The sequence below is a fragment of the Rhodovulum bhavnagarense genome (assembly GCF_004343505.1).
Lineage (GTDB): Bacteria > Pseudomonadota > Alphaproteobacteria > Rhodobacterales > Rhodobacteraceae > Rhodovulum > Rhodovulum bhavnagarense.
The window spans coordinates 329,892-440,959 of the sequence record NZ_SLXU01000001.1; the positions used below are offsets into that span (position 1 = coordinate 329,892).

A 111,068-nucleotide genomic window follows, 5' to 3' on the forward strand; every position below is an offset into this window, starting at 1 on the left:
TGCCCTCTGGCCCTTCGTTCACCGGTGCGGCGGGGCGCGCGGTGAAGCGGGCCAGGTAGTGCGGCCCGCCCGCCTTGGGGCCGGTGCCCGACAGACCCTCGCCGCCGAAGGGCTGGCTGCCCACGATGGCGCCGATCTGGTTGCGGTTGACATAGAGATTGCCGACCTGCAGCCGCTCGGCCAAGTGCTGTACCCGGTCGTCGATCCGGCTGTGCAGCCCGAAGGTCAGGCCGTAGCCGCTGGCATTGATCGCGTCGGTCACCGCGTCGATCTCTTCGGCGCGGAAGGTGGCGACATGCAGCACCGGGCCGAAAATCTCGCGCTCCAGGTCCGCGATGCTGTCCACGCGGATCAGGGTGGGGGACAGGAAATGGCCCGGCGCCGGCGCATCGGCCTGCCACAGAACGCGCCCCTCGGCGCGGGCCCGGGCGATATAGGCGGTGAAATCCTTTTGCGCCGCGGCCTCGATCAGTGGACCGACATCGGTGGACAACTCCCATGGATCGCCCATCCGCAGCTCGGCCATCGCGCCTTGCAGCATCGTCAGGAACGGCCCGGCGATGTCCTCCTGCACGTAGAGGCAGCGCAGCGCCGAACAGCGTTGCCCGGCGGACTGGAAGCTGGAGGTCAGAATGTCGGCCACCGCCTGTTCGGGCAGGGCGGTGGAATCCACGATCATGGCGTTCAGCCCGCCGGTCTCTGCGATCAGCGGGGTGCCGGGCGCCATATGCTCGGCCATTGCCGCGCGGATCAGCCGCGCGGTCTCGGTCGAGCCGGTGAAGGCTACGCCGCCCACCCGCGCGTCCGAGGTCAGCTGCGCCCCCACCGTCGCGCCGTCACCGGGCAGCAATTGCAGGCAGTCGCGCGGCACACCCGCCCGGTGCAGCAGGCTCACCGCCAGATGCGCGATCAGCGGGGTCTGCTCGGCCGGTTTGGCCAGCACACCGTTGCCAGCGGCCAGCGCGGCCGCGATCTGGCCGGTGAAGATCGCCAGCGGGAAGTTCCAGGGGGAAATGCAGGTGAACAGGCCGCGCGGGGGGGCCTCCGCACCTTCGCCCTCATTGGCGTAGAAGCGCAGGAAATCCACCGCCTCGCGCAATTCGCCCACCGCGTCGGGCAGGCCCTTGCCAGCCTCGCGTGCCAGCAGCGCGAAGATCTCGCCGAAGTTTTCCTCGTAGAGGTCGGCGGCGCGGCGCAGCACCGCGGCACGCTCTTTGGCCGGGGCGTCCCATGCCGCCGCGGCGGCCAGGGCCGTGTCGACATCGGCCGCCGAGGCCGGGCGGAGCGTGCCCACGATGTCCGCCGGATCGGCGGGATTGATCACGTCGCAGGCGGGGCCGGGCGCGGGCGTGCCCGCGATCAGCGGCCCGGCCGCCCAGCGGGCCTGGCGATGGGGGGCGCGGGCGGCCTCGATCTCGGCCAGATCGGGGGCGTGGGCCAGATCCCAGCCGCGGGAATTGCGCCGGTCCGGGCCAAACAGGGCGGGCGCGCGGGCGATGGCCGGGTGTTCGGGGGTGTCGAGATGCGCCTCCACCTGCGACAGGGGATCGGCGGCGACGGTCTCGGGCGCGACGCTTTCATCCACGATCTGGTTGACGAAGGACGAGTTGGCGCCGTTTTCCAGTAGCCGCCGCACCAGATAGGCCAGCAGGTCGCGATGCGCCCCCACCGGCGCATAGATCCGGCAGCGGCTGCCCGCGTGGCGGTCCATCACCAGATCGTACAGCGACTCGCCCATCCCGTGCAGGCGCTGGAATTCAAAGGCATCGCGGTCGGCGCCCATCGCCAGGATTGCCGCGACCGTATGCGCATTGTGGGTGGCAAATTGCGGATAGATCCGGTCGGTCATCCCCAGCATCTTGCGCGCATTGGCGATATAGCTGACGTCGGTCGCCGCCTTGCGGGTAAAGACCGGGAAGCCGTCGATACCGGCGACCTGGGCGCGCTTGATCTCGGTGTCCCAATAGGCGCCCTTGACCAGCCGCACCATCAGCCGCCGGTCGTGTTGTTCCGCCAGCGCGTGCAGCCAGTCCAGCACCAGCCCGGCGCGCTGCCCATAGGCCTGCACCACCACGCCGAAGCCGTCCCAGCCCGCCAGTCGGGGATCGGCCAGCACCGTCTCGATCACGTCCAGCGACAGGGCCAGGCGGTCGGCCTCTTCGGCGTCGATGTTCAGCCCCATATGCGCCTCGCGCGCCTGCAGCGCCAGTTGCAGCAGGCGCGGGGCCAGTTCCGCCATCACCCGGTCGCGCTGGGCGACCTCGTAGCGGGGGTGCAGCGCCGACAGCTTGACCGAGATGCCCGGATTGGCGCGCACATCGCCCGAGGTGGCGGTCCCGGCGATCCGCCCGATCGCGCGGCTGTAGGCGTCCAGATAGCGGCGCGCATCCGCATCGGTGCGCGCGGCCTCGCCCAGCATGTCGTAGGAATACGTGTAGCCTTTGGCCTCCATCCCCGCGGCGCGGTCCATCGCGGCGCCGATGTCTTCGCCCAGCACGAATTGCCGGCCCATCTCGCGCATCGCGCGGCCCACGGCGGTGCGGATCACCGGCTCGCCCAGCCGTTTCACCGCGCCGCGCAGGGTGGCCGCCAGACCCGGCTCGGGCCTGTCCAGGACCCGGCCGGTCAGCATCAGCGCCCAGGTGGAGGCATTGACCAGCGGCGAGGCCGACTTGCCCAGATGCCGGCCCCAGTCGCTGGGGGCGATCTTGTCCTCGATCAGGGCATCCATGGTTTCGGCATCGGGCACCCGCAGCAGCGCCTCGGCCAGGCACATCAGGGCGATGCCCTCCTCGGTCGACAGCCCGTATTCGGCCAGGAACACCTCCATCAGCCCGGGCCGGTCCTTGTCGCGGATCGCGCGGACCAGGGCCGCGGCCTCGGCACTGATCGCGGCGCGGTCCTCTTGGGACAACGCGCAATCGGCCAACAGCCCGGCCAGCAACGGGCCTTCGGACGAATAGGTGGACTGGTCGATGCGGGCGCGCAGCGCGGCAAGCGTGTCGGTCATGGTATGTCCTCTGGATTTGATCCAGTATACCGCCATATACCTAGCCTTTTCGTCCATGATTGTCGAAATCGCAGGGCAAATGGATCTATTTTACGGAGACATGCATGCCAGACGACCGCCTATCCCTTGACCGGCACGACCGTGCGATTCTGCAGGTTCTGGGCAGCGAGGGCCGCCTATCCGTTGCCGAACTGGCCCGCCGGATCGGGTTGTCCAAGACCCCCACACAGGCCCGTCTGCGGCGGCTGGAGGCGGAGGGGATCATCACCGGCTACCGGGCGATGGTGAACCCGATCCGGCTGGGCCTGGCCCATGTCGCCTTTGTCGAGCTACGCCTGAACGACACCCGCGAGGCGGCGTTGAAGGCGTTCAACGACGCGGTGCGGGCGATCCCCGAGATCGAGGAATGCCACATGATCGCCGGGGGATTCGATTACCTGCTGAAGGTGCGCACCGCTGACATGGCCGCCTATCGCGAGGTGATGGCCGAACGGATCTCGGCGCTGCCCCATGTTGCCAATTCGTCGACCTATGTCGTGATGGAGGCGGTCAGGGACAGCGCCTTTGCGCCGACGATATAGGCGCGCGTGGCGTGGTCGTGCTATGCTCGGGCAATTCAGGAAGGGAGTTTCCCGATGCGCCTCGCCGTCGCCTTTTTCCTTTTCCTACTGCCGACGTTATCGGTTGCGGCCGCAGAAATGCGCGTGATCTCGGGCAGCCTGATCTACCGCGAACGCATCGCGCTGGCGCCCGAAACCGAGTTGATGGTCGAGTTGCGCGATGAGGCCGGAACGGTGCTGGCAACCCTGCGCAGGCCCGGCGGCGGGGCGCAGGTGCCGCTGCCCTTTGTCATAGAGGGACCGGATGATGTCGCGCTGGTGTTGCGGGCCGCGTTGCGGTCGGAGGGCGCGATCCGCTGGTTGAGCCCGCCCGTGGCGATCGATGCGGGGCCTGACCCGGTCGATCTGGGCGAGGTCGTGATGCGCCCGCACCGCCCGATGGGGTTTGCCACGATGTTGAGTTGCGGCGAACTGACGGCCGAACTCGGCTTCGTCGGCGCGGGGGCGCGACTCAGGGTCGGGGGCAGTTATTGGGATCTAGTGCCCGATCGCACCGCTTCGGGGTCGAAATTCACCGCCCTCACCGATCCTGGCACATGGATCTGGACCCATGGCGATGCGGCCACGCTCAGCCTGAATGGCGCCGCGCTGCCCGAATGCCGCGAAATGTTGCCAGAGTCGCGCTATGTCGCGCGCGGTAACGAACCGGGGTGGTCCGTTCAAATCGGCAACGGGCAGATGCACTATGTCGGCGATTACGGTGCGACCGTGATCACCACCCCCTTGCCCGAGCCGAGGATCGAGGCCGGCGCGCGTGTTTACGACCCAACGGATGTGGACATCGTGCTGAGGCTTGAGGCGGCACTGTGCCATGACGACATGACGGGAATGCCCTATCCCGACCGCGCCGAGATCACGACTGGCGGCAGGCTGTTGCGCGGCTGTGGCGGCGATCCGCTGGAGTTGTTGATCGCCCACCCGTGGCGCGTCGAGGATATTGCCGGGGGCGGGGTGATCGATTCAAGCATGCTCAGCCTGCGGTTTTCCCGTGCAGGGCGACTGGCGGGAACGGGCGGGTGCAACCGCTATTCTGGTTCGTTCAGCCTGGGGGGCGAGGGGCTGTCGATCGGCCCAGTGGCGGCCACGATGATGGCATGCCCGGAGGCATTGATGCGGCAGGAACGCCGATTTTTCGATGCGCTGGACGAGGTCATGGGCTTTGATATCGCCCCCAACGGCGCGCTGCTGCTGATGGCGGGGGAGATTCCGGTCATTACGGCGCGGCGCTGACGCTTTTCATTGGCGCGCGGCGGCGCTATGGTCCGCGCCGCGCCCGCGTGGTGGAATGGTAGACACAGGGGACTTAAAATCCCTAGGCTTCGGCCGTGCCGGTTCAAGTCCGGCCGCGGGTACCAGCGCGTCAGGTGCCGTAGGCGCGGGGTTCGTCTTTTACGGCTTGGGCCGCCTCGATCAGAACACCGGCTATGAAATCAAGGTCGGGTCGGGTCAGGCGGGCGGGCAGGCGGGTGTCGCAGGCCCGCATCAGCATCTGGCGGGTCTTGGGCAGGTCGGGCATTGGGCCGGGGATGAACTGCCAGTTCCAGAATGCGCGGGCATTATCCTGGGATAGGCCAAAGACCTGAACTGCCACGCCGCGTGCCGCGGCCTCTTGCTGAAAGGCGATTGCCTCGTCGTCGGTGTCAAAATCCACGAGGTTGAACTGGATCGAATCCGGCGCGCGGGTTTCAGGCCCAAGCGCGTGCGGAACGTCCAGCCAAGGCGAACAGTTGAGTTGTCCTGCAACGTAATCATGATTTGCGCGACCGTCGGTCACGCGCCGCTCTATTTCGGCCAGTTGCGGGCGGATCACCGCGGCCGAGAGGTTTTGTAGGCGCAGATTGTAAAGCGGCAGCTTGTTCTGCCAGCGAGCAAAGCTGTTTTGCAGGCCGTGATGCTTTTTCCAGTTATGTTCATAGGCGCCCGACATGATGATCGCGCGGGCGGCAAGGTCTGCATCGTCGGTGATCAGGATGCCGCCTTCGCCCGCGTTCAACAGTTTGTAGGACTGGAACGAGAAACAGCCGATCTTGCCGATCGTGCCGATCTTTTGCCCGTGCCACAGCGTGCCCAGGGAATGGGCCGCGTCCTCGATCACGGGGATATCGCGTGCTGCACACAGCGCCATGATCGCATCCATGTCCGACGTGTGACCGCGCATGTGGCTGACGATGACCGCGGCGATGTCGTCATTCAGTTTGGCGGCGAAATCGCCCATATCCAGCCGATAGTTTTTGCCCACTTCGGCTAGCACCGGCTGGCAATCGGCATGGATGATTGCAGAGGGCACGGCGGCAAAGGTAAAAGCCGGGATCAGAACCCGCGCGCCCGGCGGCAGGTCCAGAGCCTTGAGCGAGAGAAACAGCGCGGCCGAACATGAAGACACGGCCACCGCGTATTTCGATCCCATGAAATCGGCGAATTCCCTTTCCAACAGGCTGACGGGCGCATCCTTGGGGGCAGTGTAGCGGAACAGGTCGCCCGATTGCAGCAATCGCTCTATCTCGGTGCGGGCCGCTTCTGGGATGGGTTCGGCGTCATAGACATTGGGGGCAAGCGCCATGGCCTTTGCCTTTCCTGAAACTGACTTTCAGCAAACCTGTAGCCGATTTGGCAGACCCGGCCAAACCTTTTCCGGGCGTGCCCGTCACAGGCCCAGCCGGTCGCGTAGTGCGAACCAGCTCATCGCCAGCACCAGAAGCGGTTGGCGCAGCGCGCTGCCGCCGGGAAAGCGGGGGCAGGGCAGGTTCGTCATGGTCTCGAAATCGGCTGCCGAGCCACGGCTTGCCTCGGCCAGCAGTCGCCCGGCCAGGGTCGCCAGCGCAACGCCGTGCCCGGAATAGCCGGAGGCCGACAAAAGCCCCGGTGCGGGGGCGGCCAGATGCGGCAGGCGGGTGCGGGTGATGGCCAGTGTTCCACCCCAGGCATGTGTCAGCTCGACATCTGCCAGTTGCGGAAAGACCTGTGCCAGGGGCTTGCGCACCACCGCCCGGATATCTCGCGGAAAACGGTAGCCGTAACTCTCGCCCCCGCCAAACAACAGCCGGCCGTCGGGCGTGGGACGGAAATAGTTGATCACGAACTTGCTGTCGGCGACCGCGACCTCGCGGGCCAGCACGGTGCCTTTGCCGGTGCCGGCATCCAGCGGCGCGGTTGCCACGACGAAATTGTTGATCGGCATGACATGGGCCGCGACCTGCGGCACGAGGTTGCCGAGATATCCATTGGCCGCCACGATCACCTTGTCGGCGGTGATCCTGGCCTTATCGGTCAGAACAACCGGGCGCGCGCCCGGTTCGATCGCTGTCACGACCGAGTTTTCGTGCAGATGGGCGCCCGCCGCCGCCGCCGCCCGCGCCAGCCCCAGCGCAAAGGCCAGCGGGTTGAGGTGCCCCGCCCCCCAGTCCACCACGCCACCCTTGTAGACGGGCGAGCCGATCAAAGCCGCGATCTCGTTGCATCCCAGCGGTTCGATCAGGTCGTATTCATAATCGCGCAATAGCTTTTCGGCATAGGCATGGGCATGCGAGACACCCGATGCTGTCCACTCGGCCTCGACGATACCGGGCCGGTAGTCGCAGGCGATGGCGTGATCGGCGATCAGGCGCGCCACCAGCGCCTTGGCGTCTTCGGCCAGGTGCCAGAGCCGTGCGGCATGTGCATCGCCCAGCCTTTGCTCGAGTTCGTCCTGGTGCAACCTTTGGCCGGTGCCAACTTGCCCGCCGTTGCGTCCCGAGGCGCCAAAACCCATCCGATGCGCCTCGACTAGGACGACGTCGGCACCGGCTTGGGCCAGGTGCAGAGCGGCTGAGAGCCCGGTATAGCCGCCCCCCACGACGCAGATATCGGCGCGGATCTCGCCGCGCGCGGGTGCGAATGGTGGCAGGGGCGGCGTGACCGCGGCATACCAGCTTGCGGGATAGGCGCCGGGCCGATCGTTGGAAAACAGAAGGTTCATACGTTCAACAACAGGTGCTCACGTTCCCAAGGACTGATGACTTGAAGAAATTCTTTGTACTCCAGTGCCTTGACGGCGGCATAGACGGTGCAGAACTCCCCGCCCAGGATGTCGCGCATTGCAGGGGACGCGGTGAAGATGTCCAGTGCCTCGGCCACGTTACGGGGAATGTCCTCGTCGCTGGCATAGGCGTCGCCCTTGAACTCGTCGCGGGGATACCGCCCTTCGTTGAGTCCCAGCAGGCCACAGGCCAGCGAGGCCGCGATACCAAGGTAGGGATTGCAATCCATGCCCGCCAGCCGGTTCTCGATACGCCGGGCCTCTGGCCCAGAGACCGGCACGCGCAGGCCGGTCGTGCGGTTGTCCCGGCCCCATTCAAGATTGATCGGCGCGGCGAAATCGGGAACGTAGCGGCGATAGCTGTTCACATATGGCGCCAGCAGGGCGATGACCGAGGGCATATGTGTCTGAAGCCCGGCAATGAAATGCAGGAAGGCATGGCTTTCGGTGCCATCGGGTTCTGAAAAGATATTGCGGCCCGTCTCGGTATCGACAACGGAATGGTGGATGTGCATGGCCGAACCGGGCTCTTCCTCGATCGGCTTGGCCATGAAGGTGGCATAGCAGTCGTGGCGCAGCGCGGCCTCGCGGATCAGTCGCTTGAAGAAAAAGATTTCGTCGGCCAGCTTGACCGGGTCGCCATGGCGCAGGTTCAACTCGATCTGGCCCGCGCCGCCCTCTTGCAGGATGCCGTCGATTTCCAGCCCCTGCGCCTCGGCGAAATCGTAGATGTCGTCGATGACGGGGCCGTATTCGTCGACCGCGCTCATCGAATAGGCCTGTCGAGCGGCGGCCTTGCGGCCTGACCGGCCCATGGGCGGCTCTACCGGCTCGGCGGGGTTGGTATTGCGCGCGACGAGAAAGAACTCCATCTCGGGGGCGACGATGGGGGTCCAGCCGCGTGCATTATAGAGATCCACCACCCGTTTCAGAACGTTGCGGGGGGCGATCGGCACCGGGTTGCCCGACTGGTCGGTGATATCGTGGATCACCTGAAGCGTGAGGTCAGCGGTCCAGGGTGCGGCCGTGGCGGTGGTGAAATCCGGGGTCAGGATCATGTCAGGCTCGGTAAAGGCCTGACCCTCGATATCGGTCCAGTCGCCGGTGATGGTTTGCAGGAAAATCGAGTTGGGCAGGTAGAAATGCGTCTGCTTGGCGAATTTCGCCGCGGGCATGGCCTTGCCGCGGGCCACGCCTGCGAGGTCGGCAACGATGCATTCCACCTCGTCCAGGCGGCGCCCTGCAAGATAGTCGCGCGCGGCCTCGGGCAATTGATCGGTCAAGTCGGCCATCTCTAACGCCTTTCCTTGAAGAAGCGGGCGATGCGTGCGGCCATGTCGGGCCCATCGGTCGGCCTGTCGAGGCGTGCGGTGGCATCGACGAGGATCGGATCGGGAACGATACCGCTGCCGCGGTGCGCGATCATGTCCGCGATAATACCGCGATCGAATTCGGGATGGGGTTGCAGTGTGAGAATCCGGTCGTTGTAGATCAGCGCGGCATGGGCGCAAAACGGGCTGCAGCCGACTGTTTGCGCCGTCTCGGGCGGGATAAGCACCTGGTCCTGGTGCCAGGCGTTCAGCGTGATGGGCCTTCCCTCGATCGTGTAGGCGGTCGAGCCCACCGACCAGCCGCCCGCGAATTTCTCGACGCGGCCCCCCAGGGCCTGGGCCACAATCTGGTGGCCGAAACAGATGCCGACCAGCGGAATACCCGCATCATAGGCGGCACGGATAAATTCCTCGAGCGGGGGAATGAAAGGATGATCTTCGTAGACCCCGTGGCGCGAGCCGCTGATCAGCCAGCCCTCGGCGTCATGGACGCTTTCGGGGAATTGCATCCCCTCCACGTCCCAGGCGCGAAAGCTCAGCCCGTGTGGTTCTAAAATTCGCGTGAACATATCGCGATAATCGCCATGTTCCGCACGTATGATCTCGGCCGCATGGCCGGCTTCGAGGAGTCCGATTTGCATGGGGTCCTGCCTTGTCCTGTTCACCGTAATCAGGGCCGCGCGAACGGGCAAGCCCTCGCAGCGGCTCAGCGGATGATCTGCGGTCGAATGCGCAGGCGCGGACGTGACGCCGGGGCGAGATGGCGGTTCAGGCGGCGGTTGACCAGGCCGAAAACCGCGATGATGCACAAGGTCAGCGCGATGAAATACCCCGCCACGATGGGATAGGGGATGAAGGGATTGAAGGTCTTGTCGGCAAAGTAGCTGGCATAATAAAGCGCGTCGCCCCGCTGTTGCCAGGCCGGGAAGCCCGAGAAATAGACCAGCGTCGTGGCGTGGAACAGAAAGATCGCCTCGTTGGTATAGGCGGGCCAGGCCAGCCGCAGCATGGTTGGCCAGACCACGCGGCGGAACTTTGCCCAGCCGGTCATGCCATAGGCTTCTGCCGCCTCTAGGTCGCCCTTGGGAACCGAGCGCAGCGCGCCGTGGAATATCTCGGCCGAATAGGCTGCGGTATTGAGAAACAGCACGATCAAGGCGCCCGCCCAGGCCCGCGTCAGCCAACGTGTCTGGGCGGTGATTTCGGTGACGAGCAGGTTCAACTCGATGCCCATCTTGGGCAACAGGACGAAGGTTTCGTAGGCAAGGAAGAACTGAATGAAGAGCGGCGAGCCGCGAAAGACGAAGATGAACCACTCGGCCGGTTTGCGGAGCGCCCATGCGCCGCTATTCTTGGCCAACGCCAAGCCCGTGGCCAGGAAGAACCCGGAGACAAGCGCCAGCGCGCCGAAATAGATGTTCCAGATCATGCCAGAGCCGATCAGCGTGATCTGTTCGCACAACGTGATGTTGGCCCTCGGCAACAGACGCTCGCCAATACCCAGCGCACGAAGGCCATAATCCTGGATGGTCTGGGCGCAACTCATGCGCCGTCCTTTCGCAGGGCTTCGCCCGCCATGGTCGCCTGTCCGCGCGACAGGCGCATCGCCACCCGGTCAAGAACGATCTCTGAAACCTTGGTCAGGCCGAGGTAAAAGACCAGAAGCCCCAGGAAATAATAGATCCGCCAATCGGGATGCGGATAGGCATAGATCGAGGTCTTCGACCCACCCAATTCGCGCGCCCAGTAGACGATATCCTCGACGCCGAGCAGGAACAAAAGCGGCGTGGCCTTGATCAGGATCATCCACAGATTGCCAAGCCCTGGTAGCGCGTAGATCCACATTTGTGGCACGAGGATTCGCCGGAAGGTCTGCCTTTCGCTCATCCCGTAGGCCTCGGCGGTTTCCATCTGCGCGCGCGGCACCGCCCTCATGGCCCCGAACAGAACGTTTGCGGCAAAGGCGCCAAAGACGATGGCAAAGGCCAGAACCGCGAGAAGGAATCCATAGGTTTCATGAACCCATTGCGGGCTGCTGGATAGCGGCAGCTTGGCCTCGGCGCAGACCACGAAATCGGTGCCCTGCCGGACCGGTTCGTTCCAGTCGGGACATTTCGCCTTGTGGCGCAGCCATTCGAATGCCTGGTCCAGCGCGATCGGCACGAACAGGAAAAAGATGATGTCGGGAATCCCGCGCACCATCGCGCTATAGGTCCGTCCAACCAGCCGCACCGGCCACATGCGTGCCCGCGCCGCCATTGCCCCGCCAAAGCCGAACAGCAATGCGGCGGGCGCGGTGATCGCCAGCAAGGCCAACACCGTGCCGAAAGAGGCATAAAACGCCATGTGCTTGCCGGTCGTGAGGTAACAGGCCAGCCAGGCGGCGCCTTCCAGCGCGGAGGGATCAGAGCAAGAGGGAAACATCTGCGTGCAAGGCGGCGCGCGACCAGACCGGTCGCGCGCCGCCGTCCGAGACTCAGAACTTGGGCTGCATGCCGTCGAACCACTTGGCGATCAGCCCGTTCAGGGTGCCGTCTTCCTTGACGGTCTGGATCGCTGCATCGAAACGGGCCTTCAACGCGCCATCGGATTCACGCACGCCGATACCGATGCCATCGCCCAGCATGACGTCATCGCCGATGATGACCAGTTCGCCACCGGATTCGGTCACGATGGGCTCCAGGAAACCCTTGTCGGCCAAGGCCGCGTCAGCCTCGCCGTTGCGTATCGCGGCGATGGTTTCGTCAGGGGTCGGAAATTCAACAAGCGTCGCACCCGTCGAGGCCACGTGGCTGGCCTGGATCGTGCCGGTCTGGGCGGCCACCACGACACTGTTGACGTCGATATCGGCGGACATGCCGACATAGATCGACGGGTCCGGCGGGAAATAAGCCTGGGTAAAGTCGATGACCTCGTCACGTTCGGCGGTGATGCTCATGCCGGCGATGATCGTGTCGTAATTGCCCGAAACGAGGTTGGGGATGATCGAGTCCCACTCGTTGGTGACCCACTGGCAGTCGAGCTGGGCAATTTCGCACAGCTTGTCGCCGAGCTCGCGCTCGAAGCCGTCGACCTGGCCGTTGTCATTGATGAAATTGAACGGAGGATAGGCCCCTTCGGTGCCCATTCGGACCACGTCCTGGGCCAGGCCCATTCCGGCCGAAAGTGCAAGCGCGGCGGTGCCAAGGATCAGTTTCTTCATCGTCTACTCCCATGTTGCCATGCCGGGCATCCCCGGCGGGTATGATTGCGCATGCTCTCACGCCACGAGGGTGGCGCTGAGGAATTGTCTCAGTCGTTCCGAACGAGGCGTGCCGAAGATGGCTTCGGGCGGACCCTGTTCCTCTATCAGCCCCTGATGCAGAAAGACCACGTGATCGGATACATCCGCGGCCAGCCGCATGTCGTGTGTGACCAGGATCATTGTCCGGTGTTCGGCAGCCAGGTCCTTGATCACGCGCACGACCTCTTGTTGCAGTTCGGGGTCCAGCGCCGAGGTGGGTTCGTCGAACAGCAATGCGCGCGGCTGCATCGCTAGCGCGCGCGCGATGGCCGCGCGTTGCTGCTGGCCTCCCGAAAGCTGTGCTGGAAAGGCATCGCACTTGTCGCCGATACCCACCTTTTCAAGCAGGTCGCGGGCGCGGGTCTCGACCTCGGCGCGATCTTCGCCCAGCACGGTCACCGGGGCCTCCATCACGTTTTGCAGGATGGACATGTGGGCCCACAGGTTGAACTGTTGAAACACCATCGACAGGTTGGTGCGGATGCGTAGCACCTGATTGCGGTCGGCGGGTCGGCGGGCGGCGCCCGTGCCTTTCCATTTCACCGGCTCGCCTTCGAACAGGATATCGCCTTGCTGGCTGTCCTCCAACAGGTTGGCACAGCGCAAGAGTGTGGACTTGCCTGAACCGGACGAACCGATCAACGAGACCACGTTGCCTTTGTGCGCGGTGATGCTGACACCGCGCAGCACCTCAAGCGCGCCATAGCTCTTGTGGAGATCGCGTATTTCCAGGACGGGGGCGGGTCGTGTCGTCACGCGGGGCCGTTTTCTTTGTCTTGCGGTCCCGCAGTAGGACGCAAAGCGGGAGGGAATGCAACGGTGAACTGGCTCTGGCGCGGGCGAATGCCCGGGATTTGGGCGCTGTGCCTGCCGGTGGCGAGGCTTTGGTCGGGCTCTGAACCAGTGGTCTGTCGGCGGATCAACGGTCGTGTCCCGAGGCTGGACCGATCGTGGCGAGGAAATGGTCGACATCCTCTTCGGTGGTGCACCAGGAACAGACCAGCCGCGCCGATACGGTTTCGTGCCCGAGGCCGTCCAGGGTCTGGTCCATGGGCCAGAGGTAATATTGCGCACCCGCAGCCTGCGCCTGCCTGTGACCTGCGCGCGGCCATGCGGCAAAAACGGCGTTGGCCTGCGTGGGATGCAAAAGCGTGCTGCCGGGCAGGGCAGTGATCCCGCGCGACAGCCGGGATGCGGCTGCATTCGCCCGCTCTGCCAGTTTCAGCCAGAGCCCATCCCTGAGATAGGCGCCCATCTGGGCCGACAGGTAGCGGTGTTTGGAAAAAAGATGCCCGCCACGTTTGCGGCGCAATTCGAACTCCCAGGCCCGGGCGGGGTCGAACAGCACGACCGCCTCGACCCCCATCAGCCCGTTCTTGGTGCCACCAAGGCAAAGCACGTCGACGCCGGCCTTCCATGTCATCTCGGCCGGGCTGCACCCGGCTGCAACCAGCGCGTTGGCAAAACGTGCTCCGTCCATGTGAACGGGCAGGTCATGGGCGCGCGCGATCCCGGCCAGGGCGGCGACCTCGTCGGGGGTATAAACGGTGCCTGCCTCGGTGGCGTTGGTGATCGAGATCGCACCGGCCTGCACGTTGTGAACTCCCGCCCGCGCAGTAAAGCCGATGGCACGCTCCAGCGCGGCGGGGTCCATCTTTGCATGGGGCCCCTCGACCAGGGTCAATTTGGCGCCGCCAGTATAGAATTCGGGTGCGCCGCATTCATCCTCCTCTACATGGGCATTGGGGTGGCAGTAGACGGTCGCCCAGGGGGGACAGAGACAGGCCAGTGCCAGTGCGTTGGCCGCCGTGCCCGTAGCCACGAGATAGACCTGCGCCTCGGGGGCCTCGAACATATTGCGGATATCGTCGCGCAGATCCGTCATCGCGGCTTCGGCGCCATAGGGCATGGCATAGCCGTGATTGGCCTCGATCAGAGCTTCCAGGACTTGGGGCGGCACGGGCGAGGTGTTGTCCGAGGCGAACTGCATTGGCCTAAAGCTCCTCTTGGATTATGTAATCTTCCCAATCCTCTATGGGCACTTCGAATTCGGGCAAGGTCCAGCCCCTGACCGACATGCCGGCCGCGTGAACGCTTTCGGCGTCGCCCGTGATCAGCGGGTGCCAGTCTGGCAGCGGCTTGCCCTCCCAAAGCAGGCGATAGGCACAGGTGGCCGGCATCCAGTAGGCGACATCGGCGATCGTGCCGGGGGTCAGAACCACGCATTCGGGCACGATGGCCTTGCGGCAATGGTAATTGCCGCAGCGGCAGGTTTCACCGTCCAGAAGGCGGCAGGCAATGCGCGTGAACACGACCTCGGCGGTATCCTCGTCTTCCAGCTTGTTGAGGCAACATTTGCCGCAGCCGTCACACAACGCTTCCCATTCGCGGTCGCTGAGACGGTCGAGCGGAAAGCGCATCCAGAACCGGGGGCGCAGATCGGTGCGGTCGACAGGGTGGGACATGGCCATCAATCCAGGTCGGTCAGGGCCGAAAGGGAAGGGCGGGTACGCCGGCAAGGATATCACGGGCGCGGCCGCAGTCGCGCGCCATCTGGTCGACCAGCGCGTTCAGGCTGTCGAATCGCATTTCGTCGCGCAGGAATTCCACCAGCGCGACCGAAAGGTGCGTGCCGTAAAGATCGCCTGCGAAATCGAGCAGGAAGGTTTCGCAATTGGGCACGTTCTCGCCGAACATCGGCCGCACACCGATCGAGGCCGCGCCGTCATAGGTGCCCTCATGCCGCCCCGAAAGCACGTCGACCCGGACCGCATAGACGCCAAAGCGGGGCCGGTGCAGCCCGTGAATCGACATGTTCGCCGTCGGATAGCCCAAGGCACGGCCACGCGCATCGCCATGCAGCACCGCGCCCTCGATCCGGTGCCAGTGGCCCAGCATCCTGGCCGCGTCGTGCGGGCGGCCATCGGTCAGCGCCTCGCGGATCGCGGTCGACGAGACCTCACCGATCTCGTTTGACATGATCTCGACCACGCTGACGCCGAATCCCATTGCATCGCCCAGGCGTTTCAAGGCATCTACATTGCCCTCGCGCGCCTTGCCAAAGCAGAAATCGGCCCCCACGACCACATGGGACAGACCCAGGCCCCGGGCGATGATCTGGTGCGCGAAAGCCTCGGGCGTCAGTGCGGCCAGCGTGGCGTCAAAGGGCAGCTGGTAGAGATGGTCCACCCCAAGCTTGGCCAGCCGGTTGGCGCGGGCCTCGGCGTTCATCAGGCGAAAGGGGGCGGCCTCGGGGGTAAAGAATTCGCGCGGGTGCGGCTCGAAGGTCAGCACCCCGAGATGCGCGCTGCGCCGACGCGCCTCTGCGCGGGCGACATCGATCACGGCGCGGTGGCCCAGGTGGACGCCGTCGAAATTACCGATCGCCGCGACCGCGCCGCGCGCGCCCTCGGCCGGGCCTGTCCATGTGGTGAACGTCTGCATCGGTCCCCGATTGCACCGGGGACCCGGTGCCGTCAATCGAATTTCTTGGTGGGCGCAAGCACTACGGCCTCACCCTTGAGAACCGGCTTATCCTTTACGAGGCAACGGCAATCAAGGGTTACCCGTCGTTTGGAATAGTCGATATTCGTGACCTCGACCTCGGCGGTGACGATGTCGCCGGGACGCACGGGGGCCAGGAACTTCAGCGTCTGGCCCATGTAGATCGTGCCATGACCCGGAAGCTGTTCGCCGATCACGGCGGAAATCAGGCCCGCGGTTAGCATGCCATGGGCGATGCGGCCCTCGAAAATCGTGTCCATCGCATAGTCGTCGTCGAGATGAACGGGGTTGCGGTCCGTGGATACCTCGGCGAACAACTCGATATCACGATCCGTCACCTCCTTGCGCAGGTGCCGGCACATGCCGATCTCGATATCTTCGATGCAAATGGTCCCGCGTGGCATGTTGTCGAGCATTCCCAAGACCCCGATCCCCAAAAGCGATGTTGCAGCGCAGCATAGCGAAACCGGCGGCTGGACGCAATCGCAGAACGCAACATATCTTCGCCGGGCGGTCGAGCGTCGCAACTTTGTTGCGCGGCGGTCTCGCGCGGCGATCCCGCGAATCTAACGCAGGTAACCGATGGTAAAGGCCGGGCTTGTCATCTCGGACCTCAGGAACGCCGCCAGGGCCTGAGGATCGGGTTGGCGGTCGGTTCTCGTCTCGGCCGCGGCCAGGCCGCCAGTTATGAACAGCGCATCCAGGTCTTCGCCCATTGCCCCAGCGATATCGGTCTTTATGCCGTCGCCGACGCACAGAATCGACTGGTCAGGGACTTCGGCGATCTGCGCCAGCCGGCGGCGGGCAAGATCGTAGATCGGCGGGTGGGGTTTGCCGAAATAGAGGCTTTCGCCGCCCATCTCGGTATAAAGCTGCGCCACCGCGCCTGCGCACCATTCGCGCGTCTCGCCGCGATCCACCACGATATCGGGATTGGCGCACAAGAGTTTCAGCCCCTTTTGCTTGGCATACAGCAATTGCGGTCGCAGCTTGGCCGGGTCGGCATGGGCGTCGAAAGGGCCGGTACAGACGATGCCCTCAGCCTGTTCCAGCGGAACCCGCCGGATATCGACGGGGGTCTCGACGATGCGGATCGGATCAAAAAATGACACATCTTCATCCGTTCCCATGAAATAGACCTGTTCGCCGACCGCGCCGGAAAACATCGCTGCGCGGGCACTGTCGCCAGAGGTCGCAATCGTATCCCAGGCGTCACGGGCCACACCTATGTGGGCAAGTTGTCCCTCGACCGCCTTGCGGTGACGCGGCGCATTGGTCACCAGAACAACGATGCCGCCCGAGGCGCGATAGCGTTGTAGCGCGGCCACCGCCTCGGCAAAGGGGGCGTGACCGTCATGCACGCAACCCCACAGATCCACGAATAGCGCCTTGTAGCGCGCGGAAATCTCGTCGAGGCTTTCGATGATCTGGGTCATGGGGCAAATCCGTGGGTGCGACATCAACGGGGGCACCGCGCGGGCGCCCCCTAGCGTCATCCATGCTGGATCAGAGCGTGAGGTTCGGGATGATCTGTTTTTTCCGGCTCATGATACCGGGCAGAACCACCGTGTCGCCCGTGACCGTCGCGCCAAAGCTTTTCTCGGCGACGGTCCTGACCAGGTCGTTCGGAACCAGCAGGGTGGCCTCTTCGTTCAGGATGTCGACCACGAACAGCAAAACCTGGTCGACCCCGTCTTCGGCTGCGACGGTGGTCATGCTGTCCATCAGGCTGGCCTTGCGGTCCAGCACGACGGCCGGCGCGGTGGTCTCCAGTACGCTGACGCGGAATTTCTTGCCCCCGACCTCGTATTCCTTCGAATCCATGCGCAGCAGTTCCGCGTCCGAAAAGGCCGAGACATCGGATTTGGCCGCGAACATCTCGGCCGCGTAATCGGGGATCGCGACACCCAGATCGGCGGCCAGCTTCTCGGCCAGGGCCTTGTCGGTCTCGGTCGTGGTGGGCGAGCGGAATTCCAGTGTGTCGGACAGGATGCAGGACAGCATCGCGCCTTTGATGTTTTCGGGCATCTTGGCCGCATCGTCGCCCATCAGGTCGTGCATGATGGTGGCGGTGCAGGCCACGGGGCGCACGGTGATCTCGATCGGTGACTTGGTTTTCAGGCCGCCTTGCAGCAGGTGGTGGTCGATCACGGCAACCACGTTGGCGTCGTTGATATGCTCGGGCAGTTCGGCAACGTTGTTCGTATCGACGACGACCACGTCGTCCCCCTCGGCCACGTCGGCGATGATCTCGGGCTGGTCGAAGCCCCAGCGTTCCAGCACGAATTTCGCCTCGGTATTGGGCTCGCCCAGCAGTTTGGCCTCTGCGGCGATGCCTTTCACCTGGGAAAGGTACCATGCCCAGATCAGGGGCGAACCGGTTGAATCGGTGTCGGGGGATTTGTGGCCGAAAACCTTGATGGTCATGTGAGCGTCCGTTTGCCAGGTGGATTTGTCGGTCGCCTTATAGGTCCGGGGCGGGCGGTTGTCACGGGGCGGGTTTGCAACGTCTGGACGATGCCTGGAAGTCGTCTGCGCCGCGCATTTTTTTCGCCGGGCAGCGCTTGACAGGTTTTCGGGGCTTGCCTATCTCGGCCTCGTTAGCACTCACCGAGTGCGAGTGACAACACACTCAACACCTTGAACGAAGGAGCGTTCGAAGATGGCATTCAAACCTCTCCATGACCGGGTTCTGGTCCGCCGCGTCGAAAGCGATGAAAAGACCAAGGGCGGTCTGATCATCCCCGACAGCGCGAAAGAAAAACCGGCCGAGGGCGAAGTGATCGCTTGCGGCGAGGGCGCGCGCAAGGACTCGGGCGAACTGATCGAGATGGGCGTCAAGGAAGGCGACCGCATCCTCTTTGGCAAATGGTCGGGCACCGAGGTCACGATCGACGGCGAAGAGCTGTTGATCATGAAGGAAAGCGACATCCTCGGGATCATTTCCTGACCCCTGCCTCCCGAAATTAAACATATCTAGGAGCAAGCGAAAATGGCTGCTAAGGACGTCAAGTTCGACACCGATGCCCGCAACCGTATGCTGAAGGGTGTCAACATCCTCGCCGATGCCGTGAAGGTGACGCTGGGCCCCAAGGGCCGCAACGTTGTCATCGACAAATCCTTCGGTGCCCCCCGCATCACCAAGGACGGCGTAACCGTTGCCAAGGAAATCGAACTGGAAGACAAGTTCGAGAACATGGGCGCGCAGATGGTGAAAGAAGTCGCCTCGCGCACCAATGACGAGGCCGGCGACGGCACCACCACCGCCACTGTTCTGGCTCAGGCCATCGTCAAGGAAGGCATGAAGGCTGTTGCCGCCGGCATGAACCCGATGGATCTCAAGCGCGGTATCGTCCTGGCAACCGACAAGGTGGTTGGCGAGATCAAGTCCATGGCCCGCGAAGTCAAGGACTCTGACGAGGTCGCCCAGGTCGGCACCATCTCGGCGAACGGCGAGGCCAATATCGGCCGGTTCATCGCCGACGCGATGCAGAAAGTCGGCAATGACGGCGTGATCACCGTCGAAGAGAACAAGGGCATGGAGACCGAGGTCGAGGTCGTCGAAGGCATGCAGTTCGACCGCGGTTACCTGTCGCCCTATTTCGTGACCAATCCCGAGAAGATGGTCGCCGATCTGGAAGACTGCATGATCCTGCTGCACGAGAAGAAACTCTCGTCGCTGCAACCGATGGTTCCGCTGCTGGAATCGGTCATCCAGTCGCAGAAACCGCTCCTCATCATCGCCGAGGATGTCGAGGGCGAGGCGCTGGCGACCCTGGTGGTCAACAAGCTGCGCGGTGGCCTGAAGATCGCCGCGGTCAAGGCGCCGGGCTTTGGCGATCGTCGCAAGGCCATGCTGCAAGACATCGCGATCCTGACGGGTGGCCAGGTGATTTCCGAGGATCTCGGGATGAAGCTGGAGAACGTCACGATGGACATGCTGGGTTCGGCCAAGAAAGTGTCGATCTCCAAGGATGAGACCACCATCGTCGATGGCGCGGGCGACAAGGTCGAGATCGAGGCGCGCGTTGCCCAGATCCGTCAGCAGATCGAGGAAACCTCCTCCGATTACGACCGTGAAAAGCTTCAGGAACGTGTCGCGAAACTGGCCGGTGGCGTTGCCGTCATCCGCGTCGGTGGCATGACCGAGGTCGAAGTGAAAGAGCGCAAGGACCGTGTCGATGACGCGCTGAACGCGACCCGCGCGGCCGTTCAGGAAGGCATCGTCGTGGGCGGCGGTGTCGCCCTGGTGCAGGCCGCCAAGACCCTCGAAGGTCTGACGGGCGACAACGAGGACCAGAACGCCGGTATTGCCATGCTGCGCCGCGCCCTGGAGGCCCCGCTGCGCCAGATCGCCGAGAATGCCGGCGTCGACGGCGCGGTTGTGGCCGGCAAGGTCCGCGAAAGCGACGACAAGCATTTCGGTTTCAACGCGCAGACCGAAGAATATGGCGACATGTTCAAGTTCGGCGTGATCGACCCTGCCAAGGTGACGCGCACCGCGCTGGAAGACGCAGCCTCTGTCGCTGGCCTGCTGATCACCACCGAGGCGATGATTGCCGACAAGCCGCAGCCGAAAGAAAGTGCCGGCGGCGGTATGCCCGACATGGGCGGCATGGGCGGCATGATGTAATCTGCCTTGCGCAACATGATGACGAAAGGGGCCCTGTCGGGCCCCTTTCTTTATGTTGGGGCCCTGTCAGGGGGATCGGGCCTTCGACCACCTTCGACCACCTTCGATCACGGCGCGATGTCCGACCGTCGCGCTGCCGTCTTTGGCGGCCCCGACGAGGCGCGGCTGATCTCTCTGGGGGCAGGAACATACAATCCCCTTGGACCTGGATCTTTCGAGCGGTCCGTCGGCCTTGCGACAGCTCTGTGCGGATGCCTTTTGGCAAGGGGCAGGGTGATCCTAGCGGATCAGCGGCTCAAGGGGATCGTAGATCCCCGCGCCCCCATCCCAGGCGGCACGCGGCAGGCTGTCGGGTTTGAACCTGATCGTGTCCATGTCCTGCCGGGTGAAAAACCGGCGCTGTGTCACGACGCCGGCCGGGTCGGTCCAGCCCTTGTCAAGTCGTCCGCCTGTCAGGCGACAGTGGAAATAAATATCGACCTGGTGGAACGGGCGGCCAGGTTCGTGGAACTCGTTCACCATACAGGGGGCGCCGATCTCGATTCTCAGGCCGGTTTCCTCGTGAACCTCGCGTGCCAGGTTGTCGGGCAGGGATTGGCCCGGCTCTACCCCGCCGCCTGGCGCGCACCACAGGTCGCTGATCGTGGTCGGCATCGCATTGACCAGCAACAGCCGGTTCTCGTGCAAGATCAGCGCACGCACCGCCAGACGCGGGCAGCCCACGCTCACAAGATCAGCCCGCGGCCCGCAGCCAGCGATTGGCATGGCCCATCTTTCGGCCCGGTTTGACCTGTGACTTGCCGTAAAGATGCAGCGCTACGGCCGGATCGCGGGCCAGTTCCGGCACCCTGTCCATGTCCTCGCCGATCAGGTTTTCCATCACGATATCCGAATGACGCACCCCATCGCCAAGCGGCCAGCCCGCGATGGCGCGAACATGCTGTTCGAACTGGTCGATGATGCAGCCATCCTGTGTCCAGTGGCCGGAATTATGCACACGCGGCGCGATCTCGTTCACGACCAGCCCGCCGTCTGTCACGAAGAGTTCCACCCCCATCACGCCGACGTAATCCAGGGCGTTCAGAATGCGTCCGGCCAGGATCACGGCATCGGTGCGTTGGGCGGTTGTCAGCTGTGCAGGCACGGTGGTGGTACGCAAAATGCCATCGCGGTGGACATTCGTGCCGGGGTCGTAACAGGTAACCTCGCCCGAGAGGCCGCGCGCGGCGATGACCGAGATCTCGGCGGTGAATTCGACGAAACCCTCCAGGATCGCGGGCGCGCCGGCCATTGCGGCCAAGGCCGCCGGCGCGTCCTCTGGAGAGAGGATCCGCGCCTGCCCCTTGCCGTCATAGCCGAGACGGCGGGTTTTCAAGATGGCGGGCGTGCCGATTTCCCCAAGTGCTTCGGCCAGATCGACCGCGTCGTCCACGGCGGCAAAGGGCGCGGTTATCAGTCCCAGTTCGGACAGGAACGCCTTTTCGATCAGCCGGTCCTGGCTGACGGCAAGCGCCCGGCGGCCGGGACGGATCGGGCGGCTCGCCTCGATCGCGTCCAGCGCCGCGGTGGGGATGTTCTCGAATTCGTAGGTGACCACATCGACCGATGCCGCGAAGGCGGCCAGCGCGGCGGCATCGTCGTAGCGGGCAGTCGTGACGCTATGCGCGACATCTGCCGCAGGCGGTTCGCCGCCGGGATCGAAAACATGGCACCTGAACCCCAGCCGGGCAGCTGCAACCGACAACATCCGGCCCAGTTGTCCGCCGCCCAGGATGCCTATGGCCGCGCCGGGAACGAGCATCTCAGTCATCCTGCGGCTCCTGCGGGATCGAATCCGAAAGCGCCGCGCGCCAATGATCAAGTCGATCGGCAAGTGCTGTGTCGTTCAACGCGAGGATGCCCGCGGCCATCAACCCGGCATTTGCCGCCCCCGCCGCCCCGATCGCCATGGTCGCCACCGGGTAGCCGCGCGGCATCTGCACGATCGAATAAAGACTGTCGACGCCCGACAGGGCACGCGTTTGCACAGGTACGCCGATCACCGGAACCCGTGTCTTCGAGGCCATCATGCCCGGCAAATGCGCCGCGCCCCCCGCGCCTGCGATGATCACCTGCAAGCCGCGTGAGACCGCGGTCTTGCCGTAATCCCACAGCCGGTCGGGTGTGCGGTGGGCAGACACGATGCGGGTTTCGTAAGGCAGATCGAGCGCGTCGAGGATCACCGCGGCCTCTTTCATGGTCGGCCAGTCCGATTGGCTGCCCATGATGATGCCCACTTTCACGTCTGCCATGCCGCGCCCCCTTCGTGTTGCGAGCGCGCACTATAGCCGCGTGCTGGCTCTACGCAATGATATCGGGGGTAAGTTCATCCTCGATCTGGGCGATCTTGTCCTTGAGGGCGAGTTTCTGGCGCTTGAGCCGCATCAGCGTGAACTGGTCGCCCGTGCCCTTTTCCTGAAGGGCGCGGATCGCGTCGTCGAGATCGCGATGCTCGTGGCGGAGAACCTCGAGACGGGCGCGCAGTATCTCTTCGGCGTTCATTTCGCTGGCGATATTCATCGGTTCCCAACACTCGGTTCGGAGATCAGGTCGTTAACATACCGTTTTTCATTCGCGGCGGGAAGCCGGTCTTGCGGGGCCGCGCGCCTGTGCCCATATTCGTACCGGGATCGCCGCACATGCGGGGTCCGGATAAATTCAGGTCGCTTGTTCAAGGACTTGCAGAAATGACGAAACTGACACTTGGCTCGCATCCGTTTCTTCTGGGATTCGAGCAACTCGAACGCCTCGTGGAACGGACCGCCAAGTCCGGTAACGAGGGGTATCCTCCCTTCAATATCGAGCAGACCTCTCAGCGTGGCTATCGCATCACCTTGGCCGTGGCGGGCTTTCGCGAGGCCGACCTGGCGATCACCGTCGAGGACAGGCAGCTGGTGATCCGTGGTCGACAGGCCGAGGATGAGGGCGAGCGCGTATTCCTGCATCGTGGTATCGCCGCACGCCAGTTCCAGCGCAGTTTCGTGCTGGCCGATGGGGTCGAGGTTTCTGGCGCGACAATGGAAAACGGCCTGTTGCATGTCGACCTGATGCGCTCTGAGCCCGAGAATGTCGTGCAGACAATTCGCATCCAGACCGCTTGAGAGGAGGGCAGGGGGAATGAAGACGAAATACGACATCCTGCCCGAATCGGCGCAACGGATCGTCTATGTGCGTCCGGTCAAGGTGGCGGATCTGCCCGAGGATCTGCGCGGCGAAGTGGCCGGGCTTGACGAGCTTTACGCGCTGCACGATGCCAGCGGGGAACGCCTGGCGCTGGTGCGTGACCGCAGGGTTGCGTTCATTATCGCCCGCCAGAACGATCTGGCGCCGGTCAACGTGCACTGAGCCGGGCGGGCGGGGCGCGCCCGCAGCTGGCCGGCGCGGTCATGTGCCCCGCCCCGCTTGCCGGAAGCCTGGCGTGACGCGCGGCCGTGGGCCGCGCGTGCCTCCGGCGGGGGTATTTGAGCCAAGAAGAAGGTCCGAGCGCGGATAACCCGGAACCCGGAACCCGGCCGGATCTTGAAAAGGGATCAATTGCCCGCGATCAGCCCCATCTGTTCGAGCTTCAGGATCACTTGGTGGGCGCAGTTATCGACATCGATGCCGGTCGTGTCCACCCGCAGTTCGGGGGTTTCGGGAGCTTCGTAAGGGTCTGAAATTCCCGTAAACTCCTTGATCTTGCCCTCGCGTGCGAGCTTGTAAAGCCCCTTGCGATCGCGACGCTCGCATTCCTCGATGGGCGTGGCGACGTGCACTTCGCAAAAGGCGCCATAGGCCTCGATCATCTCGCGCACCGCGCGCCGCGTCGCGGTGTAGGGCGCGATCGGGGCGCAGATTGCGATGCCACCGTTCTTGGTGATCTCGCTGGCAACGTAACCGATGCGGCGGATGTTGATGTCGCGGTGTTCCTTGGAAAAGCCCAGTTCCGAGGAGAGGTGTTTGCGCACCACGTCGCCGTCCAGAAGGGTCACGGGACGGCCGCCCATCTCCATCAGCTTGACCATGAGCGCGTTGGCGATGGTGGACTTGCCCGACCCCGACAGCCCGGTGAAGAACACCGTAAAACCCTGCCGGGCGCGCGGCGGGCGAGTGCGGCGCAGTTCCTTGACAACCTCGGGGAAAGAGAACCACTCGGGGATTTCCAGACCTTCGGAGAGGCGGCGGCGCAGTTCCGTGCCCGAAATGTTGAGCACTGTCACGCCCTCTTCGATCTCGTCGGCGGGTTCGTACTGGGCGCGTTCCTGTACGTAGACCATGTGCTTGAAGTCGACCATTTCGAGGCCGATTTCCGCCTCGTACTGGCGGAACAGGTCCTGCGCGTCATAGGGGCCATAGAAATCCTCGCCCGCCGAGTTCTTGCCGGGCCCGGCATGGTCGCGGCCAACGATGAAATGGGTGCAGCCATGGTTGCGCCGGATCAGCCCGTGCCAGACCGCCTCGCGCGGGCCGGCCATGCGCATGGCCAAGTTCAAGAGACTCATCGTGGTGGTCGATTGCGGGTACTTGTCAAGCACCGCCTCGTAGCAGCGCACGCGGGTGAAGTGATCTACATCGCCCGGTTTGGTCATGCCGACGACCGGGTGGATCAGCAGGTTCGCCTGCGCCTCGCGCGCGGCGCGGAATGTCAGTTCCTGATGCGCGCGGTGCAGCGGGTTGCGGGTCTGGAAGGCCACGATCCGGCGCCAGCCCAGCTTTCGGAAATAGGCGCGCAACTCGTTGGGCGTATCGCGGCGGGCGCGGAAATCGTAATGCACCGGCTGTTGAATGCCGGTGATCGGACCGCCGAGATACACCTTTCCGGCGGTGTGGTGCAGGTAGTTCACGGCCGGGTGCGCCAGGTCGTCGGCGCCGAACACCTTTTCGGCCTCCCGCGACTTGTCGGGCGCCCAGCGGTCGGTGACGCTGAGGATGGCGAGGATCACGCCTTCCTGGTCGCGCAGCGCGATGTCCTGGCCCAGTTCCAGCGACTCGGCGAATTCCTCGGACACGTCCAGGGTGATCGGCATCGGCCAGAGCGTCCCGTCGGCCAGCCGCATGTTGTCGACCACACCGTCGTAATCCTCTTGTCCGAGGAAGCCCTTGAGCGGATAGAATCCGCCATTCATCAACAGTTCAAGGTCGCAGATCTGGCGCGGGGTCAGATCCCAGCTCGGAAGCTCGCCAGCCTCGACTTTCAGTTTCTGTGCGCTCTCGGCCGATACGTAGAGTTCGGGGATCGGAGCGAGGTTGGACATGGGCGTGGACATGGGCGTTACTCTTTCCTGCGGGGATGCTGTATAATGGACCTGCGTGCTCGCGCGCGGCCTAGCGCCGAACAACCGCCGGTTTCAAGACGGCGCCGAGGTCTTTTTTTAGCTGCGACGAAAAAGACGCATGGCCTCTTGGCATCAGGCCCCTTGTTCGGCGAGGAACCGCTCGGCCTCGAGCGCGGCCATGCAGCCCATGCCCGCCGAGGTGACAGCCTGGCGGTACTTGTGGTCGGTCAGGTCGCCCGCGGCAAAGACACCCGCAATCGTTGTGGCGGTGGAATCGGGCTGTGTCACGACGTAGCCGCCCATATGCGTTTCAAGCTGGTCGCGAACCAGTTCAGAGGCCGGCGCGTGACCGATGGCGACGAAAAAGCCCTTGCAGGGGATCTCCCGCGTTTTTCCGCTTTCGACATGCGCGATGCGCACGGCTTCTACTCCCGGCGGGTTTTCGGTGCCGAGGATTTCGTCGATGGCGTGGTTCCAGACGATTTCTACCTTGGGGTTCTTGAACAGCCGCTGCTGCAGTACCTTTTCGGCACGCAATTGGTCGCGACGGTGGATCAGCGTCACCTTGGAGGCGAAATTGGTCAGGAACAGCGCCTCTTCGACCGCAGCATTGCCGCCGCCGACCACCACGACCTCTTGGCCGCGATAGAAGAACCCGTCGCAGGTGGCGCAGGCCGAAACGCCGAAGCCCTTGAATTTTTCTTCGGAGGGCAGGCCGAGCCATTTGGCCTGGGCGCCGGTCGCCAGGATCAGCGCATCGCAAGTATAGGTCGTGCCGCTATCGGCCTCGGCGGTAAAGGGACGTTTGGACAGGTCCAGCCGTGCGATGTAGTCCGACACGATCTCGGCGCCCATTGCGCGGGCATGGGCCTCCATCTTCTGCATCAGCTCGGGGCCCTGGATTTCAGCCTCGCCTGGCCAATTCTCGACCTCGGTGGTGATGGTCAGTTGCCCGCCGGGCTGCAAGCCCTGGATCAGCACCGGTTCCAGCATCGCACGGCTGGCGTAGACGGCGGCGGTATAGCCCGCCGGACCCGAGCCGATGATCAGAACCTTGCAATGCCGAGTCTCGCTCATCTGTGCCTCCTTGGGAAATTCTTGCGCCCGATATAGAGGGCGGTAGGCGCGTGCGTAACCCCTCGCGTGCCGTTTCGTCGCGGCCCGCTTGTGCGTGGCCGTTTAAATATCTTGCGTGGCCGTGAAACAATATTGCGCAGTGGGGATGGCGGGCATATGATCCCGAAAAATCGACAAGGAGCAGGGATGTCGGGCAGCAGACTTGATGCCATCGACCGCAAGATTCTGGCCGAGTTGCAGACGGATGGCCGGATGACAAATGTCGAACTGGCCCGCCGCGTCGGTATCTCGGCGCCGCCCTGCCTGCGTCGTGTGCGCACGCTGGAAGATGCGGGATATATCCGCGGTTACCATGCCGATGTCGATGTCCGCGAACTGGGTTTCGAGGTTCAGGTCTTTGCCATGGTCGGTTTGCAAAGCCAGGCCGAGGCGGATCTCAAGGCTTTCGAGGCGCGTTGTCGTGCCTGGCCGTTGGTGCGCGAGTGTCACATGCTGAATGGCGAGGTCGACTTCATCCTCAAATGCGTGGCCCCAGACCTGTCCACCTTTCAGAGTTTCCTGACCGAGGAACTGACCGCGGTTGAGAACGTGGCCAGCGTCAAGACCTCGCTGGTCATCCGTTGCGCCAAGGATGAACCGGGCGTCCCCTTCGATGTTCTCGAGGAACGGTTGGGCCGCCTGGCCTGAGTTTCAGGCAGAGCTAAGCGTTTCGAACTCGAACGTGGTCAAGCGTGGCAAGGCCGCTTCTCCGAAGGCGGCCCTTCCCCGCAGGTGCGGGAAGAGGGCTAGGAATGCTTGGCGAGTGCCCGGTTCCAGCAGTTCCAGCGCGTTCTCGCCGGGGTGATAGCTTTCGACTTCTACCCCGTTGGCCAGCAAGATGTACTGGCGAGCAAGTCCTAGATGATAGAGCCGCACCGGCCAGGTCGGGCGGAGCGCGATCAGGGTCGTCCCGTCGGTCAGGGCGCTGGCCGGAACGAGGGCGGCATCGCTGCCGCAAAGCGCGCGGCAGCCGGGATGACGGACCACGAGCCGCGCGCGTGGCCCCAGTACCAGGTCGGATATCGGCCGTCCCGGGCCGAGACAATCTGCGGTTATACGGGTGACCGGCGGCGCGGCCTCCGATTCGGGGGCGGCTGCCAGCACCGTGGACCCTACCCAGAGCAACCGCTGCGCCCCTGCATCCGATGTGCGCAGCATCTGTCCGGGTCTCAGGTCCTCGATGGCTATTGGCCCCGAGGGTGTTTCGATCAGCGTGCCATGGGCAAAGGCGGAAACGACCTCGTCAAGATGCGGCATGGCCGGTGCGATATGGGTGAGGGTGACGACGGTCCCGGTGGCCGTCAGGCCGGCGACCTCGTATTTGCGCATCAGAGGCAGGTTGCGCCGAGGTCGCCGTTCCGGTCGAGCGGTCCACGTCATACTGGCCGCGGGGGCCATGTTCTGCACCGCCAGGCCGGTGGCGTGTCGGTCGAGGGTTTCCATGCGATCAGTCCTTGCGGTCTGTCACATCTGCGGTGGCCCCCACCGATTGCAGAGAGACGACTCCACAGTGCCGTACTTGCCGCGGTGTGTCAAAATTCGCCGCGCTTTTGCCGCTGGCCGCCCGGCAATCGCCCGGTTCGGTTCGGGATTGTTTCGGTGGCCTGGTTCAATCGCGCCTTATTTCCCGTTCATGATGATACGAATCATGGCTGTGACCCTGCCGGTTACGGTCGCGCCCGTATGCAAAAGCCCCGCCGGGGCGGGGCTGTGTTCGCGTGAGTATGGGCGTGGGGTCGGATGCCCGGTCCCGCGGGGTGGGCCGCGACCTAGCCGGCGGCGCGGATGCGGTAACCGCGGCCGCGGGCACGGCGTTCCCACGGCATGGCGGGCATCGGCTTGGCGCTTTCGGCGATGATCCAGGTCATCCAGCGGCTGTTCTTTTTCATTGTCACGCTCCTTGTTCTGCTCTGGCCTAGGGGGGCTTTTTCCTGCTCGACCCGCCCCTTCACCTCAGAGAATGGCCGAGCTTTGGGGCGGGTCTAGGGCAGGGGGGCGTGCAGAATGGGGCAATTTCTTGCCCTTCCGCCTAAAGCCGGATGGCAGAGATCATGCGCCCGTAATCGGCCTCGCCGCCGTGGACGCTGCGGCGGTATGAAAAGAACCGCTCTGGGTCGGAATAGGTGCAATGCCGTGTCCACACCGCCTGGCCCACGCCATTGTCACGCAGCCGCGCGAGCGAATAGCCGGGCAGATCGAACTGCATTCGATCGCCACTTCCCGTGGCGAAAAAGCGAGCATTCGCCGGATCGTCCGTGATGAAGTCGGCCAGGAACTCGGGTCCGACCTCATAGGCCCTCTGGCTGATCGTCGGTCCGATGACCGCCACCGTACCCGCACGGGTTGCGCCCAGCGATTCCATTGCATCCAGCGTTGCCTCCAGGATGCCGTTCATTGCCCCGCGCCACCCGGCATGGGCCGCGCCGACAACGCCGGCGGCCGCATCGGCAAACAGCACCGGCTGGCAATCGGCGGTCAGCACCGCCAATGCCAGGCCGGGGCAATCGGTGACCAGCGCATCGGCTTCGTGCCGGTCGCGCGGTGGTCCGTGCAGCACGACGGCCTCGGCGGAATGAACCTGGTTCAGCGTGACCAGGTGATCGGGCTCCACACCCATCGCGCCTGCCACCCTTCCACGGTTGATCGAGACCACTTCGGACAGGTCGGTTGACCCACCGCCGCAATTGAGCCCCGCGAATATCCCCGAGGACGCCCCACCGCGCCGCGTAAAGAACCCGTGACGCAGGGGCGCCAGGGCATCGGAGGTGAGGATTTCCAGTGTCATGGGTCCAGTCCTGGGGGCGCGGCGGCGGTCTGAGGGGTGAGCGCGATGATCTTGAAGAGCGTTCCCATTTCCTGCGGGTGGGTCAAGCGGCGATGTGCGGCGATGTGGTTTTCCAGCGCCGCGCCGGTCAGCCCGCGCGCCAATGCCTGTGCCCGCGCCGTGATGCCCAGCCGTTCGAGAAATACCCCCTGTGGCGTCATCGCGCTGACCCGCACGCCCCGCGCGGCCCTGGTCAGCGCCTCGAAATCGACATGGGCGGTCAGGTCGGCCTGGCCGGGATGGGCCAGCGGCGGATCGAAGGCATGACGATACAAGGCCTGAAGCGTATCCCCGCGTGAACGCCAGCCGCCGTAATCGCAGATCAGCGCCGCGCCGCCATGGTTCTGGATGCGCGCGGCCAGTGCCGCAACGACAGGGGCGGCGCCCTGACAGGTCTCGACGATTTCGCCGGGGGTGGTATCGGCCAGGCGATGGGCCAGCGCGCCCAGCGGTGCGGGCGCGGACAGCCCAAAAGACAGCGCGCCCTCGACCAGCCCGATCTGGCGCTCGCGCCACCCGGAAATGTCGCGCTGGAACTGGCGAACCGGCAGGGCGTCGAAGAACTCATTCGCGATCACGAAAAGCGGTGCCTCCGGCAGGGTGTCGGGCTGGTCGTGCCAGGTAACGGCAAGGCCCTCGAGTGCGTCGCGCTGCGCGGCGCGCAGACGGGGCGACATCTCGACCAGGTGAATATCCGCGCCCTCGTGAAATCCCGGCACGCCGCCCGTCGCCCTCAGCATATCGGCCATCAGCGTGCCTCGGCCAGGCCCGAGCTCGGCCAGGGTGAAGGGTAACGGCGTACCTTGGTCCAGCCAGACCTGCGCCAGCCACAGCCCCAGGAGCTCGCCGAACATCTGGCTGATCTCGGGCGCGGTGGTGAAATCGCCAGCCGTCCCGAACGGCTCTTCGCAGGTGTAATACCCATACTCGGGATCGAGCAGGCACTCTGCCATGAACTCTGCCACGCTGATCGGCCCCGCCGCGGCAATCCGGCGGGCAAGCTGTGCAGCCAGCGGCGTCATGCCCGCTTGCCAGCCTTGATCGCGGAACCCGCCAGCAAGACCAGCCCTAGCGCCACCATCGGCAACGACAGCAACTGCCCCATCGTCAGCCCGATACCTTGCCAGTGCACCGCCAGGCCAAGTGGATTTTGCGGCGTGATGAACTGGTAATCGGGTTGCCGGAAAAACTCGACCAGAATGCGGGAAAGCCCGTAGCCGGTGAAAAACACACCGGTCAGCCGCCCCGGCCGCCTCAGCCCGCCCCGCCGCCATGCCAGCCACAGCACTAGCGCACCAAGTACCAACCCCTCGAGAAGCGCCTCGTAAAGCTGCGAGGGATGGCGGGCACATGGCACATGCGCCCAGCCGGGGCAGAATTGCGCCACTTCACCCGGAAACACGACCGCCCATGGCAAATCGGATGGGCGCCCCCAAAGCTCTGCATTGATGAAATTCGCCACCCGGCCGAAAAAAAGCCCCATCGGTGCGGCCACCGCCAGCGCATCGGCCGCCGACAAAAGTGCTATTCCATGCCGCCGGGCAAACAGCACCAGCGCCATCATCACCCCCAAAAGTCCGCCATGGAATGCCATGCCACCCTTCCATAACATCGGGATTTCCCAGGGATGATCAAGATAATGGCCCGGTTTGTAAAACAGGACGAACCCCAGCCGCCCGCCCAGGATCACGCCCAGCACGATCCAGGTCAGCAATTCTTCTACCTGCGCCGGCGTCATCGGTGGGCGGGCGCCGTGCCACAGCCGCTCGGTCTTGACCAGCAAGACCACCAGGCGCCATCCCAGCAGCAGGCCGGCGATGTAGGCCAGCGCATACCAGCGCAGCGCAAGCTCGGTGCCAAGCACCGAGATCGAGAAAACCTCGGGGCTGAGGTCGGGAAAGGTCAGAACAGCCTGCATGATACACCCCTTCTCTGCGCTGTGACGTGGCGAAGTCAACCTTGAGGTTGCGCCTGATGCGGGCCATATAGGGGGGGAATGTAACGCCAGAGGCTCTTGATGCAGACCCGGAACAAATTTCTCGACGACATGTCCAAGCTGATGACCAACGCGATGGGCGTGGCCCAAGGCGCCAAGGAGGAGGCCGAGACGGCGATGCGCAGCATGCTGGACCGCTGGCTGGCCGATCGTGACTTCGTGACCCGCGAGGAATTCGAGGCCGTGCGTGCAATGGCCCAGAAGGCGCGCGAGGAAAACGAGGCGCTGAAGGCCCGGATCGGGGCGCTCGACGGCAAATAGGCCGCGACCTGCTTGGTCTTTTCACGGGGGCGTGTCGCGTGACGCGCCCCCATGGCGTTCGTTCCCCCGGATCTGTCCGGCGCATGCCCTTGCGTGTCATTCAGATCCGCGGGGGTCCGGGCGCCGCATCGCGGACATGAGGCCCAAGTCCCGCGCGGGGCAGGATTGTCACGCGGTTCCCTTCTTCTTGGCCCCAATACCCCGGGGGTCCGGGGGCAGGGCCCCCGGCGCTCCAGTGCGATGGAAAGCACGACGCAAGGTATGACATCCGATCTTGCATCTTCGCGGTTGCGTGCCCGGCGCTTCAGCAATTGGGCACGTTGACCGCCAGCCCGCCGAGTGCGGTCTCCTTGTATTTCTCGCTCATGTCCGCGCCGGTCTGGCGCATCGCCTCGATGCAGTTGTCGAGCGGCATGAAGTGTTTGCCGTCCCCGCGCAGCGACAGCGACGCGGCCGAGACCGCCTTGATCGCGCCCAACCCGTTGCGCTCGATGCAGGGAACCTGCACCAGCCCCTTCACCGGGTCGCAGGTCATGCCAAGATGGTGTTCCAGCGCGATCTCGGCGGCGTTTTCCACCTGTTCCGGCGTGCCGCCCAGCACCGCGGCCAGTCCCGCCGCTGCCATGGCCGCGGCCGATCCGACCTCGGCCTGACAGCCGCATTCGGCGCCCGAGATCGAGGCATTGGCCTTGATCAGCCCGCCGATGGCTGCCGCGGTCAACAGGAATTCGCCCACCCGTGACGGCGCCGCGCCCGGCACGTGGTCCAGCCAGTACCGGATCGTGGCGGGCACCACCCCGGCCGCCCCGTTGGTGGGCGCGGTGACCACGCGCCCGCCGGCGGCGTTTTCCTCGTTCACCGCCATGGCATAGACACTCATCCAATCGTTGATCGTGTGCGGGGCGGTCAGGTTCAGCCCGCGCTCGGCCTTCAATGCCTCGTGGATCGCGTGCGCCCGGCGACGGATGTTCAACCCGCCGGGCAGGATGCCGTCGGTGGACAGGCCCCGTTCGATGCAATCGGACATCGTGGCCCAGATCCGCGCCAGCCCCGCGTCCAGCTCGGCCGGCCCCATCAGGGTCAACTCGTTCGCGCGCTTCAACTGGGCGATGCTCTTGCCGTTCCTGGCGGCCATGTCCAGCATTTCGGCGGCGCTGTGGAACGGGTAGGGGACCGGTGCGCCGGCCTCGGTGCGGGTGTCACCTGCGGCCAGTTCCGCCTCGGTGCGCACGAAACCGCCCCCGATGGAATAATAGCTCTCGCTCAGGATGACGTCGCCCTGCGCGTCGGTGGCGCTGAGCGTCATGCCATTGGGATGGCCGGGCAGGGGGGTGTCATAATCGAAGACCAGATCGCGCGTGGGGTCGAAGACAAGCGGTCCCAGCCCCTCGGGCCGCACCTGACACTCGGCCCTGATACGGGCCAGCGCGGCCTCGGCCGCCTCGGCCTCGTAGCTCTCGGGCCGGGTGCCGTCGAGGCCCAGGATCACCGCCCGGTCGGTGGCATGTCCGACCCCGGTGAAGGCGAGCGAGCCGTGCAGCGAGGCGCGCGCCCCGTGTGCATGGAAGGGCGAGCCGCGCAACAGGTCGAGAAACCGTGCCGCGGCGATCATCGGCCCCATCGTGTGCGACGAAGACGGCCCGATGCCGATCTTGAAGATGTCAAAGACAGACAGGAACATGTTGTGACTCCTCGGGGCTGAACTTGTCACGCCTGCGACCGCTGTCCAGCCCGATTGCGACGCTTTGCGGCGCTTGGGCGATGGGAAGGGCAGGGCGAGGGCGATGCTGGCCAATTGCCCCTCGCAGCCCCGTGTCTCTTTCCCTATAAAAGCGGGGACGCAGAGAGGAGACAGGGCGATGACCGGAGAGCTTTCCCCAATTGACAAGGCCAAGTTCGCCGCAGCCAAGCGGGCCGTGGATTTCGTCGAGGACGGTATGCGCGTCGGTCTTGGGACCGGTTCCACCGCAGCCTGGATGGTGCGCTGCCTGGGCGAGATGGTCCGCGAGGACGGTATCAGGATAAAGGGCGTGCCGACCTCGGTGCGCACCGCCGAACTGGCCCGACAGGTGGGGATCGAGGTGATCTCGCTGGACGAGGCCAAGTGGCTGGACCTGACCATTGATGGCGCGGACGAGTTCGATGCCGATCTCAACCTGATCAAGGGTGGCGGCGGCGCATTGTTGCAGGAAAAGATCGTGGCGACCGCATCCGACCAGATGATCGTGATCGCCGACACCGCGAAAGAGGTTGGAACGCTTGGGGCGTTTCCGCTGCCCGTAGAGGTGATTCCGTTCGGCTGGCAGACCTCGCGCGCGCTGATCGAAGAGGCGCTGATCAATCTCGACGTGATGGGCCGCGACGTTACGCTGCGGATGAACGGCGATGCGGCCTTCGTCACCGATGAGGGCAACCATATCCTCGATCTGCATCTGAAACGGATCGGAAACCCGCGCCAGTTGTCGCTGGTCATCAACCAGATCCCCGGCGTGGTTGAAAACGGGCTGTTCATCGATATCTGCGATGTGGTCGTCGTCGGTCATGGCGATGGCCGGGTCGAGGTGCGCGACATCAACGCGGGCACCGTCGAGGAGGAAAAGATCGACTTTCTCGAAAGCGACAACCTGTTCACCGATCTTTGAGCGCAAGGGAATGTAATGTCCTTCGACTATGATCTGTTCGTGATCGGCGGCGGCTCGGGCGGCGTGCGCGCCGCGCGGCTTGCCGCCGAGACCGGGGCCCGCGTGGGCCTTGCAGAAGAATACCGGATGGGCGGCACCTGCGTGATCCGCGGTTGCGTCCCGAAAAAGCTGATGGTCTTCGCCTCGGGCTTTTCCGGCGCCATGGACGATGCGCGCGCCTATGGCTGGGACGTGACGGCCGGCGGTTTCGACTGGCCCCGGTTCCGCGCCAAGCTGGAGGCCGAGCTGTCCCGGCTGGAGGGCATCTATCGCAGCAACCTGCAAAAGGCGGGGGTAGAGCTGTTCGATGCCCGCGCCACGCTGGCCGACCCGCATACGGTGCGCCTGGCGGACGGAACCGAGAAGACGGCGAAACATATCCTGGTGGCGACCGGCGGGCGGCCCTTCGTGCCCGAATTTCCCGGCGCCGAACATGTCATCACCTCCAACGAGATCTTCAAGCTGGACGCGCTGCCCGGCAAGATCCTGATCGTGGGCGGCGGCTATATCGCGTGCGAGTTTGCCTGCATTCTCAACGGTCTGGGCGTGGAGGTGACGCAATATTACCGCGGCGCGCAGATTCTGCGCGGCTTTGATGAAGAGGCGCGGGGCCATATAGCGGGGGCAATGTGCGATAACGGTATCGACCTGCGGCTGGGCACCAACGTGCAGCGCATCGAAAAGACCGAGGCAGGGCTTTGGGTTACCTCCACCGATGGACATGACGCGGTTTATGATGCGGTCCTCTACGCGACCGGCCGGGTGCCCAACACGGAGGGGCTGGGCCTTGCCGAACTTGGCGTGCCGCTGAACGGCAACGGTGCGGTCTTGGTGGATGACTATTCCCAGACCACGATTCCCTCGATCTATGCCGTGGGCGATGTGACCGACCGCATCAACCTGACCCCTGTGGCGATCCGCGAGGGCGCGGCCTTTGTCGAGACGGTATTCAAGGGCAACCCCACCAAGCCTGATCATGAACTTGTGCCGGGCGCGGTCTTTACCCAACCGGAATTCGGCACCGTGGGCCTGAGCGAGGAAGCAGCGCGCGAACAGGGCCCGATCGAAGTTTACGCCGCATCCTTCCGTCCGATGCAGACAGGCTTTGCCGGGCGCGAGGACCGTGTGCTGATGAAACTCGTGGTTTGCGCCGAAACCCGCCGGGTGCTGGGCTGTCACATCGTGGCAGATGGCGCAGGCGAGATGATCCAACTGGCCGGGATCGCGATCAAGATGGGTGCCACCAAGGAAGATTTCGACCGCACGGTTGCTGTGCACCCGACCATGGCCGAGGAACTGGTGACGATGAAAGCGCCGGTGCGCACGGGTTGAATTTCCGCGCCGTGCAACCAGTTAGTTGTACGACATCGAAACTGAAACGAAAAACAGACGCAACGAGAGGTAAGACCTGGATGGCTGGAAACAGTGGCGGCCCTTGGGGGGGCGGAGGCCAGGGCGGCGGTGGTAACCGGGGGGGCGGCAATGGCGGCCGCGGCCCCGGCGAGGAACCGCCCCAGATCCCCGAGATCGATGAACTTGTGCGCCGCGGGCAGGAACAGCTTCGCGTGCTGATGGGAGGCAAGGGCGGTCGCGGTGGCGGCAACGGCCCCAAGCTGACAAAGGGAGGGATTGCCCTGGGTCTGCTTGCGGTTTCGGGGCTTTGGCTGTTCTCGTCCTTCTACACGGTCAAGCCAGAGGAACAGTCGGTCGAACTGTTCCTGGGCAAGTATCACGCCACGGGCCAGCCGGGTCTGAACTTTGCCCCCTGGCCCGTGATCACCGCCGAGGTCATCAACGTCACCAGTGAACGGACCGAGAATATCGGCGTGCGCCGCGGCAGCATCGAGGGAGGCCTGATGCTGACCACGGACGCCAATATCGTCGATATCGATTTCCAGGTGGTCTGGAACATCAACGATCCGGCCAAGGTGCTGTTCAACATCCGTGACCCGCAATTGACAGTGCAGGCCGTGTCGGAATCGGTGATGCGCGAGATCATCGCCGCCTCGACGCTGGCGCCGATCCTCAACCGCGACCGCGGCCTCATCGCAGATACCGCGCGCGAAAGCATCCAGGCGACGCTGGACGAATACGAAAGCGGTATTACCGTCGTTCGCGTCAACCTCGACAAGGCCGACCCGCCTGCCGAGGTGATCGACAGCTTCCGTGAGGTGCAGGCCGCCGAACAGGAGCGCGACCGCTTGCAACGTCAGGCCGATGCCTATGCCAACCGCGTCGTGGCCCAGGCCCGAGGCGAGGCCGCGCAGATCATCGAACAGGCAGAGGGATATCGAGCCCAGGTCGTGAACGAGGCCCTTGGTGAGGCCAGCCGGTTCGGTGCGGTCTTGGCCGAATACCAGAAGGCCCCGGAGGTCACGCGCAAGCGTCTCTATCTGGAAACCATGGAAAAGGTGATGGGCGAGGTGGACAAGACCATTCTCGACAACACGATCATCGGTGGCGAGGGCGGGCAGGGCGTCGTGCCTTACCTGCCGCTGAACGAGCTGCGGCGAACGACCGGGGCAGGGGAGAACTGATGATGCGCAAGGCTATGTTTTTGCTGCCGATCCTCTTCGTGGCGCTGATCGTCGTTCTGTCTTCGGTCTTTGTCGTGGACGAGCGCGAAAAGGCGCTGGTGCTGCAATTCGGCCAGATCAAGGCCGTCAAGGAAGAGCCGGGGCTCGCCTTCAAGGTCCCGCTGATTCAGGAGGTCGTGAAATATGACGACCGCATCCTGTCGCTGGATACCGACGTGATCGAGGTCACCCCGTCGGATGATCGCCGTCTCGTGGTCGATGCCTTTGCGCGTTTCCGCATCGCCGACGTTGTTCAGTTCCGTCAGGCCGTTGGCGTCGGGGGGCTGCGTGCGGCCGAGGATCGTCTTTCCTCGATCCTGAACGCCCAGATCCGCGAGGTGCTGGGCGCCGACCAGGTGACATCCGATACCATTTTGTCCGAGGATAGGCGCATCCTGATGACGCGCATCCGCGACCAGTCGCGCGAACTGGCGCGCAGCCTGGGTCTGGATGTCGTTGACGTTCGACTGAAACAGACCAACCTGCCCGCGCAGAACCTCGAGGCGACCTTTGCCCGGATGCGGGCAGAGCGTGAACGCGAGGCCGCTGACGAGATCGCCCGCGGTAACGAGGCCGCGCAGCGGGTGCGCGCGCTGGCCGACCGGACCGTGGTCGAACTGGTCTCTGACGCGCAACGCGAGTCACAGATCACGCAGGGTGAAGCCGATGCAGAACGTAACCGCGTCTTTGCAGAAGCCTTTGGTGCCGATCCCGAATTCTTTGCTTTCTATCGCTCGCTTCGGGCCTATGAGGCGGCGCTGATGACTGGAAATTCCTCGATGGTGATGACGCCTGACAGCGAATTTTTCGACTATCTCAAGCAGGCCGACGGCCCGGCGGCGGCACAATAGGTTGCTTGTGTCCTATGTGATCCTGGCCTTTGGGCTGGTTCTGGTGGTCGAGGGGCTGGTGTTCGCACTGGCCCCTTCCCGTCTGGATGACATTGTCGAGATGATCCGCCAGATCCCGCCCGATACCCGTCGCCTGCTCGGGCTGACGGCCGTGGCCCTCGGGACCATGCTGGTCTGGCTCGCCCGCAGTCTTGGCGCCTGAAAAGCCGCTTCGGGGCTTCACGCGGTCTTGACGCGCCGCGACGCACGTTGAGTTGCAAACCGGTATGTGCCACCCCCATATCGTGGCAAATCCGGGCCCGCCGGGCCCGAAGTAAAATCCAAGCAGGAGGATCTGACCCGTGACACTCCAGGCTGTTTCGATCGCCGCCCACGACGGGCGTTCACGATTGCGCCCGGTCTTGGCGCTCATGCTGGGGATCGTGCTGATGATGGCGCAGGCGAGCCTTGCATTGGCGCGCTCAGCCCCCGAAAGCTTTGCCGAGCTTGCCGAAAAAGTCAGCCCGGCGGTGGTTAACATCACCACCTCGACCACCATCGAAGGCCATACAGGCATCAACCCGATGGTTCCTGAGGGATCGCCCTTCGAAGATTTCTTTCGCGACTTCATGGCACCAGAGGGCGAGCGCCCGCCACGCCGCAGCCAGGCGCTGGGCTCGGGTTTCGTGATTTCGTCCGATGGCTACATCGTCACGAACAACCATGTCATCGAAAAGGCAGACGAGATCGAGGTCGAACTCTTCTCTGGAGAAACGCTAGAGGCCGAGGTGGTCGGCACCGATCCCACCACCGATATTGCGCTTTTGAAGGTGACCAGCGACGCGCCACTGGCCTTTGTCCCGTTCGGCGATTCCGACCTGATGCGGGTGGGCGACTGGGTGATGGCGATGGGCAATCCCTTGGGGCAGGGATTCTCGGTTTCGGCCGGGATCGTTTCGGCCCGTGGCCGCGCGCTTTCGGGTAGTTACGACGACTACATCCAGACCGATGCCGCGATCAATCGTGGTAATTCAGGTGGGCCTCTGTTCAACATGGAGGGGCAAGTCGTCGGCGTGAATACCGCCATCCTGTCGCCAAATGGCGGCTCTATCGGGATCGGATTCGCAATGTCGTCCACCGTGGTGACCAGCGTGGTGGATCAGCTCAAGCAATTCGGCGAGACCCGGCGCGGCTGGTTGGGGGTGCGTATACAGGATGTCAGTGACGAGATGGCCGAGGCCCTGGGCCTGGAGGTTGCGCGCGGCGCTATGGTCAGTGACGTGCCCAACGGCCCTGCCCGCGAGGCAGGGATGGAAACCGGCGACGTGATCATGACATTCGACGGGCGCGATGTCGAGGATACCCGCGGCCTGGTGCGCCAGGTTGGCAATACCGCGGTCGGCAAATCGGTGCCCGTGGTCGTGTTCCGCGACGGTAAGACCCGGACGCTGAATGTGACCTTGGGCCGCCGTGAAACCGCCGAGGCCGCGGTGCCTGCCGCTGCGCGCCCCGATACGGCCCCGCAAACGCGCGAGATGATGGGTATGACGCTGGCTCCGCTGAGCGATGAACTACGTTCCCAGCTCGATCTTGATGCCGGTGCCGAGGGGCTGGTGGTTACGGAGATCGACGAAACCGCAGAGGCCTATGACAAGGGGCTGCGCGCGGGCGATCTGATTACCGAGGCGGGCCAACGCAAGGTGACCACCATTGCCGAGCTTGATGAGCGGATCGAAGAGGCCCGCGAGGCCGGTCGGCGCTCTTTGCTGCTTCTTGTGCGCCGCCAAGGCGAACCGCGCTTCGTCGCGCTGTCGGTGGACGGTTAGGGGGATGGTACCGGGTGAAGGGCGCCCCTGGAGGGCGCCCTTGTCATTCCTGGCGCCCACGCCTTTTGGACCGCGTCGCGCCTTTGCGTGCTGGGAAGAGGGGTAATCAAAGGGTCCAGGGCGTTCTAGTCGCCCTCTCGCGCGTAGGCTACGAGGCCCAGTTTGCGCGCGGCAGCCATTGACAGCGTGGCGCTGTCCAGCCCCTGGGGGGCCTGGTAGCGGCGGATCGCGCTTCGGGTGGCGCGGTCCATCCGGCCGGTCACCGGCCCGCGATGCAGGCCCCGAACCTTCAGCGCGCGTTGCAATGCCGCCAAGAACTCTTGGTCCATATCCGCCGGGCAGGGGGTTTCGAACCACAGTTCGCGCCGCTCGCGGATGATACGCTGCTGGGTTTCGGTCTTGTAGATTGCGGGGCTGCGCACGCTGCCGTCGCTGCCGATCTGTGGTGGTTGCAGCATGATCTGTTCGGTCACGGTTTCCAGAACCGCCGGGGTTATGTCACGCGCCCAGCAACTGCCCGGCGGGGCGCCAGGGGGGGCGGGGGTCACGTCCTTGTCCGGCATCGTCTCGAAACGCATCGGGCCGGTGCCGGCTTGGCAGGCGGCCAGCCAGAGAATGACAAGCCCGAGAAGGGGGCGTGTGGGCATCATTTCGTTTGTCCCGGTATGGGCGAGCTATCCGGCGGCCGTTTCAGCGTGAGGATAGCCCCTTTCGCGCCCGCGTGGAAGGATCGGGGCACCGGCCCTGTGCCGGATTTCATGCGGGCCTGTCGCGTTGGTCCGTCGGACCTGTCGCATTCCGGGGTTGCCCTGAACGCCACAGCCTTTAACTCTGCTACGGGATCAGGAATTCGGGGAAAGAGAATGCGCAAAGTCACGCTGGGCCAGAGCGGCCTCGAAGTTTCGATGCTGTGCCTTGGCACGATGACCTGGGGCAGTCAGAACACAGCCGAGGAAGGCCATGCGCAGATCGACATGGCGCTCGATCATGGCGTCAATTTCATGGATACGGCCGAAATGTATCCGGTCGCCCCGGTCACGGCTGAAACCGTGGGCCGCACGGAGGAAATCATCGGCCAATGGTTTGCCAGGACCGGCAAGCGGGCCGATTGGATACTGGCGACCAAGATCACCGGCGAGAATGGCGGTTTCGTGCGCGGTGGGGATGGTATTCACCCGGCGTCGATCCGCGCCGCGGTCGAGGCGTCGCTGCGGAGACTGAACACCGACTATATCGATCTTTACCAGTTCCATTGGCCCAATCGTGGTTCCTACCATTTCCGCAAACAGTGGAGCTATGATCCCTCGGGGCAGAACCGTGCCCAGACCCTGGCCCATATGGCCGAATGTCTCGAAACCCTTCAGGCGCTCGTGCAAGAGGGCAAGATCTGCCATTTCGGCCTTTCGAATGAAACCGCATGGGGTATGGCGCAATGGCTGCGCCTGGCCGAGGAACAGGGCCTGCCGCGTGCCCAGTCGATCCAGAACGAATATTCGCTTTTGTGCCGACTTTACGACTTGGACCTTGCCGAACTTGGGGTAAACGAGGGCGTGACCCTTCTGGCCTGGTCGCCACTGGCCGCGGGCCTGTTATCGGGAAAATACGCGGGCGATGTCACGCCCGAGGGCACGCGGCGCACGCGTCAGCCCGACCTCAACGGAAGGATCTCACCCCATGTCTGGGAAGCGGTTTCGGGCTATATGGGGGTGGCAAACCGGCATGGGCTTGACCCGGTTCAGATGGCGATTGCCTTCGTCGCGCAGCGGCCATTCCCGGTGATCCCGATTATCGGGGCAACCTCGACGGCGCAACTTGCCACGGTTCTGGGTGCAGGGGGGCTTTTATTGTCCGACGAGGTTATGGCCGATATTGCGGCCGTTCACCGCGCCCATCCCATGCCCTTCTGAGGCGCGCAGCCCCGTTCCCCCTTGGCCCGCATGTCATCGGCGGGCCCGCCGGCCTGTAACCGGGCCTGGCCTCGGGGGGGGCTCAGGGTCGCCAGGTTAGGAAATTGGCGATCAGGCGCAGCCCGGTAGCCTGGCTCTTTTCGGGGTGAAACTGGGTGCCGAGCATGTTGTCGCGCCCCACGATCGCGGTGACCGGCCCGCCATAGTCGCAATGGGCCAACAGATGCGCGGAATCGGCCACGCGGAAGTGATAGGAATGTACGAAATAGGCGTGATCGCCCGTGGAGATGCCCTCCAGCACCGGGTGTGGACCGTCGATTACCAGATCGTTCCAGCCCATGTGGGGCACCTTCAGCGAGGTGTCGGCGGGGGCAATGCGCACAACTTCGCCCCCGATCCAGTCGAATCCCGGCGTCTGTTCGTATTCCAGCCCGCGCGAGGCCATCATCTGCATCCCTATGCAGATCCCCATGAAGGGTCGGCCCTGCCCGATCACCGTTTCCTCGATCGCCTCGAACAGGCCGGAGTGATCGAACAGCGCCCGGCGGCAGGCCGGAAAGGCCCCGTCGCCCGGCAGAACGACACGGTCGCAGCGGCGCACGGTATCGGGGTCGGCGGTGACGATCACCTCGCCCGCGCCCTGTTCGCGTGCGACGCGTTCAAACGCCTTTTGGGCCGAGTGCAGGTTGCCGGATTCGTAATCGACGATCGCGGTCAGCATGATACTACAACGCCCCCTTGGTCGATGGGATTGCATCGGCCTTTCGCGGGTCGGTTTCCACTGCCTCGCGCAGTGACCTTGCGACGGCCTTGAACGCAGCCTCGGCGATATGGTGGCTGTTGACGCCGTGCAGGCAATCGACATGCAAGGTGATGCCGCCATGGGTCGCCAGCGCCTGGAAGAACTCGCGCACCAGCTCGGTGTCAAAGCTGCCGATCTTTGCCGTCGGGAAATCCACGTTCCACACCAGGTAGGGCCGCCCCGACAGGTCCAGCGCACAGCGTAAAAGTGCGTCGTCCATTGGCAACAGGCATGCCCCGTAACGGCGGATGCCGCGCTTGTCGCCCAGCGCCTGCGCCAGTGCCTGGCCCAGCGCGATGCCGACATCCTCGACGCTGTGGTGGTCGTCGATATGGGTATCGCCCGCGCAGCGGATATTCATGTCGATCAGCGAATGGCGCGCCAACTGGTCCAGCATGTGGTCGAAAAAGCCAACGCCGGTGGCCATCTCGTAGGCGCCGGTGCCATCGAGGTTCAACTCGACCGAGATGTCGGTCTCTGCCGTCTTGCGCGCGATCTTCGTCGTCCGCATGGGGGCCTCCTGTCAGTGATGCCTTGCGTCCTTACACCCATGGGCGGCGCGCTCCAAGCGGGGTTTTGCGGCTTGCCGGGGGCGGGCCGGGCGCCTAGGTTTGGCGCGACCCACAAGAGGAGCTGTCCAATGACCACCTGCGTCTTCGTGCAACTGCGCTGCCGCCCGGGCAAGACCTACGAGGTGGCCGAGGATATCGTCCTGCGCGAGATCCATTCAGAGCTTTACTCGACCAGTGGCGAATTCGACCTCTTGCTCAAGCTGTATATCCCCGAGGATCAGGATATCGGAAAGTACATCAACGATTGTCTCCTGGACATACCCGGGATCGAACGGTCGCTGACGACACTGACATTCAGGGCGTTCTGCTGAGAACTGAATACTGACGAGGGCGCGCTGCGCAGGCCGGATGACCCGAACGCCTGGCATGCGCATCCGTCGTCTTTATCCTAGGCCTCGTCTTGGCGGGGAACCGGGCGCGGTTTGCCGTTTTCATCGATGGCCACGAAGGTGAACACGCCGCGCGTGACCTGCTCGGTCCATTCCTGGCAACGTGGGCGGTGCCAGGCGCGCACCTCGATACGCATTGAACTGCGGCCTATTTTCAGAACCCTGGCATAAAGCGAAACTTCGTCGCCGACCTGGACGGGCTTGTGAAATTCCATTTCGTCCACGGCGATGGTTGCCGCCCGGCCACGCGAGACGCGCGCCGCCACGTTGCCCGCGGCAAGGTCCATCTGCGACATCAGCCAGCCACCAAATATATCGCCCGCAGGATTGGTATCGGCGGGCATGGCGATGGTGCGGATGACGGGTTCACCTTTCTCGGGGGTCAGTTCGGGCACTTGGGCCTCCTTTTGGGTTCGTTGGGCCGGTGCCCTATAGCCTTTCGATGCGGGGCCGCCAACAGGGCCCCGAGCGATCAGGCGGGTGCGTCCGCATATTCGGCCCGGTACCAGTCCACGAACCGCGCCACGCCATCTTTCAGATCGGTTTCTGGACGATAGCCGGTCAGGCGCTGCAACAGCGTGCAATCGGCCCAGGTCGCGGGCACGTCGCCTTGCTGCATGTCCATGTAGTTGCGGATCGCGGCCCGCCCGGTGGCGGCCTCGATCGCGTCGATGAAATCCTCCAGCCGGATCTTGGTGGAATTGCCGATATTGACGATGCGAAAGGGTGCAACGGGTGACAGGCTGTCGCCCTCAACGCCCGTCTCCGGCCCGCCCGGCACAGCGTCGATCAGCAGGCGGATGCCGCGCACCAGGTCGGTGACATAGGTGAAATCACGCCACATCTGTCCGTGATTGTAGACGTCTATGGGTCGACCCTCCAGGATTGCGGCCGTGAACTTGAACAGCGCCATGTCCGGCCGTCCCCAGGGGCCGTAGACGGTAAAGAACCGGAACATGGTGGTGGGCAGGCCGTGGATATGCGCCCAGGCATGGCCCATCGCCTCGTTCGCCTTCTTGGTGGCGGCATAGAACGACATCTGCGTGTCGGCCTTGTGCGTCTCGGCATAGGGCATCTCGGTATTGGCGCCGTAAACCGAACTGGTCGACGCCAGCAGCAGATGCGCCGGGCGGGCGGCCAGCGCCGCCTCCATCAGGTTGAAGGTGCCAACGATATTGGCATCGACATAGGCGCGCGGGTTCTCGATCGAATAGCGCACGCCGGCCTGCGCGGCGAGGTGGACAATGACGTCGGGCCGGGCGCGATCAACAGCGCTGGCCAGTGTTTCTGCCGTCTCAAGCCGCGCCTCGGTCGCGACAAAGCGCGACGACCTGGCCAAATGCGCATGGCGGCGTTGTTTTAGGCGGATGTCGTAATAATCCGTCATCCCGTCATAGCCATGCACCTCCCAGCCCTCGCGCAGCAAAAGCTCGGCAAGGTGAAAGCCGATGAACCCGGCAGTCCCCGTGATGAAGGCGCGTTTCATGCCGTCTCCTGTCGGTGGTGGCGCGTGCGCGGCACAGTAGCGGCGCGCCCGCTCAGCGCAAGCCCCGCGCGGGTGGGCGCGTAGCCGCCGATCCGGCGGGGGGATGCGCGACTTTCCGCCAGTGCGGGCGTTCACGGGATGGCAAGGAGTTTGCCGCAGCTTGCCGGATCAGGACGATGCAGCTAAGGGACACGGCCATGATCAATGAAAATAAACGTTTCTGGCCGCGTGCGGCCCATCCGGTGCGCCGGCTATCCTTGGTGCGTGGTATCGCGGCATCGTGCCTGCGCCGGGCATCGCATCCGTCGGGATTGGCGGCGCTCGCGATCGCGGCGCTTGGCGTGGCGGGGGTGTCGGTGCTGTCACCCGTGAACACGGGCGCTGAACTTGCCCCCGTCGCCATTGTCGACCTCTCGCCCGCGGGCGGCTTTGCCAATGCGCCACAGCCGTTGCCGGGGACCTACCGGATCGGCGCAGAGGACCCGGTCGCGCGATCGCAATTGCCCCGTGCCGAGGCGCCGGGCGCCGCGCCGCAGTTGACGGCTCTCTATCGCTACGACGTGGACCGCTCGTTCATGCCCCATGGCCTGCGGCTGATCACTGGTCGACCGGCCGCCGTCCCGCCGCCTCGCCCCGAGAATAACGCGGTGGCGCGCCTGCGTCCACAGGCACGGCCTGGCGCCGTGGCGCCAAGCCGTATCGAAACCCCGGCCGACGTATTGCGTCCCGCTGCGCGGCCTCTGGATTACGTCGCGCTCGCGTTGCCGGTTACCAAGCCGCCGCGCCCCACTGCGCGTCCCGAGGGTATGACCGCGACCGTGATGTCAGTGCCTAGTCACGCCGCCTCGGCAATGTCGCGGCCTGCCGCCGCGATCCGGCCCAATGCCCGGCCCGAGATCGCGGTTCAGCGTGTCGCGATGGCCGCCATGCCTCGCGGTCCTGTCGCGGGGCACCCCACCGATGCGGCACCGCGCGGCAAGACCGCGGCGGCATGTTCGGTCCGGCTGGCCCGCGGTATTCCGCAACGCCCGCGCGGGGCTGCCGGCGGCAGTGCCCTTGCCGAGCGGATGCGGTCCCTGCAAGGCGTCGACCGTGACCGGCTGATCGCGCAAGAGTTGTTGTCGGGCAACATGCCTGGTTTCCTGCGCAATTTGACACCCGTGACCGTGTCGGGCCGCATGCCCGATGGCCGCGGGGCCAATGTCACGATCTGCGTCACCCCCGATTACCTGGCACTTGGCCGGGATACGGATTTCCTGCGCGTGCCGATGGGTCTGCCCGCCGCCGCGCAGATTGCCGACCGGTTCGGTTTCCTGCTGCCCACCACGCGTATGGTCGACGCCATCTACGCGCAGGCCGGTCTGCGGCTTGACCCTCGCCCGATGACCCCGGGCGCGCAGATGACCTCGACCAGTTATTTCTGGCAGCATCACCAAACCGTCGAGGGGCAGACCGGCGGGCGCGCGGGCCAACTTGTCGCCGGCCAGAAAAAGGACCTGGTGCTGACCAATCGGTTGCGCCGCACTCCCGGGCGGGTGGCGATCTATGGCTGGCATCGTCCGAACGGGCGACCGATTCAACCGCTTTCGACCGTGCATGGTGCGCTTTACGCCGATTACAGCCACGGCGTGCGGCTGGTAAGCGATACGGCCTTCGTTGATGGCCGCGCCGTGTCGCTGGGGGCGTTGCTGGCCGATCCGGCCTATGGTGCGATTTTGTCGGACGAGGGACCGATCCCCGCACCAGAGCGGTTGATCGCGTCGCTTTATCGCTAGCACAGCGGACCGGGTCGGGGAAAACGTCCGGCGATCTGTCACAAGGCAGCGTCGAGTGGGCGCAACCCCACAAGGATCAAGCGTCATATCAAGATCCGGCGCGGAAGTTCATTGACTTTCGCGCCTGTTTTGCGGCTCAGTCCAGTGTCTTGCAGCAGCGAAAGCCCAGGTGATAGTTTTCGTGGCTGGCCGGGCTAAGCACCCGGCTGCCATGCCAGTAAGGCGCACGCCAGCGGCACCAGTCGGGATGGGCCTGGTACTTGTCCCAGATGAACCAAGACCCTTTCATCTCGGTGACGCCCAGGGTGCTGGAACCGCGGCTGGACATCTGGTCTGGCGCGAGTGGCAAATTCATGTGTTCGGCCGCGTTGCCGTTGATATCGTAGACAAAAAGAGGGCTGGTACAGCCCGAAAACGCGCCGCTCGGATAGGTGTTGGACCCACAATTGCGCCATCCCCCGCCGGGGCATGTGGGACTTTTCTCGCTGTCTTGCGCGCAGATCCCGCGGCGGAAAACCTGGCCATAGCTCCAGGTCTTGGTGGTCGCGTATTTCGTGTTATGCGCCGCGCGCATCCGGTTCACCGCCGCCGAGGCCGAGAGCCCGCGCGCCAGGTCGAAACGGTAATCTGGGGCGGTCAGCGCGCCTGCGCAGGCACCTTCCCATTCATGCGCATCACATAGCCGCTTGCCCTCGGCTGCACATATTTCGGCGGCCTCTTTTGCCTTGACCCAGACGACGGGGTACGAGCAGGGGATGTTGGGATATTCGAACTGGTCGATGCAGGCCGTGGCGTCCTCTGGTCGCTGGGTTGCCGGATCGTACAGCGGTGCCATGAATTTCGCGCCGCAGATTCGGTCGAACCGACGGTTCGAATAGGCCGCGACCGCGTCGCCACCCGCGCGCGCATGACAATCGGCGCGGCTCATCGCATGACGGGTGATCGCGGGATTGCCCTGGCCGATTACGCCCGATCCGGCAAAGATCGCCTTGATCCGCTCAAGCTGTGCCCCGTTGACCCCGCGAATGGCCTCAAGTTCCATGAAAAGGCGGGCGTTTGCCTCTGCAAGCCCTTGGGCCGCGGCTGGGCCTTGCAGCCAAAGCGGCAAGACAAGCACCGCGATCAGCCCCCTGAGGGTCTGTCTCATTCGGCCTGCCTCCCTTCCTTGCGCAAGAGATAAAAGAAATCCCGATTGTCCGGATAGCCTACGAAACGCGGGACACGGCTGCCATCGCGGCGCCGCGCATCGACATTGGCCATTCCCGACACCAGGTGGCGCGTGTTGATCCCGCCCTCGTCCGACGGGGTGTAAAGCGCCATGTAGGTGTGTTCGAGGGCGTTCATGTCCAGCAGCATCGCGTAGTCGCACCCATAGGCCTGGAACGTGCGCGCCATGGCAGAGGGTGTTGCCGTCGAGAACCACGCATAGATCAGCAAGGGGTTGTCGTCACCCGGTTTCAGGCAGGCACCGGCGCGCAGCGTGCGCAGCTCGGCCTTTGCCGAGCCCGACCAATTGCCGCCCCCCCAGCTCGTCACCAGCGGGCCGGGTATGCCGTTCTCGATCAGGGCAACGCCATTCTGGCGGGCAAAACGAATATCGCCCAGCATGGCGTTGTCGGTTTCATCCCATGTCTTCATGCCGATGCGGCCATCGTCCAGAACGTAAAACGTCGCCAAGTCGGGTTGCAGTGTGCTCAGCACCGCGCCGTGTACGATGAATCCATAGTGATGTCCGTGATTGTAATTCGCCTTGGGGCCAAAGCGAAAGGCACCGTGATCTCGCTTGAACCCGCCGGTGAAGGTCGCCGCGACGCGCTGGGCCTGGGTGGGGTTGATCATTCCGCTCATGGCCAGCGGTGCGGGGCTGGCCACGCCATCGGGGCCCGGGATGGAAGGGTTGCGTCCCGCGCCCGAGGGCCGCGAGGACCAGTCGAGACGCGGATGCTCGGTGCCCAGTTCGAAACCGATGTCGAACCGGCCCATGTCAAAGCCGACGAGATAGACATCGGCCCGCCCCTCGATCGCATCCAGCCAGTTTGCTTCGCCCTTGCGGTTCAGGAGGTCGGGATGGATCATCCGTGGTTGCAGGGCGCTTGCATATATTCCCGGCGCGCCCTCTATCGCATACCAACTGCCCATTTCCATTCGCTCGGTGCTGCCGCCGCGCAGGTTAAAGGTCATTGTGGTATACATCACCGGGTGTTCGCGCAGGGCGGCCTGTCCCAGGCTTGATGCCGTGCGTCCTCGATCGACGCCCTCGATCAACTCGCCGCTTTCGAGATACTTGTCCTTGTAGAGCGTACTTTTCACGAATCCGACGACGCTTTCGCCGAAGGCCAGGTTGTCGCGCAGGAACTCTGCGCTGCGTTCCAGATTGGTGCGTGCGCCCCTGACCGGGTTGCGCAGGTAGAATGCGCCGTCACAAATCGGCACGAACGGGAGGCCATCGGCCTGTGCTGCCGAAAGCGCATCCTGCCCGGCCCAGGGACGGCACAGGTTTTCCTGTCCGCCTTCGGTCAGAACCAGCGCGGGACCCGGCCCTTTGCCAAGGTCAACTTGGCGCCGATGCGGTGCGGTGTTTTCCAGGTGGTATGTCTGGGTGTCGCGGCCCGGCCGCGTCACCTCGAGCAGGAACCATGCATTGCTTGAAGGCTTGATCGATGTCAGCCGCAACGCCGTGCCGTCGGCCATTCGTGCCGTCTGGGCGTTACGAAAAACCTGAAGCTCCAGCATGGATTTGCGGCGAACCTCGCGGGCGGCCGCGTTTTGCTGGGCCAACTGGACCGCACCGGGCCTTTCGATCGCCTTGGCCGCGCCCGCGGTCATGGTCGCGCTGGCAAACGACAGGGCCACGACCAGGGCCGAGGCTGCCCATCGTGCCGTGCTATGGGATGCCTTGCGGAACAGGCAGGTCATTGAAACAGGACACCGAACCAATAATTTCAGGGCGGGCGCCGCGACAGGCCGAACGCCCTTGCCGGTCAGCCTAGCCGCGCCCGGCCCGCTGCGGCAACAGTTTTCCCCTGGTGCAAGGTGGTGCGCCGGTCCTGCGGGAAACCGCCCGTTGTTACATGTCCGTCGTTGGCCCATGCTAGAGCCAAGGCGCGCCAGCGATCCGACGGGCCACCGCCGGGGCGAATGAAAGGACGATGACAGGAATGAAGATCGAGGAAAACCGAACCTTCGAGGAAATTTCGGTGGGTGACGCGGCCCAGGTTGTCCGGGTCTGCACAGAAGACGATTTCTATATCTTTGCCACTGCCTCGGGCAATCACAACCCGATGCACCTGGCCCGTCACGATGGCGACGGGGACGGTGCCGAAGAGGCGATCGCGCCCGCGCTCTGGGTGGGCTCGCTGGTTTCGGCGGCGATCGGCAACGTGTTGCCGGGGGCGGGGGCGCTCTACCGGGCGCAAAGTTTCGTATTCCATGAGCGTGCCCATGCGGGCGATGAACTGGTCGCGCGGGTCACGGTAACCGAAAAGCACCCGCCCGATGGGTTGGTGATGGCCACCGATGTCACGCGCAAATCCGACGGGGCGGTGATCCTGAGCGGCGAGGCCAGGGTGCAGACACCTGCCCGCAAGATGGTATTCGAGGATCTTGAAATCCCCGGCCTTCTGATCGAGAGGCATCGCCATTTCGATGCGCTGATTGCGCGGGCCGAACCCTTGCCGCCGCTGCCTACCGCGGTGATCGCACCCGAAGAACCGAAATCTCTGGGCGGTGCGTTGCTGGGCGCGCGGCATACGATCATCACACCGATCCTGGTCGGGAATGCCGCGCTGATTACCGCTGTCGCCGCCGAGATCGGTGAGTCGCTGGACGGAGTCGAGGTGATCGACGCCCCCGATCACGCCCGCGCAGCGAATATCGCGGTCGATCTTGTCTGCGAGGGTCGCGCACAGGCCGTTATGAAGGGGCATCTGCATACCGACGTGATGCTCAAGGCGGTGCTACGCAAGGAAAACGGTCTGCGCACGGGGCGTCGCCTGACCCATGTCTTCGTCATGGATGTGCCGGGTGTGCCGCATCCGCTGCTTGTGACCGATGCCGCGATAAACATCGCTCCGGACCTGCGCACCAAGATGGATATCTGCCAGAACGCCATAGATCTGGCCATTTCTCTTGGGATAGAGTTGCCCAAGGTGGGCGTTCTTTCGGCGGTCGAAACCGTGAACCCGGATATTCCCAGTTCGCTGGACGCGGCGCTGTTGTCAAAGATGGCCGAACGCGGCCAGATCTTCGGAGGGCTGGTCGACGGGCCGCTGGCGATGGACAATGCGGTGGATCTTTCCGCCGCGCGCACCAAGGGCCTCACCGGCCAGGTGGCGGGCCGGGCCGAGGTGCTGGTCGTTCCCAACCTCGATGCGGGCAACATGCTGGCAAAGCAGCTTGCCTATATCAGCCATGCCGAGGGGGCTGGCGTGGTGATGGGGGCGAAAGTGCCGATCATCCTGAATTCGCGCTCGGATGACGACAAGGCGCGGCTTGCCTCTTGCGCCGTCGCCGCCCTGCACGAGGCCCGGATCTCGGGGCGGATTGCGGCGCCCAGGGCGGCGGAATAGATCCATGCCCCACGCGCTGACGCTGAATGCCGGATCGTCCTCTCTGAAATTCGCGCTGTTCGAACTGGGCGATTTGTCCGGTGCGCCCGCAGTCCGCATCACCGGCCTGATCGAACGGATCGGCGGATCGTCTCACATGCGGGCCCAGCGCGCCGATGGCACGACGATTTCCGACGCGCCCCTGCCGCCCGAAGAGGCCGCCGATCACGAGACGGCGCTGGGCCGCGCGCTGGACCTGATCGGACAGGAGCGGCCCGATGCACGGGTCGTCGGAGTGGGGCACCGCGTGGTGCATGGTGGCCCCGACCATGCCGTGCCGATCGTGCTGAATGCCGAGGCCCTTGAAAAGTTGCGCGCACTAGAACCTCTGGCACCGCTGCATCAGCCGCATAACCTGTCGGGTGTGCGTGCGGCCCTCGCGGCCTTTCCCGAGGCGGTCCAGGTGGCCTGTTTCGATACCGCCTTTCACCGGCACCACCCCTGGGTGAACGACACGTTCGCCTTGCCGCGCGGCTATTACGACAAGGGCGTGCGGCGCTACGGTTTCCACGGGCTGAGCTATGACTACATCTCTGGTCGGCTGGCCGAGATCGCGCCGCACCTGCATGCCGGGCGGGTGGTTGTGGCACATCTCGGCAACGGGGCCTCGATGTGCGGGATGATCGGCGGTCGCTCGATCGCCTCGTCGATGGGCTTTTCGGCGCTGGACGGGTTGCCGATGGGCACGCGCTCGGGGCAACTGGACCCCGGCGTCGTTCTCTACCTCATGAGCCAGGAGGGCATGGGCGCCGACGAGATCGCCGACCTGCTGTACAAGCGGTCGGGGCTTTTGGGGTTGTCGGGGCTGTCCAACGACATGCGCAAGCTGGAAGAGGCCGGCACCGACGCCGCGCGCGAGGCGATTGCCTATTTCGTGTTCCGTGTCCGCCGCGAACTGGGGGGGCTTGCCGCGGCGCTTGGCGGGATTGATGCGCTGGTCTTCTGCGGCGGTATCGGCGAACATTCCGTGCATGTCCGCCAGAAGGTCTGCGAAGGCATGGGCTGGATCGGGCTGGAACTGGACGAGGCGCGTAACATGCGCGGCGAGACCGTCGTCAGCACGGACCTGTCCCGCATTCGCGTGCTGGTAATTCCCACCGACGAGGAAATCGTCATCGCGCGCGCGGTGCGCGACATGCTGGCCCGGCGCGGCTAGGGCCTGCGGACCTTGGAATTGCGTGTTTGAACATGGCGCGCGGCGACGGCCTTGGCCAGTTCCGGTACGACCACCAGGGGAAGCGCGAGAGCTGCGATCAGCCGCCACTCGGCCCAGCCCAGGGCCTGTGTCTGTAACAGTACCTGTAGCGGCGTCCAATAGATCGCGGCCATCTGCGCAGCCAGTGTTATGGTCAGCGCCACCAAGAGCAACGGGTTTGAAAACCAGCCGATCCGGGTACAGGGCAGGTGCAGCGAACGAAATGCAAAGACCGAGAGTTTCTCGAACACCACCATCGCGGTAAAGGCGGCGCTGCGGGCCAGATCCTCGCCCATGGGCAGCAGGGAATAGAAAATCCACAGGCTTGCCGTGCCCGTATAGGCGCCAAAGCCCAGGATGGCCAGAACTCCGCCTTTGCCCAGGATGGGCTGTGTCTTGGGGCGCGGGGGGCGATCCATTTGGCCGGGGGAAGACTTTTCCAGCCCCAGCGCCACCGCCGTCATCCCATCGGTCACGAGGTTCATCCACAGGATCTGCGTCGCCAGAAAGATCAGCGGCCCGCCCAAGATCAGGTTCACGACCAGCGCCACCACCTCGCCCGCGTTCGAGGACAACAGGTAGCGGACGAACTTGCGCACGTTTTCATATTGTCGCCGCCCCTCGCGGATCGCATGCAGGATCGTGGCGAAATTGTCATCCAGCAGCACCAGGTCGGCGGCATCGCGGGCGACATCGGTCCCGCGTGCGCCCATGGCAACACCGATATCTGCCTTTTTAAGGGCGGGGGCGTCATTCACCCCGTCGCCGGTCATGGCGACGACCTGCCCGGTTTGTTGCAGTGCGGTGACGATGCGCAGTTTCTGCGCGGGCGCGGTGCGCGCGAAAAGCACATCCTCGCGCAGGGCGGCGCGCAGGGCCGCATCGTCCATCGCCGCCAAGGCGTCGCCGTCGATTACCCGGCTTGGCCTCAGGCCCACCTGCCTGGCAATGGCTCGTGCGGTCAGGGCGGCGTCTCCGGTAATCAGGATCACGCGAATGCCGGCGGATTTCGCTGCGCGGATCGCCGGACCCACCTCTGCGCGCGGCGGGTCGATCAGTCCGACGAACCCCAGAAAGGTAAGGCCTGCCTCGTCCTCTGGCAGGCGCATGTCCTGTTGTCGCCTGCGGGCCAGCGCGATGACCCTCAGACCGTTCGAGGCCATCCGTTCATACTCGGCTTGAAGTCCAGCCCGCACGGCCCCTTCCAGAGGCTCTGGCCCCGACACGCCCATGACATGGGTGCAGCGCGCCAGCACCGGCTCGGGCGCACCCTTGGTATGCAGCACGTACCCCTCCGGGCCAAGAGCAAGAACGCTCATCCGCTTGCGCTCGGATGAAAACGGCAATTCGGCAAGCGCCGCGTTGCGACCGGGCAGCGGCGCCCAGCCCTTGTAGGCCAGTGTCACCAAGGCCCCCTCGGTTGGCTCGCCCAGCATCTGCCAATCATCGCCCGCCCGGCGCAGCCGTGCATGGTTGCAAACCAGCGCTGTTTCCAAAAGCGCGCCAAGCGCCGTGTCGCAATCAGCCCGCACCCGGCGACCTGCCCGCGCGATATGGCCGGTCGGGTCGTAGCCGGTGCCGGTCACGTCATAACGGCCCGCCGCCATGACCACCTGCACGGCTGTCATCCTGTCCTCGGTCAGCGTGCCCGTCTTGTCGGTGCAGATAACAGATGCCGCGCCCAGCGTTTCCACCGCCTGCAACCTGCGGGCCAGCGCCTTTTGGCGCACCATCGCTTGTGCCCCCAGCGCAAGCGTGATGGTGACCACCACCGGCAGGCCCTCGGGCACGATGGCAACCGCCAGGGACAGCGCGGTCATGAACATCTCTGTCAAGGGCTTGCCGACGCTCACCCCCAACATGCCGATCAGCGCCGCAACGCAAAGCGCGGCCAGGCCCATCTGCCGGGCCAGCCGGCCAAGTTGTCGTTGCAGGGGGGTGCGCTTGGGGCCGACCGATCCGGTCAGTATCGCGATCTTGCCGAACCGGCTACGCGTGCCGGTGGCGGTAACCATGCCTTCGGCCCGGCCCGCCACCACTATGGTGCCCATGAACAGGGGATCGCCCGCTTCCTTGGTAACGGGTACGGATTCCCCGGTCAGGGCGCTTTCATCGGCTTTTATCTGCACCGCGAGCAACAGGTCCATATCGGCCGGAACCCGGTCGCCAGTCTCGACGATCACCACGTCGCCGGGCACGATCTCTTGGGCGGGCAATTGCCGTTCCTCACCGTCGCGACGCACCCGTGCGACCGAGGCGACCATGCGGCCAAGCGCGGCAAGGGCGGTTTCGGCCCGCCATTCCTGCACAAAGCCCAACACGCCGTTCAAGATCACCACGACCATGATCGCCAGTGCGTCGGTCCGTTCGCCCAATGCCAGCGCAATCGCGGCGGCGACGATCAGGATCACCACGAGAAGCCCGGCGAACTGGCGCAAGAATATCACGGCGGGCGAAACGCGCGGCCCCTCGGCGAGGCGGTTCGCCCCGACCCGCGCCAGCCGGATGCAGGCCTCGGCCTGTGTCAGTCCTAGGGATCGGTCGGGCGTCATGTGCCGCTCGGGTTGGAATGGTGCAACTCTACATGGGCCAGATTTGTTTGCCTTGATGCGGATCAACGCAAGGTTTCGTTCTGCATGCCTAGTCTCTGGCAAGGCCGTTCCAATCTGCGGGAGGATGTCAGATGGGTGCCCATATCCGGTGGTTCGAGTCCCTACGGCGTGGTGACGTCGCAACGGTCGGGGGCAAGAATGCCTCGCTGGGCGAAATGGTGGCCGCACTGGCCGGGCAAGGCATCAAGGTGCCCGCCGGCTTTGCCACCACGGCTGATGCTTATCGCGCGTTTCTTGCGCATAACGACCTGGAGGCCCGGATCACGGCGTCGCTGGCGGCACTCGACGCTCACCGGACCGAGTTGCACGAGGCGGGCACGACGATCCGCCGGATGATCCGCGAGGGCCACTGGCCCGACAACATCCGCGCCGAGATCCGTGACGCCTATGCCGAACTGTCGCGCCGGTCGGGCGTTGACGCGGTGCCGGTCGCCGTGCGCAGTTCCGCAACCGCCGAGGACCTACCCGATGCCAGTTTCGCCGGCCAGCAGGAAACCTATCTCAACGTGCGTGGCCCCGACGACCTGCTGGCGGCCTGCCGGCGCTGTTTCGCGTCGCTGTTCACCGACCGGGCGATCACCTATCGCCGGATCAAGGGGTTCGATCACGACAAGGTCGCGCTGTCGATCGGGGTGCAGCGGATGGTGCGCTCGGATATCGGCGGCTCGGGCGTTATGTTCTCTCTCGATACCGAGACGGGCTATCCCGATCTCGTGCTGATCAACGCCGCCTGGGGGCTGGGCGAGAACGTCGTTCAGGGCGCTGTCACCCCCGACGAATACCAGGTCTACAAGCCCTTCCTCGACCGGCCAGGCCTGGTGCCGATCCTGGAAAAGGGGCTGGGTGCCAAGGAAAAGAAGATGATCTACGGCCGCGACGGGCAATCGACCCGGAACGTGCCAACATCCAGGGCGGAGCGCGGGCAGTTCGTGCTGTCGGACGCCGAGATCCTCGACCTCGCCCGCATGGCCGTCACGATCGAACGCCATTACGGCATGCCGATGGACATGGAATGGGCCCGCGACGGCGAGACGGGCGAGCTTTTCATCGTGCAGGCCCGCCCCGAGACCGTACAGTCGCGCGCGGATGCCGCGGGCTTCCGCAGCTATACAGTCCACGACAAGGGCAGGACGCTTCTGACCGGCCTTTCCGTCGGCGCGGGCCTTGCCAGCGGCCATGTCTGCGTGATCGAAAGCGCCAAGGACATCGACCGCTTTGTCGATGGCGCGATCCTCGTCACCTCGATCACCGACCCCGACTGGGTGCCGATCATGAAGCGCGCCGCCGCGATCGTCACCGATCATGGCGGGCGCACCAGCCATGCCGCCATCGTCAGCCGCGAACTGGGCCTGCCCGCCATCGTCGGCACGGGCGACGCCACCCACATCCTGCATGACCAGCAGGAGGTGACGGTATCCTGCGCCGAGGGCGAGACCGGCTATGTATACGAGGGGATGGCGGAATATTCCGTCGAGGATATCGCGCTGTCGGACGTGCGCGAGACAAAGACGCGGGTGATGCTGAACATGGCGAACCCATCGGCCGCGATCCGCTGGTGGCGGCTGCCCTCGGCGGGCGTGGGCCTGGCCCGGATGGAATTCGTCATCAACAATGCGATCAAGGCGCACCCGATGGCGTTGATCCACCCTGAGCGACTGGATGAGCCGACGCGTGAGGAAATCGAAAGACTCACATCAGGTTTCCAAGATAAAATACAGTTTTTCTTGGAAAAACTTTCGATGGGGTTGTCGCGCATCGCGGCCCCCGTCTATCCCGAGCCGGTCATCGTGCGGATGAGTGATTTCAAGACAAACGAATACGCCGAGCTGCTGGGCGGGCGGGGTTTCGAGCCCAGGGAAGAGAACCCGATGATCGGCTTTCGCGGCGCATCTCGTTACTATTCAGATGCTTATGCACCGGGCTTCGCGCTGGAATGCCAGGCGATCCGACGGCTGCGCGATGAGATGGGCTTCGACAACGTGATCGTCATGATCCCGTTCTGTCGAACCCCCGAAGAGGCCGACCGCGTGCTTGAAGTCATGGCTGCAAACGGTTTGAAACGCGGTGAAAATGGCTTGAAGGTCTACGTGATGTGCGAGGTGCCGTCGAATGTGATCCTCGCCGAGGAATTCGCGCGCCGCTTCGACGGGTTCTCGATCGGGTCTAACGACCTGACGCAGCTGACGCTGGGGGTGGACCGGGATTCCGAGGCGTTGGCCACGCTGTTCGACGAACGCAACGCCGCCGTTCAGTGGATGATCCGGTCCGTGATCGAACGTGCCCACGCGGTCGGGTGCAAGGTCGGCTTTTGCGGACAGGCGCCTTCGAACGATCCCGGTTTCGCGCGCCTGCTGGTCGGCTACGGCATCGACACGATCTCGGTCACGCCCGACAGCTTTCTCGCCGTCAAGCGCAACGTCGCGGAGGCCGAGCGCTGAGAGGGCTGGACCGAGGTCAAGAATCCGGCGACATCTTTGTCATGTTGCTTCAGATCTCCATCGGCACGGGGCTGATCCTTGCCACGATCCTGATCGCCGCGGCAGGCTTCTGGCTGGGCGAGGCGTTGGTGAGCGTCTTCAACGCCTGGCTTATCCGTCGTCCGCACCCGCCCAAACTGGCGCTTGTGCTGGTCGTCTCCGTAGTGCTGGTTTTGGGAATGATGACCGCCTCGGTCTGGATCTGGGCGCTCGCCTTCGTGGGGTTGCAGGTCTTCGAAACGATTGAGCCGGCCGCGTATTTCTCACTCGTTTCCTTTACCACGCTGGGCTTCGGCGACATCCTCCTGCCGGTCGAGTGGCGCATTCTCGGCGGCATGGCCGCCGCGAATGGACTGCTGAATATAGGGCTGTACACCGCGGTTCTGGTCGAGGCCCTGCGCCGTGTCCGGTCCGAGCAGGTGCGCGGCGTGGTGGACGAACGCTAGGGCCTTCTTCTTGGTTCAAATACCCCGCCGGAGGCACGCGCCCGGCACGGGCGCGTCAATCCAGATCTATCCTCGCCCCCCCGGCGGCTTGCGCATCCTCGGCATCGTGGGTCACCAGAATGACCGGTAGCCCTCCGGCCCGTGCCCGCCCGAGAACCATCTGCCGGATCTGTCCGCGCAATTGCGCATCCAGTCGCGAGAAAGGCTCGTCCAGCAAGAGTGCGCGCGGCTCGGCCAGCAACATCCGCATCAGCGCCACCCGCGCCTTCTGCCCCCCTGATAACGTGGCAGGATCGCGCGTGCCAAAGCCGGACAGGCCGATCTCTTCCAAGGCGCGCTGGACTCGCGCCTGTCGCTCGGCACGCCCCCGCACATGGCGCGGCAGGGCAAAGGCCAGGTTGCCCGCGACGCTCAGATGCGGGAACAGCAAGCTGTCCTGGAAAAGTATGCCGACCCCACGGGCCTCCGGCGGCAGGCCGGTGATCTCGCGCCCGTCCAACCAGATCCGCCCCGTCATGGCAAAGCCGGCTGGCAGCGTGCCCATGATCGCGGCCAGAAGCGTGGATTTGCCGATCCCCGAGGGCCCCATCACGCTGAGGACTTCGCCGGGCCGCACGGTGGCTTCGACTTCCAGCAGTGGCCGCCCCCCGCGCGTGATCCGCAGATCCTCCAGCCGTAACGCCGCGCTCATGCCGTTCTCAATCCCCGGCGGTTCCGGGTAACGATCCGGGGCAGGGCCAGCGCCAGCGCAAAGCCGAGCATGACCAGTCCGGTCTGCATCAGCGCCGTGACACCGATCACCCGCCGATCCCCGCCCGAGGCCAGCGCCACCGCCTCGGTCGTCAATGTCTGCACCCGCCCGCCGCCGATCAGCAGGCTGGGCAGGTATTGCCCGACCGAAACGGCGAATCCCACCGCCGTCGCTGTCAGCACCGGCGCGATCAGCATTGGCAGGCGCACGCTCCAGAAAATGCGCCAAGGCCCCGCGCCCAGCGTGGCGGCTACCGTCGCATGACGTGCATCCCATGCCCTCCAGGGGGCGGCCATGGACAATAGAACATAAGGCAGCACAAAGACGAGATGGCCGATCACCACGACGCCCATCCCGGCTGTCATACCCGCGACAAGCGCAAGGCTCTGCATCCCCGGCAGAAACGCCACCTGCGGCACCAGCAACGGCAGGTATAACAGCCAAAGACCGCCGCTGACGCGTGCGCCGCGCATCGATCCGAAACGATACTCGGCCTCCAGGCAGGCCAGCACCAGCACCAGTGCCAGTGCCGTGGCAACGGTTCCGATCCAGACCGTGCGCCCCAAAGTCCCGGCCAGCGCAGGCGCCTGGGTTGCCCAGTACCGCAGCGTGATACCCTCCGGCCAAGGCTCGGGAAAGCGCCAGAACCCTGCCACCGACCACGTGGCGAGCCCTGCAAGCCCGGCCACCACGGCACCGCCGGCCAGCAATACCGTGACCAGCCCGAGCATCCTGAGCACCCCTTCGCCATGGCCGCGCCCGCCGCTCTCGGCCCAGCGACGCCCGGCCTGTCCAAGGACATGCTCGCAAAGGTGCCACAGGGCCATCGCCCCGAGCACCAGCCCAAGTTGCAGCATCGCGCCGGCCGATGCGATGAAGCGCATGGACAGGTCCGGGTCGGCCATCCAGCGCACCACCTGCACCGCCAGGGGGGGCGGGGTGTTTGGCCCGAGGATGATCGCGACATCGACAACCGACATCGAGTAGGCCAGCACCGCGTAGACCGGCAGGCGGATCTGGGGATAGACCGCGGGAAAAACGACCTTCATCCAGCCGGTGACCGGCCCGTACCCCAGGGCGCGTGCGACCTCCATTCTGGATGGGGCGCCGGCCTGGGGCAGGGCGGCCAGCGTCATCAACATGAGAAAAGGCACCTCTTTCGCCACCAGCCCGGCCACCATTGCCGCCCCCCAGGGGTCTTGGACGATCAACAGGTCCGGCGGGTTTTCCCAGCCTGTCGCCCAAGGCGACAGCGCCCGTGCGATCCAGCCCGAGGGTGCGATCAGGAAAACAATGCCAAGGGCTGCGGCGGCATGGGGAACCGACAACAGCGGCGCCAGCACCCGCTCCAGCCCGCGCATCGTCCTGCTGCCCTGCCAGCCCGCCACGAACAGAACGACCACCATCAGCGAGACCGCCGTCGCCGTCAGTCCCGTGCCCAGCGACAGCGCCACCGCGCGCTCTAGGCCCGGCCAGTCGAAAAGCGCTTCAAAGGGCGCTATTGCCGGGCGTTCTCCGCCCAGGGCGGGCAATATCCCCAGCGCCGGGGCCAGCGTGCCCGCCAGCCCGGCCGCCACGGGCCCAAGCATCAGGGCCAGCGTCACCGCCGGGGCCGCGCGCAGCGGGCGCATCGCTCAGTCGCCCAAGCCGTATCGGGCCATCCAGTCGGCCTCGAGCTGCCGCATCCAGCTCGGATGTGGCTCTGGCAGGGCGGGGCCCAGCTCTTCGGGGCTCAGCGTCGCAATGCCCATGTCCAGCTCCGCGAACCGCGCGCGATCCACTTGTGCCAGCTTGTCCATCGCCAGGACCGTGCCATAGCCCAGAACGTCCGGATCCTGCGCGCGCGCCTGCGCTTCGGGGGATAACAGGAAATCGGCCAGCACCATCGCGCCCGCTTTTGCCGTCGCATTGTAAGGGATCGCGACAAAGCTGGCATTGCCGATGGTCCCGCCTTCCAGCACGAAAGTCCGTACCGTGTCGGGCAACTGCCCGTTCGCGATGGCGGTAGAGGCCTCGCCGGGGCTGAAGGAAATCGCGAGGTCGATCTCGCCATCGGCCATCAACTGGATCTGGCGCGGCCCGCTCTGCGGATAGGCGCGACCCTGGCGCCACAGATGCGGGGTCAGCTCGTCGAGAAAGGCCCAGAGCGGGGCGCTCACCTCTGCGTAATCCACCGCCTCGATGGGGCCTTGCAACAGCGACGGGTCGGAAACCAACTCGTAAAGAGCCTGCTTCAGAAAGGTGCTGCCCAGGAAATCGGGTGGTTGGGGATAGGTAAAGCGGCCCGGATTGCCCTTGGCCCAGTCCAGCAGCGCGGGCATGCTCTGTGGTGGGTCCGGCAGGCGCGCGGTATCGTGGTAAAAGACCACCTGCGCCATGGCCCAGGGTGCTTCCAGCCCCTCGGTTGGCACCGTGAAATCCGAACGCAGCGCGGGCTTGCCTGCCACATCGACCAGGCGCCAGTTCGGCAGTGCTTCGGCCCAGGGCCCGAATAACAGGCCCGCCTCCTTCATCGCGGCGAAATTGGCCCCGTTGATCCAGATCAGGTCGACCGCCCCGCCGCTATGCTTGCCCGCGGCCCGCTCGGCCAGGACCCGGCTGACCGCATCGGCCGTGTCCGACAGCTTGACATGTACGACCCTCACGCCGTTGCGCGCCTCGACCCTGTCGCCCGCCCAGCGGATGAAGGCATTCGTTGCCGTGGCGCCTCCCCATGCGTTCCAATAGACCGTCTGACCGCGCGCCTGCTCCAGCACGCCCTGCCAGTCGGCGGGATCGGGATCGGCCCAGGCGGGTGTCGTGACAAGTGCGGCAAGCGCGTATAGGCGGGCGAGGATCGTCATGGCTGGGGCTCACTCCATTTTCCTGGCCCCCTTATGCCAAGGGATGGCGTCCTTAGGAAACGCAAAGGGAAAAAAACAGCGTGATCGCCTCGTTCTTCTTGGCGAAAAATACCCCGCCGGAGACACGCGCCCGGCACGGGCGCGCGAGGCCCGGCCCTGGCCTGCCGCAACCGAACGGCCCGTCGAGGCTCGTTTTGGTGGCCCGTGCAAAAGACAGGCCCCGCACTTACCTGCCGGGCCGCGCGCCTCAGGCCGCCAGTTGCGGGCGTTTGCAATCGCGTTCGACCAGCATCGCGTGCAGGGCTCGGATCGCCTCGTCCATCCGGTCGCGCGGCACCACGAATTGCGCGTCGACGTCTCGGGTGGTTTGTTGGACGGCCACCGCTTGGATTCCCGCGCCCTCCAGCGCGTCCAGCCCGCGTGACAGTACCCTGAGCCCCGACAGGTCTCGCCCGATGGCCGAAACCACGCCCAGGTTGCGCGCTTTCAGCGTGGCGCCGGGGTAAAGCGTTTCGAGATCGTGCTCGACCCGGCGCACGGATTTCAATGGCGCATCCAGGTAATGTGTGATCGTGTTGGCGTTCGAGGTCTTGGCCACGATCCGCACGTTATGACGGGTCAGCACGTCCAGGATCGCGCTGTCATAACCTTTCACGCCCACCATATCCTGTTCGAACAGTTCCAGCGCATACACGCCCAGGCCCGTTACCATTTCAACGCGCCGCGATCCTGCCTCGGCCTCGTCGATCAGGGTTCCGGGATCTTCGGGTTCGAAAGCGTTGGTCACGCGCAGCGGGATACCTGCCTGGCGCAGCATCTTGGCGGCCTTGGGATGCACCGCCTCCATTCCCATGTTCGACAGTTGGTCTGCCACGTCGTAATTGGTATGACCCAGCTTGACCACGTTTTCCGGCCCTACCAGTTTCGGATCGGCCGAGGAAAGGTGGAATTCCTTGTGGATGATTGCCTCTGCCGCACCGGTGCGTGCGGCGATGCGGGAAAAGGTCACTTCGGAATAGCCGCGATCGAATTCCGCCATGAGGCCCTCGGCGCATTGCGCATAGCCCGTTACGATAGGCATCTCGCGGGCGAGGTCCACGTCCGACAGCCCTTGGGCGATGCGTTCGTCCAGCGTGTAATGCCCCTCATCGCGCCAGCCCGACAGATCGACGAAGCGGGCGTCCAAGCCGTGACGGCGCAGCATGAGCGCGGTGGCGAATGCCGAATGCGCCTCGCCCAGTCCCGACAGCAATTCCCGGATCACCGCCATGTGGCTGGCCAGCCGGAAATGCCCGTAGGAACACAGCCTTTGCAGGTCGATCAGGCAGGAGCGCGCCCCTTCGATCCGTTCGCGCACGAAATCATCGGCGGCGGCAAGGTCGGCGGGGTGATCCAGAACGGTGTCATGGGCCCTGCGCATCGCCTCGGCGACGGTATTCAGCGCATCTGACCAACCCTGGTCGTTATCGGCGTTGGAAAACAGCGCATAGACCCCCGGTTCGCCGGATTTCTTGTGTTCCAGCAGAAGATTGGTAATGCCGCCAAAGGCCGAGACCACGAAGATGCGGTTATACAGTTCGTCGCCCGTCCTGCTGCCGATGAACAGGGTGTCGGCCAGTTCATGGACGCGGCTCATCGACGTGCCGCCAATCTTTTCGACGGTATGCTTTTGCTTGGTCACTCTCATGTTCCGCGCGCGGGTTGGCCCTGCGCGCGCCCCTTTGAAATGAATTTATTCCGCCGCGCTCGCGGGCGGCGCATAAGAGCCGTCCTCACGGTGGACCTCGTTGCCGGTGACGGGCGGGTTGAAACAGCAGGCCATGACCAGGTCTTCGTCGGCCCGCAGGGTGTGCTTGTCATGCTGATCCAGCGCGTACATCACGCCGGGCCGGATCTCGAAGGTTTCGCCCGTGGCCAGATCGGTGATCGCGCCACGCCCCGAGATACAGTAGACGCTCTCGAAATGGTGCTTGTAATGAAACGTATGTTCGCTTCCGGCGTAAAGCGTCGTGATGTGGAATGAAAAGCCCATCCCGTCATCGGCCAGCAGCATTCGAACAGAGGTCCATTGCGCGTCCGAAACCGCGCGGTTGGTATCTTTCAGCTTGTTGAAATCTCGAACGATCATGGGCTTACTCCGCCGCCATGGGGAAAGGGACAAGGGTATCGACGGCCGCCTCCAGGACATCTAGCCCCTGCTTGAACTGTTCCATCGGAATGGTCAGCGGTGCCAGCACCTTGACCACCTCGTCATGGGCCCCCGAAGTTTCGATGATCAGGCCGCGGCGGAACGCTTCTGCGCAGATGCGCCCGGCCAGTTCGCCACTGCCGACATCGATCCCGCGCATCATGCCGCGGCCCTTGATCCGGGCGCCGTCGATACGCGCGGCAATGCCGTGCAACCGTTCCTCCAGCACCTGGGATTTCAACGCGATCTGGTTGCGTAGCCGGTCATCGGCCCAGAACTTTTCCAGCGCCACGCGGGCGGTGACAAAGGCATGGGTGTTGCCGCGGAAGGTGCCGTTATGTTCGGCCGGTTTCCAGATGTCATGTTCCGGGCGCACCAGCACGCAGGCAAAGGGCAGGCCAAAGCCCGACAACGATTTCGCCAGCGTCACCATGTCGGGTTCCACCCCCATGTGGTCGAAGCTGAAGAAGCTGCCGGTGCGACCCATGCCGGCCTGGATGTCGTCGACGATCAAGAGGGCGCCATGCGCCCTGGCGATCCGCGCGATACCTTGCACCCATTCGGTCGAGGCGGCGTTAAGCCCGCCCTCACCTTGCACCAGCTCAACCACGAAGGCGGCCGCGGGCTCGATCCCCGACGAGGGGTTCGACAGCATCGTCTCGATCACCGCAAGGGTATCGACATCCTCTCCTAGCGCGCCTTCGAAGGGCATGCGTGTAACGTCGGGCAGCGTGACGCCACCGGCGCCGGCGCGTTTGCCCTGGTTGCCGGTCAGCGCCAGCGCGCCCAGCGTCATGCCGTGAAAGCCGTTGGTGAAAGAGATCACGTTCTTGCGGCCGGTGACCTTGCGCGCCAGCTTGATCGCGGCCTCGACCGCGTTGGTGCCGGTGGGGCCGGTCATCATCACCTTGTGGTCCATCCCGCGAGGGCGCAGGATCAGCGTTTCGATCGTTTCCAGAAAGGCCGCTTTTTCATCCGTGTGCAGGTCCAAGGCATGGGCGAGCCCGTCGGTCGAGACATGCTCGATCAGCGCAGCCTTCATATCGGGGTCGTTATGGCCGTAATTCAGTGACGAACACCCGGACAGGAAGTCGATGTAGCAATTGCCGTCGGCATCGGTCAGCGTCGCGCCCTGTGCGCGGGCAAAGCTGACCGGAAAGCTGCGGCAATAGCTGCGCGCCTCGGATTCGCGGCGCTCGTAAATGGTGGGCTCGGCTGTCTTGGCAGTCGACATCGAAAATACCTCTCGGGTTTTCTGGATTGGGTGGCGCGGCGGGGCTCAGGCGGCCTGCCGCAGCTCCTCGGCGAGGGAAATCGTGACCATGTATTCGGTCGCGTGCTTGCCCTCGAAATGGCGGTCACGCTTGAAATAGGGTTCGTCTTCGAGCCGCGCGCCAAGGCTGCGGGCAAAACTGCGGAACAGTCCCCATGATGCGGTGTTGTCCGGCGTGATCGTGGTCTGAAGCCGCATCACCTCTGCGCAGGCCTCGCGTTCAACGAGCTCGAACAGCATCTTGCGCCCCAGGCCGCGTCCGCGTGCCTTTTCCGACACGGCGACCTGCCAGATGAACAGCGTTTCGGGATCTTTCGGCAGAACGTAGGCGGAAATCCAGCCCACGATGTCACCTTCCGTCTCGGCAACGATACAGGTGTCGCGGAAATGGTCGCATTGCAACAGGTTGCAGTAAAGCGAGTTCTCGTCGAGCGGCCTGCTGGCCCGGATCAGTGCCCACACGGCCGCGCCATCCTCGTCGCGCGGCATGCGAAAAGTGATTTGTCCTGTTTCGGCAGGCGGGGTGTCGGTGCTGGCTTGGCCCATGTCGTTCAGTCCTCGTTCTGTTGCTCCGTTGTATATAGTTAGTCATCATAAATTTCAATAGACTAAGGGTATGCTCGAAAATTCCCTTATTTTATCTGTTTTTGTCTTCTTTGATCGGGTTTGATGATTATCTTTTGCGAAGTATTTTGTGTGTGCGGGCGGTATTATCCTTCGTGTGACGAATTTGTGGCACTTGCGCCCGCGTGCAGTTGGTGGAAAACCGGCCGGGCGGCGTTATCCGGGGGTGGTGTGGTGAAACGATCCGATGTCAGTCTGGTTGCGCTACGGCGCATCCTGCGCGCGACCGAGCTTTACGGCCGGGAACTGGCCAAGGCCGCCGGCCTGACAGCAGTGCAGATTCGCGTGCTTCAGATCGTGGCAGAGACCGGACGCAGCACGCCCAAGGCAATTGCCGCGCGCATGGGCGTGTCGCAGGCCACGATGACCACCCTGATCGACCGGCTGGTCGCCAAGGGGCTGGTCGACCGACGCCGATCTGATGCCGATCGACGGCAGATGAATATCTTTATCACTGATGCGGGGCGCGAGGCGATCGCGCGGGCGCCCGATCCGTTGCATGATCGCTATGTGCATGCCTTCGACGCTCTGCCTGACTGGGAACAGGCGATGATCGTCGCCGCGCTCGAACGTGTGGCGGGGCTGCTGGATGCGGGCAACATGGATGTGGCCCCGGTGCTGGACCTGGGCGACATAAAGCGTAACACGCCTGCGGGCTGAGCGTGGTCAGGGGGCGGGTGCGCCTGTTGCGTTCGCCGTTGCCTTGCCTGCCCCGATCGCGGCCAGCAGGTCGGGGATGTGTTGCCTGAAACGGAAAAAGCCCCGGGTCGCATGCGGCCATGCGCGCAGGTCGTAGGGGCGGGGATGACGGGTCAGCGCGATGGCCCGATCGGCAAGGGCCGCTTCAAGCGTGGCCAGCGCTTCTGCGGCAGGTCCGGTCGGGGCATGGGCCGTCGCAACCACCGCCAGATCGTGTTCCGCGGCCCAGTCTGCGATGGCCTCCGGTGTCTCGTGGATCGGGCCGTCATCGCATATGCGGGCCAGCGCGTCGGCCGCCAGCGCGCGGGTAAATTCCGTCACGCCTGCCGAAACGGCCAGCGGCGAACGGCGCGCATGGGACAAAAGGGCGGCCATTGTCACGGGTCTGATCCCGGCCTCGATCAGCCATCCCGGCGAAAGATCTTCCTCGGTCAGCAACAGCCCGACCCTCCCGGACGGCAGGCGGGTGGCGCTGGGCAGTGGGGCAGGCGAGGGCGGTGGCGGGCCCTCTAGGGGGGCGGCCTCGGCCACCAGCCCGCGGGGATGGAACCGTCCCCCGGTATAGGTCACGATATTGTCAGCGCGGGCGAGATAATGCTTGCCGCGCGTTTGCAGACCCGCAACCCAGCGCCAGCCAAGCGTGTTCGACGCAGGGTCACCATCCAGCAGGTGCCGCAGAAAGAAATCGGCGCCCAGTTCCCAGGGCAGGCGCAGGGTAAAGATCCAGATCGAGGCGAACCACATGCGCGCGTGGTTGTGAAGGTATCCGGTCTGTACCAGTTCCCGTGCCCAGGCGTCGAACGCGTCGATCCCGGTCGTGCCCTGGCAGGCAGAGGCCCAGCGCGCGCGCAGCCCGTCCTCGGTTGCGATCCGGTCGCGGGCGCGATTCAGCCCGGCACGGTATTGCACCCAGCTATCGGGACGTTGTTCCATCCAGCCTTTCCAATAGGTTCGCCAGAACACTTCTTGTATGAACTTTTCTGCCTGCACCGGCGTGTGGCGGGCCAGAACGGCGCGCAGCACTTCCTCTTCGGTCAGCGCGCGGTGGCGCAACCATGGCGAAAGGCAAGAGACATGCAGGTGCTGTCCGGGGCCGAGGTCGAAATTGCGCCGCGCGGCATAGTCGCGGCCCGCGCGCGGCACGAAACGGGCCAGTCGGTCCAGCGCGGCATCTCTGGTGGGAGGAAAGCGGGTGGTCATGATCTGCCTCTTTTGCCGGCGGAGTGCCCGCCAGATATCTCGCGATCGCGCCGGTTCAACCATCCTGGCACAAACGTCCCGCTTGCCCTTGCAGGGCTGCGGGCGCGCCACTAAGACTCCGTTTGGTATCCGGGGCACATCCTGTCCCCTTGAACATCGAAGGCAGGCCTACATGACCGATCCGATCGAGCACTACATGCAAAACCTCGTGCCCATGGTGGTCGAGCAGACATCGCGCGGCGAACGCGCCTACGACATCTTCTCGCGCCTGCTGAAAGAGCGGATCATTTTCGTCACCGGCCCCGTCCATGACGGGATGGCCAGCCTGATCGTGGCGCAGCTTTTGCATCTTGAGGCGGAAAACCCGTCCAAGGACATATCGATGTATATCAACAGCCCCGGCGGAGTGGTGACGTCCGGCCTGTCGATCTATGACACGATGCAATACATCAAGCCGAAAGTGTCCACGCTGGTAGTCGGGCAAGCGGCATCGATGGGGTCGCTCTTGCTGGCGGCCGGCGCGCCGGGCATGCGTTTCTCGTTGCCTAATTCGCGGATCATGGTGCATCAGCCCTCGGGCGGTTACCAGGGGCAGGCAACGGATATCATGATCCACGCCCAAGAGACGCAGAAACTCAAGGACCGGCTTAACCACATCTATGTGAAGCATACCGGCCAGGAATTCCAGGCAGTCGTCGACGCGCTGGAGCGAGACAACTTCATGGATCCCGAGGCGGCCAAGGCTTGGGGCCTGATCGACGAGATCGTCGAAAGCCGCGTTGGCGCAGGGGGCGGCGAAAGCTGATCCCGACATCGGGGCGCGCAGCGATACGCGCCTCGGAACCCGCTCTTGGCGCGGCCTATTTTGGCGTTGTGCCTCACACTGACCTGCCCTACCCTGATGGGGTGCTTGTCCCGCAAGGGGGCGCGTCCGTCGCGATGGCGGGCCATAGAGAAAGCCTAGAGGACCGACATGGCGAATAGTTCCGGCAGCGACTCGAAAAACACGCTCTACTGCTCGTTCTGCGGCAAGAGCCAGCACGAGGTGCGCAAGCTGATCGCCGGGCCGACCGTGTTCATCTGCGACGAATGTGTCGAGCTTTGCATGGACATCATTCGCGAGGAAACCAAGGCCACCGGCCTGAAATCCGCCGACGGTGTTCCCACGCCCAAGGATATTTGCGACGTTCTGGACGATTACGTGATCGGTCAGGCCCATGCCAAGCGGGTGCTGTCGGTCGCGGTTCACAACCATTACAAGCGTCTCAACCACGCGGGTAAATCCGAGATCGAGCTTGCGAAATCCAACATCATGCTGATCGGCCCGACCGGCTGCGGCAAGACGTTGCTTGCGCAGACGCTGGCGCGCATCCTGGATGTGCCCTTTACCATGGCCGACGCCACCACGCTGACCGAGGCGGGTTATGTCGGCGAGGACGTGGAAAACATCATCCTGAAACTGCTTCAGGCCAGCGAGTACAACGTCGAACGCGCCCAGCGCGGCATCGTCTATATCGACGAGGTCGACAAGATCACGCGCAAGTCCGACAATCCCTCGATCACCCGCGACGTGTCGGGCGAGGGCGTTCAACAGGCGCTATTGAAAATCATGGAGGGCACGGTGGCCAGCGTGCCGCCGCAGGGTGGGCGCAAGCATCCGCAGCAGGAATTCCTGCAGGTGGATACCACCAACATCCTGTTCATCTGCGGCGGCGCCTTTGCGGGGCTGGAAAAGATCATCGCCCAGCGCGGCAAGGGCTCGGCAATCGGTTTCGGCGCCGATGTGAAAGAGAACGATTCGCGTGGCGTAGGCGAGATGTTCAAGGAACTCGAACCCGAGGATCTGCTGAAGTTCGGCCTGATCCCCGAGTTCGTCGGCCGCCTTCCGGTGATCGCCACGTTGCAAGACCTCGACGAGGATGCCCTGGTGCAGATCCTTACAGAGCCGAAGAACGCACTGGTCAAGCAGTATCAGCGCCTGTTCGAGCTTGAGGATGTCAAGCTGACCTTTACCGACGATGCGCTGAGCGCGATTGCCAAGCGGGCGATCGCCCGCAAGACTGGCGCGCGCGGTTTGCGTTCGATCATGGAAGACATCCTATTGGATACCATGTTCGACCTTCCCGGCATGGAGGGTGTCGAAGAGGTCGTGGTCAACGAAGAGGCCGTTTCCGCCGAGGCGGCACCGCTGATGATCTATGCCGACCACAAGAAGGAAGGCGCGAGCGCCGGGTGAGCTGATCGCGCCTTTGTCCTGCGGAGCGCTGAGGGGCGCCCGCTCCGTCGCTGTAACAGGTCGCGAGCCGCTCCGCGCGGCCATGACGCTGGACCTTGCCACGCGCTTGCGCCATATCTTGGCAAATGATCGGGAGGACTGCATGGGCGTGATCGACAGCGTTTTGAAACTCGTGACCTGGTGGAACAACGAAACTGTTGGCACCCGGCTCTTTACCGCGCGCAACGGCCAGAAGGTCGGTGAGGACGAGCAGGGAAATGTCTTTTACCAGTCCCGTGACGGAAAGCGGCGTTGGGTTATCTACGATGGCGAGGTCGAGGCCAGTCGTGTGTCGCCTGACTGGCATGGCTGGCTGCACCATACCTATGACACGCCGCCGACCGAGGCGCCCCTGCCGAAAAAGTCGTGGCAAAAACCCCATTCCGCGAACCTGACCGGTACGCCTTTCGCCTATGCGCCTTCGGGGTCATTGCGCCGTGCGCAGCCCGCAGAGCGGCGCGATTACGAGGCATGGCAGCCGGAATAACAGATGGCCGAGAACAGCTCTTCAGAGATCATGGCCGGCGGTGCGGTGCTTGCGCTGGCGCTTGGCTTTTTCGTCTATGCCGCCAATATCGCCGATCTGGGCGGGGGCAAGTCGGGCCATTACGAACTGACGGCCAGTTTTCGCTCGGTCGAGGGGGTCTCGGTGGGCACCGATGTGCGCCTGGCCGGGGTCAAGGTGGGAACCGTTACCGCCCTCGACCTGAACTCTGAAACCTTTCGCGCAGATACCCGTTTCACCGTGAAAGAGGGGATCGAGCTTCCCGATGACAGTACGGTTCTGGTGTCCTCGGAGGGGCTGTTGGGCGGAACGTTCATAGAGATCATGCCGGGTGGTTCACCTTTCAATCTTGCCGCGGGCGACGAGATGCTGGACACACAGGGCGCGGTCAGCCTGATCAACCTCTTGATGAAGTTCTTTACTGCGTCCGGGGACGATGCCACATGAATATCCGTCTCGCGGCGCTTGCGCTGACGGTGGTGGCCGCGCCGCTTTCCGCCCAAGAGCAGTCCTCTCAACAGGGCTGGCCCTCGGAGGGCTGGGCTGTTCTCCCGCTGGAAGATGCACCCACGCTTGACATGGATCCGGGCGCGATAGAGATCGTTCCCGCCCCGCTGGAGGGTGGCCCGGTTCTGGAAATGTACGACACGCCCATCCCGGACGGGATCGGTTTTGATACCGAGCCGATGGCGACGCCCGACCTGGTGACCGAGGTGGCCGCATCTGGTGCGGTGCTGCGCTGGTTGGACAGGGTGTCTGGTGAGACTGTTGATCTGTCGCTTTCTCCCGGTCAGGTCGGGCGGGTGGGTCGGCTGAGCGTGGTTCTGGGCGAATGCCGATATCCGGCGGACAACCCGGCGTCGGACGCCTTTGCTTTTCTCACGATCCACGAGGAAGGGCAGGACAGGCCCCTGTTTTCGGGCTGGATGCTTGCCTCCAGCCCGGCGTTGAACGCGCTCGACCATCCACGCTACGATATCTGGGTGCTGCGCTGTAACAAGTCCTGAGGCGACGGGATCGCGCCCTGTCGATCGAAATCCGCCTCAGACCGAAGCGCCGTGGCAAGTTTCACGCGATAATCCTCACGGCTTATCTCGATGCCGCCCAACCGCGCCAGGTGGTCGGTCAGGAACTGGGTGTCAAACAGCCGGAACCCGCCCGCGCGCAGCCGGTCGACCAGGTAGGCCAACGCCACCTTCGAGGCGTCAGTCCGCCGTGAAAACATGCTTTCGCCGAAAAATGCGCCACGCAGCGTCACGCCATAAACCCCGCCGATCAACGCGCCATCCTGCCAGACCTCTAGCGAGTGAGCATGGCCCATTTCGTGTAACTCGTTATAAAGGCGAAAGATGCTGTCATTGATCCAGGTCTCGTCGCGATCGGCACAGCCGCGCACCACCCCTGCGAAATCTGTATCTGTGCGGATCGTGAACACGGCACGCCGGATCGTGCGCCGCAGGCTGCGCGAGATGTGAAAGCCATTCAACGGCATGATCCCCCGACGCTGCGGATCGACCCAGAACACCTCGGGGTCATCGCGCGATTCGGCCATCGGGAAAACACCTGCCGCGTAGGCATTCAGCAGAAGTTCGGGAGTGAGGGCGGGGCCTTGCACCGTCTCAGCCCCAACAATCGGGGCGTTGACTCACAGCTCGGCCCCGGACTCCAACCAGCGTTCCAGCCAGTGGATATCGTAGTTGCCGCCCAGGATATCCGGTTCGCACAAAAGCGCACGGAAAAGCGGAACGGTGGTTTCGACCCCGTCCACGATCAGTTCGCCCAGCGCCCGGTTGAGGCGCGCCAAAGCCTCTCCGCGGTCGCGGCCATGCACGATCAGCTTGCCGATCAGGCTGTCGTAATAGGGCGGGATCGAATAGCCGTCGTAAAGCGCCGAATCCATCCGCACGCCCAGGCCGCCGGGCGCGTGATAGGCGGTGATCCGGCCGGGGCAGGGGGCGAAATTCGGCAGCCGCTCAGCGTTGATCCGAACCTCGATCGCATGGCCGTTGAGTTGCAGTTCGTCCTGCGTAAACGATAGCGGCTGTCCCTCTGCGACCCGAATCTGTTCGCGTACAAGATCGACGCCAAAGATCGCCTCGGTTACGGGGTGTTCCACTTGCAGGCGGGTATTCATCTCGATGAAGTAGAACTCGCCGTTCTCGTAGAGGAATTCGATCGTGCCCGCGCCGATATAGTTGATATTGGCGACAGCCTCGGCACAGATCTGGCCGATCCGTGCGCGGGTGTCGGCATCGATCACCGGGCCGGGGGCCTCTTCCAAAACCTTTTGGTGACGTCGCTGCAACGAACAGTCCCGTTCGCCCAGGTGAACCGCGTGGCCCTTGCCGTCGCCGAAGACCTGGATCTCGATATGCCGAGGCTTGCCGAGATATTTCTCGATATAGACCTCGTCATTGCCAAAGGCTGACTTCGCCTCTGCACGGGCGGTCTGAAAGGCATGGTCCAGCTCGTCGGCGGTTTTCGCCAGTTTCATGCCGCGCCCGCCGCCGCCGGCGGTGGCCTTGATGATGACCGGATACCCGATTTCGGCGGCCACGCGGCGCGCGGTTTCAAGGTCCGGCACGCCCCCGTCCGATCCCGGCACGCAGGGCACGCCGAGCGCCTTCATGGTTTCCTTGGCGGTGATCTTGTCGCCCATCATGCGGATATGTTCCGCCGAGGGGCCGATGAAGGTCAGGCCGTGATCCTCGACGATCTGCACGAAGCGGGCGTTTTCCGACAGGAAGCCATAGCCCGGATGGATCGCCTGGGCGCCGGTGATCTCGCAGGCAGAGATGATGGCCGGGATTGAAAGATAGCTGTCAGTGCCCGGCGGGGGACCGATACAAACACTTTCGTCGGCCATGCGCACATGCATCGCGTCGGCATCGGCGGTGGAATGCACCGCGACCGAACGGATGCCCATTTCGCGACAGGCGCGGATGACGCGCAGCGCGATTTCCCCCCGATTGGCGATGAGGATTTTTTCGAACATGGGGCGGGCGCCTTATTCGATGATCATAAGGGGGGCGCCGAATTCGACCGGCGCGCCATCCTCGACCAGAATGCGTTTCACGGTGCCAGAGCGGGGCGCGGGGATATGGTTCATGGTCTTCATCGCCTCGACGATCAGTAGTGTCTGACCCTCGGTGACGGTGCTGCCCAGCTTGACGAACGGTTCAGAGCCCGGTTCGGCCTGAAGGTAGGCGGTGCCGACCATGGGCGAAGTTACCGCGCCGGGATGCAGTGCGGGATCTTCGGCCGGGGAGTCCGTGGCGGCGGTTGTGGGGGCCGGGGCCGCGACCGGGGCTGCGGCCATCATTGGCGTGGCCGCGGCGACCGGGGCGGGGGCGCTGCGCGACACCCGGACATCCAGAGAGTCGTCCTCGCCATATTCGCGCTTGACCTGAAGTTCGGTCAGGTCGTGCTCGCGCAGGAGTTCCGCAAGCGCCTGAATGAAAGCCACATCCGCCTCGTGGGAAGTTTTCGTCATGCCAGTCCTCGATCGGTTGCGCGTTCGCCACTCGCGCCCGGCGCCCGCATCCTGCATTGAAATTGGGCCGCTTATACGCGAGGGGAAAACCCATGGAAAGGCGAAGCGCGCGCTTTTTCACGCGTGAGACTGCGGCAAGAGGCGCCCAACACCCTTTGCAGTCAGGGATTTCCCTTTCCATTTCAGAAACAAAGTCCCATCATCGGGTGCGTCCGAAACCCCCGTCCACTTACGGACGGCCCTTTTCCCGGAGTGACCCATGGCGCTCGACCGCAAGCCCGTTCCCAACGACCTGTCCGCGTTCTGGATGCCGTTCACCGCGAACCGCCAGTTCAAGAAGGCCCCGCGCATGTTGGTGGGGGCAAGTGGGATGTTTTATCACACCGCCGACGGGCGCGAGGTGCTGGACGGCACCGCGGGGCTGTGGTGCTGCAACGCGGGCCATTGCCGGCCCAGGATTACCCAGGCGATACAGGAACAGGCGGCGGAACTGGACTATGCCCCCGCCTTCCAGATGGGTCACCCCAAGGCGTTCGAACTGGCATCTGCCCTGCGCGATATGGCGCCCGAGGGGATGGAGCATGTTTTCTTCACCAATTCGGGTTCCGAGTCGGTGGAAACCGCGTTGAAGATCGCCATCGCCTATCACCGTGCCCGCGGCGAGGGTGCGCGCACGCGGCTGATCGGGCGCGAACGCGGTTATCACGGGGTGAATTTCGGCGGCATTTCCGTGGGCGGTATCGTCAACAACCGCAAGATGTTCGGCACCCTGCTGGGCGGTGTCGACCACCTGCCGCACACCCATCTGCCGGACCAGAATGCGTTCACCCGCGGCCAGCCCGAGCATGGCGCGCATCTGGCCGACGACCTCGAACGCATCGTGGCCCTGCACGGGGCGGAAACCATCGCGGCCGTGATCGTCGAACCGATGGCGGGATCGACCGGTGTGCTGATGCCGCCCAAGGGCTACCTGGAACGGCTGCGCGAGATCTGCACGAAGCACGGCATTCTGCTGATCTTCGACGAGGTCATCACCGGTTTCGGGCGGCTGGGTTCGGCCTTTGCCGCGGATCATTTCGATGTGATGCCCGACATGATGACCGTGGCAAAGGGTCTGACCAACGGGGTCATTCCGATGGGCGCGGTGCTGACGACGCCGGCGATTCATGATGCGTTCATGCAGGGCCCCGAACACGTGATTGAACTGTTCCACGGCTATACCTATTCCGGCAACCCGATCGCCGCCGCGGCGGGGCTTGCCACGCTGGAAACCTATCGCGAGGAGGGCCTTTTCGAGAATGCCGCCAGCCTTGCCTCCTATTGGGAGGACGCGCTGCACAGTCTCAAGGATCAGCCGCATGTGATCGACATCCGCAACATGGGCCTTGTCGGCGCCATCGAGCTGGAGCCGATCGCGGGCGATCCTACCAGACGCGCCTTTGGTGCCTTTCTTGCGGCCTATGAAAAGAACCTGATGATCCGAACGACTGGCGACATCATCGCGCTGTCCCCGCCGCTGATCATAGGCAAGGCCGAAATCGATCGGATCGTGGAAACGCTATCCGAGGTTCTCAGGACGCTTGACTGACCGCGAGATTGGCGGATTTGACCGGGATCAAGGTGTGTCTTTACTGAACGGTATAGTTCAGATTTGCGGATGTCGGAATCCGCCGAACCAAGGGAGATGAAAATGACGGAACGCATGAGGATCTTGACGGGCCTTGCGCTGGCTCTTGGGCTTTCGACGCTGGTTGCGGCTTGCGCCGGGCAGCAGCTGGCGGAATGCGAGCCCGGCCTGGGTGAGATCAGCGAGATGGGATCGGTCACGCCGCCGGGCTGTTAGCAGAAAAGCCGCGCGAACGCGCCGCGCCCGCATTCAAGTTGCATCCGGCGGCTGCGGGCGCGCTGCACGTCGAGATTGTCTTTCATATCCCATTTTCCGCCCGCGGGAGGGCAGGGGAAACGCAGCGCAACAGGCGGATGCCGTCAGAGGGTTAGACCTGCATTTCCTTGGTTGCGCTCAGGCTCAGTTCGGGGTGGTCGCGCGCCACGCGGTCAATGTCCCATTGCAGGCGGGTCATGTAGACCACGTCGCCATCGTTGTCGGTGGCCATGTGTTGTTTGTTTTTCTGGGTAAAGGCATCGACCGCGGCCTTTTCGCCATGCACCCAGCGGGCAGAGGTGAATTGCGAGGGTTCGAACCGGACGGGCAGGCCGTATTCCAGCTCGATCCGGCTGGCCAGCACCTCGAATTGCAGCGCGCCCACCACGCCCACGATAAAGCCCGCGCCCATCATCGGCTTGAACACCTTGGCGGCACCCTCCTCGGCGAATTGCATCAGCGCCTTGTCCAGATGCTTGGCCTTCATCGGGTCGCCCGCGCGGCAGATCTTCAGCAATTCAGGCGCAAAGCTGGGGATGCCTGTGACGCGGATCGCCTCGCCCTCGGTGAGGGTGTCGCCAATGCGCAATTGCCCGTGGTTGGGGATGCCGATGATGTCGCCGGCCCAGGCCTCTTCGGCCAGTTCGCGGTCGGCGGCCAGGAACAGCACCGGGTTGGACACGGCCATCGGTTTTTTCGTGCGGACATGGGTCAGTTTCATCCCGCGCTTGAAATGCCCCGAGGCCAAGCGAACAAAGGCCACGCGGTCGCGGTGTTTCGGGTCCATGTTGGCCTGCACCTTGAACACGAAACCCGCGACCTTGTCCTCTTCGGGGGCGATCTGGCGCGGTTCGGCGGCCTGAACCTGCGGCTCTGGCGCATAGGCGCCGATGCCATCCATCAACTCCTTTACGCCGAAGGAATTGATCGCCGAGCCGAACCAGATCGGGGTCATGTGCCCCTCAAGTACAGATTGCGGATCGAGTGCGGGCAAGAGTTCGCGCGCCATCTCGACCTCTTCGATCAGTTTCTCGCGCAGGTCGTCGGGGACGTGCTGTGCCAGCCTGGGATCGTCCAGCCCCTCGATCCGGATGGATTCGGCGACGCGGTTGCGATCTGCGCGGTCCATCAGCTCCAGCCGGTTGTTGAGCATGTCGTAACAGCCCAGGAAATCGCGCCCCATCCCGATCGGCCAGCTTGCCGGGGTCACGTCGATGGCCAGCATCTCCTGGATCTCGTCGATGATTTCGAAAGTGTCGCGGCTTTCGCGGTCCATCTTGTTGCAGAAAGTCAGGATCGGAAGGTCGCGCAGCCGGCACACCTCGAAGAGCTTTTGCGTCTGGCTTTCCACGCCCTTGGCGCCGTCGATGACCATGATGGCCGCATCGACCGCGGTCAGCGTGCGATAGGTGTCCTCGGAAAAGTCGCTATGGCCGGGCGTGTCGACTAGGTTGAACCGGTATCGGCCGAAATCGAAAGACATCGCCGAGGCCGACACGGAAATGCCCCGGTCCTTTTCCATCTGCATGAAATCCGACCGTGTCCGCCGCGCCTCGCCCTTTGCACGCACCTGGCCCGCCATCTGGATCGCGCCGCCGTAAAGCAGGAACTTCTCGGTCAGCGTGGTCTTGCCCGCATCGGGATGCGAGATGATGGCAAAGGTACGCCGCCGGGCGATTTCCGGTGGCAATTGGGGGCGGTTCGGGGTGGCATCCAACATGGCCGGGGATATAGCGACGGGCGCGCAAAGGTGCAATCGTCGTTGCGCCACAACGGGCCTTGTGGCGCGATGGGATGGATCCCTTTATAGCTGTCGAGGACATCTTCAGGCCGGTATTACGGTTGCGACCCGCAATGCCGACACCAGTGAGGACACGCCATGGCAAGGACCGTGCTGATCGCCAACCGCAAGGGGGGGTGTGGAAAGACAACCATCGCCGTGACACTGGCCGCGGCGTTGGCTGACGGGGGGTGGAAAGTGGCCCTTGCCGACGCGGACCCGCAGAAATCGGCCTGGCGCTGGCTGAGACGCCGACCCGTCGATGCGGCCCGGATCGAGGCGCTGGACTGGACGTTACCGGGGGGCTTTGGCAAGACGTCCAAGGCGGTCGATTGGATCATCGTGGATGCGCCCGGCTCGCTTTACGAAGATGCCACGCGCGAACTGGTGGCCGAGGCGAAGGCGCTGGTCGTTCCGGTGCTGCCGTCGTTCTTCGATGCCGACGCGACGCGGCGCTTTCTCAAGGAAGTGGCCGAGATCAAACGTATCCGCAAGGGCAAGGTCGATGTCGAATTCGTTGCCAACCGCGTGCGCCCGCGCCGCCGCGACGAGGCCCGGCTTGCCGCGTTCGCCGAAAAGATAGGCCAGAGGCCCATCGCAGAGCTGGCTGAACGCGTGGCCTATGCCGATCTCGCCGAGGTTGGGCTGACGATCTTTGATCGGCCGCAAAAGCTCTATGCGCCGATGCGGGCGCAATGGACGCCACTCTTGTCGGCGCTGCTCGGCTGAGGGGACAAGGGCGACGGGAGTCAGGCCCGCCGGGGTGCCCGATGCAACGCCTCGGGGCCGCGCAGGCGCAACAGCGCGACATCGGCTTCGCTGCCGTAATGGGGGCGCTGGGTCATCTGGGGAAAGCGGTGGCTGACCTCCTTTGCCAGGTCGTCAGGCAGTCTGCCCAGCATCGCCTCATTCACCAGCAGACTCTCGGTCGGGACGCCCTCGGCATAGATGATCTCGTGATTGTCGAATACAAGGTTAAAGTAATCGACAAAGCCTCCTCTGCGGATGAACACCCTGTCATCCTCGACAAGGTGCAGTGCCTTGAGCAGAACCTCGGGTGTTCTGGCCAGGCGCTCAGCGCCGCGCCGGTAGAGAAACACCCTCTGATGCTGACTGACGATCAGATCCGCATCATTGCCCAGCGTGCCCTTGGAAATGACCACCGGGGCACATGACCCCACCGCCCTCACTGTTCGCTGACCCACCCAGCGCAACGGTTGTGGACCATGGTCGCGTGTCAGCACCCGGTCGCCGGGGCGCAGATCCTCGACCGCGCGGGGCGCGCCACCGGCCAGCGCGATCATCGTGCCGCGGGTGAAGGCAACCGCGGTGATATCGGCCAGCCGGACCGGACCCGGTTCGGTTTCGACCCGGATCAGCGCATAGCTCACCTTTGGTTCGATCGGGTCCAGCGGCAGAAAGACGGGGCGGTCCCGCTCGCCCTCCACCGAGATCAGAAGGATGGCCACCTGCGCGCCATCCGCCCCCATGAAGGTCAGCCGCCCCTCAAGCGTCAGGGTCGCACCGGGACGGCCATATTCTGTGCCTGCCGCAACGCTTGGGGCGATAGGGCCTGCCCCCAGGAATTCGCCGCAGCGCCCGCCCGTATCGCGAATCGCCAGGTGCAACGCCTCGGCGCCGGGACGCAGCGTGTAGATATCGCCGGGGCACAAGTCGTCCAGACACCCCAGCCCGTCACCCAGGTTGGCGCCGGAGACCACCGCCAGGTCGGTCGCGGGGAAGACATGGCACCCGTAACTGGCCGTGTCGGGACATTCATCGGGGGAAGCAACGGTCATGGCAACTGTCTCTCACGCTGGTGCGAAAGGACGATCAACCCCCGTCTCCGACCTTCGCAGCTATGATCACAAGCCTACGCCCGGCCGTGCCATCGGTCAATCATGGTCGCGGGGCGTTTGGTAAACGATCGGCCTCGATTGTCGCCCGTTGCAGAACGGCACGGCACTTCGTGCGGGACTTTCCGTTCCCGCGCAGGGCTGTTAACCGTCGTCCGGGAAATCGCGAACAGGGAGGGACATCATGGATCTCGGGATCAGGGGAAAGCGTGCGCTTGTCTGCGCGTCCTCCAGGGGGCTTGGGCGCGGCTGTGCCGAGGCATTGGCAGAGGCCGGGGTTGACCTGGTGATGAATGCCCGCGGCGCCGACATGTTGGAGGCGGCCGCCGCGGCAATTCGTGAGGCTCATGGCGTGCGTGTCACCGCCGTTGCCGCCGATATCACCGCCCCCTCGGGCCGGGCCGAGGTTCTGGCGGCGGCCGGCGATATCGACATCCTCGTGACGAATGCGGGCGGGCCGCCGCCGGGCCTTTGGTCGGACTGGGACCGTGACGATTTCATCGAGGCGTTGGATGCCAACATGCTGACGCCGATCGCACTGATGAAGGCCGCCCTGCCCGGGATGATCGCGCGTGGCTGGGGACGGGTGATCAATATCACCAGCCAATCCGTCAAGGCACCGATCGCCGTGCTGGGGCTGTCGAACTCGGCGCGGGCAGGGCTGACGGGCTATGTCGCGGGCACCGCGCGGCAGGTCGCCCCCCATGGCGTGACGATCAACAACCTTCTTCCTGGCATCCATGCGACCGACCGCGCCGATGCGCTGGACAGGGGCGTCGTCGAGGCCGAGGGTATCTCCCTTGACGAGGCGCGCGCCCGCCGCGCGGCCACCATCCCCGCCCGGCGCTACGGCACCGCGCGGGAATTCGGCGCGATGTGCGCATTCCTGTGCTCGCAGCATGCGGGCTTCGTCGTGGGGCAGAACATCCTGCTCGATGGCGGCGCGGTGAACGCGACCCTCTGAGGGGGATGCTTGCAGCGGGGCAGGTGCGTTGCTATGTCACGCCAATACCCGATTGTTTTGATCGGACTCCACGCGCGAGGCCGCCCTTGACCACACCCCGGCTGGAAATCCGCAACATCTCTCGCATTTTCGAGGGGCGCCGGGTGGTGGACGATGTTTCACTGTCGGTGCTGCCCGGACAGGTTACCTGCCTGCTGGGGCCATCGGGCTGTGGCAAGTCCACCACGCTTCGAATCATTGCCGGCGTCGACATGCAGGATGCTGGCGAAATTCATATCGATGGCAGGCTGGTCTGCGACACGCTCTATCGGGTGCCGCCCGAACGGCGCTCGGTCGGGCTCATGTTCCAGGATTTCGCGCTGTTTCCGCATCTGACGGTGGCGCAGAACGTGGCCTTTGGCCTGTCCGGGTCCAAGCTGGCCAAGCGCACACGGGTCGAGGAATTGCTGCATCGTGTGGATCTCGTGCGCCATATCGACGATTATCCGCACCAGTTGTCGGGCGGCGAACAACAGCGTGTTGCCTTGGCGCGCGCGCTGGCGCCGCGCCCCAAGATCATGCTGATGGATGAACCCTTTTCCGGGCTCGACAACCGCCTGCGCGACGAGATCCGGGATGAGACGCTAGGCGTACTAAAGGACGAGGGCGCAGCCGTCTTGCTGGTGACGCATGAACCCGACGAGGCAATGCGCATGGCCGATGAGATCGCGCTGATGCGCGCGGGCCGAATCGTTCAGCAGGGCGCGCCCTACAATGTCTACAACGCACCAGTGGACCGGGACGCTGCGGCGTTTTTCAGCGATATCAACGTGATTCGGGGTAAGGTTCAGAATTTTTTGACCGACACGCCCTTTGGCCGCTTCCTGACGCCTGCAATGCCTGACGGTTCCGAGGTCGACATCATCATTCGCCCCCAGCACGTCAAGATAGACCTCGACCGAAACGGGCGCGGTCCGCATCCCACCCCCGAGGACGGGGTGCCCGCCCGCGCCGTGGTCGAGCGTGCCCGCTTCATGGGCGCCGAAAGCTTGGTCGAGTTCCGCATGGATCACGACGGTTCTGTACTCAAGGCCACGGTTCCCGCGGTCTTCCTGCCCAGGTCCGGCACACCGATGTGGCTAATGATCCGCCGCGATCGCTGTTTCGTCTTTCCCGCATCGGGACAAGAACGCCGGGGTTAGGGCGCCGCGGTTGCCCGGCATGTCGGCCTTACCTTCTTCTTGGCGAAAATACCCCTGCTTGCCGGCGCCCGCCCGGGCGCGCGATCAGGCGTTATGAACCTCGATCGGCCCGCCCGTTGCCATGTCGGTGCCGATATAAGGCTTATGTGCCGTTTTCCATGCTGCAAATCCCCCCTGAAGATGTGCCGCGCGCCCATGGCCCGCCGCCAGGTAGGCCTCTGCCACCTTGCGCGAACGCACCCCCGATCCGCAATGGAACACGATCCGCTTGTCGCCCTCCTCGGGCAGGAACCCGGTTTCGAATCCGGCCAGCGGGAACAGCAACGCACCATGAATATACTCGAACATGTACTCCTGTGGCGTGCGCACGTCGATCAGGACCACTTTGCCGGCCTTCATCCCCTGTTGCAGGTCGTCGCTGTCCCAATGTTCCAGCACCTTGCCGTCGATATCCTCGGTATGCATGGGACTTTCCTTCCTTGCCCGATACTCGTTTCATTCGTGACGAGTTTGGGTGAAAGCGGCATGACACCGCAAGGGGGCGCATGGCGGGTGGTATCGGCAAATTATCGCCCCCTGGCGGTTGAATGGGGCTTTGATCTGCCCTCAAGACCCAATAGATGTTTCAGTCAGACCACGCAGCCGGCCCACCTGCGAACCGGCCCCAAGGGAGAAGACCATGCTGAACAATATCGGCCTTCCCGGCCTCCTGCTCATCGCCGTCGTCGTTCTTGTGCTTTTCGGGCGCGGCAAGATTTCCTCGCTGATGGGCGAGGTCGGCAAGGGGATCACCGCCTTCAAGAAGGGCGTGAAGGAAGAAACCGAGGAGGCCACCAAAAGCCTCGAAACCGCGCGCGACGTGACGCCCGAGGAAGAAAAGGACAAGGTGTAATCGCCTTGACCAGGTCTCGGGGGCGCATCGTACATGTTTGATCTCGGTTGGACCGAACTTCTGCTGATCGGCATCGTGGCGCTGATCGTGGTGGGCCCCAAGGACCTGCCCGGCATGTTCCGCACGCTCGGCCGCTTCACCGCCAAGGCCCGCAACATGGCGCGCGAGTTTCAGCGTGCCATGGACGATGCGGCCGACCAGGCAGGCATGAAGGACACCGTGAACGAGCTGCGCGATGTGGCCAACCCGCGCAAGATGGGGCTCGATGCGCTCAAAGATGCCGCTGACAGCTTCGAGAAATGGGATCCTTCGCGCGGGCGGGATGCGACAGGCGAAGGTGCCAGTCCGGCCACGGCAGAAATGACCGAGGAACGCGCCGCCCAGGCCGAGGCCCTGCGCCGGGCGGTCGAGGAAAAGGCGGCTCAGCGCCGCGCCGAGGCCGCGGGCCGGGCCACGCCCTCCGCGCCCGAACCCAAGAGCGACGCATGACGCGCGACGAAATCGACGACAGCACCGCCCCCCTGATCGAACATCTGGCCGAGTTGCGTACCCGGCTGATCTACTCGGTGGCTGCCTTCGTGGCGGCCATGGTGATATGTTTCACGGTCTGGAACCCTATCTTCAACTTCCTGACAAACCCGATTTGCGGTGCGCTGGCCGAGCGAGGACAGGATTGCGGTCTCTACCTGATCAAGCTGCAAGAGGGTTTCTTCGTCGCGATCCAGATATCGCTGGTGGGTGGCCTCGCCTTGGCCTTTCCTTTCATTGCCTACCAGATGTGGCGTTTCGTGGCGCCGGGGCTCTACCGCTCCGAGAAAGGCGCCTTCCTGCCATTCCTGCTCGCCTCGCCGTTCATGTTCTTCTTGGGCGCGGCTTTTGCCTTTTACGTGGTTACCCCGCTGGCATTCAACTTCTTCCTCGGCTTTCAGCAGGTCGGCGCCATCGCGGCCGAGGGGGCCGAGACCTCCAGTCGGACCGCGGGCATCACCTTCCACGGCTCCGTACAGGAATACCTGTCGCTCACCATCAAGTTCGTCGTTGCCTTCGGGCTCTGCTTCCAGTTGCCCGTGCTTCTGACCTTGATGGGAAAGGCCGGGCTCGTCTCGGCAAAGGGGCTGGCAGAGATGCGAAAATATGCCGTGGTGGGCATCCTGCTGCTGGCCGCGTTGGTGACGCCGCCCGACGTCATCACTCAAGTCATTCTCTTCACGGTGGTCTACGGTCTTTACGAAATCTCCATCCTCCTGGTGCGGCGGGTGGAACGTAAACGAGAGGCCGCGTTGCGCGAACAGGGCCTCTGGTTCGATGAGACCGAACAAGACGATCCCTTGATGCGAGAATTCGACAAGAATGAGGAACAGCGGCCGTGAGCGCAGGGTCAAAGGCGCTCAGGCGTATCGCCGAGGCGCTCGAACGGATACAGCCCGCCCCGGCCGATGCCCCTGATTTCGAGGGCGCCGATGCCTTCGTCTGGCATGTCGCACCAGATCGGCTGGCCCCGGTGCCGCGGGTGAACCGCGTCGACCTGGGGCTTTTGCACGGCATCGACCGCGCCCGTGACACGCTGCTGGAAAACACCCGCCATTTCGCCCGCGGCTTGCCAGCCAACAACGCGCTTTTGTGGGGCGCGCGCGGCATGGGCAAGTCGAGCCTTGTCAAGGCGATCCACGCCGCGATCGTGGCCGAAGGGCACGCGCTCAAGATCGTCGAGGTCCAGCGCGAGGACCTGCCCTCGATTGGCCGCCTGCTGACCCTGCTCCGCGCCGCGCCGCAGCGTTTCGTGCTGTTCTGCGACGACCTGTCGTTTTCCCATGACGACCAGCACTACAAGTCGCTCAAGGCCGTGCTGGACGGCGGGATAGAGGGCCGGCCCGAGAACGTGGTGTTCTACGCCACGTCCAACCGGCGTCACCTGATGCCGCGCGACATGATCGAGAACGAGCGGGGCTCTGCGATCAACCCCTCCGAGGCGGTCGAGGAAAAGGTCTCGCTCAGCGACCGGTTCGGCCTCTGGCTCGGCTTTCATCCTTGTAGCCAGGATGACTATCTCGCGATGATCGAGGGCTATTGCGCAGCCTGGGGCATCATCATCGACAAGGCCAGCCTGCGTGCCGAGGCGATCGAGTGGCAGGCCACACGCGGCGCCCGCTCAGGCCGCGTTGCGTGGCAATTCTTCACCGATCTTGCAGCGCGCCGCGGCGTGCAGCTCTGAACGCGGCCCGTTCTTCTTCTTGGCCGAAATACCCAACCTGGCGCGGTACGCGCCCCTCGAAAAATCCGGATCAGGCTTTTTCGTCCCTAGATGGTTCCCCTTGTCCCCTCAGGGGGTAAGGTAGGGCATTGGGTCGACGCTTTCGAACCCCTTGCGCAGCTCGAAATGCAGGAATGGCGGATCGCCTGCGCGCAGACCCGCGACTCTCTGGCCGCGCGTGACGCGCTGGCCCTTCTCCACTGCAATATTGTCGATATTGGCATAGACCGACAGCATGTTGTCATCATGGCGCAGCACCAGGATGGGTACCTGCTCGGTGTCGCGGGTAATCGCGGCCACGGTGCCGTCGGCGGCCGCGACCACCGGGCTGCCGGCGCTGCCTGAAATGTCTATGCCGTCATTCTTGCCCTTCTGGTAGCCCCGGATGATGCTGCCGGAAACCGGCATGGCAAAGCGCGACTTGGCGGTGCCCTCGTCGGCCATCTTGGGCGAAGGCGGGGTCGGGGCGGGTTTTGCAGTCTCTTCCTTGGGCAATGGCTTTGCCGCACTTGGCGGGGCAGGGGCGGCGGTGCCCTGGCCGGGGGCAGAGGCGGCGACCGGCCTGGGCACCGCGACGGCCTCGCGCGCGGGGACCGGGATCAGCAGGTATTGCCCCTCGCGCACGCTCAATTCTGGGCCAAGTCCGTTCCAGTCGGCCAGCGCGCGCACGGTGACGTTGTAAAGCCGGGCGATGGAATAGGCTGTCTCGCCGCGTTCGACCTTGTGGCGCACAGGCTCTGTGCCCATGGTGGTATCCGGCGTGGCGCGCGCCGGGGCGGCCGCAGGTTCTGCCCGTTCGATCGCATCACCTGCCAGCCGCGCGATGTCGATCTCGCCTGCGGGCCTGATCGGTCCTGTTGTTTCGACGCCCGTGGCCGGCGAAGGTTCGGAAACGCGGCGGGGAAGGGCTATGATTTCGCCCGGGCGCAGCCGGGCATCCTCGGGCAGACCGTTGTAGCGCGCGAGTTCCGCAGGCGGCAGGCCGACCCGCGCGGCAACGTTGCCCACCGTATCGCCGGATCGCGCGACCGCGACCTGGTAATTCGGGTAGGAAATCACGCCCCGATTGTCCGGCGTTGGCCGCGGGGCGGTCTCGACGCGTGTCGCAGCGGGCCCCGCATCATGGTCAAGATTGCGGAAATCGTAGTCCCATCCACTTTCGCAGCCCGCCAAGAGGCTCAGCGAAACTCCCAGTGCCAGGGTGCGGGCGGGCAGTCGAAGGCTTGGATGCGGGGTTGGCATGGCTCGATACCTCATCGCTCTGGGGGCGGTTTGGCGGCCCCTCGGGTTCATTCCTGTCCGAGTCCCTCGACCAAGGGCACAAAGCGCACCTGGCGCAACTCCTCGTAGTCGAACCCGCTTTCGGTTCGGGTAACCTTGATCAGGCTTTGCACGGCGTCCGACTGCCCGACGGGCACGACCATGATACCGCCTGCGCGCAATTGCGCCAAGAGCGGCCCGGGCGGATCTTCGGCCGCCGCTGTCACCAGGATGCGATCGAAAGGAGCCTGGTCCGGCAAGCCGTGCGATCCGTCGACTGCGATCGCGGTCACGTTGGTAAGGGCCAGCGCCTCGAACCGTTTCTGCGCCTCCGCGACCAGGCGCCGGTGACGTTCCACGGTATAGACCCTGCGCGACAGTCGGCTCAGGATCGCGGCCTGGTAGCCCGATCCGGTGCCGATTTCCAGAACCTTGTCGCGGGGCTGGGGGGCCAGCGCCTGGGTCATGATGCCGACCACCGAGGGTTGGCTGATGGTCTGTCCGCACGCGATGGGCAGCGGCATGTCCTCGTAGGCGCGCGGCGCGAAATGCCCGGTGACAAAAGCGCCCCGGTCGATCTCTTCCATGGCGTGCAGCACGCGGTTGTCCGTCACCCCCTTCGAACGCAGGGCAAAGAGGAATTGCATCTTCCGTTCGGCGGCGGTGTCGGTCATTCCAGCCTCGCCTTCAATTCGTCCAGTCGATCATGGGCGGTCAGGTCCGCCCGCATCGGCGTCACCGCGATATAGCCGTCGAGATTCAGCGCCGCGTCAGTTCCTGGCGCGGTGGGGATGTTCTGCGCGCCGCCCTTGATCCACAGGAATTTGCGCCCCGAGGGCGAGCGGTGCGGTTCGACCCCGAAACTTGCATCGCGACGGTATCCCTGCGCCCCGACGCGCAATCCCTTGACCTTGTCGGCGGGCAGGGGGGGGAAATTGACGTTGTAAAAGAGGCGGTAATCGGCGCTGTCCCAATGGCCCCGTTCCAGCAGGGTGCGCACCGTTGCCGCCCCATGGGCGCGGGCGGCCTCGAATTGCAGCGGTTCGTCGAAATTCAGCGGGCCCAGGTATTGCGACAGCGCGATCGCGGGCAGTCCTTGCAGGGCAGCCTCCATCGCGCCGCCGATGGTCCCGGAATACAGCGTGTTCTCGGCGGCGTTGTTGCCCCGGTTCACGCCCGAAAGCACGAGATCGGGTTTCGTATCCGTCATCACGTCATAAAGCCCGGCCAGGACGCAATCGGCGGGCGAGCCCTCGGTGGCAAAGCGGCGCGGGCCCAGTTCCGCGATCATCATCGGATGGGTATAGGAAATCTTGTGTGCCACGCCCGATTGTTCAAAGGCAGGGGCGACGACCCAGATTTCGCCGTCCTCGCCCGCAACCTCTGCCGCGATAGCCTCGAGCACCTTCAGACCCGGTGCGTTGATCCCGTCATCATTGGTGATGAGAATGCGCATGTTGACCTGCCGCCCCCCGCTGTTTGCCCCTCAATAGTGGAGCACCGGCAAGGCGTAAAGCGTATCGGCGCAGGCACGGGGGAAAGCGGACGGATCAGGCCGGAAACAGGCTATCCAGCATGCGTTTGGCCTCGTCCGCGGGGTGTGCGAGCGTTTCGGTCTTTTCGCCCGGATAAAGCCGATTGCGATGCGCGGTGGGCATCGGCGCGGGGACAAAGCACTGAACGTGAACATCCTGCAGGCGCGCCTGTTCGGCCTGCCAGGCCTCGAACAGCGTGCGCTGCGCCGCCTTGCAGGCGGAATAACCCCCCAGGAACGGCCCGGTCATGGTGTCATCGACAAGGATCGCATGCCCGCCACCCTCGGCCGCGCGCAACAGCGGCGCAACGAAGTTGATCAGCACACCCGTCGCGTGAACATTTACAGACACTGCCTTGTCCCAGAAGGACAGATCGAACTGTTCAGTCGGGCTGAAAGGGGCGGTCTGGATCGCGCTATGCACCCACAGATCGACCTTGCCCCACCGGTCAAAAATACCCCGGCATAGCTGACGCATTGCGTCGGTCTCGGCAATGTCCATCGGGGCGAGCGTGGTATTGCCGCCGGCCGCACGGATACGGTCGTCCAGCTCTTCCAGGCCGCCTTGGGTGCGGGCGACGGCCACGACATGATATCCGCGGCGGGCGAGTTCCTCGGCCACGGCGGCACCAAATCCGCGCGAGGCCCCGGTGACAAGGGCGATTTTCTGATCGGTCATGAGCCGCATTTGCGCCTAATCACGGGCGAGGTCAAGGCCTCGCGCAGAGATCAGATTGATGCAGGCCGGTCGCCGTGCATGGTGATCATCGCAATAGGCCTGCGAATGGGCGTTCTGCCACCCCGCCGCACCCGTGCCGACGCCTGAACCGGGGCGGCAGGCCGCGCTATTCGGCGGCCTTGGTCCGGAAACCCTTGTCGATCATGTCGCTGGGCGCCACCGGGTATTCCCCCGAAAAGCAGGCATCGCAATATTGCGGGCAGGCCGCGTTTCGCCCCTCGCTTGCGCCGACCGCGCGGTACAGCCCTTCGAGCGAGATGAATTTCAGGCTGTCCACGCCCAGATGCGCGCGCATCTCATCCTCGTTCATGCGGCTGGCGAGCAGCTTTTCGCGCTCTGGCGTGTCCACGCCGTAGAAACAGGGCCACGCGGTTGGCGGGCTGGCGATGCGGAAATGCACCTCGCGTGCGCCCGCATCCAGGATCATTTCCTTGATCTTGCGGCTGGTCGTTCCGCGCACCACCGAGTCGTCGACCAGGATAACCCGCTTGCCTGCGATCAGTGCGCGGTTGACGTTCAGTTTCAGCCGCACGCCCATGTTGCGGATCTGTTCTGTCGGCTCGATGAAGGTGCGGCCCATATACTGGTTACGAATGATCCCCATGCCATAGGGAATGCCGCTTTCGTGGGAAAAGCCGATTGCCGCAGGCGTGCCGCTATCGGGCACCGGACAGACCAGATCGGCCTCAACCGGCGCTTCTCGGGCCAGTTCCACGCCGATCTGACGGCGGGTTTCATAGACCGATCGACCGCCCAGGATGGAATCGGGGCGCGAAAAATAGACATGCTCGAAAATGCAGAACCGTGGCGAAGCCGGCCGGAAAGGCCGAAAGCTTTCGACACCGCCATCGGCCGAGATCACCACCATCTCGCCGGGATCGACATCGCGCACGAATTCCGCTCCGATGATGTCCAGCGCGCAGGTTTCCGAACTCAGGACCCATCCCTCGCCCACGCGGCCCAGCACCAGCGGGCGCACGCCCAGGGGATCGCGCACGCCGATCAGTTTCGTCCGGGTCATGGCCACCACCGAGAACGCCCCCTCGACCCGGCGCAGGGCGTCCTTCATCCGCTCCGGGATCGTCTTCTGGAAGGATCGCGCCATCAGGTGAATGATGCATTCGCTGTCGGAGGAGCTTTGGAAGATCGAGCCGTGCTCGATCAGTTCGCGCCGCAGTGCCAGCGCGTTGGTGATGTTGCCGTTATGCGCAAGCGCCGCGCCGCCCATCGAGAACTCGCCGAAAAACGGCTGCACGTCGCGGATCGCGGTCTGTCCCTTTGAACCGGCGGTCGAATAGCGCACATGCCCAATGGCCAGTTGGCCGGGCAAGGTTTCCATCAGGCTGGCCTTGGTGAAATTGTCTCGCACATAGCCGAATCGGCGAACCGACTGGAACCCGGTCACGGGATCATGGCTGACGATGCCGCCAGCCTCTTGGCCGCGATGCTGCAAGGCATGCAGCCCCAGCGCCACGAAATTGGCAGCATCCGCGACGCCGATCACGCCGTAGACGCCGCATTCCTCGCGCAGCTTGTCGTCGTCAAAGGGGTGGGCGAGGGGCAACTGGGGCATCGGCCAGGGCTCCGAATCCGTTTGGGCGGGGTCGGCCCCTCTCTAGTGGCTCGCGGCGGCAGTGTCACGAAAGGATCATGAAATGGCGCGCGCCTCAGCGCGGCGCGTCGCAATAGCCTACCAGCTCGTCGTATTGCGATGTCAGCCAGCCCAACGCCTGATCGGGATCCTGCGCCGCGATCCTGTCGGTCAGCCGGCCGAAAACGGCCGCCGATTGCGATCCATCGATCATCGCAATGTCCTGGCCTGTGACGACCGTGGCGTAGACGAAGAAGGCCAGCGCCACCAGCACGATCCCCCGCAGCACACCGAAAAGAAAACCAAGCCCCTGGTCGATCCGGCCCAGGATGGAACTCTGGATCATCGAGGACAATAACGGCGTAAAGATCGAAACGACCACCAGTGCAAGGGCAAAGACCGCGGCAAAGGCGGCGATGATCGACAATTCGCACGACTCCCCGAGAAAGTCGCCGACCACCGGAACCTCGCGCATCAGCGGCTCGGCCTGGGCGGCGAACATGAAGCCGACGGCCGCGGCGATGATCCAGCCCGCGATCGCCATCGCTTCGCGTACGAAGCCCCGCGAATAGGCAAGAAGACCCGAAACCACGATTATGGCGGCTACGATTCCGTCGATGGCTGTAAATGCGTCCATGTCCACGCCCCCCCGCAGTCTAACCCGCGCCGAACATCTCTCCGACAAAGGCGGTCAAATCGGCGATCTGCCGGACCTTCATGCCCGCCGGCGCGCCCGGCTTGCTGCGCGCGGGTACGATCGCCGTCGAAAAACCAAGTTTCCGCGCCTCTTTCAACCGGTTTTCCGCCTGACCCACGGGTCTGAGTGCCCCCGACAGCGAAATTTCTCCGAAAAGCACGCAATCGGGCGGGAGCGCGGCATCTTCGCGCGCGCTCAGCAGCGCGGCGGCCACGGCCAGGTCGGCGGCCGGTTCGCTGATCTTGAGGCCGCCCGCAACGTTGAGAAAGACATCGAGCCCGGCAAAGGGGATGCCGCAGCGCGCCTCGAGCACCGCCAGGGTGGTCGCCAGGCGCCCCGAATCCAGGCCAACAACCGTGCGACGCGGCGTGCCCAGAGGCGAGGGCGCAACCAGTGCCTGGATCTCGGTCAGCACGGGCCGGGTGCCCTCTATCCCGGCAAAGACCGCCGCACCCGGCGCGGGCTGACCGCGTTCGGACAGGAACAGGGCAGAGGGGTTGGCGACCTCTGACAGTCCTTTCCCCGTCATCTCGAATACCCCGATCTCGTCGGCGGGGCCAAAGCGGTTCTTGACGGCGCGCAGGATGCGGAACTGGTGCCCGCGCTCGCCTTCGAAATAAAGAACGGTATCAACCATGTGCTCGACCACACGCGGCCCCGCGATCTGGCCTTCCTTGGTGACATGTCCGACCAGTATCACCGCCGATCCGCGGCGCTTGGCAAAGGTGGTCAACTCGTGCGCGGCGGCACGGACCTGGCTGACCGAACCTGGGGCGCTGTCGACCATGTCGGCCCACATGGTCTGGATGGAATCGATGATCACCAGGTCGGGGCGCTCTGACTCCAGCGTGGTCAGGATGTCGCGCAGGTTGGTCTCGGTGGCCAGTTTCACCGGGGCCTCTGTCAGGCCCAGCCGACGTGCCCGCATCCGTACCTGCGCACTGGCCTCTTCTCCGGATATATACACGCATTTCAAACCGTTATTGGCGAAACTCGCGGTGGCCTGCAACAACAGCGTGGACTTGCCGATCCCGGGATCCCCGCCCACCAGAATGGCGGATGCCGGCACCAGCCCGCCACCCAGCACACGGTCGAATTCGGCCAGGCCAGAGGCCGCGCGGGATGGCTCGGGCTCTATCGTCGCGAGATCTGCCAGGGGAACCGCACGGCCGCGCGCCGCCCCCAATGTCCTGGACGAGGGGCCCGCGGAAAGGGGTGCCTCCTCGTGGATGCTGTTCCATGCGCCGCACGCCTCGCAGCGGCCGGCCCATTTCTTGTGGCTGGCGCCGCAGGCGGCGCAGGTGAACTGTGGTGCGGATCTGGCCATGCCCCTTGTTGCCCGAGCCGCGTGCGGGGATCAAGCCGGGTCAGGGGGCGCTGCCCCCCGCGCCCCCTTCGGGTGCGCGCCCCCCGGGATATTTTGCCAAAGCAGGAACGGGCTGGCGCGAAAACGCCCCGATCCCGGGGGCTTGTGCCATGGGATCGGGGCGTCCTGCTTTGGACGGTCATCGGCGTCCCCGCCTGTACCGTGGCGCCATCATGCACCCGGAAGGTTCTGCTTTGGTTAAAATATCCGCGCCGCAGGCAGCCCGCCCCCGGCGGGCTATCCGGTCTCGTCGCGGGCCGCCAACGCCGCGATCTGGTTGCGCAGTCCCGGCATGCGCAGCCCTGCCTGTGCCAGGGTTGCCATGATCTCGTCGGTGGGCATGCGCCCGGCGCTGGCGAAGGCCCAGATTACCGATGCGCGCACGCCTGCGGCGCAATAGGCGAAATGGGGGCCAGGCAGCGTGGTCAGCGCATCGACCTGGGCGGCCAGGATATCGTCGGTGATGGGGCCGTGTGGCACGAAGACGGTTGCAAAATGCAGCCCCGCAGCGCGGGCAGCGGCGGCCATGTCGGCAGCGCGTTCGCCGGGGGGGACTTCCTCGTCGGGGCGGTTGCAGATCACCGTGCGAAAACCCGCCGCGGCGAGGTTGGCCAGGTCATCGGCGGACGGTTGCGGCGCCGCTGCATAGTTGGCCGTGAGGCGGGCCATGGGGGGCAGGGAGGGCGCGGACTTATCGGGGTTGGTGGTGGTGTCGGCGGGCATGAAACATCCTTGCTGGCGAGATGAAGGCGGGCGTCGCGTTCGCCGCGCCGTGGCGCGGTTATTGTCGCCGAGGGTTCGAACGGTTGCGCGGCCTTCGACGGCATGCCGCATCTTTTGTCCCGGCCGCGGCGGTGGTGGCTGTGTTGCAGCGTCTGCCCGTGCCGACCGGGATTGTTGGCGAAAAGGGATCTGTTGGTGATGACATGACGTTCGCGCCCTGTGACCTCGCGTACATATGCGAAAAACAATATACGTTGCAATAGCAACAAGTGCGCCGCTTGACGTGGGTCAAGGCAGGCGGGGCGCACCCGGTGCAAGTCTTTTCCAAAGTCGGACGGAGTATGGAAATGTTGTCTTTGGTGGAACGAAAGCAACAGCTTTTGAAGCGGTTGTCCGAACTCGACCGGCGCCTGCACGGGATCGAGGACGAACTCGATGCGCACCAGTCAAAGGATTGGAACGAGCTGGCTGTCGAGCGCGAGGAGGATGAGGTGCTCGAGGGGATCGGCAGTTCGGGGCTTGCAGAGGTGCAGCAGATACGTGCCGCGCTGGCGCGAATCGAGGATGGGAGTTACGGTTTTTGCGTGCGCTGCGGCGATGAGATTTCGCAGGACCGTCTCGACATCCTGCCCGCCACGCCATTTTGCCGCAATTGCGCGGGCTGAGTCTTGCTTTAATGGAATGCGCGCCATGATCGATTCGAACCGATCCTCTTTTTCGATGCGTTCCGGCCGGGCGGCAGCCAGTGACGGCCGCGCGGAAATCCGCGCGCGCATCGAGGCGTTGCTGAGCAACGGATCGGTGGCCGCCCAGGTCAATCGGGGATTGACCCGCAAGCGCGGGGGGCGCAGCCCCTGGGCCGATACGCCCACTAGGGCATTGCGCGGGCCCGCCCGTGACAGCTAGACAGGAGCAGAACATGGCCTTTGAACAGCTCAAGGCGGGGATCGCGTTGATCCTTGAAGAGATCGAGAAACGGCCCGGGGACCGGCATGTCCTCCAGGAAGAGTTGCGCGCCAAGATTGCCGAGTTTCGGGCCTTGGGCTTGTCGGTGCCCGAGGATATCGTTCGGCTCGAAGAGCAGCTTGGCAAGGACGACTCGGACGATCTTTACGACAACATGCCCGTCTGATTCCTCGACATCACTTACCAATCCCCCTGAAACCTTGCCTTTTCGGTATGCCTGACGCCTAATGCGCCGCAGGGTGCCCGGTTGCGTCTCATGTCTGGCCGGCGCGCGCGTGATGAGCGGGGAGGCCGGGCATGTCGCAGTTCGTAAAGTTGGAAGAGCCCCGCGCAGGTATCGTGCGGCTGGTTATGGCCCGCCCGCCCGCCAATCTTCTGGTTGCGCCGATGCGCCGGGAACTTGATGCCTGCCTGGCCGCGGTACTGGCCCGGTCTGACCTGCGTGGGATCCTGCTGGCGGGCACTGGGGGCTCTTTCTCGATGGGGTTGAACCCCGCGCAGGCCGAAAAGCCCGGCGAGGGGCCGGGGTTGGCCGAGCTATGTGCCCGGATCGACGGGGCCAACGTCCCGGTGGTTGCCGAGTTGCAAGGCATGGTGATGGGAGGCGGCGCAGAGCTGGCGATCGCGGCGCATTACCGGGTGGCTTTGCACGACGTGCTGATCGGGTTGCCGGATGTGATGATGGGCCTGCCACCCCAGGCGGGAACGACCCAGCGCCTGCCGCGCGTCGTGGGGGCCGAGGCTGCGCTGCACCTGATGCTTACGGGGCAGTCATTGTCTGCCCCCAAGGCGCAGCGGGCAGGTTTGCTGGATGCCGTCGTGACAGCAGATTTACCCGGCGCGGGCCTGCGTCTTGTCGGGGAATTGATTGACGCCGGGGTGGGGCCGCGCCCGGCCTCCGATATGCCGGTGCCGGATTTTTCCGTTCTCGGCGCGGCGGTCGCGCGCCGGCGTGCGTCCTTGCAGGCAAATAGCCCTGTTTTGGCCCCGGCGCGCATTGTCGATTGCGTCGAGGCGGTGGCGCTGTTGCCTTATCAGGCGGGCCTTGCCTTCGAGGCCGCGGCGGTCGAGGAATGCCTTGGTACGCAGGCCGCCGATGCCATGCGCCACGCCTTCCTGGCCGAGCGGCGCGCGCAGAAACAGGCAAATGACTGGATGGTGCGCGCGCGAAAGGTGAGCCGTGTCGGCATCTGGGGCACGGGAACGGCTGCGGCCGGGCTGGCGGCGGGGATGTTGGCCGCGGGCTCTACGGTGCGCATGGCCGCGCGCGACGCGGGCATGCTCGAGCAAGGCGTTGCGGCGGTTGATGGCCTTTTCGAGGCCGCTCTCGGGGCGCGGCGGATTGACAAGGGCGGTCGAGAGGCGTTCTGGGCGCGGTTCTCGGGTGGGACCGGGATCAGCGCGCTGGGCGATTGCGAACTGGTGTTCGAGGCGGGCACCGGCCCCTGGGCGGCGCGCGCGCGCGATCTTGCCTCGCTGGGGGCGGCCTTGCCGCGGGGGGCGATCCTGGCGGCCACGGGGCCGCTGGCCTCGGGGCCTGCGCTGGTGCGCGCCGCGCGTCGCCCGGCCGAGACATTGTGGCTGCACATGCCCGAGCTGGTGGCCGACGGTCGTCTCGCGGAACTGGTGATCACGCCGGCAACTGCGCCCGACACGGTTGCCGCCGTGGCTGCACTGGCCCGCAGGATGAACAGGCTGCCCTTGCCGGCACAGGATGAAAGCCCGCTCTTGGGCGTTCTCGTCGGCGCATTGGAGGCCGCCGATACGCTGGTCGAGGAGGGTGCCTCGCCTTATGCGGTGGATGCGGCATTGCGCGCTTGGGGGTTTTCGGCAGGTCCGTTCCAACTGGCCGACCGGTTGGGGCTTGAGACGGTTCTTGCTCTGCGCGCGCGCTTGGCCGATGGCGGGGACCCGGTCCGACGACCGATCCTGTTGCCGGGGCAACTGGTGGCCGAGGGCCGTCCGGGCCGTACGGGGGGACGGGGCTATTACCTTTATCCCGGCAGCGCGCCTGGCGGGCAGCCTGATCCGGCCGTCACGGCGATCATTGCCTCTGCACGCGAGGTGCTGGGCCTGAGCCCGCGCGCGATCGACGCGCAGGAAATCTGTCTCAAGGTGTTGGCGGGGATGGCACAGGCGGGGGCACGGCTTTTGCGTCGCGGTGTGGTTCGGCGGGCGGACGATATCGATCTGGTCATGGTGCTGGGCGCGGGAATCGTGCGCTGGCGCGGCGGACCGATGCACGCGGCCGATGCCGGGGGGCTCCTGGTACTGCGCCGGGCGCTGTTGCAGATGGCTGAACGTCCGGGCCGACACGAGATGTGGACGCCCGATCCCCTGATACGCGACCTTATCAAGACAGGCCGGCATTTTTCAGATGTCAGGAGCGGGGTTGCCGGAACGGGCATCCTGCCCGATCGACTCAGCCCAGCATGATGCCGATCACCACCATCATGAGCCCAAGTGCCGAAAGACCCAGCGCCGCCATGTTCTCGGCCACGATGCGTTGCAGGCGCGCGCGCAGCTCGTCATCGGGCAGGTTCGCGCGCCGCGCGGCCAGCATCCGCAGGATGCAGCGGACCAGCCATGCCAGCCCGGTGATCGACACCGCCGCCCCGGCCCAGACCAAGATTTCCATGGTGCTCTCCCTCTCTGGCTGTGTTGCCGCCTAGTCGATCCTGGCCATTTGCGCAAGGCCGGGACTTGCGGCCGGGCGGGGGCTTGGATAGGTCTGACCGGCCCCGGCGGCGCCGTTTCGGCCTGCGACCGGGACAAGGTCCGAAAGAGGCAGGACAGGAGGGACGAGATGCAGGACGAAGACAACTACCAGCCCGATTCCTACAAGGTCAGCGCGGCCGAACTGCGCCAGTTCATCGAGCGGATCGAGCGTTTGGAGCAGGAAAAGAAGGACATCGCCGAGCAGATCAAGGAGGTCTACGCCGAGGCCAAGGGCCGGGGCTATGACACCAAGGCGATGCGCTCGGTCATCTCGCTGCGCAAGCGCGACAAGGACGATATCGCCGAGCAGGAAGCAGTGATCGCGATGTACAAGGAAGCGCTTGGCATGACCTGAGCCGCGCGTTGGTGCCCCCAGAGAGACTCGAACTCCCGACCCTCTGATTACAAATCAGATGCTCTACCAGCTGAGCTATAGGGGCGACGCGCCTCATCTAGCCTCGCAAAACGGGCCGCGCAAGGCCCGTTAGCGGTTGGTGCGAGCCAATAACGCCACTGCGGCCAGTCCTACCGCGCTGACCAACAGGGCGGCCGGGGCTGCGTCACCGAGGTTTTCCAGGCTTGCCTTGTCGTAAACCCGCGTGGCCAGGGTGTTGAAATTGAACGGCCGTAACAGCAGCGTGGCAGGCAATTCTTTCACGCAATCGACAAAAACCAGCAAAAGCGCTGTGCCAACAGAGGACCGGATCAGCGGCAGGTATATCTCTGCCAGGGTGCCACGCGCGGTCCGGCCCAGCGAGCGTGCCGCCATCGGCAGGCTGGGAGCGATCCGCCCCATCGCCGCATCCGCGGCCCCCTGTGCTATGGCGAAAAACCTTACACCGTAGGCATAGATGATCGCAAAGGCCGAGCCGGTCAGGGTCAGGCCGATGGTGATGCCGAACATTCGTTCGGCGCTGTCGGCCAGAGCGTTATCGAGGGCCGCCATCGGGATCAGCAATCCCACGCCCAGAACGGCCCCTGGCGCCGCGTAACCGATAGTCGTGACCGGCAGGAGCAGCCGGGGCAGGCTCTTGCCCGTAAGCCGTACCGCATAGACAAGGAACAGACCGGCCGCCACGGTGCCCAGCGCCGCGATCCCGCCGACCATCAAGGTATTGCCAAGTGCGCGCAGCAGGCCGGGCGCGGCCCATCCCTCGGGATTGCCCAGCGCATAGGCAGAGATCACCCCCACCGGCAGAACGAAGCCCACTGCCACCGGCAATGCGCAGGCCAGCGTCGCCGCCCAGGCCCGCGCACCGGTCAACCGGATCGGGATGAGCGGGCGGTGGTGGCGACCCAGATTGTGAAAGCGCAGGTTGCGGCGGCTGACCTTTTCCAGCGCCACCAGTACCAGGATCAGGATCAGGATGACGGTGGCGATCTGTGCTGCACCCCCGGCATTGCCGCTTTCCAGCCAGACGCTGAAGATGCCCGCGGTCAGGGTTTGCACGGCGAAATATTCCACCACGCCGAAATCGTTGACGGTTTCCATCATGACAATGGCCGCACCTGCCGCGATGGCAGGACGTGCCAGCGGCAGCCCGACCCGCCAGAACAACGCGAACGGGCCGCTGCCGAGGGCGCGGGCGACCTCGTAGGAACAGCCCGATTGTTCTCGGAACGCGGCGCGCGACAACAGGTAGACATAGGGATAAAGCGCTGCGGCCAGCACCACGATGGCTGCTCCCCTTGAGCGGATCTCGGGAAACCAGTAATCGCGGGCGCTTTGCCAACCGAATACCGCCCTCAGTCCGGTCTGCACCGGTCCTGCGTACTCCATGAAATCGACCAGCGCATAGGCCCCCACATAAGCCGGGATCGCAAGCGGAAGCAAAAGCAGCCATTCAAGCCACCTGGCCAGGGGAAAACGATACATCGAGATCAGCCATGCCGCCCCGGTGCCCATCGCCGCCGCCAGAAGCGCCACACCTCCCATCAGGATCGCGGTATTGGACAGGTAACGGGGCAGGGTGGTCGCGATCAGGTGCGGCCAGATGTTCTCTTCCGGGGTCAGGGCAAGCCAGAGCACCGACAGGATCGGCATCAGCACCAGTGCCGCGATCAACACCGCGCCCACCGACCACGGGTCGAGGCGCGGGCGCCGGCGCGGAATGGTTTTTACTTGAGTGAAATAATCGATCATCGGTCCCCGCTTACCGGAAAGCGCTTTTCCTGTCCAGAATGGCTGGTATAACCGGCCCTTGCGGGGCTCGCGATGGCAAGAGAGGTTGCGACGATGGAGATGGTTTATCACATCGGGGCGCATTGCACGGACGAAGACCGGCTCCTGAAATGTCTTCTCAAGAATCAGGGGTCCTTGTCACGCGAGGGAATCGTGGTGCCCGCGCCCAGCCGTTACCGCCCTGTCTTGCGTGAGATGCTGGTGTCTCTGCGGGGCAGGGCCGCCACCGAAGAACAACAACAGATCGTGTTGGACGCGGTCATGGACGAGGATGACGCGCGTCGGTTGGTCTTTTCCAACGAGTCCTTTATCTGCATGCCGCAAAAGGTTCTCGAACAGCACATGCTGTATCCCATGGCCGGCGAGAAATCGAACTGGCTGTCCCAGCTTTTTCCGAATGATCCGTGCGTCTTCTTCCTGGGGGTACGCAATCCCGCGACCTTTATCCCGGCACTGTTCCAGCGCAGCAACGAGGCCGATTTCACGGCCTTCATCGCCGGCGTGGACCCGCGCCGCCTGTTGTGGTCGGACACGGTGCGCCGCATCCGCAATGCCAATCCCGATGCGGAACTGGTGGTGTGGTGCAACGAGGACACGCCGCTGATCTGGACCGAGTTGCTACAGGTGCTGTCGGGTTGTCAGGAGGGGACCGAACTGCGCGGCAGTCTTGATTTTCTCGCCACGCTGATGAGCGATGCGGGGCTAAAGCGGATGCGGGCCTATCTTGAAAGCAACCCGCCGGTGAACGCGGTGCAGCGGCGCAAGGTGATTGCCGCCTTTCTTGACAAATACGCCATCCCCGAGGCCGTCGAGGAAGAACTGGACCTGCCAGGCTGGACCCCGGAACTGGTCGATGAGATGACGGAACGCTACGAAGAAGACCTCTACGAGATCGAGGACATGCAGGGCGTGCGATTCATCGCCCCGTGAGGGGGGTGCGTTTCAATCCGGCTGGAATCCGGCGATCAGGCGACGCAATCCGATCATCGCGCCGCCCGCGATCGCGGCAAGCGTGACCGGGGCGGAATAGGCCAGCGTCGAAAAGGCCGTGACCCCTTGTCCGACAGAGCAACCCAACGCGACGACGCCCCCAACTCCCATCAGCGCCGCGCCGCCCACCTGGCGGCCCAGTTCGCGCGGGTCCTCGCAGGCCTCCCAGCGGAAAGTGCCCTTGCGCAACGAACCGATCCAGGCTCCCAGCAGAACCCCCAGCACCGATCCCACGGAAAACGACAGCCCGCCCGCCGAAGAGGTCATCAGCCACATGAGTGTGCGCCCAAGAGGGGCTGTGAACGTGTGGCCCTCGACATCGACTGCCCCGAGGCTGGCCGCGTTGAGGGCGCTCATTCCCCACAGCGCCGCGGCAATCGCCAGCCCGACCGCGATGCCCCAGCCCAACAGCCGCCGTTCGGCGCGTAGGGGCGCGTGGGCAAGCCCCCACAAGACGAATGCCGCCGCGATTGCCAGCGCAGCGATCAGCACCGGCAGGCCAAGCACGGCCTCTACCAGGTGCGCGAAGCCTTGCATCTGATCGGAGGGAATTTGCGGAAAGGCCCAATCGCGTAACGGTGAAAGGGGGCCCGACAGCGTGATGAATCCGAAGATCGATATCACCACCACGATTACCAGCGACCGCAGATCGCCCCCCCCGAAGCGGGCCAGCGCGCCGAAACCGCAATTGCCCGCCAGCGCCATGCCATAGCCGAACAGCGCCCCGCCGAGGATGCTTGCCAGCGGGTTCCAGGCGAGCCCGTGATAGGGCGTCTTGATCAGGTCTATCTGGCCAAACGCCGCCAGCAGGTAGGTCGCTGCGATTCCGGTGCCCAGGATGATCCCCCACATCCGCAGCCGCCGCTGATCTGCGCCGTAAACGGCGGTTTCGATTGCGCCCAACGTACAGAAATCGCCCAGCCGCGCGGCCAGCCCCAGCACGGTGCCGGTGACAAGGCCAATCAGCGCAGCCCATGCGCCAACCGGAATTACGTCCATCTTTCCTCCCCCCCCCCGGCCGGGGCGCACTGGCACGCCCCGGTCCGTCATTCGGCCTTGCCGCTCGCCGCGGGCGGCGGGTTCTGGGCATTGCAGAACATGTCGTACATCAGGTCAAGCATCCGGCGTGCCCGTTCGTCGGCCAAGGAGTAATAGATCGCCTTGCCTTCGCGCCGGTGCGACACCAGCCCCTCCAGCCGAAGGCGCGCCAGTTGCTGGCTGACCGCGGCCTGCCGCGAGGAAAGAAGCGTCTCAAGTTCCGTCACCGTCTTTTCGCCGGTGGACAGATGGCACAGGATCATCAGCCGCCCTTCGTGCGACAGCGCCTTTAGAAAGCCCGAGGCCGTCTCGGCGTGGTTCACCATGTCCTCGGCCGGAACCCCGTGATCGAGGTCGGGGGCGCCGGTGCGCGCGGGGTGTGCCTGCTCTGATGCCATCTGCCGGTTCCGGACCCTATAGGCCCATATCCTCGTCGATCGCCGCGATACCGGCGCGTGCGCAGATATCATCGAGTTCGGGGCTGGGCGCGCCCGAGACGCCGATGCCGCCCACCAGCGCGCCTGCATGTTCGATCTGCACCCCGCCACCCAGTGCCAGCGGCTGACTGAGGTCTCGGATGCCAGAGAACATGGTGCCCGGTGCGGTCAGATCGCCAAGTGCCATCGTGTCTGTGCGGAAACTCGCCGCGGTCCATGCCTTGCGCCGCGCCGTTTCCTCGACATGGGCGCCGGCATAGCGGTCGCGCACGAAAGCCTGCATGGTGCCGAAACGATCCACGACCGCCACGCCCACCTGGTAGCCCTCTGACCGGCAATGGGTCATGGCGGCCATCGCCGCCTTGGCCGCCAGTTCGGGTTTCAGCGCCTTGAACTCGACAAAGGCATCCTGTGCGCTTGCCGTTGTTGCCGCAAGCACCAGCGCCGCGGCCAATCCCGGTGTCTTGATCATTTCCCCAGTCCTCCCTCTTGATCCAGATATCGCGCCCATTCAGGCTGTTGCTTCAGCATCTTGCCGATCAAGCCCCAAAAGAAATCCTCTCCCGGATATCCCTCCAGGCGATCGACCTCGACGCCGTCACGCAACAGCACGAAGGTCGGTGTGAATTGCGGCGGGCTTTTCAGATCGATGCCAGCGGGTAGTGTTTCGCGCAGTTGGAACTTGCGCAACGGGGCCACCGCGCCTTCGGTCGTCTTGGGGTAGATTGGCCCGATCTGGTTATCCCACATGATGCAATAGGCACAGCCCGATTGTTCGAACATGGCCAATGAAAGATCGGCCCTTGCGCTGTCGGCAGAGGCCGCCAGCGCCCCGCCCACGCAAAGCAATGCCGCAAATACTCGTTTCATTGGAGGCTGTCCCGTTACATAGAAAAAACGTAATTTGTTTTTGCATCCACGGCAAGGGAGGGCCTAGATGCTTGAAATTTCATATGGCGGTGCAGCCATCGCGGGCATTTTGTCATTCCTGTCACCCTGCATCCTGCCCATCGTTCCGTTCTACCTGTGTTACATGGCCGGCATCTCGATGAACGAGCTGCGAGGCGAGGATGATATTGCGCCGGGCGCGGTGCGCAGGCTTGTGATTTCGGCCATTTTCTTTGCCCTTGGCGTGACGTCGATCTTCGTGCTGCTGGGCATGGGGGCGACGGCGCTGGGGCAGGGTTTCCGTGAATGGAAGGACGAGCTGTCCTATATTGCCGCGGCGCTGCTGTTCGTGTTCGGCCTGCACTTCCTTGGCGTGTTGCGAATCCCGTTTCTTTATCGCGAGGCGCGAATCGAATCCAAGGCGGAACCCACCACTGTCCTGGGCGCGTACATGATGGGTCTTGCCTTCGGTTTTGGCTGGACGCCCTGCGTTGGCCCGGCACTGGCGGCGATCCTGATGGTGGCCAGCGGCATGGGTGACATCATGCGTGGTGCAGCGCTGTTGTTGGTTTACGGCCTGGCGATGACGCTGCCTTTCGTGATCGCGGCGGCCTTTGCCAAGCCATTCCTGCGCTGGATGCAGCGCAACCGGAAATACCTCGGCCATGTGGAAAAGGCGATGGGCGTGATGCTGATCCTGTTCGCCGTACTGATCGCGACGAACTCGGTCGCCTACATCGCACAGTTCATGATCGAGAACGTGCCTTGGTTCTCGAAAATCGGATGATATCGACAAGGGAGGAAAACATGAAACTGACTTCGCTTTTGGCTGCCGGTCTCATGGCGCTTGCCGTTCCGGCCATGGGCGCCGAACTGGGCGATGACGGTCTGCACAAGGCCGACTGGATGCGAAACACCTTCAAGGACATGGCCGAGGATCTTGCCGAGGCCAATGCCGAGGGCAAGCGCATGATGATCATCTGGGAACAGCGCGGCTGTATCTATTGCAGCAAGATGCACGCCGAGGTCTTTCCCGACCCGCGCATCGATGCACTTTTGAAAGACCAGTACTTCGTTGTGCAGATGAACCTTTTCGGTGATGTCGAGGTTACCGACTTCGACGGCACCACCCTGTCGGAAAAGGCCATGGCACAGCGCTGGGGCGTGTTCTTTACCCCAACGATGATGTTCATGCCCGAAGAGGTGCCCGAGGGCAAAACCGCAGCACAGGCGGCGGTGGCAACCATGCCCGGCGCGTTCGGCAAGGGAACGACGCGCTCGCTGCTGCAATGGGTGCTGGAAAAGGGCTACGAGGGCGACGAGCATTTCCAGAAATATGTCGCCCGAACCTTGGCCGAAGACTGAAACCAATATCCACAAGTCACCTTTGAAATTGGCAACTGTCTGAAAAGGAGGCGATATTTTGTATGCAGGAAATTATATTTGTTGTTGCATACCGCGGTGCACCTCCGCTAGCTTTTGTCGCAGGGACAAGACACTGGGAGGAGTCTTCGAAATGAAAAAAGGTGCACTTGGCGCCCTGTGCCTGTTGGTCGCCGCGGGAACGGCCTCGGCCGGGACCGTCGCGCCCGGCGATGTGAAGATGGACGAGTATGGCTTCGTTCCGGTCCCGTTGACCGATCAGCCGGGCGATCCGGTCAACGGGCGCAAGATCGCCGGGACCAAGAGCCTGGGCAACTGCGTCTCTTGCCACGTGATAGGTGAAATGGCGTCGGATGTACCTTTCCACGGCGAGGTCGGCCCCGAGCTTGACGGGCTGCCGGGCCGTTATCCCGAGGCTATGGTGCGCGGTATCCTCGTCAATTCGAAGAACATCTTCGAAGGCACTGTGATGCCCGCCTATTACAAGGTGGACGGGTTCAATCGTATCGCCGACGGTTTCACCACTAAGCCGCTCGAAGGCGAGATCGAGCCGCTCTTGTCGGCTCAGCAGATCGAGGATGTCGTCGCCTACCTGATGACGCTCAAGGATTGACGATCCCGGCGGGATCGGTTCCGGAAAAGGAGAGAGAGATGGATTTCACCAGACGAGGGGTTCTTGCGGTCGGCGCCGGTGTTGCCGCGACTCTTATGTTGCCGGTGCGCGGTGCAATGGCTGCGACCGAGGACAAGATCGCCGCGTTTACCGGTGGTGCGGCCACGGGCACGGGCGGGATCACCCTGACTTCGCCCGAGATTGCCGAGAACGGCAATACCGTGCCGATCGAGGTCGACGCGCCCGGCGCCGTATCGATCCTGGTGCTGGCCGCCGGCAACCCGACGCCGGATGTGTGCACCTTCGGCTTTGGCCCTCTGTCCGGTGCCCAGCGCGCCTCTACCCGCATCCGCCTTGCCGGTACGCAGGACGTGATCGCGGTGGCCAAGATGGCCGATGGTTCCTTTGTGAGGGCCCAGAATACCGTGAAAGTTACCATCGGCGGCTGCGGCGGCTGAGCGAACAGGAGGAAAGACAAATGGCAGAAGGCGTCAAAGCCCGCGTGAAAGCCCCCAAATCGGCGGCAGCAGGCGAGTCTGTGGTCATCAAGACCCTGATCAGCCACCCGATGGAGTCGGGCCAGCGCAAGGATGGTAACGGCAACGTCATTCCGCGTTCGATCATCAACCGTTTCACCTGCGAATTCAACGGACAGAGCGTGATCGACGTGGACATCGCCCCGGCGGTATCGACCAACCCCTATTTCGAGTTCGAGGCGGTCATCCCCGAAGCCGGTGACATGAAGTTCACCTGGTATGACGATGACGGCTCGGTCTACGAGGACGTCAAGTCCATCGCGATCGGCTAGGCCGCTGCTGACGTTTCAAGGGAGGGAAACGCATGAACAAGGCATCGATCAGGACAATGACGGCAATGGCTGCGGCGTTGGGGATCGCCGCAGGTGCCGCCATCGCGGGGCCGGATGACGAATTGGTCATCAACGGCGAAATCCGCATCGTCACCCGCACCGAGGCGCCCGCCCACCTGGAGGGGGTTCTCGACGAGATCCGCTCGGGCTGGACGTTCCGCACCGAGGAGACCCAGGCACTTGAAATGGATGATTTCGAGAACCCCGGCATGGTGTTCGTCGAAGAGGCCATGAGTGTCTGGGACACCGCGGAAGGAACGGCCGGAAAGGCCTGTGCAGATTGTCACGGCACCGCCGAGGAAAGTATGCTGGGCGTCAAGGCCGTCTATCCGAAATGGAACGAGACCGCGGGAGAGGTCCGGACCATCGAACAGATGATCAACGAATGCCGAACCGACCGGATGGGCGCGCAAGAATGGAAATACCATGGCCTCGACATGACCCAGATGGTTGCGTTGATCGCCTCGGTATCGCGAGGCATGCCTGTCAACGTGGCCATCGATGGCCCGGCCGCCGAGACATGGGAAAAGGGCAAGGAAATCTACTATACCCGCTTCGGCCAGCTCGACCTGTCTTGTGCGAATTGTCATGAGGAAAACTACGACAATTACATCCGGGCCGATCACCTGAGCCAGGGGCAGGTCAACGGGTTCCCCACATACCGGCTGAAGAATGCCAAGTTGAACGCGCTGCATGACCGCTTCAAGGGGTGCATCCGCGATACGCGCGGCGTTCCCTTTGGTATCGGATCTCCCGAATTCGTGGCGCTTGAGCTTTACGTCGCCTCGCGCGGTAACGGCCTGTCGGTCGAAGGCCCCTCTGTCCGCAACTGATCCGAAGACCCCGCGCCGGGCGGCTGGCGCGGGGTTTCTTCGCTGTAAAATATTCATTTTCGCGCATGTGAGAATGTAAGAATCGATAAAAAGGGACGCTGAGACAATGATTTCGCGTAGAGATTTCCTTCAGGCGGCGGTTGCAGCCTCGGCTGTCTACGGGGCCTCGGGGGTTGGCAACTGGGCCAGGCTTGCCGCGCAGCAGGCGCTGACCCAGGACCAGTTGCTGAACTTCGACACGTTTGGCAATGTCACGCTGATCCACGTCACGGACATTCATGGTCAGTTGAAGCCCTTGTGGTTCCGCGAACCTGAAATCAATCTTGGCGTGGGCGCCGTGAACGGCTTGCCGCCGCATGTCACGGGGCAGGATTTCCTGAAGATGTTCAACCTGGCGCCTGGCACGCCGCATGCCTACGCGCTCAGCCATGTCGATTTCGTTTCGCTGGCGCGCGCTTATGGCAAGATGGGCGGGCTTGACCGCGTGGCGAGCGTGGTCAACGCGATCCGTTCCGACCGCCCCGATGCCCTGCTGCTGGATGGCGGCGACACCTGGCACGGGTCTTACACCTGCCTCAAGACGCAAGCGCAAGACATGGTCAACGTGATGAACGCGCTGAAACCGGATGCGATGACCAGTCACTGGGAATTCACCCTTGGCATCGACCGGGTGACCGAGATCGTCGAGGGGCTGGATTTCCCATTTCTTGGCGCGAACGTCTTCGACGCCGAATGGGACGAACCCGCTTACGAGCCTTACAAGATGTTCGATCGCGGCGGTGCCAAGATCGCGGTGATCGGTCAGGCCTTCCCTTACATGCCGATTGCCAACCCGGGCTGGATGTTCCCCGGCCTCAGCTTTGGCGTGCGCGAGGAACGGATGGCCGAGGTCGTGGCCGAGGTGCGCGACGCGGGCGCCGACCTGGTGGTGGTGCTGTCGCATAACGGCTTTGATACCGACCGCAAGATGGCCGCCCAGGTGCCCGGCATCGACGTGATCCTGACCGGGCACACCCATGACGCGCTGCCCGAGCCGGTGCTGGTGGGCAAGACGATGTTGATCGCCTCTGGTTCCAACGGCAAGTTCGTCACCCGGCTGGACCTTGACGTGCAGAACGGCCAGCTTCTGGGCTTCCGCCACAAGCTGATCCCGGTCTTCTCGGACGTGATCGAACCCGATGCCGAGATGGCCAGCCTCATCGATGAACAGCGCGCCCCCTACAAGGCCGAGCTGGACGAGGTGTTGGGCACCACCGACAGCCTGCTTTACCGCCGGGGCAATTTCAACGGCACCTGGGACGACCTGATCTGCAACGCGCTGATCGACGAACGCGAGGCCGATATCGCGCTGAGCCCCGGTTTTCGTTGGGGGCCGAGCCTGTTGCCCGGCGACCCGATCACGCGCGAGGACGTGTTCAACGCCACCTCCATGAGCTATCCGAACGCCTACCGCTCGGAAATGACCGGCGAGATGCTCCACGTCATTCTTGAGGACGTGGCCGACAACCTGTTCAACCCGGACCCCTATTACCAGCAGGGTGGCGACATGGTTCGTGTCGGTGGCATGGGTTACCAGATCGATGTGTCGAAACCGCAGGGCAGTCGGATCACCAACATGACCCTGCTGAAGACCGGCGAGGTGATAGATCCGTCGAAAACCTATGTCGTGTCCGGCTGGGCCAGTGTCAACGAGGGCACCGAGGGCCCGCCGATCTGGGACGTGGTCGAGACTTATGTCAAGCGCATGGGTACCGTGCATGTCGATCCCAACAAGTCGGTCAAGGTGGTCGGGGCGTAACCCCCGTCCGCGCGGTCCGAATAACGTATCTGAGACGAAAAACCCCGATCTGAGGAGGAGGTTGCAGACATGACCGACCAGTCACAACCCTCGACCACGCGGCGCGGCTTTCTCAAGGCCGGGCTTGCCACCGGCGGCGCGATTGCGGCCGGTGGCGCGGCCCAGGCCGCGCAAGAGCCCGACCCGCTGATCACCGAGATCCAGCCTTGGGCCCAAGGCCTTGGCGACGGCGTGGATGCCACGCCTTACGGTCTGCCGATCGAGTATGAATCCGATGTGATCCGCCGCAACGTGGAATGGCTGACCGCCGATACGATCAGCTCGATCAACTTCACGCCGATCCACGCGCTGGATGGCACGATCACGCCGCAGGGCTGCGCGTTCGAACGGCATCATTCCGGCGCGATCGAGCTGCGCAAGGAAGATTACCGGCTGATGATCAACGGCCTTGTCGATCGTCCACTGATTTTTACCTATGCCGATCTCGAACGCTTCCCGCGTGAAAACCGCGTCTATTTCTGCGAATGCGCGGCGAACTCGGGCATGGAATGGGCCGGCGCGCAGCTGAACGGCGCGCAGTTCACCCATGGCATGATCCACAACATGGAATATTCCGGCGTGCCGCTGCGCACCCTGCTGGAAGAGGCCGGCGTCAAGCCCGAGGGCAAGTGGGTCTATGTCGAGGGCGCGGATGCCTCCTCGAACGGCCGCTCGATCCCGCTGGAAAAGGCGATGGACGACGTGCTGGTCGCCTTCAAGGCCAATGGCGAAGCCCTGCGCAAGGAGCATGGCTACCCGGTGCGCCTGGTCGTCCCCGGCTGGGAAGGCAACATGTGGGTGAAATGGCTGCGCCGGGTCGAGGTGACGACCCAGGCGATCGAAAGCCGCGAGGAAACGTCGAAATACACCGATACGCTGGCTGACGGCACCTCGCGCAAGTGGACCTGGGTGATGGATGCGAAATCCGTCATCACCAGCCCCAGCCCGCAATCGCCGGTCACGCATGGTCCCGGTCCGCTGGTCATCACCGGGCTGGCCTGGTCGGGCCGCGGCGCGATCACGCGGGTCGACGTGTCCATCGACGGTGGCAAGACCTGGCAGATCGCGCGCCTCGCGCAGGAAGGGCAGGACAAGGCGCTCAGCCGGTTCTACCTCGATATCAACTGGGACGGGTCCGAGATGTTCCTGCAATCGCGGGCCATTGACAGTACCGGCTATGTGCAGCCGACCAAGACCCAACTGCGCGAGGTGCGTGGACTGAATTCCATTTACCACAATAACGGCATCCAGACCTGGTGGGTCAACGCGAACGGGGAGGCGGAGAATGTCGAAATTTCGTGATCTGGTGATTGGAACCGCGCTTGTATCCACCCTTGCAGCCGCCCCCGCCCTGGCCCAGCAATTCGGCCTCGGCCGGGCCGCGCTGCCCGAGGAAATCGCCGCTTGGGACATGGACGTTGCGCCTGACGGTACCGGCCTGCCCGCAGGATCTGGCTCGGTCGAGGATGGTGAGATGCTGTTTTCGGAAAACTGCGCCGTCTGCCATGGCGAATTCGCCGAGGGTGTCGATAACTGGCCGAAACTGGCCGGCGGGGACGGCACGCTTGACCATGACGATCCGCTAAAGACCGTTGGCTCTTACTGGCCCTACCTTTCGACGGTTTGGGATTACGTCCATCGCTCGATGCCGTTCGGGGGGGCGCAATCTCTTTCGACCGACGAGGTCTATGCGATCACGGCCTATATTCTTTATTCCAACTATCTCGTCGATGATGATTTCGTCCTGTCCAACGAGAATTTCCTCGACGTCGAGATGCCCAATGCGGGGGGGTTCATCGTGGATGACCGCGACCAGTCCGAGGCGCATTTCTGGACCGCCGAACCGTGCATGGAAAACTGCAAGGACACGGTCGAGATCACGATGCGCGCCGCGGTGCTGGACGTGACGCCCGAGGAAGTATCCGAGGCAGAGGCCACCGCCAAGGCCGAACTGAAGGCCGCGGCCGAGAAACAGCAGACCGCCCCGATCGCGATGCCCGACCCCGCCCTGGTCGCGGCAGGCGAGCGGGTATTTCGTCAGTGTTCGTCGTGCCACCAGATCGGCGAGGGTGCCGTGCATCGCGTCGGCCCGCAACTCAACGGCGTGGTGGGGCGACAGGTCGGCCAGGCCGAGGGCTTCAATTACTCGCCCGGTGTGAAAAAGGCCGCAGAGGAGGGCATGATCTGGGATCACGCCACGCTGGATGCCTATCTTGAAAGTCCGCGCGCGGTGATCCCCAAGGGTCGGATGTCGTTCCAGGGCTTGCGCTCGGAAGAGGATCGCGAGGCGGTAATCGCTTATTTGCGCAATTATAACTGACGCTGGCCATCCTCCCGGACCGGCGCGCGGCTTCCCCTGTGGGAAGCCGCTTTTTCGTTGCTGAAGAGCCGATTGCGAGGGCATATCAGATGGGTTTCCCGTCCCCGGGGCGATAGGGGAATTCTTTGTCCGGGTGCGGGGAAGGTCTTGATCGGCTTGGTATTCCATTGCATGCTTTCCCGTATGAGGGAGGCAATCGCATTCGTGCTCGCCCTCGCCTTGGGAGGGGCGGGGCAGGGGCTGGCCGGTGAAACAGCCAAGGCTATCGGCGATCCCGAGGCGGGGGCCGAGGTATGGATCTTTTGCAGCGGCTGCCATCAGATCGGACCCGATGCCGAGGCTGGGATCGGCCCGCCCCTGACAGGCATTTTCGGCCGGCGCATGGGCTCGATAGAGGGCTTTCCCTATTCCCGTTCGATGACCCGGATGGGGCGTGACGGGCTGGTCTGGTCGTTGGAAACGCTCGACGCCTATATCGAGAATCCCAGGGTTCTGGTCTCTGGAACGCGTATGAGTTTCGACGGACTGGAAAACCCTACTGAACGCGCCGATTTGCTGGCTTTTCTGCGTGAATTCTCGGATAAGCCGTCGAACATTCCCGAGGCCGCGCCCACCGCGCGGGCGGATCGTCCGGTTCTGTCAGAAGCGACTTTGGCCATCGTGGGCGATCCGGCCTATGGCGAGTATTTGTCGAGCGAATGCACGACCTGTCATCAGCGTGACGGATCGGACCGTGGCATCCCTTCGATCACGCTTTGGCCGGACGAGGATTTCGTTGTCGCCATGCATGCTTACAAGCAGAAATTGCGCCCGCATCCGGTCATGCAGATGATGGCCAGCCGCCTGTCGGACGAAGAGATCGCCGCGCTGGCCGCCTATTTCGGCAAGCTTGGTCTTTAGGCCATTCGGGCCACCGCGCTTTGGGAAACGCGCGTTTTCATGTCGAGGGAGGAAAAGACATGACACTCAACAGACGGAGTTTTCTGGGAACGGGCCTTGCGCTTGGCGCGGCGTTGTCCGCGCCCCGCGCCATAGGGCAGGCCAGGCCGCGCGTGGTGATCGTCGGCGGCGGCGCGGGCGGGGCGACCGCCGCGCGTTATATCGCCAAGGATAGCGGTGGCATGATCGATGTCACCTTGATCGAACCATCGCGCAGCTACTTTACCTGTTTCTTTTCGAACCTTTATATCGGCGGTTACCGTGATCTCGACTCGATCGCCCATACATACGGCACGCTTGCCTCTGCGCACGGCGTGAATGTCGTGCATGACTGGGTGACGGGGGTTGATCGCGAGGCCCGGACCGTCAGCACCGCCGCAGGCCATGGTTTTGCATATGACAGGCTGATCGTTGCGCCGGG

115 protein-coding genes and 2 tRNA genes (2 of these 117 cut by a window edge) are annotated in these 111,068 nt (G+C 64.2%); 54 read left to right on the forward strand and 63 right to left on the reverse strand.

All coding sequences use genetic code 11. The annotated features are described in order from the left end of the window. A protein-coding gene (gene putA / locus EV663_RS01690) for a bifunctional proline dehydrogenase/L-glutamate gamma-semialdehyde dehydrogenase PutA (RefSeq protein WP_132950023.1) crosses the window boundary here: on the reverse strand, positions 1-3,010 show its 5' portion. Its footprint begins 452 nt before the window's first position; the window shows 3,010 of its 3,462 coding nt (coding positions 1-3,010); its start codon is at positions 3,008-3,010; the stop codon falls past the left edge of the window. Positions 3,011-3,114: 104 nt separating this feature from the next. On the opposite strand from putA, the gene EV663_RS01695 reads away from it, so the two are divergent. The 3 genes from EV663_RS01695 (at position 3,115) to EV663_RS01705 (ending at position 4,985) form a co-directional block, all read left to right on the forward strand. Next, positions 3,115-3,591, forward strand: coding sequence for an Lrp/AsnC ligand binding domain-containing protein (locus tag EV663_RS01695; RefSeq protein ID WP_132950024.1), 477 nt, complete (start codon positions 3,115-3,117; stop codon positions 3,589-3,591). A 54-nt stretch (positions 3,592-3,645) separates the two neighbouring features. Beyond that, entirely contained in the window at positions 3,646-4,860 is a 1,215-nt protein-coding gene (locus tag EV663_RS01700) for an META domain-containing protein (protein WP_132950025.1), read from the forward strand. Between the two features lie 41 nt (positions 4,861-4,901). Continuing rightward, positions 4,902-4,985, forward strand: a tRNA-Leu gene (locus EV663_RS01705). 5 nt (positions 4,986-4,990) lie between these two features. Here EV663_RS01705 and EV663_RS01710 read toward each other — a convergent pair. The 14 genes from EV663_RS01710 to EV663_RS01775 form a co-directional block, all read right to left on the reverse strand. Next, positions 4,991-6,190 (reverse strand): DegT/DnrJ/EryC1/StrS family aminotransferase, encoded by a 1,200-nt coding sequence (locus EV663_RS01710; RefSeq protein ID WP_132950026.1) that lies wholly within the window; start codon positions 6,188-6,190, stop codon positions 4,991-4,993. Positions 6,191-6,274: 84 nt separating this feature from the next. Continuing rightward, positions 6,275-7,585, reverse strand: a complete 1,311-nt coding sequence (locus EV663_RS01715) for an NAD(P)/FAD-dependent oxidoreductase (RefSeq protein WP_132950027.1) — start codon at positions 7,583-7,585, stop codon at positions 6,275-6,277. Continuing rightward, positions 7,582-8,937, reverse strand: a complete 1,356-nt coding sequence (locus EV663_RS01720) for a glutamine synthetase family protein (protein WP_132950028.1) — start codon at positions 8,935-8,937, stop codon at positions 7,582-7,584. Before EV663_RS01720 ends, EV663_RS01715 begins: the two co-directional genes overlap by 4 nt. A gap of 2 nt (positions 8,938-8,939) precedes the next feature. Then, the gene (locus EV663_RS01725) at positions 8,940-9,617 is read right to left on the reverse strand and encodes a type 1 glutamine amidotransferase (protein ID WP_132950029.1); all 678 of its coding nucleotides are present in this window, start codon (positions 9,615-9,617) and stop codon (positions 8,940-8,942) included. 65 nt (positions 9,618-9,682) lie between these two features. After that, positions 9,683-10,522 carry an ABC transporter permease gene (locus tag EV663_RS01730; protein WP_132950030.1) on the reverse strand — a complete coding sequence of 280 codons (840 nt, stop codon included), beginning with the start codon at positions 10,520-10,522 and terminating at the stop codon, positions 9,683-9,685. Next, the gene (locus EV663_RS01735) at positions 10,519-11,400 is read right to left on the reverse strand and encodes an ABC transporter permease (protein ID WP_132950031.1); all 882 of its coding nucleotides are present in this window, start codon (positions 11,398-11,400) and stop codon (positions 10,519-10,521) included. Before EV663_RS01735 ends, EV663_RS01730 begins: the two co-directional genes overlap by 4 nt. Positions 11,401-11,452: 52 nt before the next feature. Further along, positions 11,453-12,178, reverse strand: a complete 726-nt coding sequence (locus tag EV663_RS01740; RefSeq protein ID WP_132950032.1) for a transporter substrate-binding domain-containing protein — start codon at positions 12,176-12,178, stop codon at positions 11,453-11,455. Positions 12,179-12,235: 57 nt separating this feature from the next. Further along, positions 12,236-13,015 (reverse strand): ABC transporter ATP-binding protein, encoded by a 780-nt coding sequence (locus EV663_RS01745; protein ID WP_132950033.1) that lies wholly within the window; start codon positions 13,013-13,015, stop codon positions 12,236-12,238. 163 nt (positions 13,016-13,178) lie between these two features. Further along, positions 13,179-14,249, reverse strand: coding sequence for a threonine aldolase family protein (locus EV663_RS01750; RefSeq protein WP_132950034.1), 1,071 nt, complete (start codon positions 14,247-14,249; stop codon positions 13,179-13,181). Positions 14,250-14,253: 4 nt separating this feature from the next. Further along, positions 14,254-14,724, reverse strand: coding sequence for a YcgN family cysteine cluster protein (locus EV663_RS01755; RefSeq protein ID WP_132950035.1), 471 nt, complete (start codon positions 14,722-14,724; stop codon positions 14,254-14,256). 19 nt (positions 14,725-14,743) lie between these two features. Beyond that, a complete protein-coding gene (locus tag EV663_RS01760) occupies positions 14,744-15,703 on the reverse strand; it encodes a bifunctional riboflavin kinase/FAD synthetase (RefSeq protein ID WP_132950036.1) in 960 nt (319 codons plus the stop codon). A gap of 32 nt (positions 15,704-15,735) precedes the next feature. Then, complete coding sequence (locus EV663_RS01765; RefSeq protein WP_132950404.1) at positions 15,736-16,179, reverse strand: MaoC family dehydratase; 444 nt, start codon at positions 16,177-16,179, stop codon at positions 15,736-15,738. A gap of 150 nt (positions 16,180-16,329) precedes the next feature. After that, positions 16,330-17,199 (reverse strand): TIGR01459 family HAD-type hydrolase, encoded by an 870-nt coding sequence (locus tag EV663_RS01770; RefSeq protein WP_132950037.1) that lies wholly within the window; start codon positions 17,197-17,199, stop codon positions 16,330-16,332. Between the two features lie 70 nt (positions 17,200-17,269). Next, a complete protein-coding gene (locus EV663_RS01775; protein ID WP_132950038.1) occupies positions 17,270-18,190 on the reverse strand; it encodes a manganese-dependent inorganic pyrophosphatase in 921 nt (306 codons plus the stop codon). A gap of 235 nt (positions 18,191-18,425) precedes the next feature. Here EV663_RS01775 and EV663_RS01780 point away from each other — a divergent pair, with 235 nt between their 5' ends. Together EV663_RS01780 and groL are read left to right on the forward strand one after the other, a co-directional pair. Further along, positions 18,426-18,713 carry a co-chaperone GroES gene (locus EV663_RS01780; RefSeq protein WP_132950039.1) on the forward strand — a complete coding sequence of 96 codons (288 nt, stop codon included), beginning with the start codon at positions 18,426-18,428 and terminating at the stop codon, positions 18,711-18,713. 42 nt (positions 18,714-18,755) lie between these two features. Continuing rightward, complete coding sequence (gene groL, locus EV663_RS01785; protein ID WP_132950040.1) at positions 18,756-20,396, forward strand: chaperonin GroEL; 1,641 nt, start codon at positions 18,756-18,758, stop codon at positions 20,394-20,396. Positions 20,397-20,675: 279 nt separating this feature from the next. Here the strand turns inward: groL and EV663_RS01790 are convergent, their stop codons facing one another. Genes EV663_RS01790 through EV663_RS01805 form a run of 4 tightly spaced genes read right to left on the reverse strand, consistent with a single transcriptional unit; the run spans position 20,676 to position 22,955 of the window. Continuing rightward, positions 20,676-21,161, reverse strand: coding sequence for an NUDIX domain-containing protein (locus tag EV663_RS01790; RefSeq protein WP_132950041.1), 486 nt, complete (start codon positions 21,159-21,161; stop codon positions 20,676-20,678). After that, positions 21,130-22,206, reverse strand: a complete 1,077-nt coding sequence (locus tag EV663_RS01795; RefSeq protein ID WP_132950042.1) for a 5-(carboxyamino)imidazole ribonucleotide synthase — start codon at positions 22,204-22,206, stop codon at positions 21,130-21,132. The genes EV663_RS01790 and EV663_RS01795 overlap by 32 nt, the downstream gene beginning before the upstream one ends. Beyond that, a complete protein-coding gene (gene purE, locus EV663_RS01800; protein WP_132950043.1) occupies positions 22,199-22,687 on the reverse strand; it encodes a 5-(carboxyamino)imidazole ribonucleotide mutase in 489 nt (162 codons plus the stop codon). The genes EV663_RS01795 and purE overlap by 8 nt, the downstream gene beginning before the upstream one ends. A gap of 49 nt (positions 22,688-22,736) precedes the next feature. Then, the gene (locus EV663_RS01805) at positions 22,737-22,955 is read right to left on the reverse strand and encodes a YdcH family protein (RefSeq protein WP_132950044.1); all 219 of its coding nucleotides are present in this window, start codon (positions 22,953-22,955) and stop codon (positions 22,737-22,739) included. Positions 22,956-23,122: 167 nt separating this feature from the next. Here EV663_RS01805 and EV663_RS01810 point away from each other — a divergent pair, with 167 nt between their 5' ends. Together EV663_RS01810 and EV663_RS01815 are read left to right on the forward strand one after the other, a co-directional pair. Beyond that, the gene (locus EV663_RS01810) at positions 23,123-23,536 is read left to right on the forward strand and encodes an Hsp20 family protein (RefSeq protein ID WP_132950045.1); all 414 of its coding nucleotides are present in this window, start codon (positions 23,123-23,125) and stop codon (positions 23,534-23,536) included. Positions 23,537-23,552: 16 nt separating this feature from the next. Beyond that, the gene (locus EV663_RS01815) at positions 23,553-23,780 is read left to right on the forward strand and encodes a DUF1150 family protein (protein WP_132950046.1); all 228 of its coding nucleotides are present in this window, start codon (positions 23,553-23,555) and stop codon (positions 23,778-23,780) included. Between the two features lie 185 nt (positions 23,781-23,965). On the opposite strand, the gene EV663_RS01820 is transcribed toward EV663_RS01815, so the two are convergent. Together EV663_RS01820 and trxB are read right to left on the reverse strand one after the other, a co-directional pair. Further along, positions 23,966-25,681, reverse strand: a complete 1,716-nt coding sequence (locus EV663_RS01820) for a bifunctional sulfate adenylyltransferase/adenylylsulfate kinase (protein ID WP_132950047.1) — start codon at positions 25,679-25,681, stop codon at positions 23,966-23,968. Positions 25,682-25,822: 141 nt separating this feature from the next. Then, positions 25,823-26,767, reverse strand: a complete 945-nt coding sequence (trxB, locus tag EV663_RS01825) for a thioredoxin-disulfide reductase (protein WP_132950048.1) — start codon at positions 26,765-26,767, stop codon at positions 25,823-25,825. A gap of 186 nt (positions 26,768-26,953) precedes the next feature. Between trxB and EV663_RS01830 the strand changes: the two genes are divergently transcribed. Further along, a complete protein-coding gene (locus tag EV663_RS01830; RefSeq protein ID WP_132950049.1) occupies positions 26,954-27,454 on the forward strand; it encodes an Lrp/AsnC family transcriptional regulator in 501 nt (166 codons plus the stop codon). Positions 27,455-27,457: 3 nt separating this feature from the next. Here EV663_RS01830 and EV663_RS01835 read toward each other — a convergent pair whose 3' ends face one another. The 4 genes from EV663_RS01835 to lgt all read right to left on the reverse strand — a co-directional run bounded on the left by EV663_RS01835 (position 27,458) and on the right by lgt (position 31,548). Continuing rightward, positions 27,458-28,249, reverse strand: coding sequence for a Hint domain-containing protein (locus tag EV663_RS01835; RefSeq protein WP_132950050.1), 792 nt, complete (start codon positions 28,247-28,249; stop codon positions 27,458-27,460). A gap of 586 nt (positions 28,250-28,835) precedes the next feature. Continuing rightward, a complete protein-coding gene (pgeF, locus tag EV663_RS01840; RefSeq protein ID WP_132950051.1) occupies positions 28,836-29,591 on the reverse strand; it encodes a peptidoglycan editing factor PgeF in 756 nt (251 codons plus the stop codon). Further along, a complete protein-coding gene (locus EV663_RS01845; RefSeq protein WP_132950052.1) occupies positions 29,588-30,652 on the reverse strand; it encodes a class I SAM-dependent methyltransferase in 1,065 nt (354 codons plus the stop codon). Before EV663_RS01845 ends, pgeF begins: the two co-directional genes overlap by 4 nt. After that, positions 30,649-31,548: a prolipoprotein diacylglyceryl transferase gene (gene lgt / locus EV663_RS01850; RefSeq protein WP_132950053.1), complete on the reverse strand. Its 900-nt coding sequence runs from the start codon at positions 31,546-31,548 to the stop codon at positions 30,649-30,651. Before lgt ends, EV663_RS01845 begins: the two co-directional genes overlap by 4 nt. Before the next feature lie 99 nt (positions 31,549-31,647). Here lgt and EV663_RS01855 point away from each other — a divergent pair, with 99 nt between their 5' ends. Continuing rightward, on the forward strand, positions 31,648-31,887 hold the full coding sequence (locus EV663_RS01855) for an accessory factor UbiK family protein (protein WP_132950054.1): 240 nt from the start codon (positions 31,648-31,650) through the stop codon (positions 31,885-31,887). 304 nt (positions 31,888-32,191) lie between these two features. Here the strand turns inward: EV663_RS01855 and EV663_RS01860 are convergent, their stop codons facing one another. After that, positions 32,192-33,568 carry an L-serine ammonia-lyase gene (locus EV663_RS01860; protein ID WP_132950055.1) on the reverse strand — a complete coding sequence of 459 codons (1,377 nt, stop codon included), beginning with the start codon at positions 33,566-33,568 and terminating at the stop codon, positions 32,192-32,194. Positions 33,569-33,746: 178 nt separating this feature from the next. On the opposite strand from EV663_RS01860, the gene rpiA reads away from it, so the two are divergent. The 6 genes from rpiA (at position 33,747) to EV663_RS01890 (ending at position 39,800) form a co-directional block, all read left to right on the forward strand. Beyond that, positions 33,747-34,529: a ribose-5-phosphate isomerase RpiA gene (rpiA, locus tag EV663_RS01865; protein WP_132950056.1), complete on the forward strand. Its 783-nt coding sequence runs from the start codon at positions 33,747-33,749 to the stop codon at positions 34,527-34,529. 15 nt (positions 34,530-34,544) lie between these two features. Further along, entirely contained in the window at positions 34,545-35,900 is a 1,356-nt protein-coding gene (gene gor / locus EV663_RS01870; RefSeq protein WP_132950057.1) for a glutathione-disulfide reductase, read from the forward strand. Between the two features lie 80 nt (positions 35,901-35,980). Beyond that, positions 35,981-37,105: an FtsH protease activity modulator HflK gene (hflK, locus tag EV663_RS01875; RefSeq protein ID WP_132950058.1), complete on the forward strand. Its 1,125-nt coding sequence runs from the start codon at positions 35,981-35,983 to the stop codon at positions 37,103-37,105. A 2-nt stretch (positions 37,106-37,107) separates the two neighbouring features. Beyond that, entirely contained in the window at positions 37,108-37,995 is an 888-nt protein-coding gene (hflC, locus tag EV663_RS01880; RefSeq protein WP_132950405.1) for a protease modulator HflC, read from the forward strand. 7 nt (positions 37,996-38,002) lie between these two features. Then, positions 38,003-38,197 carry a DUF2065 domain-containing protein gene (locus EV663_RS01885; protein ID WP_132950059.1) on the forward strand — a complete coding sequence of 65 codons (195 nt, stop codon included), beginning with the start codon at positions 38,003-38,005 and terminating at the stop codon, positions 38,195-38,197. Positions 38,198-38,405: 208 nt separating this feature from the next. Continuing rightward, entirely contained in the window at positions 38,406-39,800 is a 1,395-nt protein-coding gene (locus tag EV663_RS01890) for a Do family serine endopeptidase (RefSeq protein WP_132950406.1), read from the forward strand. Between the two features lie 125 nt (positions 39,801-39,925). Here the strand turns inward: EV663_RS01890 and EV663_RS01895 are convergent, their stop codons facing one another. Then, positions 39,926-40,450, reverse strand: coding sequence for a peptidoglycan-binding domain-containing protein (locus EV663_RS01895; protein ID WP_132950060.1), 525 nt, complete (start codon positions 40,448-40,450; stop codon positions 39,926-39,928). Between the two features lie 213 nt (positions 40,451-40,663). Between EV663_RS01895 and EV663_RS01900 the strand changes: the two genes are divergently transcribed. After that, a complete protein-coding gene (locus EV663_RS01900) occupies positions 40,664-41,707 on the forward strand; it encodes an aldo/keto reductase (protein ID WP_132950061.1) in 1,044 nt (347 codons plus the stop codon). Positions 41,708-41,789: 82 nt separating this feature from the next. Here the strand turns inward: EV663_RS01900 and hisH are convergent, their stop codons facing one another. After that, a complete protein-coding gene (gene hisH / locus EV663_RS01905) occupies positions 41,790-42,428 on the reverse strand; it encodes an imidazole glycerol phosphate synthase subunit HisH (protein WP_132950062.1) in 639 nt (212 codons plus the stop codon). Between the two features lie 4 nt (positions 42,429-42,432). Continuing rightward, a complete protein-coding gene (gene hisB / locus EV663_RS01910; protein WP_132950063.1) occupies positions 42,433-43,020 on the reverse strand; it encodes an imidazoleglycerol-phosphate dehydratase HisB in 588 nt (195 codons plus the stop codon). A gap of 129 nt (positions 43,021-43,149) precedes the next feature. On the opposite strand from hisB, the gene EV663_RS01915 reads away from it, so the two are divergent. Next, positions 43,150-43,392, forward strand: coding sequence for an Lrp/AsnC ligand binding domain-containing protein (locus EV663_RS01915; RefSeq protein WP_132950064.1), 243 nt, complete (start codon positions 43,150-43,152; stop codon positions 43,390-43,392). 77 nt (positions 43,393-43,469) lie between these two features. Here EV663_RS01915 and EV663_RS01920 read toward each other — a convergent pair whose 3' ends face one another. Together EV663_RS01920 and EV663_RS01925 are read right to left on the reverse strand one after the other, a co-directional pair. Beyond that, positions 43,470-43,814, reverse strand: coding sequence for an acyl-CoA thioesterase (locus tag EV663_RS01920; RefSeq protein ID WP_132950407.1), 345 nt, complete (start codon positions 43,812-43,814; stop codon positions 43,470-43,472). A gap of 128 nt (positions 43,815-43,942) precedes the next feature. Next, positions 43,943-44,956: an SDR family NAD(P)-dependent oxidoreductase gene (locus EV663_RS01925; protein WP_132950065.1), complete on the reverse strand. Its 1,014-nt coding sequence runs from the start codon at positions 44,954-44,956 to the stop codon at positions 43,943-43,945. 197 nt (positions 44,957-45,153) lie between these two features. On the opposite strand from EV663_RS01925, the gene EV663_RS01930 reads away from it, so the two are divergent. Continuing rightward, positions 45,154-46,731, forward strand: coding sequence for a hypothetical protein (locus EV663_RS01930; RefSeq protein WP_132950066.1), 1,578 nt, complete (start codon positions 45,154-45,156; stop codon positions 46,729-46,731). Positions 46,732-46,867: 136 nt separating this feature from the next. Here the strand turns inward: EV663_RS01930 and EV663_RS01935 are convergent, their stop codons facing one another. Both EV663_RS01935 and EV663_RS01940 read right to left on the reverse strand, forming a co-directional pair. Continuing rightward, positions 46,868-47,878: a hypothetical protein gene (locus tag EV663_RS01935; protein WP_132950067.1), complete on the reverse strand. Its 1,011-nt coding sequence runs from the start codon at positions 47,876-47,878 to the stop codon at positions 46,868-46,870. Then, entirely contained in the window at positions 47,875-49,647 is a 1,773-nt protein-coding gene (locus EV663_RS01940; protein ID WP_132950068.1) for a hypothetical protein, read from the reverse strand. Before EV663_RS01940 ends, EV663_RS01935 begins: the two co-directional genes overlap by 4 nt. Positions 49,648-49,889: 242 nt before the next feature. Between EV663_RS01940 and EV663_RS01945 the strand changes: the two genes are divergently transcribed. Further along, the gene (locus EV663_RS01945) at positions 49,890-51,299 is read left to right on the forward strand and encodes a bifunctional enoyl-CoA hydratase/phosphate acetyltransferase (protein ID WP_132950408.1); all 1,410 of its coding nucleotides are present in this window, start codon (positions 49,890-49,892) and stop codon (positions 51,297-51,299) included. Positions 51,300-51,303: 4 nt separating this feature from the next. Then, entirely contained in the window at positions 51,304-52,494 is a 1,191-nt protein-coding gene (locus tag EV663_RS01950; protein WP_132950069.1) for an acetate/propionate family kinase, read from the forward strand. On the opposite strand, the gene EV663_RS01955 is transcribed toward EV663_RS01950, so the two are convergent. Next, a complete protein-coding gene (locus EV663_RS01955) occupies positions 52,491-55,085 on the reverse strand; it encodes a cation-translocating P-type ATPase (protein ID WP_132950070.1) in 2,595 nt (864 codons plus the stop codon). The genes EV663_RS01950 and EV663_RS01955 overlap by 4 nt on opposite strands. A 131-nt stretch (positions 55,086-55,216) precedes the next feature. Between EV663_RS01955 and ppsA the strand changes: the two genes are divergently transcribed. Both ppsA and EV663_RS01965 read left to right on the forward strand, forming a co-directional pair. Beyond that, a complete protein-coding gene (gene ppsA / locus EV663_RS01960; protein WP_132950071.1) occupies positions 55,217-57,583 on the forward strand; it encodes a phosphoenolpyruvate synthase in 2,367 nt (788 codons plus the stop codon). A gap of 41 nt (positions 57,584-57,624) precedes the next feature. Then, positions 57,625-58,068 (forward strand): ion channel, encoded by a 444-nt coding sequence (locus EV663_RS01965; RefSeq protein ID WP_132950072.1) that lies wholly within the window; start codon positions 57,625-57,627, stop codon positions 58,066-58,068. Positions 58,069-58,123: 55 nt separating this feature from the next. Here EV663_RS01965 and EV663_RS01970 read toward each other — a convergent pair whose 3' ends face one another. The 7 genes from EV663_RS01970 to ectA all read right to left on the reverse strand — a co-directional run bounded on the left by EV663_RS01970 (position 58,124) and on the right by ectA (position 65,669). Further along, a complete protein-coding gene (locus EV663_RS01970; RefSeq protein WP_132950073.1) occupies positions 58,124-58,759 on the reverse strand; it encodes an ATP-binding cassette domain-containing protein in 636 nt (211 codons plus the stop codon). Further along, positions 58,756-60,450: an ABC transporter permease gene (locus EV663_RS01975; protein WP_132950074.1), complete on the reverse strand. Its 1,695-nt coding sequence runs from the start codon at positions 60,448-60,450 to the stop codon at positions 58,756-58,758. Before EV663_RS01975 ends, EV663_RS01970 begins: the two co-directional genes overlap by 4 nt. Before the next feature lie 3 nt (positions 60,451-60,453). Next, on the reverse strand, positions 60,454-61,662 hold the full coding sequence (locus tag EV663_RS01980) for an ABC transporter substrate-binding protein (RefSeq protein WP_132950075.1): 1,209 nt from the start codon (positions 61,660-61,662) through the stop codon (positions 60,454-60,456). 247 nt (positions 61,663-61,909) lie between these two features. Beyond that, positions 61,910-63,343, reverse strand: coding sequence for an aspartate kinase (locus tag EV663_RS01985; RefSeq protein ID WP_279432533.1), 1,434 nt, complete (start codon positions 63,341-63,343; stop codon positions 61,910-61,912). A gap of 51 nt (positions 63,344-63,394) precedes the next feature. Continuing rightward, positions 63,395-63,790, reverse strand: a complete 396-nt coding sequence (locus EV663_RS01990; RefSeq protein ID WP_132950077.1) for an ectoine synthase — start codon at positions 63,788-63,790, stop codon at positions 63,395-63,397. Between the two features lie 4 nt (positions 63,791-63,794). Further along, on the reverse strand, positions 63,795-65,084 hold the full coding sequence (gene ectB / locus EV663_RS01995) for a diaminobutyrate--2-oxoglutarate transaminase (protein WP_132950078.1): 1,290 nt from the start codon (positions 65,082-65,084) through the stop codon (positions 63,795-63,797). Positions 65,085-65,129: 45 nt separating this feature from the next. Beyond that, entirely contained in the window at positions 65,130-65,669 is a 540-nt protein-coding gene (gene ectA, locus EV663_RS02000) for a diaminobutyrate acetyltransferase (protein ID WP_425057101.1), read from the reverse strand. A 252-nt stretch (positions 65,670-65,921) separates the two neighbouring features. Here ectA and EV663_RS02005 point away from each other — a divergent pair, with 252 nt between their 5' ends. Beyond that, positions 65,922-66,407, forward strand: coding sequence for a MarR family winged helix-turn-helix transcriptional regulator (locus EV663_RS02005; RefSeq protein WP_243697848.1), 486 nt, complete (start codon positions 65,922-65,924; stop codon positions 66,405-66,407). A 6-nt stretch (positions 66,408-66,413) separates the two neighbouring features. On the opposite strand, the gene EV663_RS02010 is transcribed toward EV663_RS02005, so the two are convergent. Further along, complete coding sequence (locus EV663_RS02010; protein WP_132950080.1) at positions 66,414-67,646, reverse strand: FAD-binding domain-containing protein; 1,233 nt, start codon at positions 67,644-67,646, stop codon at positions 66,414-66,416. Positions 67,647-67,818: 172 nt separating this feature from the next. Here EV663_RS02010 and EV663_RS02015 point away from each other — a divergent pair, with 172 nt between their 5' ends. The 5 genes from EV663_RS02015 to EV663_RS16005 all read left to right on the forward strand — a co-directional run bounded on the left by EV663_RS02015 (position 67,819) and on the right by EV663_RS16005 (position 71,433). Next, on the forward strand, positions 67,819-68,451 hold the full coding sequence (locus EV663_RS02015; RefSeq protein WP_132950081.1) for an ATP-dependent Clp protease proteolytic subunit: 633 nt from the start codon (positions 67,819-67,821) through the stop codon (positions 68,449-68,451). 168 nt (positions 68,452-68,619) lie between these two features. Next, positions 68,620-69,882, forward strand: a complete 1,263-nt coding sequence (gene clpX / locus EV663_RS02020) for an ATP-dependent Clp protease ATP-binding subunit ClpX (protein WP_132950082.1) — start codon at positions 68,620-68,622, stop codon at positions 69,880-69,882. Positions 69,883-70,024: 142 nt separating this feature from the next. Then, complete coding sequence (locus EV663_RS02025; protein WP_132950083.1) at positions 70,025-70,408, forward strand: NADH:ubiquinone oxidoreductase subunit NDUFA12; 384 nt, start codon at positions 70,025-70,027, stop codon at positions 70,406-70,408. A 3-nt stretch (positions 70,409-70,411) separates the two neighbouring features. After that, entirely contained in the window at positions 70,412-70,873 is a 462-nt protein-coding gene (mlaD, locus tag EV663_RS02030) for an outer membrane lipid asymmetry maintenance protein MlaD (RefSeq protein ID WP_132950084.1), read from the forward strand. Continuing rightward, on the forward strand, positions 70,870-71,433 hold the full coding sequence (locus tag EV663_RS16005; RefSeq protein WP_341799027.1) for a DUF2155 domain-containing protein: 564 nt from the start codon (positions 70,870-70,872) through the stop codon (positions 71,431-71,433). Before mlaD ends, EV663_RS16005 begins: the two co-directional genes overlap by 4 nt. Here the strand turns inward: EV663_RS16005 and aat are convergent. From aat to accB, 3 genes are read right to left on the reverse strand one after another with little or no spacing between them, the layout of a single operon-like run. Next, complete coding sequence (gene aat / locus EV663_RS02040; protein ID WP_132950085.1) at positions 71,397-72,041, reverse strand: leucyl/phenylalanyl-tRNA--protein transferase; 645 nt, start codon at positions 72,039-72,041, stop codon at positions 71,397-71,399. The genes EV663_RS16005 and aat overlap by 37 nt on opposite strands. A gap of 30 nt (positions 72,042-72,071) precedes the next feature. Then, complete coding sequence (accC, locus tag EV663_RS02045; protein ID WP_132950086.1) at positions 72,072-73,421, reverse strand: acetyl-CoA carboxylase biotin carboxylase subunit; 1,350 nt, start codon at positions 73,419-73,421, stop codon at positions 72,072-72,074. Positions 73,422-73,433: 12 nt separating this feature from the next. Then, on the reverse strand, positions 73,434-73,919 hold the full coding sequence (gene accB / locus EV663_RS02050) for an acetyl-CoA carboxylase biotin carboxyl carrier protein (RefSeq protein ID WP_132950087.1): 486 nt from the start codon (positions 73,917-73,919) through the stop codon (positions 73,434-73,436). Positions 73,920-74,178: 259 nt separating this feature from the next. On the opposite strand from accB, the gene aptA reads away from it, so the two are divergent. Continuing rightward, complete coding sequence (aptA, locus tag EV663_RS02055) at positions 74,179-75,507, forward strand: omega-aminotransferase AptA (protein ID WP_132950088.1); 1,329 nt, start codon at positions 74,179-74,181, stop codon at positions 75,505-75,507. Positions 75,508-75,609: 102 nt separating this feature from the next. Then, positions 75,610-75,762, forward strand: coding sequence for a hypothetical protein (locus tag EV663_RS15545; protein WP_165910105.1), 153 nt, complete (start codon positions 75,610-75,612; stop codon positions 75,760-75,762). A 151-nt stretch (positions 75,763-75,913) separates the two neighbouring features. On the opposite strand, the gene EV663_RS02060 is transcribed toward EV663_RS15545, so the two are convergent. Next, positions 75,914-77,521 carry a peptide chain release factor 3 gene (locus EV663_RS02060; protein ID WP_132950089.1) on the reverse strand — a complete coding sequence of 536 codons (1,608 nt, stop codon included), beginning with the start codon at positions 77,519-77,521 and terminating at the stop codon, positions 75,914-75,916. A 159-nt stretch (positions 77,522-77,680) separates the two neighbouring features. On the opposite strand from EV663_RS02060, the gene EV663_RS02065 reads away from it, so the two are divergent. Further along, positions 77,681-78,310: a ParA family protein gene (locus tag EV663_RS02065; protein ID WP_132950090.1), complete on the forward strand. Its 630-nt coding sequence runs from the start codon at positions 77,681-77,683 to the stop codon at positions 78,308-78,310. A 20-nt stretch (positions 78,311-78,330) separates the two neighbouring features. Here EV663_RS02065 and EV663_RS02070 read toward each other — a convergent pair whose 3' ends face one another. Next, positions 78,331-79,380, reverse strand: a complete 1,050-nt coding sequence (locus EV663_RS02070) for a Hint domain-containing protein (RefSeq protein ID WP_132950091.1) — start codon at positions 79,378-79,380, stop codon at positions 78,331-78,333. Positions 79,381-79,621: 241 nt separating this feature from the next. On the opposite strand from EV663_RS02070, the gene EV663_RS02075 reads away from it, so the two are divergent. Both EV663_RS02075 and EV663_RS02080 read left to right on the forward strand, forming a co-directional pair. Then, the gene (locus EV663_RS02075) at positions 79,622-80,401 is read left to right on the forward strand and encodes an SDR family oxidoreductase (RefSeq protein WP_132950092.1); all 780 of its coding nucleotides are present in this window, start codon (positions 79,622-79,624) and stop codon (positions 80,399-80,401) included. A gap of 86 nt (positions 80,402-80,487) precedes the next feature. Continuing rightward, positions 80,488-81,582 (forward strand): ABC transporter ATP-binding protein, encoded by a 1,095-nt coding sequence (locus EV663_RS02080; RefSeq protein ID WP_243697849.1) that lies wholly within the window; start codon positions 80,488-80,490, stop codon positions 81,580-81,582. Between the two features lie 84 nt (positions 81,583-81,666). Here the strand turns inward: EV663_RS02080 and EV663_RS02085 are convergent, their stop codons facing one another. Further along, on the reverse strand, positions 81,667-82,047 hold the full coding sequence (locus EV663_RS02085) for a rhodanese-like domain-containing protein (protein ID WP_132950094.1): 381 nt from the start codon (positions 82,045-82,047) through the stop codon (positions 81,667-81,669). A 214-nt stretch (positions 82,048-82,261) separates the two neighbouring features. Here EV663_RS02085 and tatA point away from each other — a divergent pair, with 214 nt between their 5' ends. From tatA to EV663_RS02105, 4 genes are read left to right on the forward strand one after another with little or no spacing between them, the layout of a single operon-like run. Further along, positions 82,262-82,474 carry a twin-arginine translocase TatA/TatE family subunit gene (tatA, locus tag EV663_RS02090; RefSeq protein ID WP_132950095.1) on the forward strand — a complete coding sequence of 71 codons (213 nt, stop codon included), beginning with the start codon at positions 82,262-82,264 and terminating at the stop codon, positions 82,472-82,474. A 33-nt stretch (positions 82,475-82,507) separates the two neighbouring features. Further along, on the forward strand, positions 82,508-82,963 hold the full coding sequence (gene tatB / locus EV663_RS02095) for a Sec-independent protein translocase protein TatB (RefSeq protein ID WP_132950096.1): 456 nt from the start codon (positions 82,508-82,510) through the stop codon (positions 82,961-82,963). Next, positions 82,960-83,844 carry a twin-arginine translocase subunit TatC gene (gene tatC / locus EV663_RS02100; protein WP_132950097.1) on the forward strand — a complete coding sequence of 295 codons (885 nt, stop codon included), beginning with the start codon at positions 82,960-82,962 and terminating at the stop codon, positions 83,842-83,844. The genes tatB and tatC overlap by 4 nt, the downstream gene beginning before the upstream one ends. Next, positions 83,841-84,686, forward strand: a complete 846-nt coding sequence (locus EV663_RS02105; RefSeq protein ID WP_132950098.1) for an ATP-binding protein — start codon at positions 83,841-83,843, stop codon at positions 84,684-84,686. The genes tatC and EV663_RS02105 overlap by 4 nt, the downstream gene beginning before the upstream one ends. A gap of 108 nt (positions 84,687-84,794) precedes the next feature. On the opposite strand, the gene EV663_RS02110 is transcribed toward EV663_RS02105, so the two are convergent. From EV663_RS02110 to EV663_RS02145, 8 genes are all read right to left on the reverse strand, one after another. Continuing rightward, positions 84,795-85,967 carry a peptidoglycan DD-metalloendopeptidase family protein gene (locus tag EV663_RS02110; protein WP_132950099.1) on the reverse strand — a complete coding sequence of 391 codons (1,173 nt, stop codon included), beginning with the start codon at positions 85,965-85,967 and terminating at the stop codon, positions 84,795-84,797. A 47-nt stretch (positions 85,968-86,014) separates the two neighbouring features. Further along, positions 86,015-86,659, reverse strand: a complete 645-nt coding sequence (locus tag EV663_RS02115) for a protein-L-isoaspartate(D-aspartate) O-methyltransferase (protein WP_132950100.1) — start codon at positions 86,657-86,659, stop codon at positions 86,015-86,017. After that, complete coding sequence (gene surE, locus EV663_RS02120; RefSeq protein ID WP_132950101.1) at positions 86,656-87,441, reverse strand: 5'/3'-nucleotidase SurE; 786 nt, start codon at positions 87,439-87,441, stop codon at positions 86,656-86,658. Before surE ends, EV663_RS02115 begins: the two co-directional genes overlap by 4 nt. A 94-nt stretch (positions 87,442-87,535) precedes the next feature. Further along, positions 87,536-88,207: an SDR family NAD(P)-dependent oxidoreductase gene (locus EV663_RS02125; protein WP_425057102.1), complete on the reverse strand. Its 672-nt coding sequence runs from the start codon at positions 88,205-88,207 to the stop codon at positions 87,536-87,538. Positions 88,208-88,364: 157 nt separating this feature from the next. Beyond that, positions 88,365-89,831 (reverse strand): amidophosphoribosyltransferase, encoded by a 1,467-nt coding sequence (gene purF / locus EV663_RS02130; RefSeq protein WP_132950103.1) that lies wholly within the window; start codon positions 89,829-89,831, stop codon positions 88,365-88,367. Positions 89,832-89,925: 94 nt separating this feature from the next. Further along, positions 89,926-90,486 (reverse strand): CvpA family protein, encoded by a 561-nt coding sequence (locus EV663_RS02135; RefSeq protein WP_132950104.1) that lies wholly within the window; start codon positions 90,484-90,486, stop codon positions 89,926-89,928. Between the two features lie 19 nt (positions 90,487-90,505). Further along, positions 90,506-91,873, reverse strand: a complete 1,368-nt coding sequence (gene radA / locus EV663_RS02140; protein WP_132950105.1) for a DNA repair protein RadA — start codon at positions 91,871-91,873, stop codon at positions 90,506-90,508. A gap of 276 nt (positions 91,874-92,149) precedes the next feature. Continuing rightward, a complete protein-coding gene (locus EV663_RS02145; protein WP_165910106.1) occupies positions 92,150-92,635 on the reverse strand; it encodes a protein tyrosine phosphatase family protein in 486 nt (161 codons plus the stop codon). A 347-nt stretch (positions 92,636-92,982) separates the two neighbouring features. On the opposite strand from EV663_RS02145, the gene EV663_RS02150 reads away from it, so the two are divergent. The 4 genes from EV663_RS02150 to EV663_RS02165 all read left to right on the forward strand — a co-directional run bounded on the left by EV663_RS02150 (position 92,983) and on the right by EV663_RS02165 (position 96,037). Next, positions 92,983-93,300, forward strand: a complete 318-nt coding sequence (locus EV663_RS02150) for a TraR/DksA family transcriptional regulator (RefSeq protein ID WP_132950107.1) — start codon at positions 92,983-92,985, stop codon at positions 93,298-93,300. Positions 93,301-93,325: 25 nt separating this feature from the next. Next, positions 93,326-93,541: a hypothetical protein gene (locus EV663_RS02155; protein ID WP_132950108.1), complete on the forward strand. Its 216-nt coding sequence runs from the start codon at positions 93,326-93,328 to the stop codon at positions 93,539-93,541. Positions 93,542-93,554: 13 nt separating this feature from the next. Continuing rightward, positions 93,555-93,767, forward strand: coding sequence for a hypothetical protein (locus EV663_RS02160; protein WP_132950109.1), 213 nt, complete (start codon positions 93,555-93,557; stop codon positions 93,765-93,767). Positions 93,768-93,898: 131 nt separating this feature from the next. After that, positions 93,899-96,037: an enoyl-CoA hydratase-related protein gene (locus EV663_RS02165; RefSeq protein WP_132950110.1), complete on the forward strand. Its 2,139-nt coding sequence runs from the start codon at positions 93,899-93,901 to the stop codon at positions 96,035-96,037. Here EV663_RS02165 and EV663_RS02170 read toward each other — a convergent pair. Continuing rightward, positions 96,024-96,239: a hypothetical protein gene (locus tag EV663_RS02170; RefSeq protein WP_132950111.1), complete on the reverse strand. Its 216-nt coding sequence runs from the start codon at positions 96,237-96,239 to the stop codon at positions 96,024-96,026. The two genes, EV663_RS02165 and EV663_RS02170, sit on opposite strands and share 14 nt — an antisense overlap. A gap of 168 nt (positions 96,240-96,407) precedes the next feature. On the opposite strand from EV663_RS02170, the gene EV663_RS02175 reads away from it, so the two are divergent. Further along, a complete protein-coding gene (locus tag EV663_RS02175) occupies positions 96,408-96,674 on the forward strand; it encodes a DUF2312 domain-containing protein (RefSeq protein WP_132950112.1) in 267 nt (88 codons plus the stop codon). 9 nt (positions 96,675-96,683) lie between these two features. On the opposite strand, the gene EV663_RS02180 is transcribed toward EV663_RS02175, so the two are convergent. Then, positions 96,684-96,759, reverse strand: a tRNA-Thr gene (locus EV663_RS02180). A gap of 44 nt (positions 96,760-96,803) precedes the next feature. Then, positions 96,804-98,462, reverse strand: coding sequence for an ABC transporter permease (locus EV663_RS02185; protein WP_132950113.1), 1,659 nt, complete (start codon positions 98,460-98,462; stop codon positions 96,804-96,806). A 72-nt stretch (positions 98,463-98,534) separates the two neighbouring features. On the opposite strand from EV663_RS02185, the gene EV663_RS02190 reads away from it, so the two are divergent. Continuing rightward, positions 98,535-99,431, forward strand: a complete 897-nt coding sequence (locus EV663_RS02190) for a hypothetical protein (protein WP_243697850.1) — start codon at positions 98,535-98,537, stop codon at positions 99,429-99,431. Between the two features lie 12 nt (positions 99,432-99,443). Here EV663_RS02190 and EV663_RS02195 read toward each other — a convergent pair whose 3' ends face one another. From EV663_RS02195 to EV663_RS02210, 4 genes are read right to left on the reverse strand one after another with little or no spacing between them, the layout of a single operon-like run. Then, on the reverse strand, positions 99,444-100,490 hold the full coding sequence (locus EV663_RS02195) for a YeeE/YedE family protein (protein WP_132950114.1): 1,047 nt from the start codon (positions 100,488-100,490) through the stop codon (positions 99,444-99,446). Positions 100,491-100,537: 47 nt separating this feature from the next. Further along, positions 100,538-100,927, reverse strand: coding sequence for an ArsR/SmtB family transcription factor (locus EV663_RS02200; protein WP_165910107.1), 390 nt, complete (start codon positions 100,925-100,927; stop codon positions 100,538-100,540). A gap of 16 nt (positions 100,928-100,943) precedes the next feature. After that, on the reverse strand, positions 100,944-101,438 hold the full coding sequence (locus EV663_RS02205) for a GlcG/HbpS family heme-binding protein (RefSeq protein ID WP_132950115.1): 495 nt from the start codon (positions 101,436-101,438) through the stop codon (positions 100,944-100,946). After that, complete coding sequence (locus tag EV663_RS02210; protein ID WP_132950116.1) at positions 101,435-101,836, reverse strand: thioredoxin domain-containing protein; 402 nt, start codon at positions 101,834-101,836, stop codon at positions 101,435-101,437. The genes EV663_RS02205 and EV663_RS02210 overlap by 4 nt, the downstream gene beginning before the upstream one ends. A 67-nt stretch (positions 101,837-101,903) precedes the next feature. Here EV663_RS02210 and EV663_RS02215 point away from each other — a divergent pair, with 67 nt between their 5' ends. The 11 genes from EV663_RS02215 to EV663_RS02265 form a co-directional block, all read left to right on the forward strand. After that, the gene (locus tag EV663_RS02215) at positions 101,904-102,641 is read left to right on the forward strand and encodes a cytochrome c biogenesis CcdA family protein (protein WP_132950117.1); all 738 of its coding nucleotides are present in this window, start codon (positions 101,904-101,906) and stop codon (positions 102,639-102,641) included. Between the two features lie 20 nt (positions 102,642-102,661). Then, positions 102,662-103,219: a SoxW family protein gene (locus tag EV663_RS02220; RefSeq protein ID WP_132950118.1), complete on the forward strand. Its 558-nt coding sequence runs from the start codon at positions 102,662-102,664 to the stop codon at positions 103,217-103,219. 151 nt (positions 103,220-103,370) lie between these two features. Next, positions 103,371-103,850 carry a sulfur oxidation c-type cytochrome SoxX gene (soxX, locus tag EV663_RS02225; RefSeq protein WP_132950119.1) on the forward strand — a complete coding sequence of 160 codons (480 nt, stop codon included), beginning with the start codon at positions 103,371-103,373 and terminating at the stop codon, positions 103,848-103,850. Between the two features lie 38 nt (positions 103,851-103,888). Then, positions 103,889-104,308: a thiosulfate oxidation carrier protein SoxY gene (gene soxY / locus EV663_RS02230; protein ID WP_132950120.1), complete on the forward strand. Its 420-nt coding sequence runs from the start codon at positions 103,889-103,891 to the stop codon at positions 104,306-104,308. A 20-nt stretch (positions 104,309-104,328) separates the two neighbouring features. Next, a complete protein-coding gene (gene soxZ / locus EV663_RS02235; protein ID WP_132950121.1) occupies positions 104,329-104,658 on the forward strand; it encodes a thiosulfate oxidation carrier complex protein SoxZ in 330 nt (109 codons plus the stop codon). A 32-nt stretch (positions 104,659-104,690) separates the two neighbouring features. Further along, positions 104,691-105,551: a sulfur oxidation c-type cytochrome SoxA gene (gene soxA, locus EV663_RS02240; RefSeq protein WP_132950122.1), complete on the forward strand. Its 861-nt coding sequence runs from the start codon at positions 104,691-104,693 to the stop codon at positions 105,549-105,551. 106 nt (positions 105,552-105,657) lie between these two features. After that, positions 105,658-107,349, forward strand: coding sequence for a thiosulfohydrolase SoxB (gene soxB / locus EV663_RS02245; protein ID WP_132950123.1), 1,692 nt, complete (start codon positions 105,658-105,660; stop codon positions 107,347-107,349). Between the two features lie 69 nt (positions 107,350-107,418). Then, complete coding sequence (gene soxC, locus EV663_RS02250; RefSeq protein WP_132950124.1) at positions 107,419-108,690, forward strand: sulfite dehydrogenase; 1,272 nt, start codon at positions 107,419-107,421, stop codon at positions 108,688-108,690. Then, entirely contained in the window at positions 108,674-109,708 is a 1,035-nt protein-coding gene (locus EV663_RS02255; RefSeq protein ID WP_132950125.1) for a c-type cytochrome, read from the forward strand. The genes soxC and EV663_RS02255 overlap by 17 nt, the downstream gene beginning before the upstream one ends. Positions 109,709-109,891: 183 nt before the next feature. After that, on the forward strand, positions 109,892-110,608 hold the full coding sequence (locus EV663_RS02260; protein WP_132950126.1) for a c-type cytochrome: 717 nt from the start codon (positions 109,892-109,894) through the stop codon (positions 110,606-110,608). 59 nt (positions 110,609-110,667) lie between these two features. Continuing rightward, positions 110,668-111,068 carry the start of an NAD(P)/FAD-dependent oxidoreductase gene (locus tag EV663_RS02265; RefSeq protein WP_132950127.1) on the forward strand. It continues 865 nt past the right edge of the window, so only the first 401 of its 1,266 coding nucleotides appear in the window; the start codon lies at positions 110,668-110,670; its stop codon lies beyond the right edge, outside the window.

Bases quoted from the DNA above. Each gene is read 5' to 3' on its own strand.
- EV663_RS01695 (WP_132950024.1), top strand. From the start codon at position 3,115: ATGCCAGACGACCGCCTATCCCTTGACCGGCACGACCGTGCGATTCTG.
- EV663_RS01700 (WP_132950025.1), top strand. From the start codon at position 3,646: ATGCGCCTCGCCGTCGCCTTTTTCCTTTTCCTACTGCCGACGTTATCG.
- EV663_RS01710 (WP_132950026.1), bottom strand. From the start codon at position 6,190: ATGGCGCTTGCCCCCAATGTCTATGACGCCGAACCCATCCCAGAAGCG.
- EV663_RS01715 (WP_132950027.1), bottom strand. From the start codon at position 7,585: ATGAACCTTCTGTTTTCCAACGATCGGCCCGGCGCCTATCCCGCAAGC.
- EV663_RS01720 (WP_132950028.1), bottom strand. From the start codon at position 8,937: ATGGCCGACTTGACCGATCAATTGCCCGAGGCCGCGCGCGACTATCTT.
- EV663_RS01725 (WP_132950029.1), bottom strand. From the start codon at position 9,617: ATGCAAATCGGACTCCTCGAAGCCGGCCATGCGGCCGAGATCATACGT.
- EV663_RS01730 (WP_132950030.1), bottom strand. From the start codon at position 10,522: ATGAGTTGCGCCCAGACCATCCAGGATTATGGCCTTCGTGCGCTGGGT.
- EV663_RS01735 (WP_132950031.1), bottom strand. From the start codon at position 11,400: ATGTTTCCCTCTTGCTCTGATCCCTCCGCGCTGGAAGGCGCCGCCTGG.
- EV663_RS01740 (WP_132950032.1), bottom strand. From the start codon at position 12,178: ATGAAGAAACTGATCCTTGGCACCGCCGCGCTTGCACTTTCGGCCGGA.
- EV663_RS01750 (WP_132950034.1), bottom strand. From the start codon at position 14,249: ATGCAGTTCGCCTCGGACAACACCTCGCCCGTGCCGCCCCAAGTCCTG.
- EV663_RS01755 (WP_132950035.1), bottom strand. From the start codon at position 14,724: ATGTCCCACCCTGTCGACCGCACCGATCTGCGCCCCCGGTTCTGGATG.
- EV663_RS01760 (WP_132950036.1), bottom strand. From the start codon at position 15,703: ATGCAGACGTTCACCACATGGACAGGCCCGGCCGAGGGCGCGCGCGGC.
- EV663_RS01765 (WP_132950404.1), bottom strand. From the start codon at position 16,179: ATGCTCGACAACATGCCACGCGGGACCATTTGCATCGAAGATATCGAG.
- EV663_RS01770 (WP_132950037.1), bottom strand. From the start codon at position 17,199: ATGACCCAGATCATCGAAAGCCTCGACGAGATTTCCGCGCGCTACAAG.
- EV663_RS01775 (WP_132950038.1), bottom strand. From the start codon at position 18,190: ATGACCATCAAGGTTTTCGGCCACAAATCCCCCGACACCGATTCAACC.
- EV663_RS01780 (WP_132950039.1), top strand. From the start codon at position 18,426: ATGGCATTCAAACCTCTCCATGACCGGGTTCTGGTCCGCCGCGTCGAA.
- groL (WP_132950040.1), top strand. From the start codon at position 18,756: ATGGCTGCTAAGGACGTCAAGTTCGACACCGATGCCCGCAACCGTATG.
- EV663_RS01790 (WP_132950041.1), bottom strand. From the start codon at position 21,161: ATGCCAATCGCTGGCTGCGGGCCGCGGGCTGATCTTGTGAGCGTGGGC.
- EV663_RS01795 (WP_132950042.1), bottom strand. From the start codon at position 22,206: ATGACTGAGATGCTCGTTCCCGGCGCGGCCATAGGCATCCTGGGCGGC.
- purE (WP_132950043.1), bottom strand. From the start codon at position 22,687: ATGGCAGACGTGAAAGTGGGCATCATCATGGGCAGCCAATCGGACTGG.
- EV663_RS01805 (WP_132950044.1), bottom strand. From the start codon at position 22,955: ATGAATATCGCCAGCGAAATGAACGCCGAAGAGATACTGCGCGCCCGT.
- EV663_RS01810 (WP_132950045.1), top strand. From the start codon at position 23,123: ATGACGAAACTGACACTTGGCTCGCATCCGTTTCTTCTGGGATTCGAG.
- EV663_RS01815 (WP_132950046.1), top strand. From the start codon at position 23,553: ATGAAGACGAAATACGACATCCTGCCCGAATCGGCGCAACGGATCGTC.
- EV663_RS01820 (WP_132950047.1), bottom strand. From the start codon at position 25,681: ATGTCCACGCCCATGTCCAACCTCGCTCCGATCCCCGAACTCTACGTA.
- trxB (WP_132950048.1), bottom strand. From the start codon at position 26,767: ATGAGCGAGACTCGGCATTGCAAGGTTCTGATCATCGGCTCGGGTCCG.
- EV663_RS01830 (WP_132950049.1), top strand. From the start codon at position 26,954: ATGTCGGGCAGCAGACTTGATGCCATCGACCGCAAGATTCTGGCCGAG.
- EV663_RS01835 (WP_132950050.1), bottom strand. From the start codon at position 28,249: ATGGAAACCCTCGACCGACACGCCACCGGCCTGGCGGTGCAGAACATG.
- pgeF (WP_132950051.1), bottom strand. From the start codon at position 29,591: ATGACACTGGAAATCCTCACCTCCGATGCCCTGGCGCCCCTGCGTCAC.
- EV663_RS01845 (WP_132950052.1), bottom strand. From the start codon at position 30,652: ATGACGCCGCTGGCTGCACAGCTTGCCCGCCGGATTGCCGCGGCGGGG.
- lgt (WP_132950053.1), bottom strand. From the start codon at position 31,548: ATGCAGGCTGTTCTGACCTTTCCCGACCTCAGCCCCGAGGTTTTCTCG.
- EV663_RS01855 (WP_132950054.1), top strand. From the start codon at position 31,648: ATGCAGACCCGGAACAAATTTCTCGACGACATGTCCAAGCTGATGACC.
- EV663_RS01860 (WP_132950055.1), bottom strand. From the start codon at position 33,568: ATGTTCCTGTCTGTCTTTGACATCTTCAAGATCGGCATCGGGCCGTCT.
- rpiA (WP_132950056.1), top strand. From the start codon at position 33,747: ATGACCGGAGAGCTTTCCCCAATTGACAAGGCCAAGTTCGCCGCAGCC.
- gor (WP_132950057.1), top strand. From the start codon at position 34,545: ATGTCCTTCGACTATGATCTGTTCGTGATCGGCGGCGGCTCGGGCGGC.
- hflK (WP_132950058.1), top strand. From the start codon at position 35,981: ATGGCTGGAAACAGTGGCGGCCCTTGGGGGGGCGGAGGCCAGGGCGGC.
- hflC (WP_132950405.1), top strand. From the start codon at position 37,108: ATGCGCAAGGCTATGTTTTTGCTGCCGATCCTCTTCGTGGCGCTGATC.
- EV663_RS01890 (WP_132950406.1), top strand. From the start codon at position 38,406: ATGCTGGGGATCGTGCTGATGATGGCGCAGGCGAGCCTTGCATTGGCG.
- EV663_RS01895 (WP_132950060.1), bottom strand. From the start codon at position 40,450: ATGATGCCCACACGCCCCCTTCTCGGGCTTGTCATTCTCTGGCTGGCC.
- EV663_RS01900 (WP_132950061.1), top strand. From the start codon at position 40,664: ATGCGCAAAGTCACGCTGGGCCAGAGCGGCCTCGAAGTTTCGATGCTG.
- hisH (WP_132950062.1), bottom strand. From the start codon at position 42,428: ATGCTGACCGCGATCGTCGATTACGAATCCGGCAACCTGCACTCGGCC.
- hisB (WP_132950063.1), bottom strand. From the start codon at position 43,020: ATGCGGACGACGAAGATCGCGCGCAAGACGGCAGAGACCGACATCTCG.
- EV663_RS01915 (WP_132950064.1), top strand. From the start codon at position 43,150: ATGACCACCTGCGTCTTCGTGCAACTGCGCTGCCGCCCGGGCAAGACC.
- EV663_RS01920 (WP_132950407.1), bottom strand. From the start codon at position 43,814: ATGCCCGCCGATACCAATCCTGCGGGCGATATATTTGGTGGCTGGCTG.
- EV663_RS01925 (WP_132950065.1), bottom strand. From the start codon at position 44,956: ATGAAACGCGCCTTCATCACGGGGACTGCCGGGTTCATCGGCTTTCAC.
- EV663_RS01930 (WP_132950066.1), top strand. From the start codon at position 45,154: ATGATCAATGAAAATAAACGTTTCTGGCCGCGTGCGGCCCATCCGGTG.
- EV663_RS01935 (WP_132950067.1), bottom strand. From the start codon at position 47,878: ATGAGACAGACCCTCAGGGGGCTGATCGCGGTGCTTGTCTTGCCGCTT.
- EV663_RS01940 (WP_132950068.1), bottom strand. From the start codon at position 49,647: ATGACCTGCCTGTTCCGCAAGGCATCCCATAGCACGGCACGATGGGCA.
- EV663_RS01945 (WP_132950408.1), top strand. From the start codon at position 49,890: ATGAAGATCGAGGAAAACCGAACCTTCGAGGAAATTTCGGTGGGTGAC.
- EV663_RS01950 (WP_132950069.1), top strand. From the start codon at position 51,304: ATGCCCCACGCGCTGACGCTGAATGCCGGATCGTCCTCTCTGAAATTC.
- EV663_RS01955 (WP_132950070.1), bottom strand. From the start codon at position 55,085: ATGACGCCCGACCGATCCCTAGGACTGACACAGGCCGAGGCCTGCATC.
- ppsA (WP_132950071.1), top strand. From the start codon at position 55,217: ATGGGTGCCCATATCCGGTGGTTCGAGTCCCTACGGCGTGGTGACGTC.
- EV663_RS01965 (WP_132950072.1), top strand. From the start codon at position 57,625: ATGTTGCTTCAGATCTCCATCGGCACGGGGCTGATCCTTGCCACGATC.
- EV663_RS01970 (WP_132950073.1), bottom strand. From the start codon at position 58,759: ATGAGCGCGGCGTTACGGCTGGAGGATCTGCGGATCACGCGCGGGGGG.
- EV663_RS01975 (WP_132950074.1), bottom strand. From the start codon at position 60,450: ATGCGCCCGCTGCGCGCGGCCCCGGCGGTGACGCTGGCCCTGATGCTT.
- EV663_RS01980 (WP_132950075.1), bottom strand. From the start codon at position 61,662: ATGACGATCCTCGCCCGCCTATACGCGCTTGCCGCACTTGTCACGACA.
- EV663_RS01990 (WP_132950077.1), bottom strand. From the start codon at position 63,790: ATGATCGTTCGAGATTTCAACAAGCTGAAAGATACCAACCGCGCGGTT.
- ectB (WP_132950078.1), bottom strand. From the start codon at position 65,084: ATGTCGACTGCCAAGACAGCCGAGCCCACCATTTACGAGCGCCGCGAA.
- ectA (WP_425057101.1), bottom strand. From the start codon at position 65,669: ATGGGCCAAGCCAGCACCGACACCCCGCCTGCCGAAACAGGACAAATC.
- EV663_RS02010 (WP_132950080.1), bottom strand. From the start codon at position 67,646: ATGACCACCCGCTTTCCTCCCACCAGAGATGCCGCGCTGGACCGACTG.
- EV663_RS02015 (WP_132950081.1), top strand. From the start codon at position 67,819: ATGACCGATCCGATCGAGCACTACATGCAAAACCTCGTGCCCATGGTG.
- clpX (WP_132950082.1), top strand. From the start codon at position 68,620: ATGGCGAATAGTTCCGGCAGCGACTCGAAAAACACGCTCTACTGCTCG.
- EV663_RS02025 (WP_132950083.1), top strand. From the start codon at position 70,025: ATGGGCGTGATCGACAGCGTTTTGAAACTCGTGACCTGGTGGAACAAC.
- mlaD (WP_132950084.1), top strand. From the start codon at position 70,412: ATGGCCGAGAACAGCTCTTCAGAGATCATGGCCGGCGGTGCGGTGCTT.
- EV663_RS16005 (WP_341799027.1), top strand. From the start codon at position 70,870: ATGAATATCCGTCTCGCGGCGCTTGCGCTGACGGTGGTGGCCGCGCCG.
- accC (WP_132950086.1), bottom strand. From the start codon at position 73,421: ATGTTCGAAAAAATCCTCATCGCCAATCGGGGGGAAATCGCGCTGCGC.
- accB (WP_132950087.1), bottom strand. From the start codon at position 73,919: ATGACGAAAACTTCCCACGAGGCGGATGTGGCTTTCATTCAGGCGCTT.
- aptA (WP_132950088.1), top strand. From the start codon at position 74,179: ATGGCGCTCGACCGCAAGCCCGTTCCCAACGACCTGTCCGCGTTCTGG.
- EV663_RS15545 (WP_165910105.1), top strand. From the start codon at position 75,610: ATGACGGAACGCATGAGGATCTTGACGGGCCTTGCGCTGGCTCTTGGG.
- EV663_RS02060 (WP_132950089.1), bottom strand. From the start codon at position 77,521: ATGTTGGATGCCACCCCGAACCGCCCCCAATTGCCACCGGAAATCGCC.
- EV663_RS02065 (WP_132950090.1), top strand. From the start codon at position 77,681: ATGGCAAGGACCGTGCTGATCGCCAACCGCAAGGGGGGGTGTGGAAAG.
- EV663_RS02070 (WP_132950091.1), bottom strand. From the start codon at position 79,380: ATGACCGTTGCTTCCCCCGATGAATGTCCCGACACGGCCAGTTACGGG.
- EV663_RS02075 (WP_132950092.1), top strand. From the start codon at position 79,622: ATGGATCTCGGGATCAGGGGAAAGCGTGCGCTTGTCTGCGCGTCCTCC.
- EV663_RS02085 (WP_132950094.1), bottom strand. From the start codon at position 82,047: ATGCATACCGAGGATATCGACGGCAAGGTGCTGGAACATTGGGACAGC.
- tatA (WP_132950095.1), top strand. From the start codon at position 82,262: ATGCTGAACAATATCGGCCTTCCCGGCCTCCTGCTCATCGCCGTCGTC.
- tatB (WP_132950096.1), top strand. From the start codon at position 82,508: ATGTTTGATCTCGGTTGGACCGAACTTCTGCTGATCGGCATCGTGGCG.
- tatC (WP_132950097.1), top strand. From the start codon at position 82,960: ATGACGCGCGACGAAATCGACGACAGCACCGCCCCCCTGATCGAACAT.
- EV663_RS02110 (WP_132950099.1), bottom strand. From the start codon at position 85,967: ATGCCAACCCCGCATCCAAGCCTTCGACTGCCCGCCCGCACCCTGGCA.
- EV663_RS02115 (WP_132950100.1), bottom strand. From the start codon at position 86,659: ATGACCGACACCGCCGCCGAACGGAAGATGCAATTCCTCTTTGCCCTG.
- surE (WP_132950101.1), bottom strand. From the start codon at position 87,441: ATGCGCATTCTCATCACCAATGATGACGGGATCAACGCACCGGGTCTG.
- EV663_RS02125 (WP_425057102.1), bottom strand. From the start codon at position 88,207: ATGCGGCTCATGACCGATCAGAAAATCGCCCTTGTCACCGGGGCCTCG.
- purF (WP_132950103.1), bottom strand. From the start codon at position 89,831: ATGCCCCAGTTGCCCCTCGCCCACCCCTTTGACGACGACAAGCTGCGC.
- EV663_RS02135 (WP_132950104.1), bottom strand. From the start codon at position 90,486: ATGGACGCATTTACAGCCATCGACGGAATCGTAGCCGCCATAATCGTG.
- radA (WP_132950105.1), bottom strand. From the start codon at position 91,873: ATGGCCAGATCCGCACCACAGTTCACCTGCGCCGCCTGCGGCGCCAGC.
- EV663_RS02145 (WP_165910106.1), bottom strand. From the start codon at position 92,635: ATGCCCGCCGACACCACCACCAACCCCGATAAGTCCGCGCCCTCCCTG.
- EV663_RS02150 (WP_132950107.1), top strand. From the start codon at position 92,983: ATGTTGTCTTTGGTGGAACGAAAGCAACAGCTTTTGAAGCGGTTGTCC.
- EV663_RS02155 (WP_132950108.1), top strand. From the start codon at position 93,326: ATGATCGATTCGAACCGATCCTCTTTTTCGATGCGTTCCGGCCGGGCG.
- EV663_RS02160 (WP_132950109.1), top strand. From the start codon at position 93,555: ATGGCCTTTGAACAGCTCAAGGCGGGGATCGCGTTGATCCTTGAAGAG.
- EV663_RS02165 (WP_132950110.1), top strand. From the start codon at position 93,899: ATGTCGCAGTTCGTAAAGTTGGAAGAGCCCCGCGCAGGTATCGTGCGG.
- EV663_RS02170 (WP_132950111.1), bottom strand. From the start codon at position 96,239: ATGGAAATCTTGGTCTGGGCCGGGGCGGCGGTGTCGATCACCGGGCTG.
- EV663_RS02175 (WP_132950112.1), top strand. From the start codon at position 96,408: ATGCAGGACGAAGACAACTACCAGCCCGATTCCTACAAGGTCAGCGCG.
- EV663_RS02185 (WP_132950113.1), bottom strand. From the start codon at position 98,462: ATGATCGATTATTTCACTCAAGTAAAAACCATTCCGCGCCGGCGCCCG.
- EV663_RS02190 (WP_243697850.1), top strand. From the start codon at position 98,535: ATGGCAAGAGAGGTTGCGACGATGGAGATGGTTTATCACATCGGGGCG.
- EV663_RS02195 (WP_132950114.1), bottom strand. From the start codon at position 100,490: ATGGACGTAATTCCGGTTGGCGCATGGGCTGCGCTGATTGGCCTTGTC.
- EV663_RS02200 (WP_165910107.1), bottom strand. From the start codon at position 100,927: ATGGCATCAGAGCAGGCACACCCCGCGCGCACCGGCGCCCCCGACCTC.
- EV663_RS02205 (WP_132950115.1), bottom strand. From the start codon at position 101,438: ATGATCAAGACACCGGGATTGGCCGCGGCGCTGGTGCTTGCGGCAACA.
- EV663_RS02210 (WP_132950116.1), bottom strand. From the start codon at position 101,836: ATGAAACGAGTATTTGCGGCATTGCTTTGCGTGGGCGGGGCGCTGGCG.
- EV663_RS02215 (WP_132950117.1), top strand. From the start codon at position 101,904: ATGCTTGAAATTTCATATGGCGGTGCAGCCATCGCGGGCATTTTGTCA.
- EV663_RS02220 (WP_132950118.1), top strand. From the start codon at position 102,662: ATGAAACTGACTTCGCTTTTGGCTGCCGGTCTCATGGCGCTTGCCGTT.
- soxX (WP_132950119.1), top strand. From the start codon at position 103,371: ATGAAAAAAGGTGCACTTGGCGCCCTGTGCCTGTTGGTCGCCGCGGGA.
- soxY (WP_132950120.1), top strand. From the start codon at position 103,889: ATGGATTTCACCAGACGAGGGGTTCTTGCGGTCGGCGCCGGTGTTGCC.
- soxZ (WP_132950121.1), top strand. From the start codon at position 104,329: ATGGCAGAAGGCGTCAAAGCCCGCGTGAAAGCCCCCAAATCGGCGGCA.
- soxA (WP_132950122.1), top strand. From the start codon at position 104,691: ATGAACAAGGCATCGATCAGGACAATGACGGCAATGGCTGCGGCGTTG.
- soxB (WP_132950123.1), top strand. From the start codon at position 105,658: ATGATTTCGCGTAGAGATTTCCTTCAGGCGGCGGTTGCAGCCTCGGCT.
- soxC (WP_132950124.1), top strand. From the start codon at position 107,419: ATGACCGACCAGTCACAACCCTCGACCACGCGGCGCGGCTTTCTCAAG.
- EV663_RS02255 (WP_132950125.1), top strand. From the start codon at position 108,674: ATGTCGAAATTTCGTGATCTGGTGATTGGAACCGCGCTTGTATCCACC.
- EV663_RS02260 (WP_132950126.1), top strand. From the start codon at position 109,892: ATGAGGGAGGCAATCGCATTCGTGCTCGCCCTCGCCTTGGGAGGGGCG.